This is a genomic window from Streptomyces sp. ME02-8801-2C, assembly GCF_033793965.1.
In the GTDB taxonomy this organism is placed as follows: Bacteria; Actinomycetota; Actinomycetes; order Streptomycetales; family Streptomycetaceae; genus Streptomyces.
The window spans coordinates 806,338-893,406 of sequence record NZ_JARAXP010000004.1 but is presented as its reverse complement, the minus strand read 5'-3'; the positions used below and the strand labels follow the sequence as shown (position 1 = coordinate 893,406).

82 protein-coding genes and 1 pseudogene (1 of these 83 only partly in view) are annotated in these 87,069 nt (G+C 69.7%); 46 read left to right on the top strand and 37 right to left on the bottom strand.

Annotated elements, in window-relative coordinates:
• The first annotated feature begins 144 nt into the window (after positions 1-144).
• From PV396_RS17210 to PV396_RS45145, 4 genes and pseudogenes are all read left to right on the top strand, one after another.
• Positions 145-336, top strand: a complete 192-nt coding sequence (locus PV396_RS17210) for an IS3 family transposase (protein ID WP_319205491.1) — start codon at positions 145-147, stop codon at positions 334-336.
• 645 nt (positions 337-981) lie between these two features.
• Positions 982-2,214, top strand: a complete 1,233-nt coding sequence (locus tag PV396_RS17205; RefSeq protein WP_319205489.1) for an adenylate/guanylate cyclase domain-containing protein — start codon at positions 982-984, stop codon at positions 2,212-2,214.
• A complete protein-coding gene (locus PV396_RS17200) occupies positions 2,189-2,695 on the top strand; it encodes a Pycsar system effector family protein (protein ID WP_319205487.1) in 507 nt (168 codons plus the stop codon). The genes PV396_RS17205 and PV396_RS17200 overlap by 26 nt, the downstream gene beginning before the upstream one ends.
• A gap of 34 nt (positions 2,696-2,729) precedes the next feature.
• Positions 2,730-2,858 (top strand): annotated as a pseudogene (locus tag PV396_RS45145) (oxidoreductase); the annotation flags it as partial.
• Between the two features lie 81 nt (positions 2,859-2,939).
• Here the strand turns inward: PV396_RS45145 and PV396_RS17195 are convergent.
• From PV396_RS17195 to PV396_RS17180, 4 genes are all read right to left on the bottom strand, one after another.
• Positions 2,940-4,613, bottom strand: coding sequence for a glycoside hydrolase family 13 protein (locus PV396_RS17195; protein ID WP_319205485.1), 1,674 nt, complete (start codon positions 4,611-4,613; stop codon positions 2,940-2,942).
• Positions 4,614-4,835: 222 nt separating this feature from the next.
• The gene (locus tag PV396_RS17190) at positions 4,836-5,732 is read right to left on the bottom strand and encodes a sugar ABC transporter permease (protein ID WP_319205483.1); all 897 of its coding nucleotides are present in this window, start codon (positions 5,730-5,732) and stop codon (positions 4,836-4,838) included.
• 19 nt (positions 5,733-5,751) lie between these two features.
• Positions 5,752-6,756, bottom strand: a complete 1,005-nt coding sequence (locus PV396_RS17185; protein ID WP_319205481.1) for a sugar ABC transporter permease — start codon at positions 6,754-6,756, stop codon at positions 5,752-5,754.
• Positions 6,757-6,888: 132 nt separating this feature from the next.
• A complete protein-coding gene (locus PV396_RS17180) occupies positions 6,889-8,160 on the bottom strand; it encodes an extracellular solute-binding protein (protein WP_319205479.1) in 1,272 nt (423 codons plus the stop codon).
• 427 nt (positions 8,161-8,587) lie between these two features.
• Here PV396_RS17180 and PV396_RS17175 point away from each other — a divergent pair, with 427 nt between their 5' ends.
• On the top strand, positions 8,588-9,622 hold the full coding sequence (locus PV396_RS17175) for a LacI family DNA-binding transcriptional regulator (RefSeq protein ID WP_319205477.1): 1,035 nt from the start codon (positions 8,588-8,590) through the stop codon (positions 9,620-9,622).
• 98 nt (positions 9,623-9,720) lie between these two features.
• Positions 9,721-10,602 carry a phosphatase PAP2 family protein gene (locus PV396_RS17170; protein ID WP_319205475.1) on the top strand — a complete coding sequence of 294 codons (882 nt, stop codon included), beginning with the start codon at positions 9,721-9,723 and terminating at the stop codon, positions 10,600-10,602.
• A gap of 31 nt (positions 10,603-10,633) precedes the next feature.
• On the opposite strand, the gene PV396_RS17165 is transcribed toward PV396_RS17170, so the two are convergent.
• Positions 10,634-13,639 (bottom strand): bifunctional [glutamine synthetase] adenylyltransferase/[glutamine synthetase]-adenylyl-L-tyrosine phosphorylase, encoded by a 3,006-nt coding sequence (locus PV396_RS17165; RefSeq protein ID WP_319205473.1) that lies wholly within the window; start codon positions 13,637-13,639, stop codon positions 10,634-10,636.
• A 213-nt stretch (positions 13,640-13,852) separates the two neighbouring features.
• Between PV396_RS17165 and PV396_RS17160 the strand changes: the two genes are divergently transcribed.
• Positions 13,853-14,299: a VOC family protein gene (locus tag PV396_RS17160; RefSeq protein WP_319205471.1), complete on the top strand. Its 447-nt coding sequence runs from the start codon at positions 13,853-13,855 to the stop codon at positions 14,297-14,299.
• 61 nt (positions 14,300-14,360) lie between these two features.
• Here PV396_RS17160 and lepB read toward each other — a convergent pair whose 3' ends face one another.
• Both lepB and PV396_RS17150 read right to left on the bottom strand, forming a co-directional pair.
• A complete protein-coding gene (gene lepB, locus PV396_RS17155; protein ID WP_319205469.1) occupies positions 14,361-15,044 on the bottom strand; it encodes a signal peptidase I in 684 nt (227 codons plus the stop codon).
• A gap of 106 nt (positions 15,045-15,150) precedes the next feature.
• The gene (locus PV396_RS17150) at positions 15,151-16,512 is read right to left on the bottom strand and encodes a glutamine synthetase family protein (protein ID WP_319205467.1); all 1,362 of its coding nucleotides are present in this window, start codon (positions 16,510-16,512) and stop codon (positions 15,151-15,153) included.
• 330 nt (positions 16,513-16,842) lie between these two features.
• Here PV396_RS17150 and PV396_RS17145 point away from each other — a divergent pair, with 330 nt between their 5' ends.
• The 3 genes from PV396_RS17145 (at position 16,843) to PV396_RS17135 (ending at position 20,263) form a co-directional block, all read left to right on the top strand.
• The gene (locus PV396_RS17145; protein WP_319205465.1) at positions 16,843-17,520 is read left to right on the top strand and encodes a DUF3105 domain-containing protein; all 678 of its coding nucleotides are present in this window, start codon (positions 16,843-16,845) and stop codon (positions 17,518-17,520) included.
• Positions 17,517-18,137, top strand: coding sequence for a DUF305 domain-containing protein (locus tag PV396_RS17140; RefSeq protein WP_319205463.1), 621 nt, complete (start codon positions 17,517-17,519; stop codon positions 18,135-18,137). The genes PV396_RS17145 and PV396_RS17140 overlap by 4 nt, the downstream gene beginning before the upstream one ends.
• A 182-nt stretch (positions 18,138-18,319) precedes the next feature.
• On the top strand, positions 18,320-20,263 hold the full coding sequence (locus PV396_RS17135; RefSeq protein WP_319205461.1) for a S53 family peptidase: 1,944 nt from the start codon (positions 18,320-18,322) through the stop codon (positions 20,261-20,263).
• A 49-nt stretch (positions 20,264-20,312) separates the two neighbouring features.
• Here the strand turns inward: PV396_RS17135 and PV396_RS17130 are convergent, their stop codons facing one another.
• Positions 20,313-20,738: a hypothetical protein gene (locus PV396_RS17130; protein ID WP_319205459.1), complete on the bottom strand. Its 426-nt coding sequence runs from the start codon at positions 20,736-20,738 to the stop codon at positions 20,313-20,315.
• 144 nt (positions 20,739-20,882) lie between these two features.
• Here PV396_RS17130 and PV396_RS17125 point away from each other — a divergent pair, with 144 nt between their 5' ends.
• From PV396_RS17125 to PV396_RS17110, 4 genes are all read left to right on the top strand, one after another.
• Positions 20,883-22,637 carry an NAD+ synthase gene (locus tag PV396_RS17125; RefSeq protein ID WP_319205457.1) on the top strand — a complete coding sequence of 585 codons (1,755 nt, stop codon included), beginning with the start codon at positions 20,883-20,885 and terminating at the stop codon, positions 22,635-22,637.
• A 237-nt stretch (positions 22,638-22,874) separates the two neighbouring features.
• Positions 22,875-23,270, top strand: coding sequence for a hypothetical protein (locus PV396_RS17120; RefSeq protein WP_319205455.1), 396 nt, complete (start codon positions 22,875-22,877; stop codon positions 23,268-23,270).
• A 226-nt stretch (positions 23,271-23,496) separates the two neighbouring features.
• Positions 23,497-24,996, top strand: a complete 1,500-nt coding sequence (locus PV396_RS17115; protein WP_319205454.1) for an arabinofuranosidase catalytic domain-containing protein — start codon at positions 23,497-23,499, stop codon at positions 24,994-24,996.
• A 104-nt stretch (positions 24,997-25,100) separates the two neighbouring features.
• Positions 25,101-25,751 (top strand): tetratricopeptide repeat protein, encoded by a 651-nt coding sequence (locus PV396_RS17110; RefSeq protein ID WP_319205452.1) that lies wholly within the window; start codon positions 25,101-25,103, stop codon positions 25,749-25,751.
• Positions 25,752-25,806: 55 nt separating this feature from the next.
• On the opposite strand, the gene PV396_RS17105 is transcribed toward PV396_RS17110, so the two are convergent.
• The 4 genes from PV396_RS17105 to PV396_RS17090 form a co-directional block, all read right to left on the bottom strand.
• Positions 25,807-27,069 carry an MFS transporter gene (locus tag PV396_RS17105; RefSeq protein ID WP_319205450.1) on the bottom strand — a complete coding sequence of 421 codons (1,263 nt, stop codon included), beginning with the start codon at positions 27,067-27,069 and terminating at the stop codon, positions 25,807-25,809.
• 120 nt (positions 27,070-27,189) lie between these two features.
• Positions 27,190-28,158 (bottom strand): endonuclease/exonuclease/phosphatase family protein, encoded by a 969-nt coding sequence (locus PV396_RS17100; RefSeq protein WP_416071426.1) that lies wholly within the window; start codon positions 28,156-28,158, stop codon positions 27,190-27,192.
• Between the two features lie 299 nt (positions 28,159-28,457).
• A complete protein-coding gene (locus tag PV396_RS17095; RefSeq protein ID WP_416071412.1) occupies positions 28,458-29,105 on the bottom strand; it encodes a TetR/AcrR family transcriptional regulator in 648 nt (215 codons plus the stop codon).
• Positions 29,106-29,227: 122 nt separating this feature from the next.
• On the bottom strand, positions 29,228-30,826 hold the full coding sequence (locus PV396_RS17090) for an MFS transporter (protein ID WP_319205446.1): 1,599 nt from the start codon (positions 30,824-30,826) through the stop codon (positions 29,228-29,230).
• Positions 30,827-31,077: 251 nt separating this feature from the next.
• Between PV396_RS17090 and panB the strand changes: the two genes are divergently transcribed.
• A complete protein-coding gene (panB, locus tag PV396_RS17085; protein ID WP_319205444.1) occupies positions 31,078-31,953 on the top strand; it encodes a 3-methyl-2-oxobutanoate hydroxymethyltransferase in 876 nt (291 codons plus the stop codon).
• Positions 31,954-32,034: 81 nt separating this feature from the next.
• Here the strand turns inward: panB and PV396_RS17080 are convergent, their stop codons facing one another.
• On the bottom strand, positions 32,035-33,111 hold the full coding sequence (locus tag PV396_RS17080) for a DMT family transporter (protein ID WP_319205442.1): 1,077 nt from the start codon (positions 33,109-33,111) through the stop codon (positions 32,035-32,037).
• A gap of 138 nt (positions 33,112-33,249) precedes the next feature.
• Here PV396_RS17080 and PV396_RS17075 point away from each other — a divergent pair, with 138 nt between their 5' ends.
• Genes PV396_RS17075 through PV396_RS17065 form a run of 3 tightly spaced genes read left to right on the top strand, consistent with a single transcriptional unit; the run spans position 33,250 to position 35,624 of the window.
• Positions 33,250-33,705 carry an Lrp/AsnC family transcriptional regulator gene (locus PV396_RS17075; protein ID WP_319205440.1) on the top strand — a complete coding sequence of 152 codons (456 nt, stop codon included), beginning with the start codon at positions 33,250-33,252 and terminating at the stop codon, positions 33,703-33,705.
• Between the two features lie 45 nt (positions 33,706-33,750).
• Positions 33,751-34,800, top strand: coding sequence for an ATP-binding cassette domain-containing protein (locus tag PV396_RS17070; protein WP_319205438.1), 1,050 nt, complete (start codon positions 33,751-33,753; stop codon positions 34,798-34,800).
• Entirely contained in the window at positions 34,797-35,624 is an 828-nt protein-coding gene (locus PV396_RS17065) for an ABC transporter permease (protein WP_319205436.1), read from the top strand. The genes PV396_RS17070 and PV396_RS17065 overlap by 4 nt, the downstream gene beginning before the upstream one ends.
• Before the next feature lie 31 nt (positions 35,625-35,655).
• On the opposite strand, the gene PV396_RS17060 is transcribed toward PV396_RS17065, so the two are convergent.
• Entirely contained in the window at positions 35,656-39,123 is a 3,468-nt protein-coding gene (locus tag PV396_RS17060; RefSeq protein ID WP_319205433.1) for an AfsR/SARP family transcriptional regulator, read from the bottom strand.
• 185 nt (positions 39,124-39,308) lie between these two features.
• Between PV396_RS17060 and PV396_RS17055 the strand changes: the two genes are divergently transcribed.
• Positions 39,309-40,109 (top strand): site-2 protease family protein, encoded by an 801-nt coding sequence (locus PV396_RS17055; RefSeq protein ID WP_319205431.1) that lies wholly within the window; start codon positions 39,309-39,311, stop codon positions 40,107-40,109.
• On the opposite strand, the gene PV396_RS17050 is transcribed toward PV396_RS17055, so the two are convergent.
• From PV396_RS17050 to PV396_RS17040, 3 genes are all read right to left on the bottom strand, one after another.
• Positions 40,099-40,287, bottom strand: coding sequence for a hypothetical protein (locus PV396_RS17050; RefSeq protein WP_319205429.1), 189 nt, complete (start codon positions 40,285-40,287; stop codon positions 40,099-40,101). The two genes, PV396_RS17055 and PV396_RS17050, sit on opposite strands and share 11 nt — an antisense overlap.
• Positions 40,288-40,370: 83 nt before the next feature.
• Positions 40,371-41,096 carry an NADPH-dependent F420 reductase gene (gene npdG / locus PV396_RS17045; protein ID WP_319205427.1) on the bottom strand — a complete coding sequence of 242 codons (726 nt, stop codon included), beginning with the start codon at positions 41,094-41,096 and terminating at the stop codon, positions 40,371-40,373.
• Positions 41,097-41,133: 37 nt separating this feature from the next.
• The gene (locus PV396_RS17040; protein ID WP_319205425.1) at positions 41,134-42,207 is read right to left on the bottom strand and encodes a sialidase family protein; all 1,074 of its coding nucleotides are present in this window, start codon (positions 42,205-42,207) and stop codon (positions 41,134-41,136) included.
• A gap of 827 nt (positions 42,208-43,034) precedes the next feature.
• On the opposite strand from PV396_RS17040, the gene PV396_RS17030 reads away from it, so the two are divergent.
• On the top strand, positions 43,035-44,345 hold the full coding sequence (locus PV396_RS17030; protein WP_319205423.1) for an MFS transporter: 1,311 nt from the start codon (positions 43,035-43,037) through the stop codon (positions 44,343-44,345).
• A 426-nt stretch (positions 44,346-44,771) separates the two neighbouring features.
• Here PV396_RS17030 and PV396_RS17025 read toward each other — a convergent pair whose 3' ends face one another.
• Positions 44,772-44,918, bottom strand: a complete 147-nt coding sequence (locus PV396_RS17025; protein WP_319205421.1) for a hypothetical protein — start codon at positions 44,916-44,918, stop codon at positions 44,772-44,774.
• Positions 44,919-44,987: 69 nt separating this feature from the next.
• A complete protein-coding gene (locus PV396_RS17020; protein ID WP_319205419.1) occupies positions 44,988-45,218 on the bottom strand; it encodes a hypothetical protein in 231 nt (76 codons plus the stop codon).
• A 60-nt stretch (positions 45,219-45,278) separates the two neighbouring features.
• On the opposite strand from PV396_RS17020, the gene map reads away from it, so the two are divergent.
• Entirely contained in the window at positions 45,279-46,136 is an 858-nt protein-coding gene (gene map / locus PV396_RS17015; RefSeq protein ID WP_319205417.1) for a type I methionyl aminopeptidase, read from the top strand.
• Positions 46,137-46,169: 33 nt separating this feature from the next.
• Here map and PV396_RS17010 read toward each other — a convergent pair whose 3' ends face one another.
• On the bottom strand, positions 46,170-46,814 hold the full coding sequence (locus PV396_RS17010) for a PhzF family phenazine biosynthesis protein (protein WP_319205414.1): 645 nt from the start codon (positions 46,812-46,814) through the stop codon (positions 46,170-46,172).
• A 380-nt stretch (positions 46,815-47,194) separates the two neighbouring features.
• Between PV396_RS17010 and efeO the strand changes: the two genes are divergently transcribed.
• Genes efeO through PV396_RS16990 form a run of 4 tightly spaced genes read left to right on the top strand, consistent with a single transcriptional unit; the run spans position 47,195 to position 51,593 of the window.
• Positions 47,195-48,334, top strand: coding sequence for an iron uptake system protein EfeO (gene efeO, locus PV396_RS17005; protein ID WP_319205412.1), 1,140 nt, complete (start codon positions 47,195-47,197; stop codon positions 48,332-48,334).
• Between the two features lie 16 nt (positions 48,335-48,350).
• The gene (gene efeB / locus PV396_RS17000; RefSeq protein ID WP_319205410.1) at positions 48,351-49,706 is read left to right on the top strand and encodes an iron uptake transporter deferrochelatase/peroxidase subunit; all 1,356 of its coding nucleotides are present in this window, start codon (positions 48,351-48,353) and stop codon (positions 49,704-49,706) included.
• A gap of 2 nt (positions 49,707-49,708) precedes the next feature.
• On the top strand, positions 49,709-50,593 hold the full coding sequence (efeU, locus tag PV396_RS16995) for an iron uptake transporter permease EfeU (RefSeq protein ID WP_319205408.1): 885 nt from the start codon (positions 49,709-49,711) through the stop codon (positions 50,591-50,593).
• The gene (locus PV396_RS16990; protein ID WP_416071411.1) at positions 50,541-51,593 is read left to right on the top strand and encodes a hypothetical protein; all 1,053 of its coding nucleotides are present in this window, start codon (positions 50,541-50,543) and stop codon (positions 51,591-51,593) included. The genes efeU and PV396_RS16990 overlap by 53 nt, the downstream gene beginning before the upstream one ends.
• A 22-nt stretch (positions 51,594-51,615) precedes the next feature.
• Here the strand turns inward: PV396_RS16990 and PV396_RS16985 are convergent, their stop codons facing one another.
• On the bottom strand, positions 51,616-52,365 hold the full coding sequence (locus PV396_RS16985; protein ID WP_319205404.1) for a bifunctional DNA primase/polymerase: 750 nt from the start codon (positions 52,363-52,365) through the stop codon (positions 51,616-51,618).
• Positions 52,366-52,545: 180 nt separating this feature from the next.
• On the bottom strand, positions 52,546-53,202 hold the full coding sequence (locus tag PV396_RS16980; RefSeq protein ID WP_319205402.1) for a TetR/AcrR family transcriptional regulator: 657 nt from the start codon (positions 53,200-53,202) through the stop codon (positions 52,546-52,548).
• Positions 53,203-53,304: 102 nt separating this feature from the next.
• On the opposite strand from PV396_RS16980, the gene PV396_RS16975 reads away from it, so the two are divergent.
• Complete coding sequence (locus PV396_RS16975) at positions 53,305-53,556, top strand: DUF6243 family protein (protein ID WP_319205399.1); 252 nt, start codon at positions 53,305-53,307, stop codon at positions 53,554-53,556.
• Positions 53,557-53,718: 162 nt separating this feature from the next.
• A complete protein-coding gene (locus tag PV396_RS16970; RefSeq protein ID WP_319205397.1) occupies positions 53,719-54,141 on the top strand; it encodes a cytidine deaminase in 423 nt (140 codons plus the stop codon).
• A gap of 24 nt (positions 54,142-54,165) precedes the next feature.
• Here the strand turns inward: PV396_RS16970 and PV396_RS16965 are convergent, their stop codons facing one another.
• The 5 genes from PV396_RS16965 to PV396_RS16945 form a co-directional block, all read right to left on the bottom strand.
• Positions 54,166-54,573, bottom strand: a complete 408-nt coding sequence (locus tag PV396_RS16965; RefSeq protein ID WP_319205395.1) for an NUDIX domain-containing protein — start codon at positions 54,571-54,573, stop codon at positions 54,166-54,168.
• 63 nt (positions 54,574-54,636) lie between these two features.
• Positions 54,637-55,644 carry a small ribosomal subunit Rsm22 family protein gene (locus tag PV396_RS16960; protein WP_319205393.1) on the bottom strand — a complete coding sequence of 336 codons (1,008 nt, stop codon included), beginning with the start codon at positions 55,642-55,644 and terminating at the stop codon, positions 54,637-54,639.
• A gap of 140 nt (positions 55,645-55,784) precedes the next feature.
• A complete protein-coding gene (locus tag PV396_RS16955) occupies positions 55,785-56,351 on the bottom strand; it encodes a Uma2 family endonuclease (RefSeq protein WP_319205391.1) in 567 nt (188 codons plus the stop codon).
• Positions 56,352-56,772: 421 nt separating this feature from the next.
• Entirely contained in the window at positions 56,773-57,441 is a 669-nt protein-coding gene (locus PV396_RS16950; RefSeq protein ID WP_319205389.1) for a hypothetical protein, read from the bottom strand.
• Between the two features lie 325 nt (positions 57,442-57,766).
• On the bottom strand, positions 57,767-58,741 hold the full coding sequence (locus tag PV396_RS16945; RefSeq protein WP_319205387.1) for an LLM class flavin-dependent oxidoreductase: 975 nt from the start codon (positions 58,739-58,741) through the stop codon (positions 57,767-57,769).
• An 86-nt stretch (positions 58,742-58,827) separates the two neighbouring features.
• On the opposite strand from PV396_RS16945, the gene PV396_RS16940 reads away from it, so the two are divergent.
• Positions 58,828-59,592 (top strand): helix-turn-helix domain-containing protein, encoded by a 765-nt coding sequence (locus PV396_RS16940; protein WP_319205385.1) that lies wholly within the window; start codon positions 58,828-58,830, stop codon positions 59,590-59,592.
• A 69-nt stretch (positions 59,593-59,661) separates the two neighbouring features.
• A complete protein-coding gene (locus tag PV396_RS16935; RefSeq protein WP_319205383.1) occupies positions 59,662-60,399 on the top strand; it encodes a class I SAM-dependent methyltransferase in 738 nt (245 codons plus the stop codon).
• An 18-nt stretch (positions 60,400-60,417) separates the two neighbouring features.
• On the opposite strand, the gene PV396_RS16930 is transcribed toward PV396_RS16935, so the two are convergent.
• Positions 60,418-61,602, bottom strand: a complete 1,185-nt coding sequence (locus tag PV396_RS16930) for a serine hydrolase domain-containing protein (RefSeq protein WP_319205381.1) — start codon at positions 61,600-61,602, stop codon at positions 60,418-60,420.
• Complete coding sequence (locus PV396_RS16925) at positions 61,554-62,876, bottom strand: multidrug effflux MFS transporter (protein ID WP_319205379.1); 1,323 nt, start codon at positions 62,874-62,876, stop codon at positions 61,554-61,556. The genes PV396_RS16930 and PV396_RS16925 overlap by 49 nt, the downstream gene beginning before the upstream one ends.
• A 120-nt stretch (positions 62,877-62,996) precedes the next feature.
• On the opposite strand from PV396_RS16925, the gene PV396_RS16920 reads away from it, so the two are divergent.
• Positions 62,997-64,001, top strand: coding sequence for a Gfo/Idh/MocA family oxidoreductase (locus PV396_RS16920; RefSeq protein WP_319205377.1), 1,005 nt, complete (start codon positions 62,997-62,999; stop codon positions 63,999-64,001).
• Entirely contained in the window at positions 63,998-64,792 is a 795-nt protein-coding gene (locus tag PV396_RS16915) for an SDR family oxidoreductase (protein WP_319205375.1), read from the top strand. The genes PV396_RS16920 and PV396_RS16915 overlap by 4 nt, the downstream gene beginning before the upstream one ends.
• A 307-nt stretch (positions 64,793-65,099) precedes the next feature.
• Here PV396_RS16915 and PV396_RS16910 read toward each other — a convergent pair whose 3' ends face one another.
• Positions 65,100-66,128, bottom strand: coding sequence for an aldo/keto reductase (locus tag PV396_RS16910; RefSeq protein WP_319205581.1), 1,029 nt, complete (start codon positions 66,126-66,128; stop codon positions 65,100-65,102).
• Between the two features lie 128 nt (positions 66,129-66,256).
• Positions 66,257-66,580: a nuclear transport factor 2 family protein gene (locus tag PV396_RS16905; RefSeq protein WP_319205373.1), complete on the bottom strand. Its 324-nt coding sequence runs from the start codon at positions 66,578-66,580 to the stop codon at positions 66,257-66,259.
• 101 nt (positions 66,581-66,681) lie between these two features.
• On the opposite strand from PV396_RS16905, the gene PV396_RS16900 reads away from it, so the two are divergent.
• Both PV396_RS16900 and PV396_RS16895 read left to right on the top strand, forming a co-directional pair.
• A complete protein-coding gene (locus PV396_RS16900; protein ID WP_319205371.1) occupies positions 66,682-67,233 on the top strand; it encodes a DoxX family membrane protein in 552 nt (183 codons plus the stop codon).
• Between the two features lie 70 nt (positions 67,234-67,303).
• The gene (locus PV396_RS16895) at positions 67,304-67,642 is read left to right on the top strand and encodes a MazG-like family protein (protein WP_319205369.1); all 339 of its coding nucleotides are present in this window, start codon (positions 67,304-67,306) and stop codon (positions 67,640-67,642) included.
• Here the strand turns inward: PV396_RS16895 and PV396_RS16890 are convergent.
• A complete protein-coding gene (locus PV396_RS16890; protein ID WP_319205579.1) occupies positions 67,633-68,247 on the bottom strand; it encodes a helix-turn-helix transcriptional regulator in 615 nt (204 codons plus the stop codon). The two genes, PV396_RS16895 and PV396_RS16890, sit on opposite strands and share 10 nt — an antisense overlap.
• Positions 68,248-68,574: 327 nt before the next feature.
• Here PV396_RS16890 and PV396_RS16885 point away from each other — a divergent pair, with 327 nt between their 5' ends.
• Positions 68,575-71,574 carry a helix-turn-helix transcriptional regulator gene (locus PV396_RS16885; RefSeq protein WP_319205367.1) on the top strand — a complete coding sequence of 1,000 codons (3,000 nt, stop codon included), beginning with the start codon at positions 68,575-68,577 and terminating at the stop codon, positions 71,572-71,574.
• Positions 71,575-71,587: 13 nt separating this feature from the next.
• A complete protein-coding gene (locus PV396_RS16880) occupies positions 71,588-72,553 on the top strand; it encodes a threonine/serine dehydratase (RefSeq protein ID WP_319205365.1) in 966 nt (321 codons plus the stop codon).
• Between the two features lie 79 nt (positions 72,554-72,632).
• On the opposite strand, the gene PV396_RS16875 is transcribed toward PV396_RS16880, so the two are convergent.
• From PV396_RS16875 to PV396_RS16855, 5 genes are all read right to left on the bottom strand, one after another.
• Complete coding sequence (locus PV396_RS16875) at positions 72,633-72,974, bottom strand: DUF5713 family protein (RefSeq protein WP_319205363.1); 342 nt, start codon at positions 72,972-72,974, stop codon at positions 72,633-72,635.
• A 64-nt stretch (positions 72,975-73,038) separates the two neighbouring features.
• Complete coding sequence (locus PV396_RS16870; protein WP_319205361.1) at positions 73,039-74,232, bottom strand: DUF6183 family protein; 1,194 nt, start codon at positions 74,230-74,232, stop codon at positions 73,039-73,041.
• Between the two features lie 74 nt (positions 74,233-74,306).
• A complete protein-coding gene (locus PV396_RS16865; RefSeq protein WP_319205359.1) occupies positions 74,307-74,606 on the bottom strand; it encodes a hypothetical protein in 300 nt (99 codons plus the stop codon).
• Positions 74,603-74,893 carry a DUF6247 family protein gene (locus PV396_RS16860; protein ID WP_319205357.1) on the bottom strand — a complete coding sequence of 97 codons (291 nt, stop codon included), beginning with the start codon at positions 74,891-74,893 and terminating at the stop codon, positions 74,603-74,605. Before PV396_RS16860 ends, PV396_RS16865 begins: the two co-directional genes overlap by 4 nt.
• A 76-nt stretch (positions 74,894-74,969) precedes the next feature.
• The gene (locus PV396_RS16855) at positions 74,970-75,593 is read right to left on the bottom strand and encodes an ATP-binding protein (RefSeq protein ID WP_319205355.1); all 624 of its coding nucleotides are present in this window, start codon (positions 75,591-75,593) and stop codon (positions 74,970-74,972) included.
• 199 nt (positions 75,594-75,792) lie between these two features.
• Between PV396_RS16855 and PV396_RS16850 the strand changes: the two genes are divergently transcribed.
• The 11 genes from PV396_RS16850 to brxC form a co-directional block, all read left to right on the top strand.
• Positions 75,793-76,677 carry a helix-turn-helix transcriptional regulator gene (locus PV396_RS16850; protein WP_319205354.1) on the top strand — a complete coding sequence of 295 codons (885 nt, stop codon included), beginning with the start codon at positions 75,793-75,795 and terminating at the stop codon, positions 76,675-76,677.
• Positions 76,674-76,877 (top strand): DUF397 domain-containing protein, encoded by a 204-nt coding sequence (locus PV396_RS16845; RefSeq protein WP_319205352.1) that lies wholly within the window; start codon positions 76,674-76,676, stop codon positions 76,875-76,877. The genes PV396_RS16850 and PV396_RS16845 overlap by 4 nt, the downstream gene beginning before the upstream one ends.
• A 221-nt stretch (positions 76,878-77,098) precedes the next feature.
• On the top strand, positions 77,099-78,991 hold the full coding sequence (locus tag PV396_RS16840) for a DUF2075 domain-containing protein (RefSeq protein WP_319205350.1): 1,893 nt from the start codon (positions 77,099-77,101) through the stop codon (positions 78,989-78,991).
• 333 nt (positions 78,992-79,324) lie between these two features.
• Positions 79,325-80,200 (top strand): hypothetical protein, encoded by an 876-nt coding sequence (locus PV396_RS16835; RefSeq protein WP_319205348.1) that lies wholly within the window; start codon positions 79,325-79,327, stop codon positions 80,198-80,200.
• A gap of 74 nt (positions 80,201-80,274) precedes the next feature.
• On the top strand, positions 80,275-81,393 hold the full coding sequence (locus PV396_RS16830) for a hypothetical protein (RefSeq protein WP_319205346.1): 1,119 nt from the start codon (positions 80,275-80,277) through the stop codon (positions 81,391-81,393).
• On the top strand, positions 81,390-82,898 hold the full coding sequence (locus PV396_RS16825) for a hypothetical protein (protein WP_319205344.1): 1,509 nt from the start codon (positions 81,390-81,392) through the stop codon (positions 82,896-82,898). Before PV396_RS16830 ends, PV396_RS16825 begins: the two co-directional genes overlap by 4 nt.
• 8 nt (positions 82,899-82,906) lie before the next feature.
• The gene (locus PV396_RS16820) at positions 82,907-84,280 is read left to right on the top strand and encodes an AAA family ATPase (protein WP_416071425.1); all 1,374 of its coding nucleotides are present in this window, start codon (positions 82,907-82,909) and stop codon (positions 84,278-84,280) included.
• A 232-nt stretch (positions 84,281-84,512) separates the two neighbouring features.
• A complete protein-coding gene (locus PV396_RS16815; RefSeq protein ID WP_416071424.1) occupies positions 84,513-84,707 on the top strand; it encodes a helix-turn-helix domain-containing protein in 195 nt (64 codons plus the stop codon).
• A gap of 55 nt (positions 84,708-84,762) precedes the next feature.
• Positions 84,763-85,392, top strand: a complete 630-nt coding sequence (locus PV396_RS16810) for a DUF1819 family protein (RefSeq protein ID WP_319205340.1) — start codon at positions 84,763-84,765, stop codon at positions 85,390-85,392.
• Positions 85,385-85,984 (top strand): DUF1788 domain-containing protein, encoded by a 600-nt coding sequence (locus PV396_RS16805; RefSeq protein WP_319205338.1) that lies wholly within the window; start codon positions 85,385-85,387, stop codon positions 85,982-85,984. The genes PV396_RS16810 and PV396_RS16805 overlap by 8 nt, the downstream gene beginning before the upstream one ends.
• A gap of 3 nt (positions 85,985-85,987) precedes the next feature.
• Positions 85,988-87,069: the 5' portion of a BREX system P-loop protein BrxC gene (gene brxC, locus PV396_RS16800; protein WP_319205336.1), read on the top strand. It continues 2,479 nt past the right edge of the window; only the first 1,082 of its 3,561 coding nucleotides appear in the window; its start codon is at positions 85,988-85,990; its stop codon lies off the right edge, out of view.

Below are 87,069 nucleotides of genomic sequence, written 5' to 3'. Positions count from 1 at the left end.
CCCGCAAGAGCCTCGGTTGGAGGACGCCCGCCGAAGCCCTCAACGACCATCTACTATCGATGAAATAAGCCAGTGTTGCATCCACTGGTTGAACCTGGTGAGTACACGAGTGACGAATTCCGCAGCGAAATACGCAAGTTGCGCATGAGGCAGTCGATGGGGCGCGTCGGCTCTTGTTACGATAATGCCGCCGCGGAAAGCTGGTTCGCCATCCTCAAAGCGGAGATCGGGACGACCATGTGGGAGACCCGCGAGGCCGCCCGGGCCGATGTTTTCCGCTACGTCGAGGTCGAGTACAACCGCAGCCGGCTCCGTCGGCACCCCGACTACGGGTAAGTCACCCCGCTCGAAACGAGATCCTTGCTCAGGCAGAACCTCGTCCCGGCAGCGTAAACACCCGCTGTCCAGTTCGCGGGGGGAACTTCAGTACGGCAGGCAACTCCAGAGGCTGCAACCGCAAGACCGGCAAGGTCGAGACAAAGACCGCCAACCGGTCACCAGCCTCCCGCCCGAGCAGGCCAGCACGGCGCAACTAACCTAAATCGTCCATATTTTCTGGGCAGTTGAGGCCCTGCACCACGCTAGACACTCGGCGAGGACGCCTCGCAAGTACTCACCGGCACCGCGCCCCGCGTCATGGCCACCCTACGCAATCTCGCCATCGGGCTCATGCACCAAGAAAGCTGATCCGAATTCGCCGCAGCAGCCGATCGCTCCCGATCGCATGCCCAGCACGCGGACCGCCCATGCTCCGACTCACAGCCTGAGAACGCATCGCCCATGAGCCCTGCACACGGCCCCGGTGGACGCGATCCGGGCAACGTGAGGAACGATCCACTCTCCAACGAGTCAGGATCGTTCGCCAGCTGATCAAATGCCGCCTTCTGCGCTCACGTGCAACCCCTCTCCATCAGATACCGCTAGCCTCAATAGTCACCATCGGAACATATTGATGTAATTTATTTCTTGGAGGTAGCCGTCTTGTCCATCGACAGCCCGGCCGAAGAAATCGCCACGAGTCACCACAGCATTTTCAGTCAGACCAGCGGCCAGGTGGAACGCACCGCGCTCTTCGCTGATCTCACCGGTTCCACGGCGATGAAGCACAACGACGGCTACCGAGCCTGGCTGCCGATTCTTGGCACTTTCCTCGACATCACCAGGCATGCGGTCACGACTCACGGCGGCACGGTCGTCAAGTATCTGGGCGACGGCGCTCTCGCAGTGTTCGACGAGGACCATGCGCACAACGCAATTCGTGCGGCGATCCAGATCCAGGAGAGCCTGCGCAACAAGGAGGGCCAGGACGCCATCGGCAAGCGAGGTGCCACAGTCGGCATCGCCAGCGGGAAGGTCATCGAGTACCCCGCGCCAGGCGGGGGCGGGGCCCTGGACTACGTGGGTCCCCCGGTGGATCTCGCCGCCCGGTTCTGCAGCGCCGCTTCCTCGGGCGCCATCTGGGTCGACACGGACACCTACGGGGCGGCGAACATCCAAAAGGTCAGCTCCATCGTCGGCCGTGCCAACCACAGGAAGGCCGCGGAGTACTTCTCTCCAGAGTCACAGGTTCCGGCCAAGGGATTCCCTGACGGCGTCCTGTACCACGAGGTCATCTGGGAGCAGGAGGCGTTCGGAGCGAAGAACGCAGCGATGACGGAGGCGATGAATGTGGCCCGCTCGCTGGCCCCGACCAGTCAGCCGCACTCCGCGCATCCCGCTCAGCAGCCCACGCACTCTCAGCACACCCTCCAACCGGAGACGGTGGAAGGCGAGGTGACGCACTGGTTCGGGGACCCGGCCCGGGGCTTCAAAGGGTTCATCTCCTCGCCGGGCCGAGTGGATCACTACGTGGACACGCGGTTCATCGTCGGCGGACAGGAACTCACCAAGGGGGCTGCGGTCCGGTTCGTCCCCATGCCGCCCGTGACCCGCGCTCCAGAAGCGAAACCCGTCGCCGGATGCACCGTCCAGGAGGGCCACCAGTTCCGGGGAACCTTCAACAACGTGATCGCCGACAAGCGATTCGGATTCGCGGACGTCTTTGACCAACACGGCAATCGGCAGAGCCTCTTCGTCTACCTGCTGGGCGACGAGGCGGCACGGTTCCACCGAGGGGATACGGCCATTCTGGAGGCTGTCCGCAACCCCAAGGGCATCTCGGCGCGGGTGGTGAACGACCACAGTCAGCATGACGGCGACAATGCCGAACGCTGATTCCCCCGCCGTCGACGCGGCCGTCTCCGAAGTCCGGGCCGAACTCCTCAGGGCGGATCAGAAGGCGGCCACTCTCCTAGCCTTGGTCTCTGCGATCGCGGCTGGAGTCGTGACTCTGTTCCTGGTCCGCAAGGGCGGCGTTTTCTCCCTCTGGAACGGTGCGGAATGGGCTTCCTGGGGAGGCATGATCTGCCTCGCTGCAAGCCTGGGAAATCTTCTGCTCTGCGTCAGGCCGTACGGGGTGGGCAAACCCGCTGGGCACTCGTACTTCTCTTTCTACGCACTCTACGAGGGGCGCACGGACCAGCTCATCAGGCACCTGGAATCCACGAACGGCGCGGACACGGAACGCTGCCTACAGCTGATCGAGCTCTCTGTCCTGGTGAAGCGGAAATACAGAATGATCACCACCGCCGTGGATCTCCTGGGATGCTCCCTGGCCCTCATCACCGGGGCAATCCTGGCCAACGCCCTGCAATGAAGCGCGGAGTCCTTGTAGGTCGGATGAGAGGTGCCCCTATTTCACCGACCGCGACGTGTACGTCTGCGGCCCGCCCGCCATGACTGCGGCCGTGCTCGCCGGCCTGCGCGAACTGCGAGTCCCCGCGCGACAGGTGCACGCCGAGAAGTTCGGCCTGGCCTGACCACTGGGTGGAACGGTCAGGACGGGGCGCCTCGGCATGCCCGCCGCCCCTAACCGGGCGGCGGGCCCTGCGAGTTGGAACTCAGGCGGTCGTCCACCACACCGTCGTGTCCGCCGGCAGCTTCGCCTCGGCCTCCGCCACCGTCACCTCGCCGCTCGCGGCCAGGATCTCGCCGTACGCCGGGATCGTGACCGACTCGCCGCTCGTGTTCGCGACGCACACGAACTCGCCCCGGCGGAAGGCGAGGACGCCCTTTGGTGCGCGAAGCCATTCGACGGAGTCGCCCGCGCCGAGGCCGGGGTGTTCGCGGCGGGCGGTGAGGGCGGTGCGGTACAGCTCCAGGGTCGAGCCGGGGGTGCCGGTCTGGGCCTCGACGCTCAGGTCCGCCCACTCCCCCGGCTGTGGAAGCCAGGAGCCGCCCGTGCCGAAGCCGTACGAGGAGCCCTCGCGGGTCCATGGGATCGGCACCCGGCAGCCGTCGCGGAAGCCGTCCTGGCCGGCGCCACGGAAGTAGGCCGGGTCCTGGCGCACCTCGTCGGGCAGGTCGACGACATCGGGCAGGCCGAGTTCCTCGCCCTGGTAGACGTACGCCGAGCCGGGCAGCGCCAGCATGAGCAGGGTTGCCGCGCGGGCCCTGCGCAGGCCCAGCGCACGGTCTCCGGCGAGACGGATCTGTGTGCCGAGGCCGGGCTCGTTGGCGAAGCGCGTCGCGTGGCGGGTCACGTCGTGGTTGGACAGGACCCAGGTCGCGGGGGCGTTCACCGGGCGCATGGCGTCCAGGGTGCGGTCGATGACGGCCTTCAGTTCGGCCGCGTCCCAATAGGTGGCCAGGTACTGGAAGTTGAAGGCCTGGTGGAGTTCGTCCGGGCGGACGTAGTTCGCGGTGCGCTCGATGGTCGGGGTCCACGCCTCCGCGACGAAAATACGTTCGCCCGCGTACTCGTCGAGGATCGTGCGCCACTGGCGGTAGATGGCGTGTACGCCGTCCTGGTCGAAGAACGGCATGACATCGTTGCCCAGCAGCTTGACCTGGTCGTGGGTTCCCAGGTCCGGGAGGCCCTCCGCCTTCACCAGGCCGTGTGCGACGTCGATACGGAATCCGTCGACGCCCATGTCCAGCCAGAACCGCAGGACGGAACGGAACTCGTCCCCGACGGCCGGGTGTTCCCAGTTGAAGTCGGGCTGCTCGGGCGCGAAGAGGTGCAGGTACCAGTCGCCGGGGGTGCCGTCCGGCTCCATGACTCGTGTCCACGCCGGGCCGCCGAAGACGGACTCCCAGTCGTTGGGCGGGAGTTCGCCGCTCTCGCCCTTGCCGGGGCGGAAGTGGTAGCGGTCCCGGAGCGGTGAGCCGGGGCCTTCCGCCACCGCGCGCTTGAACCACTCGTGCTGGTCGGAGGAGTGGTTGGGGACCAGGTCGACGATGATCCTGAGGTTCAGCTCGTGGGCGTCCCGGATCAGGGCGTCGGCGTCCAGGAGGTTGCCGAACATGGGGTCCACGGCTCGGTAGTCGGCGACGTCGTAGCCGGCGTCGGCCTGCGGGGAGGCGTAGAAGGGGCTGAGCCATACGGCGTCTACGCCCAGGTCGCGCAGGTACGGGAGCCGGGAGCGGATGCCTTCCAGGTCGCCCATGCCGTCGCCGTTGCTGTCGGCGAAGCTGCGGGGGTAGACCTGGTAGATGACCGCGTCGCGCCACCAGTCGGGGGTGGCGGCGACATGCGTGGAGGTCGGGGCCTGAGCGGTGGAGTGCTGGCTCATAACGTCCTTGGTACGTAACGGAGTTCGGGTCATGGGCGTTTCTGCGGTTTGTCGGCTGCGGGTGCGCTGTGGCTGGTCGCGCAGTTCCCCGCTCCCCTGAAAAGCGGGGCGCGGCCGAACCGTCGGACATGAGGCGGACGCGGTGGCAGCGGGGTCGGATGGCCGCCGCGTCCGCCAACCCGTACGACGGAGCCGTACGGGAGTTTTACGCGCGACCGCGCGTCAGCCCTTCGTGCCGCCCGCTGTCAGGCCTGCCACCAGGTTTTTCTGGACCAGGTAGAAGAAGGCCGAGACGGGTATCGCGACCAGTACCGCGGTGGCGGCCATCAGGTTGCGCTGGGCATCGTGTTCGCTCACGAAGCTCTGCAGGCCGACCGCGAAGGTGTACTTCGTGTCCGACAGCATGAACGTCGAGGCGAACGCGACCTCGCCGAAAGCGGTGATGAAGCTGTAGAACGCGGCGACCGCCAGGCCCGGTTTGGCCAGCGGCAGGATCAGCCGCGCGAAGGTGCCGAAGGGGGTCAGCCCGTCGACTCGTCCCGCCTCGTCGATCTCGAAGGGGATCGTGTCGAAGTATCCCTTGAGCAGCCAGGCGCAGTAGGGCACGGCCGTCGAGCAGTAGACGAGGATCAAGCCGAGGTAGTGGTCGATGAGTTGGAGGTCCGAGAGGATCTCGTACATCGGCACGATGAGTACGGCGATCGGGAACATCTGGGTGACCAGCAGCACCCACATGAACTTGCGGTAGCCGGGGAAGCGCATCCGCGAGACCGCGTAGCCGGTGGTCGCCGCGACCAGCACCCCGATGGCCGTCGTACCGAGCGAGACGATCAGCGAACTCTTCATCCAGTCGAAGAAGTTGGTGTGCTGGAGGACGAACGAGTAGTTGTCGAACGTCATCTTGTCCCAGATGCCCCCGGGGTGGAGGTAGTCGTCCTTGTCGGGGCCGAGGGACAGATAGAGCAGCCAGGCGATCGGGAAGAGCGCGATCAGGCTCGCGACGGTCAGGACGCCGTGGGAGGCGAGGGTGGCGACGAGGCCGCGCCGGCGACGTCCCCGGGGCGGCGGGGCGGCGGCCGGGTCCGACTGTGCGGGCTTCTGGACGGTCATGGCACTCATGGGGGTGGGGACTCCTGCCTCAGATCGCGAGCTGCTGCTCATTGCGGTTCAGCCAGCGGCGGTAGAAGGAGGTGAAGACGATCAGGATGGCCAGCAGCAGCATGCCGTAGGCCGCCGACTGCGCGAAGTCGCGCGGCTGTTGGCCGAAGCCGAGGTGGTAGGCCCAGGTGACGAGGATCTGCGCGTCGGGGGCGGTGTTGCCGAACAGCAGGAAGAGCACGGCGAACTGGTTGAACGTCCAGATGATGCCGAGGAGTACGACGGTCGAGCTGACGGAGCGCAGGCCCGGCAGGGTGACGTACCGGAACTGCTGCCAGGGGCTCGCGCCGTCCATCTCGGCGGCCTCGTACAGGCTGGCGTCGATGGACTGGAGGCCGCCGAGCAGCGAGACCATCATGAACGGCACCCCGCACCAGGTGTTGACCATGATCGCGGCGAACCGCTGCCAGAAGGTGTCCTCCAGCCACAGCGGTGACGGCAGGTGCACGGCGTCGAGCATCGTGTTGATGATGCCGCCGTCGGCGAGCATGAACCGCCAGCCGAAGACGGTGACGAAGGTGGGAACGGCCCACGGCAGGACCAGGATCAGCCGGTAGAAGGTGCGCCCGCGCAGCTTCTGGTTGAGGAGCAGGGCGAGGCCGAGGCCGATGGTGTAGTGGAGGGCCACGCAGGCCACGGTCCAGACGATCGTCCAGATGAAGTGCGACCAGAACCGGTCGTAGGCGGTGTCGCCCCACAGGATGTCGGCGTAGTTGTCGAAGCCGATGAACTTGTAGGTGGCGTCGATGTGGTTGACGCCGATCGTGCGGGCCGAGTTGAGGCTGTTGGCGTCCGTGAGCGTCAGATAGAGGCCGCGCACGAGCGGGTAGAGCACGAGCCCGCCGAGCACGACGACCACGGGCGCGATCATCGCGTACGCGTACCAGTACTTCTGGTAGGCGTGCCTGAGACGATCGAGCCGTCCGGGGCGCTGCCCGGGCTCACCGCGGCGCTTGCCGGTCGCGCGGTCGATGGCGACTGTCATGTTTCGACACCTTCTGGAAGATCCTGGAAGTTCAGAAGATCAGGGGGTACGGCAGGTGGCTGGGCAGGCAGGCCGATGACCGTCGGAACTGTCCCCCGAGTCCGACTGGGCAGTTCCGACGGCCATTCGGGGTCACTTGCCGAAGTCCGGGACCAGCTTGGCGATCGCGGTCTCCGCGTTGCTCAGGCCCTTGTCGAGGGACTCCTTGCCGCCCGCGATCTGTCCGAGCTCGGTGTCGAGCGGGGTCCACAGGGAGCTGTACTCGGGCAGCGCCGGGCGGGGCTGGGCTGCGGGCAGGACGCCCTGGTAGCCGGCGAGGCCCGGGTCGGCCTTGACCTCGGCGGTGTAGGCGTCGTCGCGGGTGGGCAGCGTCGAGTTCTTCAGGGCGATCTGCGTCTGGGACTTCGCGGAGGTCATGAAGTTGACGAACTTCAGGGCCGCCTTCTGGTGGGCGGCGTCCGAGCCGGCGTACACGGAGAGGTTGTGGCCGCCGGTCGGGGCGCCCGCCTTGCCGGTGGAACCGGCCGGGACGGTGGCGATGCCGAGGTTGGCCTTGTCCTTGAACGCGGAGCCCTTGTAGAAGTTGGTGATCTCCCACGGGCCCTGGATGATCGCGGCGACCTTGCCGTTGACGAAGGCGTCCTGGATGTGGGCGTAGGCGTCGGCGGTGGTGTCCGCCTTGTGCAGGCCCTCGCCGTCGAAGAGGCCGAGCCAGGTGCCGTAGGCCTTCTTGGCGGCGGGCGAGTTGACGGTGATCTTCTTGGCGGCGGCGTCGACGGTGTCGGTGCCCTCGCCGTAGAGGAAGCTCTGCGCGTAGTAGGCCTGGGTGGAGCCCCAGTAGCCGTCGACACCGGCCTTGCTCTTGATGGTGGCGGCGGCCGTCTTCAGGTCGGCCCAGGTCCTGGGCGCCTCGGTGAGGCCGGCCTTCGCGAAGAGCGCCTTGTTGTAGACCAGCGCGAGGGTGTCGGTGACGATCGGGACGCCGTACGTCTTGCCGTCGAACTTGGCCTGTTCGATCAGGCTGGGCTGGAACTTGGCCTCGTCGGTGAGGGCCTCGGTGCCGTCGAGCGGCAGCAGGAAGCCCTTCTTGGCGAAGGCGGGGGTCCAGCCGACCTCGGAGCGCAGGACGTCCGGAGCGCCGGAGGCACCGGCGGCGGTGTCGAACTTGTTCTGCGCCTGGTCGAAGGGGACGTTGACGTACTTGACCTTGATGTCCTTGTTGGCGGCCTCGAACTCCTTGACCAGGGCCTGGTACGTCGGCGCCTCGTTGGTGGCGTTGGAGGTGTCCCACCAGGTGATGGTGACCGGACCGTCGGCCGAGTCGCCGCTGTCGTCTCCGCCGCAGGCCGTCGCCGCGAGGGCGAGGGACGCCACCAGCGCGGTGGCCGCTATGCCACGCCGCATGAGTTCTCCTTGAGGGTGAAAGCCCGTGTACTGGCGGAAACGGGCCCGTCCGCCGTCTCCGCCGACTTGCCGGCCGCGCCGTTGCCGCCGCCGGGCGACGTGAACGTAACAGCCATGCAAGCGCAACGAAAGACCTTGCAGCAAAAAAGTGCAAGAACCGGTGACGGTTACCGCGCCGTGACCCGTGGTCCGCTTCCTGAAGGTCGCCTGATCGCCTGTTCTGCCGGTGTCCAGCGGGATCCGGGCCAGTTGTGCAAGACTCTGCAAGCTCTTGCCATACAGGGCACGGCAGACCTCAGGGAGCGCCATGACGCAGCAACCCGCGGCGGCGAGCGGCCGTCCCGGCCGTCCGGCGGGCCGTTCGACGGCCCGCACCCGGCGGTCGTCCGGTGGGCAAGGCGAGGGCCGGCCGGTACAGTCCAGCCCTGTGACCACACGGCTTGCCGATATCGCCGCCCAGGCGGGGGTGAGCGAAGCGACGGTCAGCCGGGTCCTGAACGGGAAGCCGGGTGTCGCCGCCACCACCCGCCAGACCGTGCTCGCCGCCCTCGACGTCCTGGGCTACGAGCGCCCGGTCAGGCTGCGCCAGCGCAGCGAGGGCCTGGTGGGCCTGATCACCCCGGAGCTGGAGAACCCCATCTTCCCGGCCCTGGCGCAGGTCATAGGCCAGGCCCTGACCCGGCAGGGCTACACCCCGGTCCTGGCCACCCAGACGCCCGGCGGCTCCACCGAGGACGAGCTGACGGAGATGCTCGTCGACCGTGGCGTGGCCGGCATCATCTTCGTCTCCGGGCTGCACGCGGACACCTCCGCCGACATGCAGCGTTACGAGCAACTGCGCGCCCAGGGTGTGCCGTTCGTGCTCGTGGACGGCTTCTCGCCGAAGGTGCAGGCGCCGTTCATCTCCCCCGACGACCGCGCGGCGATGCATCTCGCGGTCACGCACCTCGTCTCGCTCGGCCACACCCGGATCGGTCTCGCTCTCGGCCCGAAGCGTTTCGTGCCGGTGCAGCGCAAGATCGAGGGCTTCGTGCGGACGATGCAGGATCTGCTGGGGCTGACCGCGCAGGACGTCGAGACGCGTTTCGTGCAGCACTCGCTGTACACCCTGGAGGGCGGCCAGGCGGCGGCCCTGGCGCTCATCGAGCGCGACTGCACGGCGGTGGTGTGCGCGAGCGACATGATGGCGCTGGGCGCGATACGGGCGGCCCGGCAGCGCGGTCTCGAGGTCCCCCGGGACGTCTCGGTCGTGGGCTTCGACGACTCCCCCCTGATCGCCTTCACCGACCCGCCCCTCACCACGATCCGCAAGCCGGTCCCGGCGATGGGCCAGGCCGCCGTACGCACGCTCCTCGAGGAGATCGGCGGTACGCCCGCCCCGCACAGCGAGTTCGTGTTCATGCCGGAACTGGTCGTTCGGGGTTCGACGGCCTCGGCCCCTGGGGAACGTACTCGTCCCTAGGGTGGAGATCGCCCCGGTTCCCCTGACGTAGGACGTGCGGGCCGGACGGTCCCAGGGGATGATCTGGGAGGGGGCCGTATCTGGCAGACTCTGTGTCCATGGGTGAAACGACCGTGACGACAAGGGAAGGCCACGACCGGGCCGTACCGCACTCCGTCACGGACGAGACGGCGGAGGGGAACGGCCACGTGGTCAAGGGACTCCTGCGCCGGGCGCGGGCTCCGCGTCGGCCGCGACTGTGGTTCGAAATCCTTCTGATCGCGATCAGTTACTGGACGTACTCGCTGATCCGCAACGCGGTGCCGGAGCAGAAGGCCGAGGCGCTGCGCAACGCGGACTGGCTCTGGAAGACCGAGCACACCCTGGGCATAGCCGTCGAGGAGTCGGTCAACCACACGATCAACTCGGTGACTTGGCTGATCGTGGGCATGAACTACTACTACGCCACACTGCACTTCGTCGTCACTCTCGGTGTTCTGGTGTGGCTGTACCGTAGCCACCCCGGCCGTTACGCGGCGACACGTCTGACCCTTTTCGCGACCACCGCTGTGGCCCTGGTCGGTTACTACCTGTATCCGCTGGCTCCGCCCCGGCTGATGAACGGCGGCGACTTCGTCGACACGGTGATGGTCCACCACACGTGGGGTTCGATGGCCTCCGGCGACCTCAAGCACATGTCGAACCAGTACGCGGCGATGCCGTCGATGCACATCGGCTGGTCCACCTGGTGCGGTCTGACGATCTTCGCGCTCGCCAGTGTCCCGTGGGTGCGTGTGCTGGGGCTTCTCTACCCGGTGGCCACCCTGGTGGTGATCGTCGCCACCGCCAACCACTTCTGGCTGGACGCGGTGGGCGGCCTGATGTGCCTGTCCTTCGGCTTCATGGTGGCCCGCCTCTGGTACGGCAGGCTCCCTTACGCCCTGCCGAAACTGGTCCCGGTGCGGGGGCAGGGCGGCCCGCTGCTCCCGGTCAAACCGTAGGCAGGGGCGGGGAACTCCGGGCCGGGCGTTCCTACATCGACGTCGCCCCGTAGAACAGCGTCTCCACGACCCCACGGGCCCGCCGGGTGGTCCTCCGGTACGCGTCGATCATGTCGCCGACATGGCCCGGCCCGTACCCCAGGTAACGGCCCACGGCGCCCAGCTCGCGCCCGTCCGAGGGGAAGGTGTCCCCGGCCCGGCCGCGCACCAGCATCACGGCGTTGCGCACCCGGGTGGCCAGGACCCACGCCTCGTCGAGTATGGCCGCGTCCTCCGTGGAGATCAGTTCGGCGGCGCAGGCGGCGGCGAGGGCCTCGCGGGTACGGGTGGTCCGCAGCCCGGGTTCGGCCCACCCGTGCCGCAGTTGCAGCAGCTGGACGGTCCACTCCACGTCCGACAGGCCGCCCCGCCCGAGCTTGGTGTGCAGGGTGGGGTCGGCGCCCCGGGGCATCCGCTCCGACTCCATACGCGCCTTCAGGCGCCGGATCTCGCGCACCGCCTCGTCGCCGATCCCCTCCGCCGGGTAGCGCAGCGGGTCGATCAGCTCGATGAAGCGGCTGCCCAGTTCCTCGTCCCCGGCGACCACTTCGGCCCGCAGCAGCGCCTGTGACTCCCAACCGAGGGACCAGCGGCGGTAGTACGCCTCGTACGAGGTCAGGGTGCGGACCATCGGGCCCGACTTGCCCTCCGGACGCAGATCCGCGTCGATGAGCAACGGCGGGTCGGCGCTGGGGGCCTGGAGCAGCCGCCGCATCTCGGAGACGACGGCGTTGGCGGCCTTGGCAGCCTCGTGCTCGTCGACGCCCTCCCGGGGTTCGTGGACGAACAGGACGTCGGCGTCGGAGCCGTAGCCCAGTTCGTGTCCGCCGAAGCGGCCCATGCCGATCACCGTGAACCGGGTGGGCAGGGTGTCTCCCCAGCCGTCCCGTACGACCGCTCGCAGTGTCCCGGCGAGGGTCGCCGCCGTGAGGTCGGAGATCGCGGCGCCGACGCGGTCCACCAGGGCACCCTGGTCGGCCTCGGCGGGCGACTGCTCGGTGCCGTAGGAGTGGACGATGTCGGCGGCGGCCGTACGGAACAGCTCGCGTCGCCGGACACCTCGGGCGGCGTACACGCCCTGCTCGCCGGTGTCGGACCGGCCGACGGCGGCCAGTATCTCCTGCTCCAGATGGGCGCGTTCGCGTGGTGCGAGCCCGCCTCCGTCACCGTCGCCGAGCAGCGCGACGGCCTCCGGGGCCCGCATCAGCAGGTCTGGGGCGAGGCGGCCCGCGGACAGGACGCGGGCCAGGTTCTCGGCGGCAGCCCCTTCGTCCCTCAACAGCCGTAGGTACCAGGGGGTTCGGCCCAGCGCGTCCGACACCTTGCGGAAGTTGAGCAGCCCCGCGTCCGGGTCGGCGGAATCGGCGAACCAGCCCAACAGGACAGGCAGCAGGGTCCGTTGGATGGCCGCCTTGCGGCTCACCCCGCTGGCCAGCGCCTCCAGGTGTCTGAGGGCCGCGGCCGGATCGGCGTACCCGAGCGCGACGAGCCGCTCCCGGGCCGCGACGGTGCTCAACCTGCTTTCGCCAGGGGCGAGTTGGGCGACGGCGTCGAGCAGCGGCCGGTAGAAGAGCTTCTCGTGCAGTCGTCGTACGACGGAGGCGTGCCGTTTCCACTCCCGGTTCAGCTCGGCCACCGGATCGGTGCGCAGCCCCAGCGAGCGCCCGATGCGCCGCAGGTCCGCCTGGTCCTCGGGGACGAGGTGGGTGCGGCGCAGCCGGAACAGCTGGATGCGGTGTTCCATGGACCGCAGGAAGCGGTAGGCGTCGTCGAGCTGCACGGCGTCGGCGCGACCGACGTACCCGCCGGCGGCGAGGGCGCCCAGGGCGTCCAGGGTGGTGCCGCTGCGCAGGGAGGTGTCGGCGCGCCCGTGCACCAACTGGAGTAGCTGGACGGCGAATTCGACGTCGCGCAGGCCGCCGGGCCCGAGCTTCAGTTCCCTCTCCACCTCCGCGAGGGGAATGTTCTCGACGACGCGTCGGCGCATCTTCTGCACGTCGACGACGAAGTTGTCGCGTTCGGCGGCGTGCCAGACGAGGGGGGCGAGCGCGGCGACGTACGCCTCCCCCAGTTGGACGTCGCCGGCGACCGGGCGGGCCTTCAGCAGGGCCTGGAACTCCCAGGTCTTGGCCCAGCGCTGGTAGTAGGCGAGATGGCTGCTGAGGGTGCGTACCAGCGGCCCGTTGCGGCCTTCGGGGCGCAGGTTGGCGTCGACGGGCCAGATGCTGCCCTCGATGGTGGTCTCGGAGCAGATCCGCATGAGGTGCGAGGCGAGTCGGGTGGCGGCCTGCAGCGCCTTTCCCTCGTCGGCCCCCTCGGCGGCCTCGCCGACGAAGATGACGTCGACGTCGGAGACGTAGTTGAGCTCGTGGCCGCCGCACTTGCCCATGGCGATGACGGCGAGCCGGCACAGTGCGGCGTCACCGGGCGCGGCGGTCCTGGCGATGGCGAGGGCGGCACGCAGGGTCGCGGTGGCGAGGTCGGCCAGCTCGGCGGCGGTCTCGGCGACGTCGGTGGTGCCGCACACGTCGCGGGCGGCGATGGACAGCAGGCAGCGGCGGTAGGCGACGCGCAGCGACACGGTGTCGGTGGCCTCGGCGAGCCCCCGCTCGAACTCCTCCACCCCGGGGTGGAGATCCCGGGGCTCGTACATGACGAAGGCGTGCCAGTCGCGGGGATGCCGGATCAGGTGGTCGCCGAGGGCGGCGGAGGCGCCGAGGACCCCGAGCAGCCGGTCGCGCAGCGGTTTGGCCGCTATCACGGTGTCGAGCAGCTCGTGCCGGGCGGTGCGGCCGTCCTGCGCCTCGACGAGCCGGACGAGGCCGAGCAGCGCGAGGTCCGGGTCGGCGGTCGCGCCCAGCGCGTCCAGCAGCACCGGGTCGTCCCGCAGGGGGGCGAGCTCGACGCTGTCGAGGAGGCGTTCGGCGGCGGAGGGGTCGGTGAAGCCGTGCCGCAGCAGCCGTGTGAAGGTACTGCTCCTGCGCCCCGGCGCCATCATCCTGGGCCTTCCCGTCGGACCATCGGATCAAGGTCGTACGCCCACGAGCGTAACCGGAGAGTCGGCGGGAAGCGCCGGACGGAGCTGGAGTGCTGTCCGCGCTGGTCGGAACGGTGGCTTCCGCCGCCGCTGTGGTCGTTTCGGTGGCGGCGGTCACGGTTTTCGGCTTCGGTGAGGGGGGCCGTTTCGTGAAGCCGATCTGGAGGACAAGCGATGCAGTACACGCTCGAAGTGATCCCGCTGCCCGTGACCGACATCGACCGGGCTCGTGACTTCTACCGGGACAAGGCCGGTTTCCACGTCGACATCGACCAGGAGGTGATGCCCGGGATGCGGATCGTCCAGCTCACGCCACCGGGCTCGGGCTGTTCGATCGCGCTGGGCGACACCATCTGGGAGACGATGGACGGCCCGACGCCCGCACCGGGCTCGTACCAGGGCCTTCAGCTGTGCGTCGCCGACATCAAGGCGGCCCACGCCGAGCTGGTCGAACGGGGGCTGGAGGTGTCGGACCCGATGCGGTACTCGCCGGACGACGGCGCCACGTTCATGTACTTCAAGGACCCGGACGGCAACGGCTGGGCGATCCAGGAATACCGGCAGCGGGCGGAGAAGCCGCTGCACGCCCTGCTGGGCGAGCTGGCGGCCGACGCGGGCTAGCTTTCCCGAGTGCATCGGGTTCCCGGGGCCGGGGCCGCGGCCGTGGCCCCGGGAACTCCCGTCACTGGACCGGTCGCACCGGCTGGGGCGCCACCGGTACCGCCCTGCTCGGCCGACGCCGCAGGACGAACGCGGCGATCCCGAGCCCGAGACCGACCATGGCCAGGGCCGCCCCGGCCATGACGGCCGACCCGATGACGACGGGGATCGTGGTGCGGTCGGTCATCCGGCCCGTCACGGCGGATTCGGCCACCGTCCCGTCGTGGTCGCTCGCGAAGAAGCGCGAGTCCAGGGAGTCCGACCGGTTGTCACCGAGCAGGAACAGCCGCCCCTCCGGGACCGTCACGTCGTACGGCCTGCGCACGCCGTCCGCGTCGCCGCCGTTCACATACGGCTCCGAGAGCGGCTTCCCGTTGACGCTGAGCCGCGCGTCCGAGCCCTCGCCCGTGCAGCACACCACCCGGTCGCCGCCGACACCGATCACCCGCTGCATCACGCTTCCGCTGGAGTGGTAGCGATCCGGCGCCGAGAACAGCACGATCTCACCGCGCCGCACCGCGCCGCCGTCGACCTGCTCGAAGATGATCCGGTCACCCGGCCTGTACGTAGGCGCCATGCTCTGGCTGCTGATGGTGGAAGCCCCGTACGAGCCGCGCCCGTACATGACGGAGCCGAGCGTCAGCCCTACCCCGACCAGGCCCACCACGATGGCGGTGACCCCCAGCACACGTCCCTTGCCCGGCATGTTTCCTCCCCCGTGCTGCACTTCGACTGAGACGCCGTGGGGCCGACGGTTCGCAACCGTCGGCCCTACGTGTCGTTCTGGTGGGAGAACCCCTCCCGACCTGCGCCTACAGCACCGGCAGGCTCTTGCGCAGCTCGAAGGCGGTCACCTCGGAGCGGTACTCCTCCCACTCCTGGCGCTTGTTGCGCAGGAAGAAGTCGAATACGTGTTCGCCGAGAGTCTCGGCGACCAGTTCGCTGCGCTCCATGAGCGTGAGCGCCTCGCCCAGGTTCTGCGGAAGCGGCTCGATGCCCATCGCACGGCGCTCCGCGTCCGAGAGGGCCCAGACGTCGTCGTCGGCGCCCGGCGGGAGCTCGTAGCCCTCCTCGATGCCCTTGAGGCCGGCGGCCAGCAGGACGGCGTACGCCAGGTAGGGGTTCACGCCCGAGTCGAGCGAGCGGACCTCGATGCGTGCCGAGCCCGTCTTGCCGGGCTTGTACATCGGGACGCGGACCAGGGCCGAGCGGTTGTTGTGGCCCCAGCAGATGTACGAGGGAGCCTCGCCACCGGCGCCCGCGGTGCGCTCCGAGCCGCCCCAGATGCGCTTGTAGGAGTTCACCCACTGGTTGGTGACCGCCGCGATCTCCGCGGCGTGCTTCAGCAGGCCCGCGATGAAGGAGCGGCCGACCTTGGAGAGCTGGTACTCCGAGCCGGACTCGTAGAACGCGTTGCGGTCGCCCTCGAAGAGGGAGAGGTGGGTGTGCATACCGCTGCCGGGGTGCTCACTGAACGGCTTCGGCATGAACGTGGCGTGCACGCCCTGCTCCAGCGCCACCTGCTTCATGACCAGGCGGAACGTCATGATGTTGTCCGCCGTGGAGAGCGCGTCGGCGTACCGCAGGTCGATCTCCTGCTGGCCGGGGGCGCCCTCGTGGTGGGAGAACTCGACCGAGATGCCCATGGACTCCAGCATGGTGATCGCCTGACGGCGGAAGTCCTGGCCGACGTGGGTCGGGGTGTGGTCGAAGTAGCCGGAGTTGTCGGCCGGGGTCGGACGGGTGCCGTCCAGCGGCTTTTCCTTCAGGAGGAAGAACTCGATCTCCGGGTGGGTGTAGAAGGTGAAGCCCAGGTCGGAGCCACGGGTGAGGGCGCGCTTGAGGACGTAGCGCGGGTCCGCGAAGGACGGCGAGCCGTCCGGCATCAGGATGTCGCAGAACATCCGGGCGGTGCCGGGGGCCTCCGCGCGCCACGGGAGGATCTGGAACGTCGACGGGTCCGGCTTGGCGATCATGTCGGATTCGTATACGCGGGCGAATCCCTCGATCGCGGAGCCGTCGAAACCGATGCCCTCGTCGAAGGCCTGCTCCAGCTCCGCCGGGGCCACGGCCACGGACTTGAGGAAGCCCAGCACGTCCGTGAACCACAGCCGGACGAACCGGATGTCACGCTCCTCCAGTGTCCGGAGCACGAACTCCTGCTGCTTGTCCATCTTCCGCTTCCCCATCCTTGCTGGTCAGGCCGCCTGTCTCCCGCACCACAGGAAGGCGGTCGGGCACCTGAGCATGACACCACAAAAGCATTTCGTGCGCGTTGCGCACCTTGATCGTCCGGCCGACGCCACAGTGAACGCCTCGCGTACGGCGGGTGTCATGCTCTGTCCCTCATCTTGCCTGCTCCCGGCGACATCCGTAATGGGTGATCCCCGACCGGAACCGCCCGGGACCGTCGCGGATTACGATCAGTGGCCACGGATTACGATCAGAGACCGGTACGACCGACCGGCCAACCGACCGCCCCTTTCCCCAGAAGGATCGATCCCATGGGTTCCGCCAAGAAGAGCGCCAAAGACAGTGGCAGCGCGGCGCGCAAGGCGCGCATAGAGGAGATGCGGCGCGCCGAGCGCTCGCGTGAGCGCCGGAACCGGATCCTCACGATCGGTGTGAGCGTCGCCATAGTGGCCGGCCTGGTCGTCGGTGCGACGGTCCTCGTGCGGTCGCAGTCCGACGACACCGACACCGCGGCGACCGACTCCAAGGGCGCGGGCAAGTTCGTCACCGGCGCGGACGGTGTGAAGACCTGGGACAAGAAGCTCACCCAGAACCACGTCACCAAGACCGTGAACTACCCGATGGAGCCCCCGGTCGGCGGTGACCACAACCCGGTCTGGATGAACTGCAACGGCGACGTCTACGACAAGGCGCTCAGCAACATGAACGCCGTGCACTCGCTGGAGCACGGCGCCGTGTGGGTGACGTACAACAGCAAGGCGTCGAAGGCGGACATCGACGCGCTCGCGGCCAAGGTGAAGAAGACGCCGTACACGCTGATGAGCCCGGACGACAAGCAGGCGGACCCGATCATGCTGTCCGCCTGGGGCAAGCAGCGCACGGTGACCAGCGCCAAGGACCCGAACGTGGACAAGTTCTTCGAGGAGTTCGTCCAGGGCAAGCAGACCCCCGAGCCGGGTGCCGCCTGCACGAACGGGCTGTCCCAGTGAGGCGGGCGCCCTGGATCGCCGGCGCGGCCGCGACGGCGCTCGTCGCGGCCGGCGCGATCACCTACGCGGTCGCCGACGGCGACGACTCGGGGATGAAGGCGCCCTCCGCCGACTCGGCGGACGCCGGCTTCGCCCGTGACATGGCGGTCCATCATCAGCAGGCCGTCGAGATGTCGTACATCGTGCGCGACCGGACGGGCAACGAGGAGATCCGGCGGCTCGCGTACGACATCTCGCAGACGCAGGCCAACCAGCGCGGCATGCTGCTGGGCTGGCTCGACCTGTGGGAGCTGCCGAAGGTGTCCTCGGCCGCGCCCATGAGCTGGATGGACATGGCGGGCATGGCCGACGGCAAGGACGGCGCGCTGATGCCCGGCATGGCGACCAACACCGAGATGACCAAGCTCGGCAAGCTCAGCGGCAAGCAGGCCGAGATCTTCTACCTCCAGTTGATGACCAAGCACCACCAGGGCGGTATCCACATGGCGCAGGGCTGCGTGGACCGCTGCGAGGTGGGCGTGGAGAAGCGGCTCGCGCAGGGCATGGTCAACGCGCAGGAGTCGGAGATCTCCCTGATGGCGGGAATGCTGAAGGAGCGCGGCGGGACGGCGAGTTGATATATTTGTCGATTTTTCGCCGTCGGACGTAAGCCTCAAATCGCTTGCGTATACGTTCCCTTGGGGGCTTCTTGGCACAGCCATTCCCCCTGGATTCCCCTGGCATGAACAGTTCATCGCGAGAGTGGCGAGCGGCGAGAGATCACTCGCCTTGCTCGCGTTGAACCGCATCAGGGGGTTCCATGAGATCCAATCGCGCCATCAAGCGCGCCGGTGTGAGCCTGGCAGCGACACTGCCTCTGCTCGCCGGCGCGCTGGCGCTCGGCATTCCCGCGGCCCATGCCGCGGACGCCCCGGGCCGGGACACGCTCGCCGGCACCAGGCCCGCGTGGGCCACCGCCAAGGCGGACAAGGGAGCCACGCCCGACAGCTCCAAGGTGACCGCCCGGGTCTACTTCGCCGGCCGGAACGCGGACGGTCTGACCGCGTACGCGAAGGCCGTCTCCGACCCGAGGTCCGCCTCGTACGGCAAGTACCTCACCGCCGCACAGGTCCAGCAGCGCTTCGGGGCCTCCCCGGCCCAGGTCGCCGCCGTCAAGGCGTGGCTGACGGCGTCGGGCCTCAAGGTCACCGGCGTCACGGCCCACTACGTCACCGTCTCCGGTGACGTGGCCGCCGTCGAGAAGGCCTTCAGCACGCAGCTGCACAACTACGCCAAGGGCAAGAAGACGTACCGGGCGCCCGCGAAGGCCGCCTCCGCGCCGGACAGCCTGAAGGGTGCCGTCCTGACCGTCACGGGTCTGGACAACGCCCCGCACCACGTGACCCACGACGACACGCTGCCGGCGCCGGAGACGGTGTTCCGCAACGCGGGTCCGTTCTCCACGTACTACGGCTCGAACACCGCCGCCTCGCTGCCCACGGCGTACGGCAAGCAGATTCCGTACGCCGTCGAGGGCTACACGGGCAAGCAGCTGCGGGCCGCGTACGGCGCGGGCAGCTGGACCGGCAAGAAGGTGCGCGTCGCCATCACCGACGCCTACGCCTCGCCGTACATCGCCGGCGACGCCGCCACCTACGCGGCCAAGCACGGCGACGCCCCCTACCGCAGCGGCCAGCTCAAGCAGGTCCTGCCGGCGGAGTACACGAACACCGAGGACTGCGGCGCGGCCGGCTGGTACGGCGAGGAGACCCTCGACGTCGAGGCCGTGCACGCGGTCGCGCCGGGCGCCGACATCACGTACGTCGGTTCCGCGTCCTGCATGGACGACGATCTGCTCGACTCGCTCGGCAAGATCGTCGACAAGCACCTCGCCGACATCGTCTCCAACTCGTGGGGCGACATCGAGGCCAACCAGACGCCGGACCTGGCCGCCGCCTACGACCAGGTGTTCAAGCTCGGCGCGGTCCAGGGCATCGGCTTCTACTTCTCCTCCGGTGACAACGGCGACGAGGTCGTCAACACCGGCGTGAAGCAGGTCGACACCCCGGCCAACTCGGCGTGGGTGACGGCGGTCGGCGGTACCTCGCTGGCGGTCGGCAAGGGTGACGCGTACCAGTGGGAGACCGGCTGGGGCACCGAGAAGGCCTCGCTGTCGGCCGACGGCAGGAGCTGGACCAACTTCCCGGGCGCCTACACCTCGGGCGCGGGCGGCGGCACCAGCGCGACCGTCGCGGAGCCCTTCTACCAGAAGGGTGTCGTGCCCAACTCGCTGGCCAAGGCCAACAGTGAGAAGGGCAACCGGGTCGTCCCGGACATCGCGGCGATCGCCGACCCGAACACCGGCTTCAAGGTCGGCCAGACCCAGTCCCTGCCGGAGGGCGGCACCGCGTACAGCGAGTACCGCATCGGCGGTACGTCCCTGGCGGCACCGGTGATCGCGGCCGTACAGGCCCTCGCGCAGGAGGCCCGCGGCGGCGCGCCGATCGGCTTCGCCAACCCGGCGATCTACGCGAAGTACGCCTCGCACGCGAAGGTGTACCACGACGTGACCGACAACCCCACGGGGTACGGACTCGCCGTGGCCCGCCTGGACTTCGCCAACGGCTACGACGACACGGACGGGATCCTCACCTCCGTCCGCAGCCTCGGCAAGGACAGCTCGCTGCAGGCCGTACGCGGCTACGACGACGTGACCGGCGTGGGTACGCCCGCGAAGGGTTACGTGGAGTCGTACCGCCGCTGAGGCATCGACGCGACCAGCCCGACCAGCCCCAAGCCCGTCCCCGGAGCGTTCACCGTCCGGGGACGGGCTCTTTTCGGGTGGCCCGCTCGATCACGAGGAAGATCACGAAACCCGCGACGAACAGGAGTACGCCGCCGACCAGGAACGGTACGGGCGTGTACTCGTCGGTGCACGTCTGCCCGCCCGACGACGAACGGCAGACGGTCCCCGGGCCGCCCCGGTTCAGGTAGGCGAGGTAGAAGAGCGGCAGCGCCAGACCCGAGAGGGCTCCGGCAGCGGCGTTCCGCGGCCCCTTCCGCAGCAGGAGCCCCGCGCCCGCGGCGGCCACTACCAGGAACACCAGCCCCACCGTCAGGATGGCGGCGAGCCCGGCAGCCACGCACGCGCCCACCCCGAACCAGGCCAGGAACCAGCCCCAGCCCGTTCTTCGGCCCGCACTGCCCGCGCTGTCCGCATGTACCCCGTTGTATGTCATGTCTCCTACTGAAAACGCAGGTGTGACGTCAGGCAAGGCACTTCGGGGTCCCATTGCCCCAGCGTCAGGGAGAGTTGACCCGCGTGGGGCGACCCACACGCCCCACCACCCCATCGCGTCGCATTGACGATTACACTGGGCGGCGTGCCTCAACTACGCCTCGCCCTGAACCAGATCGACTCGCGCGTCGGCGACATCGCCGGAAACACGGAATCGATCCTCCGCTGGACCCGGCACTCCGCCGAGCAGGGAGCCCATCTCGTGGCGTTCCCGGAGATGATGCTGACCGGGTATCCCGTCGAGGACCTCGCCCTGCGCTCCTCCTTCGTGGAGGCGTCCCGCGCGGCCCTGCGCTCGCTCGCCGCGCGCCTCGCCGAGGAGGGGTTCGGTGAGCTGCCGGTGGTCGTCGGCTACCTCGACCGGTCCGAGCGCGACCTGCCGAAGTTCGGCCGCCCGGCCGGCTCCCCGCGCAACGCGGGCGCGGTCCTGTACGGCGGCGAGGTGCTCCTGACGTACGCCAAGCACCACCTCCCGAACTACGGCGTCTTCGACGAGTTCCGCTACTTCGTGCCGGGCGACACCATGCCCGTACTGCGCGTGCACGGCGTCGACGTGGCGCTCGCGATCTGCGAGGACCTCTGGCAGGACGGCGGCCGGGTCCCGGCGGCGCGCTCCGCGCGGGCGGGCCTGCTGCTCTCGATCAACGCCTCCCCGTTCGAGCGCGACAAGGACGACACCCGGCTGGAGCTGGTCCGCAAGCGCGCCCAGGAAGCGGGCTGCACGACCGCCTACCTGGCGATGGTCGGCGGCCAGGACGAACTGGTCTTCGACGGGGACTCGATCGTCGTCGACAGGAACGGCGAGGTGATCTCCCGGGCCCCGCAGTTCACGGAGGGCTGCGTCGTCCTCGACCTGGACCTGCCGGCGGCCCTGCCCGACGCCCCGACCGGCGTGGTGGACGACGGCCTGCGCATCGACCGCGTGGTCCTGTCCGAGGACCCGCTGCCCGCGTACGAGCCCGAGCTGACCGGCGGATACGCCGAGCGCCTGGACGACGACGAGGAGATGTACTCGGCGCTGGTGGTGGGCCTGCGGGCGTACGCGGCGAAGAACGGCTTCAGGTCGGTCCTGATCGGCCTCTCGGGCGGCATCGACTCGGCGCTGGTCGCGGCGCTCGCGTGCGACGCGGTGGGCGCGGAGAACGTGTACGGCGTGGCGATGCCGTCGAAGTACTCCTCCGACCACTCGATCGGCGACGCGGCGGAACTGGCCCGGCGCACCGGCCTCAACTTCCGTACGGTGCCGATCGCGCCGATGTTCGACGCGTACATGGACTCGCTGGGCCTGACGGGCCTCGCGGAGGAGAACCTGCAGTCCCGGCTGCGGGGCACGATGCTGATGGCCATCTCCAACCAGGAGGGGCACATCGTGCTGGCGCCGGGCAACAAGTCGGAACTGGCGGTGGGTTACTCGACCTTGTACGGCGATTCGGTGGGCGCGTACGGCCCCATCAAGGACGTGTACAAGACGTCGATCTTCCGCCTCGCGAAGTGGCGCAACAGGGCGGCGGCGGAAAGGAACCAGACTCCGCCGATCCCGGAGAACTCCATCACGAAGCCGCCGAGCGCGGAGTTGCGCCCGGGGCAGATCGACACGGACTCCCTGCCGGACTATCCGGTACTGGACGCGATCCTCGAGCTGTACGTGGACCGGGACTCGGGCGCCGACGCGATCGTGGCGGCAGGCTACGACGCCGAGTTGGTGACCCGGGTGCTGCGGATGGTCGACACGGCGGAGTACAAGCGGCGGCAGTACCCGCCGGGGACGAAGATCTCGGCGAAGGGGTTCGGGAAGGACCGGCGGCTGCCCATCACCAACGGGTGGCGGGAGTCGCTGTAGGGGCGGGAGCCGGTGCGGGGGCACGCCCCTCGCCCGGCCCACATGCGAACATCGACACTCTGCGCAATCCTGGATAAGTGCCCAATATCACCCGGCAGGCACCAGCGCCGGGTGAGGCGGAGAACAGGCGGCACAGCAGGCGGAACGTTGGACGGACCGTCTTGCGCAACTCGGTTTTTCCCAACCCGAAGACGGAGACGGGACATGATACCGAACACGTCCAGGAAACTCGCAGCAGTGGCAAGCAGCATCATCGTGACGGTCGGCGGCCTCGCCACAGGCGCCGCGACCGCGGAAGCGGCCCCGCAGAGCAACTCGCAGTCGAGCGGCCTACGAGCGTGCGGCTCGAGCTCGTACGACAAAGATTCGGGATACAACTACTACCCGACAGGCTTCCCTTCGGGTGGCTGGCTCCGGACATCGTACGGTTGCGGGCGAATCTCGGTGATGACCAACTCGAACCGGAACGTGAAGGTGTGCCGCAGCTATGGCGGCAACGTGACCTGCCAGGGCAGCTACACGTACGCCACATCGGGTAAATGGACCGAGCTCGAGTCGGGTGTCCCCGGGGGCACCTACTACAAGCTCCGCTTCCAGTCGACCGGACGGGCCACCGGGTGGATTAACGACTGACCTGTTCCACCTGGGCGTTGGCCCCCGCGCCGAGAGGCCGGGGGCCAATCGCACTCCCATTGTTCGGCATTTCGATCACAAATTGTTCGGCATATCGACCCTATTTCCCCAAGGCCCTTCTCAGCGCGAAAACTTGACGACTTGTTGGCCCGCCTTTGACGACCTGAACTTCGCCCGAGCTCACTATTGTTAGCGCTCACATTCTGACGAAGTTCGGAGATCAACGATGATTTCTTTTTCACACCGTCAGCGTCTGAGAGGGATTCTCCTCTCGGTCGGCGCGACCATCGCCGTGGTCGCCGGTCTGCTGGTCGGTGCCGCCGGCCCGTCCCAGGCCGCAACCTCGCTCCCTTGTGACATCTACGCCTCGGCCGGTACGCCCTGCGTCGCCGCGCACAGCACCACACGCGCCCTCTACTCCGCGTACAGCGGCGCTCTTTACCAAGTGAAGCGGGCCTCGGACTCCGCGACGACCGACATCGGCACCCTCGCCGCGGGCGGCTACGCCAACGCCGCGGCGCAGGACTCGTTCTGTTCCGGCACGACGTGCATCATCACGAAGATCTACGACCAGAGCTCCAAGCACAACGACCTCACCATCGAGGGCCCCGGCGGCAACGGCGGCCAGGACGTGGGCGCCATCGCCAACGCGCTTCCGGTGACGGCCGGCGGGCATTCCGTCTACGGCGTCTTCGTGTCGGCCGGCGTCGGCTACCGCGACAACAGCACGTCGGGCATAGCCACCGGCAGCAGCCCCGAGGGGATGTACATGGTGACCAGCGGCCACCATGTGAACAACCGCTGCTGCTTCGACTACGGCAACGCCGAGACCTCCGGCAACGACACCGGCAACGGTCACATGGACGCGCTCAACTTCGGTACGGAGTGCTGGTTCTCGTGCTCCGGCGCCGGATCGGGCCCCTGGGTCGAGGCCGACCTCGAGAACGGGCTCTTCTTCGGGGCGAACGGGTCCCACCCGAGCAACACCGGCAACAGCAGCGAGTTCGTCACGGCCCTGCTCAAGAACAACGGCACGACGACCTATGCGATAAAAGGCGGCAACTCACAATCGGGGTCGCTGACCACCTGGTACAACGGGGCCTTGCCCAACCTGGGCGGCTACACCCCGATGCAGAAGGAGGGCGCCATCGTCCTCGGCACCGGCGGCGACAACAGCAACGGCTCCGACGGCTCCTTCTTCGAGGGTGTCATGACCGCCGGCTACCCGACCGACGCCGCCGACAACGCCGTACAGGCCAACATCACCTCCGTCGGCTACAGCACCCCGGCGGCCACCTTCCCGGTCGCCGGCACCGCCTACCGGCTGACCAACACCAACTCGGGCAAGGTCCTGGACGCGGTGAACTGCGGTACCGGCAACGGGACTTCGGTGGACCTGTGGTCCTCGCTCGGCAACACCTGCCAGCAGTGGAAGTTCGCGAGCGCGGGCAACGGCCACTACACCATCAGCAACGTCAACAGCGGCACCGTCCTGGACGACAAGAACTGCGGGCAGAACAACGGCACGGCCGTCCAGCTGTGGGCGTCGCTCGGCAACAACTGCCAGCAGTGGGACGTCACCCGCGTCGGCAGCCACTACACCATCAGCAACGTCAACACCGGCATGACGCTGGACGTCACGAACTGCGGCACGGCCAACGGCACCGTGGTCCGCCAGTGGCAGCAGCTCGACAACACCTGCCAGCAGTGGGACATCGCCCGCTGAATCCCCCCCCTGAGAGACGGTCCTCCGCCCCATCCCATTCCGAAGGCCTGCCCGAGGCTCCGCGTCCCCGGCAGGCCTTCGGCCGCGGTCGTTACGATCGCGGCATGACCACCGACGAACGCATAGCCCAGGCCGAACTCCTCTACGAGCGTGCGGTGTTCGGCGGCGACAGCAGCGCGCTGGCCTCCGCCGACCGCAACCTCGACGAGGCCGAGGCGGACCTCGCACTGGCCCGCGGCAAGGTGATCCACGCGCGTTTCCTGGAGGAACGGGTCGAGGAAGCACGGGAGTTGGAGCTCTTCGAGCGTGCGGCGGAGCTGTACGGGCGGCTCGGGGACGTACGGGGCGAGGGCGAGGCGGTGTTCTGGGTCGGCACCTTCCAGCAGGTGGTCCGTGACGACAACGAGGCCGCCCTGCCCTGCTTCGAGCGGGCTCTCGACCTCGCCACCCGGGCCGGGGACCGGCTGACGACGTCCTACGTCCTGCGGCACCTCGGCTTCGTCGACCACATGGCCGGCCGCCTGGCCGAGGCCCGCGCGCACTTCGAGGAGTCCACCCGCCTCCGCCGGGAACTGGGATTCCTCCCGGGGGTGGCGGCGAACCTGATCGGCCTGGCCTACATCGCCGCCCAGCAGGAGCGGCGGGACGACGCGGCGGCACTGCTCAAGGAGGCCACGGAGCTCGCCGAGAGCAGCGACTCCCACGGTGTGCTGCGGTGGGTGGCGGGAGCGCGCGAGGAGCTCGACTTGGCGTGAGGTCCGAGGGCACCCCGCAAAACGAACCGGCAACGGGCAGGTGGGGGGACACCCCTCAGTGGTGCACCGTCTCCGCCCGCGCGGGCACATGCGACGCCACCACACGCTCCCGCCGGACCGACGGAGCCGCTCCACGCCGGTCGACCACGTACGCGACCCCCGCGACGCCCAGGCCCAGCAGGGCCAGCCCCGCTCCCACCAGCGCCGGAGACGTCGTACCGAAGCCCGCCGCCAGGGCGAGGCCCCCGATCCACGCTCCCCCGGCGTTCGCCAGGTTGAAGGCCGCTTGGTTCGCCGAGGACGCCAGGGACGGGGCCGACGACGCCCGCTCCATCACCATCAGGTTGAGGGGCGTGCCCGTGACGAACGCCGCGACGCCGACCAGGACGACCGCCAGGGCCGCGCTCCACTGCGTACTCATCAGCAGCGGGAACGCGCCCAGGACCACGATCAGCGAGACCAGGCCGCCGAAGAGGGTGCCCCGCATCGCGTGGTCCGCGAGCCGCCCGCCCAGCAGGTTGCCGATCGTCGCGCCGACGCCGAACAGCGCCAGCAGCAGGGTCACGCTGGAGTCGGCGTACCCGGCGGAGTCCGTCAGCATCGGCGTGATGTAGCTGTACGCCGAGAAGAGGGCGCCGAAGCCCGCGACCGTCGTACCGAGGGCCAGCCAGACCGGCAGTGAGCGCAGGGCGGCCAGTTCGCCGCGCAGGCCCGCCACCGGTGCTGCCGCGCGGTCGTGCGGGATCAGCAGCGCCAGGGCCGCTATCGCCGCCACGCCGATCACGCTCACGCCGAGGAAGGTCGCCCGCCAGCCGAGCTGCTGTCCCATTGCCGTCGCCACCGGGACGCCGAGCACGTTCGCGACGGTCAGGCCCAGGAACATCAGCGACACCGAGCGTGCCTTGCGCTCCGGGGCCGCCATGGTCGTGGCGACGACCGCGCCCACGCCGAAGAAGGCGCCGTGCGGCAGTCCGCTCAGGAAGCGGGCGGCCAGGAGGGAGTCGTAGTCGGGGGCGAACGCGGAGAGCGCGTTGCCCGCCACGAACAGGCCCATCAGGCCGATCAGGACCTTGCGGCGCGACATCCGGGCCGTGAGGGCGGCGAGCAGCGGGGCGCCGATGACGACGCCCAGCGCGTACGCCGAGACCAGGTGCCCGGCGGACGGGATCGACACGCCCAGGTCGTCCGCGACGTCGGGCAGCAGGCCCATCATCACGAACTCGGTCGTGCCGATGCCGAAAGCACCCACGGCGAGGGCGAGCAGGGCCAGGGGTGTGGTCCTGCGGGCGGACAGGGAGGTCGGCGTGGGCCGGGACATCAGAGCGGGGGCCTTTCGAAGGGTGCGGCGGGCGTAGGTCCGTACAGTTTATGTTCAAGTACGGAACAAACACTCCCCGGCCCCCTATTCCCCCGGGTTACGAGCCCGTGGACGCCGCCCCTACAGGGTGGGAATCCGCACCCTCGCCGCGATCGGCAGATGGTCGCTGGCCGTGCGCGGCAGCGACCAGGAGCTGACCGGCTCCACGCCCTGCACCATGATCTGGTCGATCCGCGCCATCGGGAACGAGGCCGGCCAGCTGAACCCGAAGCCGCTGCCCGAGGCGCCCTGCGTGGAGCGCATCTGGGCGGTGACGGCGTTGAGGGCGCGGTCGTTCATCGTGCCGTTGAGGTCGCCGAGGAGGATCTTGCGGGTCAGCGTCTCGTCGGAGAGCGCCTCGCCGAGCGCGTTCGCGCTCTTGTCGCGCTGGCGGGCCGTGAAGCCGGCCTCCATCTTCACGCGCACCGACGGGAGATGGGCGACGTACACCGCGACCGGTCCCTCGGGCGTCGCCACGGTGGCGCGCATGGCGCGGGTCCAGCCCAGCTTGATGTCGACCGGGCGGGAGGCGCTGAGCGGGTACTTGCTCCACAGGCCGACCGTGCCCTGCACCGAGTGGTACTTGTACGTCGCCGCGAGGGCCTTCTCGTACGTCGGGACCGCCGTGGCCGTCAGTTCCTCCAGGGCGAGGACGTCGGCGCCGGAGCCGGCCACCTCGCGGGCGGTGCCGGACGGGTCCGGGTTCTCCGCGTTGACGTTGTGGGTGGCCACCGTCAGGTTGCCGCCGGTCCCGGCGTTGCTGCCGAGCAGCCCGCCGAAGAGGTTGAACCAGACCACCGTGGGCAGCACCACCGCGATCAGCGCGGTCGCGGAGCGCCGGATCAGCGCGACGATCAGCAGCAGCGGTACGGAGACGATGCCGAACCACGGCAGGAACGTCTCGCTGAGACTGCCGAGGTTGCCGATGCGGTTGGGGATCTGCGCGTGCAGCAGCATCACCAGGGCGAGCAGTATCGCCAGCGCCGCCGTGATCAGACCGCGCCGCCAGATTCTCGGATCGCCCCGCCAGCCGGCCGTCAGACGGTTCATCAGGCGCCGGAGCCGGGGTCCCCGGCGCTCGGGTCCCGAGCCTCCGTTGTCCGTATCCGTCATGTACGCCTGCTGGGCCATACTGTCGCCTCACAACCTGCCGTGCTCACCCGTCCGTCCCCCGCGCCTAAGACCCTAGGGGATGATCGGTTCCGATCTCGCCGTCCCATGACGGCCGTACGGGGACGATGACGAACAAGTCGGCACGACCAGTTCCGGTTGTTCCGCGCGGACGGCTCTCTGTGACGAAACACGCACAGTCGCGCGCCAGTCGGCCCGACAGGCGTACGAATTCCTGGTTATGGGGCGACCGGCCGCAGACCTTGCAGCAGCGTGTCGACGATCTGCTCCGCGAGGCCCTCCGGCAGGTCCGCGTCGGGGCGCAGAACGGCGCGCAGGAGCATGGGGCCGAGGAAGAGGTCGTACATCACCGTGACGTCCACGTCCGGGCGCACCTCGCCCGTTCGCTGGCCGCGGCGCAGGAGTTCGGTGCCGAGCGCGCGGCGCGGTTCGACGACGGTGGCGTGGTAGGCGGCCCAGAGTTTGGGGCTGCTCTTCATCTGGGCCTGGACGTTGTGCAGGAACGCCGAGGACCGGTGGGCCAGTCCGCGCCGGCGCAGTGTCTCCAGCAGGACGACCAGGTCGTCCCGCACCGACGTGCCGGGCAGCTCGGGGTCCGCGGGCTCCATGACCCGCATGACGTCGACGAAGAGCTCCTCCTTGCCCCGCCAGCGACGGTAGATGGTGGCCTTGCCGACACCGGCGGTCCGGGCCACCCGCTCGATGGAGATGTCCGCGAGCGGCACGCCCTCCTCCAGGAGCTGCATCACGCCCTCGATGATGGAGCGCTCCACGGCCTCGCTCCGGGGGCGGCCACGGGGGGTGCCCCGATCGGTGGCGGTCCGATCGGCGGCGGTCCCGTCGGCCAGGTCGTCCGTGAGGCTCACGCGACCTGCTCCTTTCGTTTCCCACGTGCCACGTCATACGTAGTGCGTACTGCCCACTACGTACTACGTGTTGCTCGATGTCTCCTACGTTCTGCCTTGATTCTCCCAGCCGTTCCAGCCGTTCAGTGGTCTGCCGACGCCAACTGCGGCTTCTCCTCGCCCTCTTGGGGCGCGGCCGGGCGGCCCGGGAGGCACAGGGCGACGACCAGGGCGCCCAGGACGGCGACGCCCGCGCCGCACAGGGCGGTGAGGTGCATCGCGTGCAGGAACGCGTCGTTGGCGGGGCCGACCAGGGCCTCGCCCTTGGGGCCGAGCTTGGCGGCGACGCCGAGGGTGGCCTCGATGGACTCGCCCGCGGTGTGCCGTACGTCGGCGGGCAGCACGTCGAGCTTGTCCTCGATGTCGCTGCGGTAGGACGCCGAGAGGACCGAGCCGAGTACGGCGATGCCGAGCGCGCCGCCGACCTGGCGGAAGGTGTTGCTGAGCGCGGAGGCGGAGCCGGCCTTCTCGCGGGGCAGGGCCTGCATGATGACGACGCTGGTCGGCGTCATGATGTGCGCCATGCCGGTGCCCATCAGGAAGAAGACGACTTCCAGCAGCCAGATCGGGGTGTCGGTCTCGAACGAGGCGAACGCGGCGAGTGTCGCGGCGATCAGCAGCATGGCGGCGGTGGTCGTGGCCCGGTTGCCGAAACGGTCGACGGCCAGCCGGGCGCGCGGCGCGAAGATCAGCTGGGCGGCGGCCAGCGGCAGCATCAGCAGGCCGGTCTGGAGGGGCGAGTAGCCGCGCACGCTCTGGGTGTAGAAGACCGAGAAGAAGGTCACGCCCATCAGCGCGAAGAAGACGAGCGCGATGACGGACATGGCCGCCGAGAAGGTCTTGTTGCGGAAGTACGTCACGTCGATGGACGGGTGGTCGCTGCGCTTCTCGAACAGCACGAACCCGACGAGTACGGCGAGACCGGCGCCGATGGTCGCCAGCACCTGCGGGTCGGTGAAGTCGGCGAGCTGACCGCCCTTGATGATGCCGTAGACGAGCAGCACGAGCCCGACGACCGACAGCAGCACCCCTACGGGGTCGATACGGCCGGGCTTGGGGTCGCGCGAGTCGGGCACCAGGATCGTCATCAGCACCAGCGCGATGATCACGATCGGCACGTTGATGAGGAAGACCGAGCCCCACCAGAAGTGGTCGAGGAGAACGCCTCCGGTGATCGGTCCGATGGCGATGGCCAGGCCCACACCACCGGCCCAGATGCCGATGGCCTTGGGCTGCTCCTCACGCTCGAAGACGTTCATCAGGACGGCGAGGGTGGCGGGCATCACGAAGGCGGAGCCGAAGCCCATCAGGGCCCGGAAGACGATGAGCTCGGTGGGGGACCCGGCGAAGGCGGCGAGGGCGGAGCCGAGGCCGAACACGGCGAGGCCGCCGAGGAGCACCTTCTTGCGGCCGAGCCGGTCGCCGAGGATCCCGGCGGTGAACAGCAGGCCGGCGAAGACGAGGGTGTAGGCGTTGATCGCCCACTCCAGCTCGCTCTGGGTGGCGCCCAGGCCGGTCGGGGCGGGGGTGGAGATGGTCTTGATGGCGACGTTGAGGATGGAGTTGTCGAGCACCACGATCAGCAGGCTGAGCATGAGCACACCGAGGATGGCCCAGCGTCGCCGGTGCACGGCCTCGGGGATCCGGGGGCCGAGGGTGGGTGGGCCGGCGGGAGTAGTCATGTCGGCAAGCCTAAATCCATTTCGATACGAGACCGTCTCGTATCGGAACTCTTTACCGAGACCTTACCCGTGGCGACGGCCGCCCGCGCGGGCGGGAGACGTCGGGCGGGAGACGTCGGGCGGGAGACGTTCAGCACACCGGGCGCCCTCCGCGGGCGACCACTAGCCGTCTCCGGACGCGAGGTGCCACCATGGGAGGGATCCGGGGACGCCGTCAGGGTGCCTCGAGATGATGTGAAGGAGCAGTTGCGATGACGCAGCTTCAGCCTGCCCAGCAGACCTCCGCCGGCAGCACCCACGCGACGAACGCGCTGTACGGAGGCAAGGGCACACGCCGCATCACCGTCCGGGACATCACCGCCGCCAAGGAGCGCGGCGAGAAGTGGCCCATGCTCACCGCGTACGACGCGATGACCGCGTCCGTCTTCGACGAGGCCGGCATCCCGGTCATGCTGGTCGGCGACTCGGCGGGCAACTGTCACCTGGGCTACGAGTCGACCGTACCCGTCACCCTCGACGAGATGACCATGCTCTCGGCGGCGGTCGTCCGGGGTACGAGCCGGGCACTGATCGTCGGCGACCTGCCCTTCGGCTCCTACCAGGAGGGGCCGGTGCAGGCGCTGCGCTCGGCGACGCGCCTGGTGAAGGAGGCGGGGGTCGGTGCCGTCAAGCTGGAGGGCGGGGAGCGCTCGCACCGCCAGATCGAGCTGCTGGTCGAGTCCGGCATCCCCGTGATGGCCCACATCGGGCTGACCCCGCAGTCCGTGAACGCCATGGGCTACCGCGTCCAGGGGCGCGGCGAGGAGGCCGCCCAGCAGCTGCTGCGGGACGCGAAGGCCGTCCAGGACGCGGGGGCGTTCGCGGTGGTCCTCGAGCTGGTTCCGGCGGAGCTGGCCGCGGAGGTCACGCGCGTGCTCCACATCCCCACGGTGGGGATCGGGGCGGGAGCCGAGACGGACGCGCAGGTGCTGGTGTGGACGGACATGCTGGGGCTCACCGGAGGGCGGGTGCCGAAGTTCGTCAAGCAGTACGCGAATCTGCGTGAGGTCATGGGGAACGCGGCGAAGGCGTTCGCGGAGGACGTGACCGGCGGAACGTTCCCGCTGGAGGAGCACTCCGTGCACTGACCCCGTCGCGCACCGACCCCACAGAGCCACTGCGGTACGAATGCAGCCCGCCGACTTCCCCCATCGGCGGGCTGCCCCCGTCTACGGGCCGGGGATCTCGAGGCGGGAGCTGTCCGAGGACCGGCGGGCCCCGTCGAGCGCGTGCCGGGCGGCCGGTACGACGCCCTCGGGCTCGCTCGGCACCGCCAGGACCGCTGACGCGGCCGAAGCGGCCACGGTTCCGGAGGACCCGCCACCGCCGGCCTCGGGCGCCGCGGCCGGCGTCCGGGCCGCTTCCCCCCGCTCGACCAGTCCCAGCGCGACCCCGACGACGATGACGACGCCACCCACGACCTGGGCCGCCCGGATCGACTCGCCGTTGATCACGACGGCGCCGAGGACGCCGATGACGGGCACCAGGTTGAGGATGTTCACGGCGACACTCGAGGCCATTCCGCGCAGGCCGTAGTTGTAGAGCAGGAAGCCGCCGACCGAGCACGCCACGGCCAGGTAGCCGAGCAGCGCCGAGGCGGTCGCGTCCGGCATCCGCCAGTCGCCGGCCTCCAGCAGGGAGGCGGCGAGGAACCCCGCCGCGCCCGCGAGGGTCTGGTAGTACGTGACGCTCACCGCGTTCTGGCCGGCGCTCGCGCGTTTGGTGAGCACGTTGTACCCGGCCCAGGCCAGCCCGCCGAGCAGCAGCAGGAGATCACCCAGCCGGCGCGAACTGCCGCCGACCTCGGCTCCGTTGCGCACGACGAGGAAGGCGCCGACGGTGGCCAGCAGCACGCCCGTCACCCGCAGCCGGGGCATCCGGGTGCGGAAGACGACCAGTTCGAGCAGCATCGTCATCATCGGGTACGTGGCCACGATCAGGGACGCGTCGGACGCCGTGGACAGATCGACACCGACGTTCTCCAGGACGAAGTAGACGGTGATGCCGAGGAATCCGCACAGGTAGAGCTGCCACCGCTGCCGGGCGTCCGGCCGGGCCGGGCGATGCCGGTTCAGGCGTATCAGTACACCCAGGAGCAACGCCGCCAGGGTGAACCTGATGGCGCCGATACTGAGCGGGCCGACGTCCTCCAGCACCCGCTTGGTCACCGCGTACGAGCTGCTCCAGAACAGCGCGGCCGCCACCACCGCGCCCACGGCCGCCACTCCGGGCCCTCGCTCAGCCATCCGAACTCGCCTCTCTCCACCGCCACCGCACCCACACGTCCGAACAAAAATCTGTCAGCGGCGACGACAGTAACAAGATCCACGAAGGCAACGCGTAGACTCCGAATTAGGTTCGAAATTCGGCAGAGTGAGGCGAGCGTGGACGAACTAGATTCGGCGTTGGTACGGATGCTGCAGGAGGACGGTCGGCGCACCAACCGGGACATGGCCCAGGCTCTGGGTATCGCGCCGTCCACCTGTCTGGAGCGGATCCGGTCGCTGCGCGAGCGCGGCATCCTGACCGGATTTCACGCGGAGGCGGACCTCGCGGCGATCGGCCGCGGGCTGCAGGCCATGATCGCCGTGCGGGTCCGCCCCCCGACGCGTGCGGTGATCGAGGACTTCCAGGCCTTCCTGGAACAGATGCCCGAGGTGATCTCGCTCTTCGTCCTCACCGGAAACGACGACTTCCTGGTCCACGTCGCCGTCCGCGACACCGACCATCTGCACGCGGTGGTCCTGGACAAGCTGACCAAGCGTCCGGAACTGGCCGACGTACGGACGTCGGTGGTCTACGCACACATGCGCAAGAAGGTCATCGGTCCGAGTCTGTAGGACGTCTGTAGGCGGTCTGTCGGTCGGAGCTGACAGGTTCGTCCCATGACGCGAATCGACAACCGCCCCGCCCACGGGGTCACAAGTGCCGTTTCCGTGCGGGGGCTGGTCAAGCACTACGGCGAGACCAAGGCGCTGGACGGCGTCGACCTGGACGTCCGGGAAGGCACCGTACTCGGTGTGCTCGGGCCCAACGGCGCCGGCAAGACCACCCTCGTACGCATCCTGTCCACCCTGTTGCGGCCCGACTCCGGGCAGGCGACCGTCGCCGGGTACGACGTGCTGCGCCAGCCCCGGCAGTTGCGGCGGGTGATCGGTCTCACCGGGCAGTACGCCTCGGTGGACGAGAAGCTGCCGGGCTGGGAGAACCTGTACATGATCGGGCGGCTGCTCGACCTGCCCCGCAAGGAGGCCCGGGCCCGGGCCGACGAGCTGCTGGAGCGGTTCTCGCTCACCGACGCGGCCAAGCGGCCGGCGAGCACGTACTCCGGCGGTATGCGGCGGCGCCTTGACCTGGCCGCGTCGATGATCGGCCGGCCCGTCGTCCTCTTCCTCGACGAGCCCACCACCGGCCTCGACCCCCGCACCCGCAACGAGGTCTGGGACGAGGTCAAGCGGATGGTCGGCGACGGCGTGACCGTGCTGCTCACCACCCAGTACATGGAGGAGGCCGAGCAGCTCGCCTCCGAGCTGGCCGTCATCGACCGGGGCAAGGTCGTCGCCGGCGGTGCGATCGACGAGCTGAAGGCCAAGGTCGGCGGCCGTACCCTGCGGATCAGGACGGTCGATCCGCTGCAGCTGCGTCCGCTCGCCCGTGACCTCGACGACCTCGGCATCACGGGTCTGGCCACCACGACCGTGGACACCGAGACCGGCAGCGTCCTGGTGCCGATCCTGAGCGACGAGCAGCTGACCGCCGTGACCGGCGCGGTCGTCGCGCGCGGTATCACGATCTCCTCGATCTCCACCGAACTGCCCAGCCTGGACGAGGTGTTCCTGTCCCTCACGGGCCATCGCGCCAGTGCCCCCAGTGGTTCCAGTGGCTCGCAGGAAGACAGCACGCCCACCGACACCCGAGAGGAGGTCGCCGTATGAGCGCCGCGACCGCTACCGCCACCGTGAAGGACATCCAGGACGACGGCCGGATCCCGCTGCGCGGGCACCTCCGGCACACCGGCGCCCTCGTGCGCCGCAACCTGCTGTGGATCCGGCAGGACCCGGAGTCGATGGCCGACGCGCTGCTGATGCCGATCATCTTCACCCTGCTGTTCGTGTTCGTCTTCGGCGGCTCGATCGGGCAGGCGCTGGGCGGCGGGCAGGACGGCTATGTGCAGTACGTGATCCCGGGCATGATCGCGATGATGAGCATGACGCTGTCCCAGGGCGTCGGCACCGGGTTCAGCCAGGACTTCAACTCCGGTGTCATGGACCGCTTCCGGTCCCTGCCGATCGGGCGCGGCTCGGTGCTGTTCGCGAAGATCTCGGTCGAACTGATCCGGATGCTGTTCGCGACCACCGTGCTGATGATCGTCGCCGTGCTGGTCGGTTTCGACATCAACCACTGGGTCGGGCTGTTCGCGGCCGTGGGCCTGTCCACGCTGTTCGCCTCGTCGATCATGTGGGTGTTCCTCACCCTGGGCGTGATCATGAAGAGCGCGCAGTCCGTGCAGGCGATGGGCTTCCTGGTGCTGTTCCCGCTCCAGTTCGGTTCGTCGATCTTCGCCCCCACGCAGTCGATGCCGGGCTGGCTCCGGTCGTTCACCGACTACAACCCGCTGTCCACGCTCGCGGACGCGGCGCGCGGACTGATGGTGGGCGGTCCGGTGGCGCACGACCTGTGGGTGACCATCGGCTGGTCGGTGGCCATCACGGCGGTGATGGCGCCGGTCGCCATCCACAAGTTCCGTACGAAGAGCTGACGTCGACGGCGCCGGGTCGGGCCACGGGATGTCAGATGAGGGCGGTCGTCTCCTCGGGGGAGAGGCGACCGCCCTCGGCGTACGCGGCCTCGTACGCCTCGTCGCCGAGCACGTCACGGACCACGCGGACGGCGTGGGCGCGGATCTCGCGCTCCACGCGTCCGGAGACATGGCCGGGCGGCAGCAGCGCGTCGGCTGCGCCCAGACAGCGGGCCGCGTCGCGGGCGCGGCCGGGGTCGAAGCCGACGAGGGCGGCGGCAGCGGTGGTCAGGATGCCGGGGCGCAGGTGGGGGGCGATGGCGCGGGACAGCTCGTCGTCGGCGCGGGCCACCGCCTGTCGCGCCTTGACGAGGGCCTCCTCGTGCCGTCCTTCCACGACGTCCAGCCAGGACTCCGCGGCGAGGATGAACGCGTCGAAGACGACGAACGAGGCGGCTCTGAACTCCGCGCGCAGCAGCCGGATCTGCTCACGGGCCTCGGGGACCCGGTCGGTGATGCCGAGCCAGGCCGAGAGGAAGAGCCGGGCGGCGGGCATGGCCTCGTTGACCATCCCGGCCGCCTTCTCGATCACGTCGCGCAGCATCCGCTCGCCCTCGTCGGTGCGGCCGGCCTCCAGGAACACGTTGCCGAGGCGGGCGGCGAGGACGGTTTTCTGGGCGCGGGCGCCGAGTCGGTCGGCCAGTTCCATCGCGTCCCGGAAGTCGGTGGCGGCGCTGTCGTAGGCAGCCTTGCGTTCATGGGCCTCGCCGCGTGCGGAGAGCGCCTCGGCGGCGCCCCAGGCGTCCCCGAGACGGCGGAAGATCTCCAGCGCCTCGTCGGCGTCGCGGGTCGCGTCACCGGCCCAGTCGGTGCGGTTGGCGAGGACGTTGGCGCGCATCTGGAGACAGGCGGCGAGCTCCCACTCGAAGTCGGGGGCCGCTTCGCGGCAGGTGCGCACACACTCGCTGACGATGACGCTGAGCCGCTCCATGTCACGGGTGAGCATGACGGCGTAGAACCAGAGGAGGCCCGGGTAGCGGCAGGTCTGGGGGGCGCCGGGTTGGTAGACCTGGGTGATGGTGTGCAGCTTCTGCCGGCCCTCCGGGGTCTGCCAGGCCTCCAACTCCATGTCCATGGAGGCGAGATGGACGAGGTGGACGCCGCGCCTGGCCTCTTCGAGGAGCTCGCCGCTCCAGGGCGGCGGGGTGTCCGTGCAGCGCTCCCAGACGGGCTGGGCGGGGCGGATCGGGAGGGTGAAGGGGTCGGGGCCGAGGTTCATGACCTCGCGGGACCAGTTGCGGCCGGCGAGGCGCAGATCGCGCATCTGCCAGTACCAGGAGTTCGACAGGACGAGGCAGAGCGCCTCCTGTTCGTCGCGCGCGGCGACCGCGTGACGGAGGGCGGCGCGGATGTTCTCGCTCTCCCGCTGGAACACGTCGAGCGCGGCGACCTGGCCGGGGCCGCGCAGCAACGGGTCGGTGGTGCGGGCGAGTTCGCGGAAGTAGGTGAGATGCGCGCGCTCGGCTTCGGGGCGGACGCCCGCCTCGTCGAGGCGCTCACCGGCGTACTCGGCGACGGTCTCGAGGAGGCGGTAGCGCATCACACCGACGTGCGGCGTGACCCGCGTCGCACCGTTCCTGTCCTCGCCCTCGCTCGCACCCTCGCCCTCGTCCTCGTGCGAAGGGGCGGCCACGACAAGGGACTTGTCGACGAGCGAGCCGAGCATCTCGAGCGCGAAGGGCCCGCACACCGCTTCGGCGGCGGCGAGGTCGCAGCCGCCCGCGAAGACGGACAGCCGCCGCAGGACGTCCCGTTCGTCCGCGTCGAGCAGGTCCCAGGACCAGTCGACGACGGCCCGCAGGGTCTGCTGGCGGGGCAGGACGGTACGGCTGCCGGAGGTGAGCAGCCGGAAACGGTCGTCGAGCCGGTCGGCGATCTGCCGCAGCGTCAGCATCCGCAGCCGCGCGGCGGCCAGTTCGATGCCGAGCGGCAGCCCGTCGAGCCGTCGGCAGATCTCGGCGGCGGCCTCCGGATCGTCCTCGACGCGGAACCCGGGCCGGGCGGCGGCCCCGCGGTCGGCGAGCAGCCGGAGCGCGACGGGCTCGGGCAGCGGTTCGACCGGACGCACCAACTCCCCCGGTACGCCCAGGGGTTCACGGCTGGTGGCGAGCACGGTGACCCCCGGGCAGCGCGTCAGCAGCTCGGCGACGAGATGCGCGGCGGCGTCGACGACGTGCTCGCAGTTGTCGAGGAGGATCAGCATTCGCCGGTTCGCACAGTGCTCGGCGAGGCGTACGAGGGGGTCGTCGTGCCGGTCGGCGGAGGCGACGCGCATCTCCTCGGCGCCGGCCCCGCGCAGCACCGTCTCGCGGGCCCCGACGGCGGTGAGCACGGCCTCGGGTACGGCGTCCGGGTCGACGACGGGCGCGAGTTCGGCCAGCCACACCCCGTCCGGCGCCACGCCCCTCTCCGCGTCCCGAAGGGCTTCGGCGGCCTCCTGCGACAACCGTGTCTTCCCTGCCCCGCCTGGCCCGAGCAGTGTCACGAGCCGGGCGGCGCCGAGGTCGCCTCGGATGGCCTCGATGTCCGCCTCCCGGCCGACGAAGGAGGTGAGACGGGCCCGCAGGTTCCCGGCGGGCGGGGGCGGAGCCTGGGGTGCGGTCCGGGACGTACCGGAGGGCGCGGCGGGCCGGTGCGAGCGAAGGCCGGGGTCGTGGCCGAGTCCGCTGCCCGCAGCGCGCATGGCGGTGCCGCCGTCGACGGCAGCCGCCGCCGTGTTCCGCGCGCCGTCGGACATGCCGTCCGGTCGCAGTAACTCCGCGTGCAGCGCCCGCAGTTCGGGCCCCGGGTCCGCGCCGAGCCGGTCCGCCAGCAACTGCCGTACGTCTTCGTACGCGGCCAGCGCCTGGGCCGGGCGGCCAGCGTCGCGCAGGGCGCGCAGCCGGAGGGCCTGGAGTGGCTCGTCCAGGGGGTGGCTGTCGCACAGGGCGGTCAGTTCGGGGAGCGACTGCTGTGCCGCGCCCAGCGCCAGGGCGGCGGTGAGGCGGGTGCGGCGCGCGTCCAGCCGGCGGGTCTCCCAGCGGGCGGCCTCGGCGGTGCGGTCGGGGAGGTCGGTGAGGGCCGGGCCCTGCCAGAGGGCGAGGGCGTCGTCGAGGACGTCGGCGGCCTTGGCGGGGTCGCCGTCGGCCAGCGCGCGCGTGCCCTCGGCGGCCAGCCGCTCGAAGCGGTGCAGGTCGACGTCCTCGGCTGTGGCGCACAGCCGGTAGCCGCCCTCGGCCGAGGCGATGGCGGCCGGGCCGAGCGCCCGGCGCAGCCGGCCGACCAGCGCCTGCAGGGCGGCCGGCGCGTCGGCGGGCGCGTCGCCGTTCCACACCTCCTCCACCAGGACGCCCGCGGGCACGGTCCGGCCGGGCCGTAGGGCGAACACGGTCAGCAGGGCGCGCAGCCGCGCGCCGCCGACCGGGACGGAGGTGCCGTCGGGACGAAGTGCCTGAGTGGTGCCGAGGATGCGATAGCGCACGCGTCCATTCTCTCCGGCGCGGGTCGCCGAGCGCGCGCGGGTTTACACGCGCGTGAACTGGGAGAAGTCCAGGATCTCCGGGAACATCCAGGAACCTCCGGCCCTCGGTGGGACGTTCTTCACGGAGCACGGGTACCGTCGTCCCTCCCGTACCGGTCCAACGAGTCCTCCAGGAGCCCCTCCCCATGACCACCGCCACCACCCGCAACAGCGACCGGCGGATCAGCCCCGTCTTCGTCGGGATCCTGGCCGTCACGGCGGTCACGGGCTGGGCCACCTGGACCGGGTTCGCCGCGCAGCCCGGTGTCGCCGTGTTCCTGTTCGTGACGGCCGCGTGGATCGTGTCGCTGTGCCTGCACGAGTACGCGCACGCGCGTACGGCCCTGCACGGCGGTGACATCACGGTCGGCGCGAAGGGCTACCTCACCCTCAACCCGCTCAAGTACACGCACGCCCTGCTCAGCATCGTGCTGCCGGTGATCTTCGTGATCATGGGCGGGATCGGGCTTCCCGGCGGTGCCGTCTTCATCGAGCGGGGGCGTATCAAGGGACGCTGGAAGCACAGTCTGATCTCGGCGGCCGGTCCGCTGACGAACGTGCTGTTCGCCCTCGTGTGCACCGCGCCGTTCTGGCTGGACGCGCTGGACGGCGTGCCCGCCGAGTTCCGGTTCGCGCTCGCCTTCCTGGCCCTGCTCCAGGTCACGGCGGCGATCCTGAACTTCCTGCCGGTGCCCGGCCTCGACGGCTACGGGGTCATCGAGCCCTGGCTGTCGTACAACATCAGGCGCCAGGTGGAGCCGTTCGCGCCGTTCGGGCTGCTGTTCGTGTTCGCGTTGCTGTGGCTCGGCCCGGTGAACAGCGCGTTCTTCGACGTGATCGACACGGTGCTGCGCGGTCTGGGGATCAACGCGTTGGACACGTACTGCGGTCAGGAACTGTTCCGCTTCTGGCAGGGGACGAACGAGTTCTGCTCGGTCAGCGGGTGACGGAGGGCTCGGCCGTGTTCTGCCTGGCCTTCTTGAAGTAGTACCAGGCCATGTTCGACGACAGCCCGGCCAGCAGTACCCACACGATCCCCAGCCAGTTGCCCTGGACGAAGGACACGACGGCGGCCGTGACGGCGAGCGCGCAGACGATCAGGGCGTAGAGGGCCAGGCGGGGCATGGGGTGGGCTCCTGTCAGGGGTCCGGTCGGGGGTCCGGTCGGGGGACACCGGTTCGCGGCGGCGTCCAGTGTCCCCCATCCGCTCAGATGTCGGTGACGCGCAGGCCCGCGTGGGCCTTGTAGCGGCGGTTCACGGAGATCAGGTTGGCGACCAGCGACTCGACCTGGTGTGCGTTGCGCAGCCGGCCCGCGAAGACCCCGCGCATACCGGCGATACGGCCGGCGAGGGCCTGCACGATCTCCACGTCCGCGCGCTCCTCACCGAGGACCATCACATCGGTGTCGATCTCCTCGATCTGCGGGTCCTGGAGCAGTACGGCCGACAGGTGGTGGAAGGCGGCCGTGACCCGGGAGTCCGGCAGCAGGGCGGCGGCCTGCTCGGCGGCGCTGCCCTCCTCGGGCTTCAGGGCGTACGCGCCCTTCTTGTCGAAGCCGAGCGGGTTCACACAGTCGACGACGAGCTTGCCGGCCAGTTCCTCGCGCAGGGACTCGAGGGTCTTGCCGTGTCCGTCCCAGGGCACGGCGACGATCACGATGTCGCTGCGGCGCGCGGTCTCGGCGTTGTCGGCGCCCTCGACTCCGTGGCCGAGTTCGTCGGCGGCGGCCTGGGCGCGGTCGGCGGCGCGCGACCCGATGATCACCTTCTGTCCGGCCCTGGCGAGCCGGTAGGCGAGGCCCTTGCCCTGCGGCCCGGTCCCGCCGAGCACGCCGACGACGAGCCCGGAGACGTCGGGAAGGTCCCAGGGGTCCTTGGCGGGAGCCTTCGCCGGGGGCTCGGCAGGGGTCTGTGCACTGTCGGTAGAGGTCATGGGCCGACCTTACGTCCGTGTCCGGGCGCCCGTGGGCTCAGGTGAGGTCCGTCACGGGCACCCGTCGGAAGGTGATCGTCTCGTAGGCGCTGAAGTCACCGGTCTCGTAGAGGAGTCCGACCGTGTCGTCGTCGACGCGGACCAGGTCGGAGTAGGCGGCGGGCAGGCCGTTCACCGTGTGCGCCGGGCGCCAGGTGGTGCCGGCGTCGGTGGAGACGCGGATGGTCATCAGGGCGCGGGCGGCGGGGTCGGCTGGACCGGAGTAGAGAAGCAGGTCGGGCTCGCGGAGCTGGAGCACGCTGCCCTGACAGATGGGCGCGGCCAGGCCGGCCTGGGGGCGGAAGGGCTTGACGAGGGTCTGGCCGCCGTCGGTGGAGTGGGCGTCGGCGCGGTTGCCGGGGGACGTGGAGTCGTTGCGGGTGTTGAAGTAGACGCGCCCGTCGGGGAGTTCGGCGGCGGTGGTCTCGTTGACGTTGATGTAGCCGTTGGTGTTCTCGTCGAGGTATCCGAGGCGCCAGGTCTTGCCGCGGTCGTCGCTGAGCAGACAGTGGCCGCTGTTGTAGTGGGGCTCGGTGCCGAGGTCCTGCCCGGTGGGCGGGATCGTGTGGTTGGCGGCGACGACGACCCGGCCGGTGCTCAGCTGGAGGGCGTGGCCGGGGGTGGTGGCGTACCAGCGCCAGGCCGGTTTCTTCACCTGGCCGGTGATCTCCACGGAGGAGGACCAGGTGAGTCCTTCGTCGTCGCTGTGGCGGACCCAGACGCGGCGCCCGCCCGCCGCCGGTACCTTGCCGAGCAGGATGTCCTTCTCGGTGGCGGTGCCCGAGGCGCGGATGTACACGAGGAGGATGCGGCCGGTGTCGAGGACGACGGGGGCGGGGTTGCCGGCGAGGTGGACGCCGTTGTCGGCGGCGCGGATGAGCGGGCCCCAGGTGCGGCCGCCGTCCGTGGACCGTTTCAGCACGATGTCGATGTGCCCGTGGTCCGAGGCGGAGCCGACCCGGCCCTCGCAGAAGGCGAGCAGGGTGCCGGAGGGGGCGGCGACGACGGCCGGGATGCGGTAGCTGGCGTAGCCCTCCTGGCCGGACCTGAAGGGGATGCTTGTCTCTGCCATGTGCGGCTCCTCGGCGAGAACGGTGACGGCGGAACGTGACTGTGGCTACGGGCAGTGGTTCGTGTTCTTACCCATGTTGGGCGAAATCATGGTGAAGGGCGCGTCCTGAGTCGGCCGTTGCGGCAGGATGCGCGGGCATGGACGCCGTACGGGTCGCGTTGTTGCGCGAAGTGCTCGCAGGAACCGAGTGGTTGGGGGCCACCCGGAGGTTCGCGGGGGCGTTACGGGGGTTGGTAGCCGCTCGGCAAGGAGTGCACACGAGGACGAATCAGCTCGATCGTGTGATCGTCCTCGTGGTGGCTTGCGGCTCCTCGGGCTGTTTGGGTTAGCGTGTTTGTGCGACCTGGGACACCGGGTACGGCGTTCAGCGTGCGGGGCCCCTGCTCCACCAGAGGATGGCAGGGCCTCCCCGTCGCCCCTGGCCGTACCCACTCGGCCAGGCCGTGAGGGAACTGGCCTCCCGGGCCCGGACCACGCACATGATGCGTGTCGCCACCCGGGGTCGAGTACGCCGGGGACCAGCTCGCCCAAGACCGTTCGGGGCGCGCGACTGAACGGACTCACCCCCGCTCAGTCCACAGGAACGGTCCGTGGTGTCGTACGGGGGCGGATTGCTGTTGGTCGGCACGCCCGCATACGAGCTGTGGCATGGACGAGGCGGCGTGGCCCTGGACGCCTGAGCTGGCCCCGACCTCGTATGGCATGACCCGCGGACATCCGCTCCCGGGCGGCTGTCGGCCGGGCTCGGGCGGATCGAGGCGGCGCGATCCCCCGCCCGGCGAAAAGCAGTTGCCCGCCCTCCTCCCCACCACTCAGCATGACCCCACGTGACCTCCCCTCTCCGCGCCCTCCTCCCCGACCTCTCCCCCTGGCGGGACTCCGTCGACTTCCGGAAGCTCTGGCTGTCCGGGCTGATCACCAACTTCGGGAGTTTTCTGACCTTCGTCGCGCTTCCGGTGCAGATGAAGGAGCTGACCGGGTCCGCCGCCGCGGTCGGGGCGATCGGGGCCGTGGAGCTGATCCCGTTGATCGTGTTCGGGCTGTACGGAGGGGCGCTGGCCGACGCGGCGGACAAACGGAAGCTGATCCTGTGGACGGAGGCGGGACAGGGGGCGCTGTGCGCCGTCCTTCTGGTGAACGCCGTACTGCCCGATCCGCTGGTCTGGCCGCTGTTCGTGGTCGCCGCGCTCACCTCGGCCCTCGGGTCGGTGCAGCGGCCCGCGCTGGACTCGCTGATGCCGCGGATCGTCGCCCATGAGCAGCTGCCGGCCGCCGCGTCGCTCAACTCCCTGCGGTGGACGGTCGGCGGGGTCGCGGGGCCTGCTCTGGCCGGTGTGGTCGTGGCCTACGCGGGGCTCGGGTGGGCGTACGCCGTCGATCTCGCCACCTTCGCCGTGTCCCTCCTCTTCGTCGTGGGGCTCGCCTCCTCCCCCGCGTCCCACGAGGCGGCGAAACCGTCGCTGCGGTCCATCGCGGAGGGCGCCCGCTACGCGTGGAACCGCAAGGAGCTTCTGGGCACGTACGCCATCGACCTCGCCGCGATGTTCCTGGCGATGCCGCTCGCCGTACTGCCGTTCCTCGCGGACGAGTTGGACGCGGAGTGGTCGCTGGGGCTGATGTACGCGGCGATCCCGGCCGGTTCGCTGCTCGTGAGCCTCACCAGCGGCTGGACGTCCCGGGTGCACCGGCACGGGCGGATGGTCGTGCTCGCGGCGGCGGGGTGGGGCCTGGCGATAGCGGCGTCCGGGGTCGTCGGGAACGTCTGGCTGGTGCTGCTGTTCCTGCTCCTCGGCGGCTGCTTCGACATGGTCAGCGGGATCTTCCGGGGCGCGATGTGGAACCAGACGATCCCGGACGAGCTGCGCGGACGCCTCGCCGGCATCGAGCTGCTCTCCTACTCGGTGGGCCCGCAACTCGGCCAGGTCAGGGCAGGTGGCGTGGCCGCCTGGCGCGGGGTACGGGCGTCGGTGTGGACGGGCGGGCTGGCGTGCGTGGCCGGGGTGGGTCTCCTGGCGGTGTGTCTGCCGGGCCTGATGCGGTACGACGTACGGACCAACAAGCACGCGGTACGGCTGCGGGAGCAGCGCGAGGCGGCGACGCGGGAGGCCGGCACGGGGGCCGGCCAAGGGGCCACCTGACGAACGCCCCCGAGCTCGTCCCGGCGAGACGATCCGCCCCGTACGCGGCGCCACGCCCGGCCCAGGAGGGGAACGACTCACCGGCCGGACCCGACTGAACGGCCGGACTGGCCAGGAGGCGGGAGGCGGGCCGAGCTGGCGGGAGCGGGCGAGCAGGCAGGCGGGCAGGCGGGCAGGCGGGCAGGCGGGCAGGCGGGCAGGCGGGCAGGCGGGCAGGCGCATCCTGGCAGTCGCCCGGCAGACAGCCCGGCGAGGCGGCCGTGCAGCCAGTGCCGCATGGCCTGGCCACCGGACAGGACCTGCGGGCCGAGGCCGGCAGGCCCGAACTGGTGTGAGCGACGCGCCGCCGAGGGGCGGCCGGCCCAGCGCCTCAGCGGGGCAGCACGCCCGGGCGCGACGCAGCAGGAGCGCCGAGCCGGACGCGGCTCAACCCAGTGCGACAAGCGGCACCACCGGGACGCCGAGCGGCATGGGCGACACCGCCGGACGCCGCGCGGCACCGCCGAGCCCGGCCACCACGGACGCCACCACCAGACACCACGCGCGGCGCGCCCGCCCGGGCGCAGGCGGCACCGCCGGACCCGACGCGCGGCGCGGCCGAGGCCGGGCGGGCCGGCGCGGGCCTGCGGGTCGGGGGGTTCTTCAGGAGCCGTTCGCGTCGTCGGACTTGGCGTCGTGCCAGTTCGGGTCGTTCTCCCACTGGAGGTTGCGTTCGCGGGCCGTTTCCATCGCGTGTTCCGCCTCCGTTCGGGTGGTGTACGGGCCGAAGCGGTCCTTGCCCGGGCAGTCCGGGCCCTCCTCGACCTTCTTGTGCTCCAGGCAGTAGTACCATTCGCCCGGTTTGCCGACCGTGCGCTTCTTGAACAGGGCCATGGTTCGGGCTCCTTTCCCCAGGGTCATCGTCCCCCACCAGGGCTAGTTAAACTCGCTGGCATGTCTGGCCAGTCGCTGCTCGTACCAGGGGAGCTCTCTCCCATCCGTTCCGTGCCCGGAAACATCCGTCGCCCCGAGTACGTCGGCAAGCCCGCGCCGGCCCCGTACACCGGGGCGGAGGTGCAGACGCCCGAGACGATCGAGGCGATGCGGATCGCCGGGCGGATCGCCGCGCGGGCGATGGCCGAGGCCGCGAAGCTCATCGCGCCCGGGGTGACCACCGACGAGCTGGACCGGGTCGCGCACGAGTACATGTGCGACCACGGCGCCTATCCGTCCACCCTCGGCTACCGCGGTTTCCCCAAGTCGCTGTGCACGTCCGTCAACGAGGTCATCTGCCACGGCATCCCGGACTCCACCGTGCTGCGGGACGGCGACATCGTCAACCTCGACGTGACGGCGTACATCGGTGGGGTGCACGGCGACAACAACGCGACGTATCTCGTGGGGGACGTCGACGAGGAGAGCCGACTGCTGGTCGAGCGGACCCGGGAGTCCCTGGACCGGGCCATCAAGGCCGTCAGGCCGGGCCGGCAGATCAACATCATCGGCCGGGTCATCGAGTCGTACGCCAAGCGCTTCGGATACGGCGTGGTCCGGGACTTCACCGGGCACGGCATCAACTCGTCGTTCCACTCCGGGCTGATCGTCCCGCACTACGACAGCCCGCACGCCACGACGCTCATCCAGCCGGGGATGACGTTCACGATCGAGCCGATGCTGACGCTGGGCACGCACGACTACGACATGTGGGACGACGGGTGGACGGTCGTCACCAAGGACCGCAAGCGCACGGCCCAGTTCGAGCACACCCTCGTGGTGACGGACACGGGCGCGGAGATCCTGACCCTGCCCTGACTGCCGGACTCGGGGACTGGCAGAGGCACAGGGTCAGCGTTCGAGGAACACGCGGCCCCCGACCTCCACCCACCCCATCGGCTGCGGCGCCGTGAGTAGCTGCGAGCCCTTGCCCTGGGTGATGTTGAGCGCCCGCCCCAACTCGTGCGTCAGCAACAGCGCCGCCGCCCCCGTGGCCTCGTCCTCGTCGATGCCGTCGTCACGGCCGGGGAACGCGCGGGCCCGTACCCGGCCCGCCGCCTCGTCCTCCCACGCCCACGCGTAGATCCACTCCCCCGGGGGCGGCACCTCCAGCGCGTCGACCTCCGCGGCCGACCCGTACCGCCGCAGCGTCCGCGCCGGCACCCACTCAGCGCGGGCCTCGATCCAGCTGAACTCCCCGTCCAGCCGGGCCCCCACCAGCCCGGCCGGCGTGACCAGTTCGGGCACGTCGAGCAGCCAGGCCGAGCCGACGCAGGGGTGACCGGCGAAGGGCAGCCGCAGGGTGGGCGTGTAGATGTCGATGATCCCGCGCTCGGGGTCGTCGACGAACACCGTCTCGCTGAAGCCGAGTTTCGCCGCGAACGCCTGCCGCTCGCTCCGCTCCGGCATGACGGAGCCCTCACGGACCACGCCCAGCTCGTTGCCGTATCCCCCGTTGGGGGCGCAGAAGACGCGGAGTACGTCGTAATCAGTCACGCGCGCATTCAAACACCCTGGTGGCAGCCGTCACCAACCGAGGAACCGACCGACTCGGCGCCTTACGCGCGGCGCGGCCCTGCCCGGGCTGATTCCGTCCCCGTCGGGCTCGAGCTGTGTCCTGATCTCGACGGCCCGAGCCGCTTGACCTGTGCGTTACCTGTGCATGGGGTTTGCTTTAGATCGACTTTACATAGCGATTAATCCGCCGTGATCGGGGCGTGCCCTTCACCGTTCATGAGAGGTGAATCACCGATTGTCCGGGTATCACTGAGGCAAGCCTTAGGTAAGTTAGGGCCGCCTCACCAAACCTGTGTGAACCCGGCCACGTCGTTTTTTCGCCAAACGCCATTCGCCTCTCGCGATACCCAGGAGCCCGCATGCGAGCCGTCAGACTCTCCTTCGTCACCGCCGCCACCACCGCGGCGGCCCTGGCCGCCGTCACCGGCTGCACGGAGAAGGGCAGTTCCACAAGCGGCGACCACGTCATCAGCGTCACGGCGACGGACGACAAGTGCGAGGTGTCCAAGAAGGAGTTCCCGGCCGGGCACGTCGAGCTGGCCATCGAGAACAAGGGCTCCAAGGTCACCGAGGTCTACGTCCTCTTCCCGGACGACCGGATCGTCACCGAGCGCGAGAACATCGGCCCCGGCACCAAGCAGAAGGTGACCGCCGAGGTGAAGGCAGGCGACTACACGATCGCCTGCAAGCCCGGTATGAAGGGCGACGGCATACGGCAGGCCGTCAAGGCCACCGGCGGCAAGGTCGCCAAGCGCGACCCGCGTCTGGACGCGGCCGTCGCCGCCTACCGCAAGTACGCCCAGGAACAGGCGGACGCGACGCTGCCGCTCGCCGAGACCTTCGCCAAGGCGGTCAAGGACGGCGACCTCGAGGCCGCGAAGAAGGCGTACGCGCCCTCCCGTATCGGCTGGGAGCGCACCGAGCCGGTCGCCGAGTCCTTCGGTGACATCGACCCGAAGGTCGACGTCCGCGCGGACGGCCTGGAGGCCGGGCAGAAGTTCACCGGCTGGCACCGCCTGGAGAAGTCCCTCTGGGAGGACAAGAAGATCACCGCCGAGGACAAGACCCTCGCCGACGACCTGATCACCAACCTGAAGGACTGGCAGAAGCGGGTCGGCACGGCGGAGATCACCCCGACCTCGATGGCCAACGGCGCCAAGGAGCTCCTCGACGAGGTCGCCACGGGCAAGGTCACCGGCGAGGAGGAGCGCTATTCGCACACCGACCTCGTCGACTTCAAGGCCAACGTCGAGGGCGCCGAGCAGTCCTACGAGCTGCTGAAGCCCGTCGCGAAGGAGAACGACGCGGCGCTGGTCACGGAGCTGGACAAGCAGTTCGCGGCCCTGAACACGCTGCTCGACAAGTACCGCACGGACAAGAACTCGTACGACTTCACCTCGTACGACAAGGTCGGCGCCGCCGACCGCAAGGAGCTCTCCGACGCGGTGAACGCGCTCGCCGAGCCCCTGTCCAAGCTCGCCGCCGCCGTCGTGAAGTAGAGGGGGACCGACTGTCATGACGGACTCAACGGACTCGACGGACTCGACGGAAACCACGGGAACCACGGGAACACCGGGTACGCCGGGTACGCCGGGTACGCCGGAGACGGCTGAAGCCCCCGCCGGCGCGAGCGGTGGTACCTCGCGGCGCGCCCTGATCGGCTGGGGCGGGGCCGGGCTCGCGCTCGGGGCCGCCGCGGCCGGGGCCGGCATGGCGATGACCCGCGGCGGCGACGACGTGCAGACGGTCGCCGCCGACGCGGGCGGGGCCGTCGCCTTCCACGGCGCCAACCAGGCCGGGATCGCGACACCGGTGCAGGACAGGCTGCACTTCGCCGCGTTCGACCTGGAGACGGACGACCGCGCCGAGTTCGTCCAGATGCTGAAGGACTGGACGGCGGCGGCCCGGCGGATGACGGCCGGACACACGGTCGGCGAGGGCGCGTACGGCGGTCTGGCCGAGGCGCCGCCGGACGACACCGGTGAGGCGCTGGGACTCAAGCCGTCGCGGCTGACGCTGACGATCGGGTTCGGGCCCGGCCTGTTCGAGAAGCTCGGCCTGACGGAGCGGCGGCCGGACGCGCTCGTCGATCTGCCGCAGTTCCCCGGCGACAACCTCGACAGGAACCGCAGCGGCGGCGATGTGTGTGTGCAGGCCTGCTCGGACGATCCGCAGGTCGCGGTGCACGCCATCCGCAACCTGGCCCGGATCGGCTTCGGCAAGGTGTCGATGCGCTGGTCGCAGCTCGGCTTCGGCAAGACGTCGTCGACGACCCCCGAGGCGCAGACCCCGCGCAACCTGCTGGGCTTCAAGGACGGCACCCGCAACATCGCGGGCACCGAGACGGACCGGCTGAAGAAGTTCGTGTGGGTGGACGGCGCGGACGTCGACGACAACTCGGCCTGGATGGAAGGGGGTTCGTATCTCGTCGCGCGGCGCATCCGGATGCACATCGAGCCCTGGGACCGGACCTCGTTGCAGGAGCAGGAGGACATCTTCGGCCGCGACAAGGGTGAGGGTGCCCCCGTCGGCAAGGCCAAGGAGCGCGACGAGCCGTTCCTGAAGGCGATGAAGCCCGACGCACACGTGCGCCTCGCACACCCCGACTCCAACCACGGTGCGACCCTGCTGCGCCGCGGCTACTCCTTCACGGACGGCACGGACGGCCTCGGCCGCCTGGAAGCGGGACTGTTCTTCCTCGCCTACATGCGTGACGTCCGCAAGGGTTTCATCCCCGTGCAGCGCAACCTCGCGACGGACGCGCTCAACGAGTACATCCAGCACGTGGGTTCGGCGGTCTTCGCGATCCCGCCGGGCGTCCGGGACAAGGACGACTGGTGGGGCCGAGCACTGTTTTCCCAGGAGGCCTGACCGTGTTCGCGAACTATCTGATCGGTCTGCGCGAGGGCCTGGAAGCCAGTCTCGTCGTCTGCATCCTCATCGCCTATCTGGTGAAGACGGACCGCCGTGACGCCCTGAAGCCGATCTGGATCGGCATCGGGGTCGCCGTCACCCTCGCCCTCGGCTTCGGCTGCGCGCTCGAATTCGGCTCCCAGGAGCTGACGTTCGAGGCGCAGGAGGCGCTCGGCGGCTCCCTGTCGATCATCGCCGTGGGTCTGGTCACGTGGATGGTCTTCTGGATGCGGCGTACGGCCCGGCATCTGAAGGCGGAGTTGCACGGCAAGCTGGACGCGGCCCTCCAGATGGGCACGGGCGCACTGGTCGCGACCGCGTTCCTGGCGGTGGGCCGGGAGGGCCTGGAGACCGCGCTGTTCGTGTGGGCGTCGGTGCGGGCGTCCAGTGACGGCACCGAAGGGCCCCTGATCGGCGTGCTGTTGGGCATCGCGACGGCGGTCCTGCTCGGCTACCTGTTCTACCGGGGCGCCCTGCGCATCAACCTGTCCAAATTCTTCACCTGGACCGGCGGCATGCTGGTCGTCGTCGCGGCGGGCGTCCTCGCCTACGGCTTCCACGACCTCCAGGAAGCCGACCTCGTGCCCGGCCTGACGGACAAGGCCTTCGACATCAGCGAGACGATCCCGCCGGACAGCTGGTACGGCACGCTCCTCAAGGGCGTCCTGAACTTCCAGCCGGACCCGACCGTCCTCCAGGTCACGGTGTGGGCGCTGTACCTGGTCCCGACGCTCGCCCTCTTCCTGGCCCCGGTAGGGTTCGCCTCCGGGAAGGGGAAGGTGAAGCCAGCTGATGAGCAGGGTGAGCAGGGGTCGCAGCCCACGAAGTCCACAAACGCCTCGTAGGCCGCTTACGCCGCGTACGTCTCTCGGCCTGCTTCGGCGAAGCGCCCTCGCGGCGGCCTCGGTGACCGTGTTGTCGCTGGCGGCGAGCGGCTGTGTCGTGGTGCACGGCGAACGCGAGGTGCTCCCGGCGGCGACCCCGACGGAGGCCGCCGAGGCGCTGAAGGACTTCACGGCCGCCTACAACAAGGCGGACAAGGCGTACGACCGTGGCCTGGACGCCGACTACGTCACCGGCGCCCTCGGCGCGATCGACGCCGCCCGGCTGGACGCCGGTCACGAGATCAGCCCGAGCGGCAACCCGTCGTACGTACCCCTGGAGTTCACGGACACCCGGTTCACCATCCCGAAGAAGGCGGGCTGGCCGCGCTGGTTCGTCGCGAACGCCGACGCCAACAAGGGCCAGGACGCGCGCTGGCTGCTGGTGTTCACGCGCAGCAACGTGGCCGAGCCGTGGGCGGTGGCGTATCTGACGCTTCTCGACGCGGACGACGTACCGGCGTTCAAGACGGACAAAGACGGTTTCGCCGAGCCGGTGCCGGCGAACTCGACCGAACTGGCCGTCGCGCCCGAGGACTTGAGCAAGGACTACGCGACGTTCCTCATGGACGGCAGCGGCGACGTCTTCGCGCCCGGCGTGCACACGAGCGCGTGGGTGGCGCAGCGCAAGAAGAGCGCCATCAAGCCCGGGCTCGTCACCCAGTACATCGACGAGCCGCTCGGCAAGGGCGACTTCGCCCCGCTGGGCCTGCGTACGGCGGACGGCGGCGCGCTGGTCTTCTTCGCCACGCACCACTACGAGAAGCAGACGGCCGCCCAGGGCACGTCGATCCCGGCGCAGAGCAACAGTGTGCTGGCGCTGACGACGGGCGAGATCAAGCAGTCGCTGACCCTGGAGTTCGTGTCGAACCAGGCGGTGCTGGACCCGGGCAGGGGTGCCGCGGACAAGGGTGTGGAGTTCCTGAGCCGCATCCAGGGTCTGACGGCGGCACAGGGAGAGTGACTCCGGTCGGCCGGGCGGCGGTTCAGCCTCGGTGGGGCCAGGCCGCAGCGGCGTGGTCGGGCTCCTCGCCGGCGTACCGGGCGCAGGCGTCGGTGAGTACCTCGAGCAGGCTGAGCGGGTCGGGCAGGGCGAACTCCGGCCCGCGTACCCAGTAGACGCCCTGGTCACCGGGCAACTGGGCGGGCGGTACGAGGACATAGGAGCCCCGGCAGTGCCAGCGCAGCCCCGGATGCTCGTCCATGGTCTCGGGGTGGCAGTCCAGTTCGCAGGGCCACCACTCGTCCTCGTCGTCGGGGGTGCCGCGCGTGAGGGTGAAGAACAGCAGCCGTCCGTCGTCGCTCTCGGCGACGGGCCCCACCTCGATGCCGGCGCCGAGCAGCCGCTCCAGCGCCGCGCGGCCCGCTTCGAGGGGCACGTCGAGGACGTCGTGGACTATGCCGGTCGCGGTGATGAAGTTGGCCTGCGGCTGGTGCCTGGCCCACCGCTCGATCTGGGCGCGGTCGGTGGTGGACTGGGTCTGCCAGGCGAAGGAGATGGGGTGCCGGGCGGGGGTCGGACAGCCGACGCGGTCACAGGAACACCGGTAGGCGGAGGGGTGTGCGGCGGGCGCGAGAGGCAGTCCGGCACGGGCGGCGGCGAGCAGCAGTTCCTCACGCCGCCTGCTCTCGTCCCGGTTGGCGGCGTCCTCCCGGTCATTCGTTCGACGTCCACGCAGCCACTGGGAGATCCGGCCCTGCCGGCCCGTCGTACGACCGTCGAACTCCGCGCTCATGTATCGCCTCGCCTCGCTGCTGTTGTGCGGACAGCCTGCTCCATGGTCCCACCATCCTGCGCCGCGGGAGGCCGGAGCCGACATCCGGGGTAGGTGGGACGAGGCACACGGCGGGTTCGATCACCCGATTTCCATCCGATTAGCAGGATTTACCACCCACGGTTTTCGGCCATATTGAGCTCACTTGTTGCCGGGTGCGGCGATCCCGCCCAGGGCGTAGTCGACGAGGGTGTCCGTGTACTCGTACGAGATGGGGCCGGTGAACTGGAGCCAGCGCTGGGCGAGCGGGGAGACGAAGAGTTCGAGGGCGATCCGGGGGTCGATGTCGGCTCGCACCTGCCCCGCCTCCTGGGCGGCGCGCAGTCGCTGGACGTAGAGCTGGAGGGAGGGTTCGAGCAGCTTGGCGACATACCTCCGGCCGAGCTCCTCGTTCACCAGGCCTTCGGCGGCGAGGCCGCGGGAGGGGACTGCGAACACCGGGTCGAGCAGCTGGTCGACCGTGAGGCGCAGGACGGTCTTGAGGTCGGCGGCGAGGTCTCCGGTGTCGGGGATGACGTACGCCCGCCCGGGTGCGGCGGCCTCGGCGGCCTGCTCGCTGAGATCGACGAAGGCCTCCATGAGCACGTCCCCCTTGGAGGACCACCACCGGTAGATGGTCTGCTTCCCGACACCGGCCCGGGCGGCGATGCCCTCGATGGTCGTCTTCTGGTACCCGACCTCGCCGATGAGGGCGAGGGCGGCCTCGTAGATGGCACGCCGGGACTTCTCGCTGCGGCGGCTGGAGTCGGGGACGGGCTTGGCGGGACCCGGCGTGGCCGGGGTGGACTTCTGGACCATGTCGGCAATTTACCAGGTTGACAAGACGGAGCGTCTCGCCGCAAGGTGGAACGCGAATCAGACGAGACGATACGTATCGTGAGACTTTAGGAGAGATGCGCGATGGCGCGAGGCGGCGGAAACATGCTCGGAGTCGGCGGCACCCGCAGCAACCTGGGCAAGGGCGCGCTGCGCGGCGGCGGCCGGGGCAAGCAGGTGGGCGGCGGAACGGACCCGCAGGCCCAGAAACGGGAGCTGCTGCGCAAGTTGCAGCAGAAACGGACGGAGGAGGAGGCCACGGAGGCAGGGAGCGGGGAGGCAGGGGGCGCGGAGGTGAAGGGCACGAAGGCCACGGGCGCGGAGGACGGCGCGTAGACAGCCCCGCGCGATTGCCCTGCTGGCGCCGGGCACCACCCTGTGACTCCGGGCGGTGCCCTGGGCCACACCCCCGCCCCCGACTCGCCCGAAATCCACTTGCGCGCCCGCCTCACCGGGGTCAACGTCTGCTGACACCTGAACGAAGGCAGAGACAAGACGATGACCGCGCAGAACCAGAAAACCCTCCCCGTCGACCACGAACTCATCGAGGCCGCGGCGCACATCGCGCGCACCCGGTGCCGGGGCGACAACCACACGATGGCGGCGGCGGCCCGCACCCCGGACGGCCGGATCGTCACAGCGGTGAATGCCTACCACTTCACCGGAGGCCCCTGCGCCGAACTGGTCCTCATCGGCACGGCAGCGGCGCAGGGCGCCTACGACCTGGACACGATCGTCGCGGTGGGCGACCGCGACCGGGGAGTCGTGCCACCGTGCGGCCGATGCCGTCAGGTTCTCCTCGACTACTTCCCCGCCCTCAAGGTCATCGTCGGCACGGGAGACCACGTCCGCGCCGTGCGCATCACCGACCTGCTTCCCGTGAGCTATGTCTGGGCCGACCACCAGCTCGACGCCGAATAGGCGTACGGTCTGTGAGCCTGCCCCTCAGGGCAGTCGGCCAGAGGTATGGAGCGCGTCGAACACCAGCTGGTCCACTGCCGAGACCCGCGCGCGATCGCCGTAGCCGAACCAGTCCGACTCGGCGATCTCCCTCGAGGGAAGCAGCGGACCGGTGTACTCGGCGGTGTAGCAGATCATCCGGAAGTCCGTGCGGCCGGCGCCGCCCCTCCGGGTCTCGAAGGTGCCGACGTGCTCCATCGTGGCCGTGTCCACTCGGGACCGGAGTTCTTCGTCGATCTCGCGCGCCAGGGTCTCGGCATCGGACTCCCCGGGCTCCCGCTTCCCGCCCGGGAAGTAGAAGAGATCGATTCCTCGGTTACGGGTCACCAGCACCCGCCCGTCACGCAGCAGAACCCAGGCCACCTTCTCCGGAACGCCTTCGCTCTCTCCCATCCCCGAGCTCTACCCACCCGCGCCCCGTCCCAGAGCCGCGACAAGGGCCGGCCGGCTGCCTGGTCAGGACCTGTCGTCCTCCACCGCCTCCGGCGGCGGCCAGGCGTCCCCCCAGTCGATGTCGCGGGCGGCCCGGTACAGAACCCCGTGCCGCTTCGTGACCGTGGTCCGGGCGAGCGAGGGCTCCGTCTCGCACAGGTCCAGGAGCACCTGCCCCTTGCGGATCTGCGGCCTGCGTACGACACGGGCGGGGGCCGGGGTGACCGGGAAGCGGGTGGCGGCGACGTAGCTGAACTTCTCGTCCTCGTACGGGAGGGAGCCGCCCTTGACCTTGCGGTGGAGGGAGGAGCGGCTGACCCGGGCGGAGAAGTGGCACCAGTCCTCACCCCGGACGATCGGGCAGGCGGAACTATGGGGGCAGGGGGCCGCGATGTGGAACCCGGCGCGCACCAGCTTCTCGCGGGCCTCGATGACGCGGAGGTAGCCGTCGGGGGTGCCGGGTTCGATGACGACGACGGCCTGGGCGGCGCCGGCCGCCGCGTCGATCACCGAGGTGCGGTCGGCGTCCGTCAGTTCGCCCAGCACGTACGAGATGGTGACGAGATCAGTGCTCTCGATTTTGAGCGCCGCTCCGATCCGAGAGCGCTGCCACTCCGCACCCTTCAGCTCCGGGTTGGCGGCGGCGATCTCCCGCCCCAGCGCGAGCGCCGGCTCGGCCCAGTCCAGCACGGTCACCGGCCGCGCGCCCGCCCACACGGCGTTGACCGCCCAGGTCGCGGCGCCTGTCCCGCCCCCGACGTCGACATGGCTCCCGGGCACCCAGCCGGGCGCGGCCCGGGCAAAGGCGTCCAACGCGGAGCACACGGCCTCAAAGGTGGCCGGCATCCGGTAGGCGGCGTACGCGGCCACGTCCGACCGGTCCCGCAGCACGGGCACGTCGGTCGGCGTCCGCCCCCGGTAGTTGACGATCAGCCGCTCGACCGCCTGCGCGGCCACCTTGGGCGGCAGCCCGTCGAGCAGACCGGCGAGGGAGGCGCGCAGGGCGTCGGCGGGGGAAACGGGGGTGTTCACGGGGTGATTCCAGAGGTGGGAGGGAGGGGGTTGATTTTCCCTCGGGACGGCTGTGAGCGGTGCAAAACGGGTTGTCGGCAAGCTGCGTGTGCTTGGCTTCGCCGGGACGAGGGTCGTGCCGGTGACGGCCTTGGCGCGAGTCAGAGCCGGCCGAGGTCGATCTCCACCGTGAAGGGAGCGGAAGCCTTGACGACGCCGGTGAACATGTCGCCGGTCCGGTAACGGTCTGTCGCCGGGTCGAGGACGTAGGTGTAGATCAGCGGAACGCCCGTGGCGGCCTGCTCGATCCGCCAGTAGAAGGCGATTCCGGCCTTGGCGTACTGGTCCACTTTCACGATCCGGTCAGTGGTCTCCGATCCCGGCGAGACGACCTCGGCCACCAACAGCACATGCTCGGGGCGAGTGGGTGTGACGTCGATGGTGTCCGCCCGATAGACCACGACGTCCGGGCGGCGGCTGGTGAGTGGCACGTCCTGGAGGCGGACGTCGAAGTCGGTATCGGCATTCCAGTCCGGTCCGGCCGCGGCATCCAACGCGTTCGCCAGGATCCGAGCAAGGCGATTGTGCCGCTTGGACGCGCTGGGACTCACGACAACCATGCCGTCCACGATCTCGATCCCCGCACACTGCTCCTCGGACCAGGAGTCGTACTGCTCCGCCGTGATCTGCTCATGCATCCACGCAGGGGCCACCGTCTCGGCAGTCATGACGCTCCTCCCGGACACCCGTCAGGCGGGCCTGATCCCGCTGGCATCAGCGTACTGTTCCCGCGCGAAGCGGGAGTGCCCGCCGGCTGACTGACCGAGTCGGTCGCGCACCAGACCAACTCGCCTTTGGCAGCAAGTCGGTCGAGCACCAGGCGGTTCAGCTGGAACCCGTACCCGGGCCTTGGACGCGTAGTGAAGTGGCGGTGCACCGTCTGGCAGGACGCGCCGAAGAGAGGCGGCCGGCGCCAATCAGGACATCGTCCTGGGCCGAGACCCTTCACTAGATCAGCGCTGCGCGTCGAAGCAAGTCGGCGTATGGAAGATGAATGGGACAGGCTTCTCCGATCGCGGAGGGAGCGACAACGGAGTCTCGACAGCCACTTGAAAGGCCGACGCCTCGCGTTATCCGCAAGTCCACAAGTCAGTTCCAGACCATCACGTCGATAACGAGCCGCTCTCCATCGACATCGCGGACTTCGATGCGGGCAATTCTCTTCTGAGTCGTCTTGACACAGATGACAGCGCCGCGGCTGATTTCGCTTTTACCGATACTATTCGCGTACCCTGTAACGCCACAATCCGACTTCTTGGTTGCGCCGGGAACGATCACACTGAAGGCGATAATATTGGAGTTATCCGAATAGGTGAAATCGTGATCGTCCTGATCGCTCCCGGGGCTGTACCGCCAGTCCTTCGCTTCCGCTTCAGTAGCATCCAGGTCGATCCCGTTCAGCTTGGCGATGTGAATGTCCTTTTGGGTTCGCCTGATGCTGTCCGGAGGTCCAGACGGGAGACTCTTGATCGTCGTAGGGCCCACTCCGGTCGCGGTGACTTCCGATGGGGCCGGAACCGGAAATGGCCCATTGGAGCCGCGATCCGCATCAGGCTCTCTGGCGTTCAGTACCACTATCAGCACAACGGCCAGCGCAGCAAGCAGGACTACCGCAGCCCAGATCCCCAGCTGTTCCTGCTTCTGATTCTGATGAATAGTGCTCCTAATTACGCCTTCGGCATTCTGCCCACCTTCATTCATTCCGTGAACGGACTGGCTAACTGCGGAATCCTCGACGTTCGCAGCACGCTGGGTCACACCTCTGCCTGCCCGTGCGGGAGCGGTTCCTGAGCCGAGGCTGGTTGCCGTTAACACAGCGGTGGCAACGACCGTTGCGAAAGCGGTGGCGACAAGCCAGCGCTCGGCGGGTGTGTCCGGAAGCCAACCGAACGGCGCAGCGTGGACTATCCAAATGCTCAGCCCGAAGGACAGGGAGGTAGCGCCCACCGTAAAACCCAGGCGTCCCCACTGAACAGGTTGCGCCATTCATTCCCCCGTTTTACTCACGCCTCACTGGACACCAAAGGCCACCCAGCCACCGGAAATCCATTCGGATCTGAACCGTACCCGACGCCAATAGCATTCAACCCTGGGGTTGAAAAGTGGAAGCGTGAGCCGCCCCCTGGACAGCAGGGATCAGGTCTGCGACACGTTCGAGCTGGTTGCGCTGGGAGTGCAGGTCCAGGGCACCGAGGCGGGCGACGATGTGCCGAGCGCCGGCGGCGACGTACCGTCCCAGCTGCTCAAGCACCTGGTCTGCGGAGCCGGTGACAACTGCCTGAATCCTTTCCAGCTCCTCCAGTGGCATTCCGTACGTGGCCCGCGCGTAGCCGTCCAGTGCCCGGCGGCCGCTCTCGATGTCCTCGTCGATGCGTACCGAGACGAACAGTGCGGGGGCGATGTCCTCGGTCGCGCGTCCGGCGTCGGCCGCCGCTTCGTGGACGTCGCGGAGGCCGGAAGCGTAGTCGGCGGGGTCAGGCGGGTAGGGCAGCCATCCGTCGTACAGTCGGCCGGTGCGGGCCAGAGCCGCGGGTGTCGCGCCGCCGAGCCAGATGGGTGGGCCGCCGGCACGGGACGGCCTGGTCGTGGGCGGGATGTCGTCGAACCGGAGGATCTCGCCGTGGAAGGTGTCGGCGCCGCCCCACAGGGCCCGCCACAGCGCGACAGTCTCGTCCAGCCGGGCGAAGCGCCTCTCCCACGGCAGCTCGGACAGCGTGTAGAGGGGCCGCCCGAATCGGCCGGGGAAGCCCGCGCCGACGGCCACGGTGAGTCGGCCACCGGACAGCACGTCGATCGACGCGAGTGACTGCGCGGCCTGGATCGGCCGACGCAGGAACGGCATCAGTGCGGCTGTGCCCAGCGTCACGGTCTCGGTCACCGGCGTGAGTGCGGCCAGCATCGTGAGCGCCTCGATGCGGGGGCTGATCAGGGAATCGTTGGCGAAGAGCGAGGAGAAGCCCGAGCGTTCGGCACACCGGCCGAACGCAATCAGCTCGCGGGGGTCGTCGGCAGCGCCCCACTGGGCGGTTCCCGTCGGAAGCAGTACACCGATGTCCATGCCGGCAATGTTCACGACCGGTCCGAGTGGCGACAATTCCCCGCGGGGAATGGCCCGGCACCCTCCGCTGCGGTTACAACAGGCCCGTGGACTTTCCTCGTACGCTTCGTGAACGTCGCACCCGCCGTCATATCAGTCAGCTCGACCTGGCGCTGCGAGCGGGCACCACCCAGCGCTACCTCAGCTTCATTGAATCCGGCAGGTCCGTCCCGGGCCGGAACATGGTCGTGCGCCTGGCGGAGTCGCTGGAACTGCCCCTGCGGGAACGCAACGAGCTGCTGCTGGCCGCCGGGTACGCGCCCGCCTACCCGGAGAGCTCACTGGACGATCCGTTGCTGGCCCCCGTACGCACGGCGATCGACCACATCCTCCGCGGGCATCTGCCGTATCCGGCGCTCGTCGTGGACCGGGGCGGTGACCTGATCGCCGCGAACGCCGCATTCGACCTGATCACCGAGGGGGCGGCTGCCGAGCTGGTGGGTCCGGGCACGAACATCTACCGCCTTGCGCTGCATCCCGACGGCTTGGCCCCCCGTATCCTCAACCTCGCCGAATGGGCGCGCCACATCTTGGTGCGCCTCGGCAACCTGGAGGAGTTGCACGCCGAACTCACCGGGTACGTTCCCGATTTGGAGCCGTCCGCCGGGCAACTCGGTTTCGCGGTGCCCCTCCGCCTGCGGTCCTCCTACGGTGAGCTGCGCCTTATGACGACTGTGACGACCTTCGCCACCGCCGTCGACGTGACGCTTGCCGAACTGAAGCTGGAGGCGTTCCTGCCGGCCGACCCGGCGACTGCCGAGGCTCTCTCAGCGGCCGCCGGGGCAATGACTTACGCCGCCCTTGGTCAGTAGCCCGGGAAACGACTGCGGCGCAGTACGCAACCGAGGCCCACCGCCCCCAGCCCCGCTACATTCGCCCCCATGCCCGACGAATGCTTCCAGCACCCCCGCCTGGCCGCCATCTACGACCCCCTCGACCGCGACCGCTCCGACCTCGACGCCTACGTCGATCTCGTTGCGGAGTTCCAGGCCCGCCGCGTCCTCGACCTCGGCTGTGGCACCGGTGTGTTCGCGCTGTTGCTCGCGCGTCGAGGGGTCGACGTGGTCGGGGTCGATCCGGCGCGTGCCTCGCTCGAGGTCGCCCGGGCCAAGCCCGGTGCCGGGCGCGTCCGCTGGGTCCACGGGGACGGGACCGCCCTGCCGCCCCTTCAGGTGGACCTCGCGACGATGACCGCCAACGCCGCCCAGGAGATCACCGACCCGCACGCCTGGCAGCTCACCCTGCGGGGCGTTCACGCTGCCCTCCGGCCGGGCGGACACCTCGTCTTCGAGACCCGGGACCCGTCGAAGCGGGCCTGGGAGCAGTGGAACCGTGGTTCCTCGTACCGGGTGACGGAGCTGCCCGGTGTCGGTGGCGTCGAGAGCTGGGTCGAGGTGACCGGGATCGACCAGGTCGACGGCCTGCTCGTGACGTTCCGTTGGACCTACGTGTTCGCGGCGGACGGCGAGGTGCTGACCTCCGACTCGACGCTGCGATTCCGTGAACGGGAGGAAGTCGAGGCGGAGTTGCTCTCCCAGGGCTATGAAGTGAGAGAGGTTCGTGACGCACCCGACCGTCCTGGCCGGGAGTTCGTGTTCGTGGCGCGGCGGCCTGGGTGAGCGCAGCCGTGACGTCCCTCATCTCCCCCTCAGCGCCCTGGCCACCCGGTCCCCCACCGCCACCCGGGGGCCGTTGCCCACGCTCCCCCAACTCCGTTTCGGGTGAACCGTGTTGGCCAGCAGCACGGCGAAGGTGTTGGTGGCCCTGTCCAGGACGAGGGACGTGCCCGTGAACCCCGTGTGGCCGGCCGCTCCGCTCCCCGCCAACTGCCCCATGAACCACGGCTGGTCGACGGCGAAGCCCAGCCCCGGCGGGGCCAGCAGCAGCTCCACGTGGTCCTGGCCCAGGATGCGGGCCGGGCCGTACGCGCCGCCCGTGAGCAGGCAGCGGCAGAGGATCGCCAGGTCGCGGGCCGTCGAGAACAGACCCGCGTGGCCCGCCACCCCGCCCAGCGCCCACGCGTTCTCGTCGTGGACCTCGCCCCGTACCATCCCGCGTTCCGTCTTGGCCCATGGTCTGCGCTGGTCCTCGGTCGCCGCCGCGTCGGGGCAGGGGCCGAAGCGGGTCGCCGTCATACCGAGGGGGCCCGTGACGCCCTCGGCGATCAGGACGTCCAGGGTGCGGCCCGTGACGCGCTCCAGGACGTACTGGAGGAGCAGCATGTTCAGGTCGGAGTAGCGGTACCGGCCCGGTGCGGACGAGGGCGCCTCCGCCCGTAGCAGCGCTCGGCGTGCCGCGTCGTCCGGGCAGTCGTACAGGGGGAGTTCGGGGCGCAGGCCCGAGGTGTGGGTCAGCAACTGCCGTACGGTGATGCCGTGTTGGGCCGCCGCTGTGAAGTCCGGTAGATACGCGGCCACTTGGGCGTCCATGTCCAGCGTGCCGCGTTCCAGTTGCTGCACCGCAGCGATCGCGGTGAACAGTTTCGTGAGGGAGGCGAGGTCGAAGGGGGTCGACGTCGTTGCCGGGATTCGTGCCGCGGCCGGGAGTTCCACTCCGGTGTCCGTGCGCTCGTCGTACGACGCGTACCGCACCGCCCAGCCCGCCGCCGCCTCCACCGCGATCACCGGGCCGCGCCCGACGACCACGACCGCGGCCGGTGCCCAGGGGCGCTCGCCGGTCGTGAGGGCGTGCACCTCGGTGACGAGGTGGCGCATCTCCTCGGGGTCGAGGCCGGCCCGTTCGGGGGTGTCGACGCGCAGTTTCGGTGCGGCGCTCAGCTCTCCGCTCCCTCCGGGGCCGTACGTCTGTTCCGAGGACGGCACAGTCCCACGAAGCAGCCGACCGCCACCAGTGCTGCGGCCAGTTGGACGACCGCCATCGGGACGGCCGTCTCCTCCCCGGCGATGCCCACCAGCGGGGAGGCGACCGCGCCGATCAGGAAGGAGGTGGTGCCCAGCAGCGCGGACGCGGCGCCCGCCGAGTGGCGCGTGCGCATCAGTGCGAGCGTCTGGGTGTTGGGCATCGCCAGGCCCATCGCCGACATCAGGACGAAGAGCGCGGCGGCCACCGGGAACAGGCCCGCCTCGCCGAACACGCCCGTCGCCATCAGCAGCAGCGCCGTCGCCGAGACGGTGATGACCGCGAGGCCGACCGCCAGCACCTTGTCCATCGACACCCGGCCGACCAGGACCTTGCCGTTGATCTGGCCGACGATGACGAGGCCGACCGAGTTGACGCCGAACAGCAGGCTGAACGTCTGCGGGGAGGCGCCGTAGATCTCCTGGATCACGAACGGGGACGCGGCGATGTACGCGAACAGGGCCGCGAAGGCGAAGCCGCCCGCGAGGACGTAACCGGTGAAGACGCGGTCCGCGAGGAGGACGCGCATGGAGCGGAGCGCCTCGCCGACTCCGCCGCTGTGCCGGTCGGCCGGGTCGAGGGTCTCGGGGAGGCGGAAGAAGACCAGCACCGCGAGCGCGATCCCGACCACCGTGAGGACGGCGAACACGCCCCGCCAGTCCGTGACGCGCAGGATCTGGCCGCCGATGAGCGGCGCGACGATCGGGGCGACCCCCGAGATCAGCATGAGGGAGGAGAAGAAGCGGGCCATGGCCACGCCGTCGTACAGGTCCCGTACGACCGCCCGGGCGATGACGATCCCGGCCGAGCCGGCGAGTCCCTGGACCAGGCGGAAGGCAACCAGGAACTCCAGGCTGGGCGCGATCCCGCACAGGACGGTGGCCACGACGTACACCGCCAGGCCCGCCAGGAGGGGGCGCCTGCGGCCCCAGCGGTCACTCATCGGGCCGATCAGGAGCTGCCCGAGGGCCATGCCCGCCAGGCAGGCGGTCAGGGTCAGCTGGACGCTCGCGGCGGGCGCGTGCAGGGAGGTGGTGACCTCGGGGAGCGACGGGAGGTACATGTCCATCGCCAGCGGGGGCGTCGCCGTCAGCCCGCCGAGGACGAAGGTGACGAGGAGACCGGTACGGCGGAGGGAGCGGGCGGGGGTGGGGCCGGGGGTGGGGTCGGGGCTGTCCTTCGGTATCTCTGCCTGGGAACTCTTCTCGTCCCACGTGGTTCGGCCACGCTCGGGCATGCGCCCTCCCTTATCCAGTAATCCGCCACCTATGCTCTCAGCTCGTACAGGCGGTTCGTCCATTCCGTTCGTACAGCGTGTTCGAGGTAACAAACGTCACGGAAATAGCTAGGGGCTGGCATGTCGGCTGAGCGCGTGCGGTGGGGAATTCTGGCCACGGGAGGCATCGCGGCCGCGATGGCCGCGGATCTGGTGGATCTGCCGGACGCGGAGCTCGTCGCGGTCGCCTCGCGGTCCGAGGCCTCCGCGAAGGCGTTCGCGGAGCGGTTCGGCATCCCCCGTGCCTACGGCGACTGGGCGTCGCTGGCCGAGGACGCGGACGTGGACGTGGTGTACGTCGCCACTCCGCACTCGGCGCACCGGGCCGCCGCCGGTCTGTGCCTCGAGGCCGGGCGGAACGTGCTGTGCGAGAAGGCGTTCACGCTGAACGTGCGGGAGGCGGAGGAGCTGGTCGCGCTGGCGAAGGAGCGCGGCGCCTTCCTGATGGAGGGCATGTGGACGTACTGCAACCCGGTCGTGCGGCGGCTGAAGGCGCTGGTCGAGGACGGGGCGATCGGTGAGGTGCGGACCATACAGGCCGACTTCGGTCTCGAGGGGCCCTTCCCGCCCTCGCACCGGCTGCGGGACCCGGCGCAGGGTGGCGGGGCACTGCTCGACCTGGGCGTCTACCCGGTGTCGTTCGCGCATCTGCTGCTCGGGGAGCCCGACGGCATCTCGGCGAGAGCGGTGCTCTCCGAGGAGAACGTCGATCTCCAGACGGGAGCACTGCTCTCCTGGGAGAGCGGCGCTCTCGCCGCAGTGCACTGCTCCATCGTCGGCGGTACGTCCATCGGCGCGTCCGTCACCGGCTCCAAGGGCCGCATCGACGTACCCGACGGGTTCTTCTTCGCGGACCGGTTCGTGCTGCACCGCGACGGCCGCGCCCCCGAGGAGTTCGCCGCCGCCCCGGACCACGGCGCCCGCAACAGCTTCCGCCACGAGGCCACCGAGGTGATGCGCGCCCTGCGGGCCGGCGAGACCGAGTCGCCGCTCGTCCCGCTCGACGGCACCCTCGCCGTGATGCGGACGATGGACACCATCCGGGAGCAGATCGGCGTCCGCTACCCCGGCGAGGCCCTCGCATGAGCGAGGGCAGGGTCGCGGTCGTCACCGGCGCCGGTTCCGGTATCGGGCGGGCCGTCGCCCTCGAACTGCTCGGCGCGGGCTGGTCGGTGGCGCTCACCGGACGCCGTACCGAGCGACTGGAGGAGACGGCGGCACTCGCGACCGGGGGTACACGCGAGGGCGCCCCCGAGGACGAGAGCCCGTCCGTCGGCACCCCGCTCGTCGTCCGGGCCGACGTGTCCCAACCCGACGACGTGGCCGCCCTGTTCGCGGCCGTGCGTGAGCGGTTCGGGCGGCTCGATCTGCTGTTCAACAACGCGGGGACCTTCGGGCCCGGCGGGGTGCCGGTCGAGGATCTGGCGTACGAGGCGTGGCGGCACGTCGTGGACACCAACCTCAACGGGGCGTTCCTGTGCGCGCAGGCGGCGTACCGGCAGATGAAGGAGCAGGATCCGCAGGGCGGCCGGATCATCAACAACGGGTCGATCTCCGCGCACACGCCTCGGCCGCACTCCGCGCCTTACACCGCGACCAAGCACGCGCTGACGGGCCTGACCAAGGCGCTGGCCCTGGACGGACGGCCGTACCGCATCGCGGTCTCGCAGATCGACATCGGCAACGCGGCGACGGACATGACCGCGCGAATGCAAACCGGCGCCCTGCAGGCGAACGGGCAGATGGCACCGGAGCCCGTCATGGACGTGTCGGACGTGGCGCGCACCGTGCGGCACATGGCGGAGCTGCCGTTGGAGGCAAATGTGCAGTTCGCCACGGTTCTGGCGACCGCGATGCCCTACGTGGGGCGCGGCTGACGAGACCTCGCGCACGCATTCGAAGCCTCAACCTGCACAAGCGGAATTGATTCATCCGTAGCGTTCGGGCCGGTCGCGGGCATATGCTCAACACGCCTTCTCCATCAGAGCTTCACACTTGATGCTCTGAGGTTCCGGTAACACACAACGGACCACACCGAGGGGGGAAGGCGACAGCCGCTCCATGGCACATCCGGGTGGGGGTGGATCTCGCGTGGGACCGCGAGATGCGCACCGGGTCATGGAGCGGCTGTCGTGTGCTCCGGCACACGGACGACTTGTCCGAGAGTAGTACCCGGAGGGCCGTTCACCGCCCGAGCAAGTCCTCGACCTCGGCCAACTGCCCCGCGCTGAGCGGGCCCTTCGCGATCGCGCCGGCGTTCTCCTCGGCCTGCGCGACGGACCGGAATCCGGGGATGGGGACGGTACGGGGGCTGCGCGCCCACAACCAGCCGAGGGCGCCCTGGGCGAGCGTACGGCCGCCGCTGGTGAGGACGGAACGGAGCCCGTCGACGCGCGCCAGCCACGCCGGGTCGACACCCGCGCCGGCCGTGAAGCCCGGCAGCCAGGCGGGCGGCGCGTTACGGATGTCACCGGCGTCGAGGACCTGTCCGGCGGACCGCTTCCCCGTCAGCAGCCCCATGGCGAGCGGACTGCGGTTGATGCTGGCGAGCTCCAACTCCTCGCAGAGCGCGAGCATTTCGGGCGCGTCCTGGATGACGTTGAGACGGTGCTGCACGGCGGCGCAGTGCGCCCCCTGGGCGAAGAGAGCGGCACGGTCAGGATCGTCCGTGCTCCAGGCGTAGGCGCGGATGAGCCCTTCGGCGACCAACTCCTCACAGACCTCGCGCAGTTGGGCAGCCGCGTCCAAGTCACCGTCCGACAGGTGCAGTTGGTACAGATCGACGTAGTCGGTGCCGAGTCGGGCGAGGGAGGCGGTGAGGGCGCGGCGGACGTGCTCGGGGCTGTCGTCCTGGCCGTCCGCGATCCGCGTCCGCTCGTCGAAGAGGTTGCCCCACTTCGTGGCGACCACGACATCCGAACGGCGCTTGCCGAGGGCCCGGCCGAGAACGCGCTCGCTGTGTCCGGTGCCGTACACGTCCGCCGTGTCGAAGAACGTGACGCCCAGGTCGAGGGCGCGCCGGATCGCCCGTACGGACTCGTCGTCGTCGACCTTTCCCCAGCCGAGGGGCTGCCCGTCCGGGGCGCCCCACTCTCCGCCGATGGCCCAGCAGCCGAAGCCGAGAGGGCTCACCTCGATGCCGCTGCGGCCCAGAGTCCGGTTCGCGACGGGCTGGGCCGTGCCGGTGCTGTCCGTGGTCGCCGTGCTGTCCATGGTCTCCGTGGTCGCCGTGCTCTCCGTGGTCTCCATGGGTCAGGACACTAGGAGTTGGAGCGCACTTCAGCGCAAGGGGATTCCGGCAGAGGGGTGGGCAACGAGGCGCGCGGCAGGCTGTGCGGGCCTCAGGCCTGGCCCGTCTCGAAGCGCAGGATGCGGCCGTCGTCGACCGTGAAGCTCCACTTCGTGCGCATCTCGCCCCACGTGTCGTTGCTGTAGTTGGCGACGAGGACGCGGCCTCCCCGCGACTCGTTGGCCACGTTCATGTGGCCGTGGGAGGAGAAGATCTCGCGCTCGGTCCAGTCGGCGAGGTCACGGTCGGCGCCGTCGTCGGACATGGTCGCGTCGGGTGCCAGGACGGCCTGGAAAGCCTCGCGGTCGTGTGCGTTCACGGCGTTGACGAAGGCCCGGACGGCTGGGTCGCTGAGCTTGGCGGTCTGAATCGTCATGCCGGTCACACTGGCACCGCCTCCGGGCACCCGCCACCCGAACGGCGGCTCGTACCCGCACGGGCGGGTGCGGCACGGCCGATCGGTGGGACGGTGGAGGCATGACCTGTAACGACCGATACGGCCGGCGTGATCTGGGACTGCTGCTGCTCCGTCTGGGGACGGGCGGGGTGCTGGCGGCGCACGGCGCGCAGAAGCTCTTCGGGTGGTTCGGCGGCCACGGCATCGAAGGCACCGGCGCCTTCATGGAGTCCGTCGGCTACGCGCCAGGAAAGGCCAGCGCCACGGCGTCGGGCCTCGCGGAGACGGGCGGCGGCGCGCTGCTCGCGCTGGGCCTCGCGACTCCGGGGGCCGGCGCTGCGGCGGCCGGCGCGATGGCGGGCGCCGCCGCCGTGCACGCGCCCAACGGCTTCTTCAACGCGGAGGGCGGCTACGAGTACGCGGCGACCCTGGGCCTCGCCGCGGCCGGCCTCGCGGTGACGGGCCCGGGCCGACTCTCCCTCGACCACGCGCTGGGCCACGTACTCGACCGCGGCTGGATGGTCCCGGCGGCCCTCGCTGGCACGGCCGCGGTCACGGCGGTGGTCGTGGGGGCGCGCTACCGGCGGGTGCGGGAGCGTGAACAGGGCACGCAGGATCCCCTGTTCGACTAGCACGAAGATTACGGAGATACGGAGATACGGAGTGTCTCTGGACGTCGAGGTCGCGTGGGAGGCTTCTCCCATGGCCGATGAAGACGTCTGGGCAACGATCGACGACCTCTGGACCTGGCTGGACGCCAACGAGACGCACCCCGGCCGCGAGGGCCTGCTGCTGCGCATGCTGAAGCTGACCGAGGAGGTCGGCGAGGTCGCTCAGGCGGTGATCGGCGCGACCGGGCAGAACCCGCGCAAGGGAACCACCCACACGTGGGACGACGTCCAGGCGGAGCTGTGCGACGTCGTCCTCACGGCGATGGTGGCCCTGCGCACCCTGACCCCGGATGCCCAGGAGGTCTTCACGACCCATCTGGAACGGGTCAGGGAACGCTCGCTCACCCGTCCGAGGTCCGGTCAGATGTAGCCCTCGCGCAGGGCATAGGCCACGGCATGCGCCCGATTGCGCAGATGCAGCCGGGTGGTGAGCCCGTGCATCACGTTCTTGACCGTGCGCTCGGAGTAGGACAGCTTGCCCGCGATCTCCCCCGTGTCGAGTCCCTCGGCGACGAGGCGCAGGACGTCGACCTCGCGCGGTGCGAGCCCCGAGGTGGGCGCACCGGGCTGGCCGACCGCCGTGCGGTGCAGGGTTCCCACCTGGCTGATGAGCCGTCCGAGCAGGTCGGAGGGCAGGTCGCCGTCACCGCGGGAGGCGGCGAGTACGGCCTGTGCCAGCCGGTGTCCAGTGGCCTCGTGGCGCCAGACGATGGCTCCGACGCCGCACTCGATGACGTCCAGGAGCTCGTTCTCGCGCAGTACGCCGACCACGAGAACGGCCTTGGCGCCCTCGCTGCGGACGAGCCGGCGCAGCCGTGACAGCGTCCCGTCGTCGAGGGTCTCGCTGACCAGCAGGGCCACGACGCCGGGGCCGCTGTCCTTCTCGTCCCGGAGTTCGACCACCGGATGCTGACGGAGCTGACTGATCGCGCCGGCGCGGGAGATCGGGTCGGCCGCGTGCACGGCGACGGGTATACGGCGGCCGGTGTCGGCGGGCCCGGTACCGGCGGCCCTGGCCCCGGTACCAGTGCCGGAGCCTGTGCCCGGGCCTGTGCCGGGGCCTGTGCCGGGGCCCGTGGTGCGAATTGTCGTGCTGCGCAAGGACTGCCCCCAGGGTCAGATGCCACCACCTGCGAGCAAGCCGGTGGCGGACGTGCACGACAAACCCTTCTGTGGCCCAGGGGAAGCGCACAATCGTGGACCACCACGAGACGCACCACGAGATTCTCGCGGATCGCTTCAACCTATTCGGGAGTTCGGCCTTCTAAGACCAAGTGACGGTACCCACGAGAGGAGGCGGGCATGCTGTCCGAATCGCTGTACGAGCGCGGGGAGGCGCTGGACCTGGTCGCCGCCGAGGCCGAACGCGCCCGTGCGGGCACCGGCCGCCTGGTCCTGCTGCGTGGGGCCACCGGCACCGGCCGCACCGCACTCCTGGAGGCCGCCACCGAGGACGCGGAGGCCAACGGCATGCGCGTGCTGCGGGTCCGCTGCTCCCCCCACGGCGGCGAGACCGGCGCCCACCTTCCCGCCGTAGAGCAACTGCTGGCACCCGTACGGAAGTTGACCGTCCCGGCCCAGCGCGACAGCTCGATGGGCTCGACCACTGACGCCGTCGACCGCCCGGAGGACCTCCCGCCGGCCGCCCGGCTCTGGCGGTCGCTGTGCGCGTACGCGGCCGAGGGGCCGGTGCTGGTGGCCGTGGACGACGTACACCTCGCGGACGAGAACTCGCGGTGCTGGCTGATCGAGGCGGCGCGCAGGGTGGACCACTTACCGATACTCCTGCTGGTGACGGAGCGCAGCCAGTACGACGTGGACACGCCGTACACCGGCCTGGTCCACACCCTCTCCCCCACCCTCGTACGCACCCACACCCTCGCCCCGCTGAGCCTCGACGCGGCGACGGAGCTGGTGCGTTCGGCGGTCGGCGACGCGCCTAAGTACGTGCGGAAGCCGGAGCAGTCGGAGTACTCACCGCAGTGGGTGGCGGACTGTGTACGGGCGGGCGCGGGCAACCCGCTGCTTCTGCGCGCCCTCCTCGAGGACCTGAACGCCGCCACCGGTGCACCCGACGCGCTCCCGGAGACATGCGCCGCGCTGTATCCGGGCGCGTATCCGGCGGCGGTGTCCTGGTGGCTGGACTGCGCCGGGGCGGCGACGTCCGACGCGGCGCGCGTGCTCGCCGCGCTGGAGGAGCCGGCGGAGGGCGCCGACGTCGAGTTGTTCACCGAGACCGCCGAGTCGACCGGCGCCGATCCGTCGCGGGTACGGGGCTGGCTGACCGCCATGACCCGGCTGGGCCTGCTGCGTCACGACGCGGACGGGCTGCCCCGCTATGCCCACCCCCTGCTCAGGGACGCCGTCCTCGCGGGCTGGCCAGCCGCCGGCCGACAGGCCGCGCACCGGGCGGCGGCCGAGGCGATGGTGCGCCGCGGCGACCCGACCGAGGCGGTCGCCGGGCACCTCCTGCGGTCGGGCACGGTGGACGAGGTGTGGGCGACGGACGCCCTGCTCGACGCGGCCACCGGCGCGGTACGCGACGACCGTACCGACGACGCGGTGGTCCTGCTGCGCCGGGCGCTGACCGAGCCGATGACGCCGGCCCGCCGGGCCGAGGTGCTGACCGAGCTGGGGTCGCTGGAGTTCGCCGCCGTACGTTCCTCGGCGGGCATCCCCCACCTCACGGAGGCGATGCGTCTGCCGGGCCTGCCGCAGTACCGCGTACGGGCGGCGATGGCACTGGGTACGGCGCTGGCCAGGCGCGGCGAGGCGCGCGCGGCGGTGACCCTGCTCCGCAACCTGGACGGCCAGTTGACGGACCACCCCGATCTCCTCCACACGGTCCAGACGGCCTCCGCGCTCCTCGCCGACCACGATCAGACGACCCGCGACGAGATGTACCGCCGCCTGCGCGACACTGCCGGACACTCACCCCGGGCACTGGGCCCCGCCGGCCAGGCCCTCCTCGTACGGTACGAGGCGACAGCGGGCCTGACCTCGGCGGACGCCGCCATGGAGCAGGTACGCGCGCTGCTGGCGGAGCCGGTCGGCCACCTGGCCGAACCCTTCCTCCTCGGTACGGCGGCGGCGGTGGCCCAATGGGCCGACGAACTCGACGAGGCCGAACGCCTGACCGACCGAGGCCTCACCCTCCAACGCCCCACCCTGCTCCACCCGATGCACGAGGCCCTGCTGAACGTACGCGCCGACATAGCCGCGGCCCGCGGGGACTACGGACGGCTGCTGAACGACCCGGAGCCGTGGCGGAGGGAGGGGGCGGGGGCGGCCGACGGGGGGCGGTCCGGGCTGGAGTGGCGGACCGCGGGTCCTGGCGAGGGCAGTGCCGGCGCCGGCGCTGGCACTGGAGCCGGCACCGGTCCGACGAACGCGGCGGCGCACGTCCTGCTCGCACTCGTCGAGACCGACCGCATCGAGGAGGCCGGTCGGTTCGCCGACGCCTTCGACCTCCGAGAGGCGCACGACTCCTGGGAGTTGAACCGTTTCCTGTACGCCCGCGGTGTGGTGCGCGCCGCCTCCGGTGACCCGGCCGGCGCCCTCGGCGACTTCCTGGAGTGCGGGCGCCGCCAGTCCGCCCGGGACGTACTGAGCCCGGTGGTCACCCCCTGGCGTTCCGCCGCGGCCCAGTGCCAACTGGCCCTGGGCCGCCCCCGGGAGGCGCTCGCCCTGGCGGAGGAGGACCTGCGACTGGCCCGGGTGTGGCACACCCCCCGTGTGCTGGGCCGTTCCCTACGGGTACTGGGCACGGCGACTGGCGGCCGTCACGGCCTGGACCTGATCGACGAGGCGGTACGAGTCCTGCGCGAGGCCTCCGTCGAAACGGAGCTGATCCCGGCCCTGATCGCCCGGGGCCGCCAACTGGCCGTTGGCGGCGAAGGCACCCGAGCCCGCAAGTCGCTCCGCGAGGCGGCCGAACGCGCCGAACGCCTGGGCGCGGTACGCCTGTACGCCACCGCCAACGAGTCCCTCCGCGAGGGCGGCGCCCGCCGCACGACGACGACACTGACGGCGAGCGAACGCCGCATAGCCGAACTCGCGGCAGGGGGCCGCACGAACACGGAGATCACGGAACTGCTGCACGTGGCCCGCCGCACGGTGGAGACCCATCTCACCAGCACCTACCGCAAGTTGGGCATCAGGAGGAGGGGAGAACTGACGGCGGCGCTGAACCGGGCTCCCCGGGAACACGGTGTTCACGGCGTAGTCGGCGTACCCCATGTACCCCATGTACCCCGTGTGCCCCATGTACCCCACGTGCCCGATGTCCGCAGAACGGGATGACAGGAGCAGCGCGATGCACCAACTCACGCTCACGTACGGCGACATCGAGTCCGCCGCCGCCCGGATCGCCGGTCGCGTCCGCCCGGTGACGCTCGCTCCGGCCGACCCCGCGCCCCGCAGCACCCCGGGCGCGTACGAACTGTGGCTGGCACTGGAGTTCATGCAGCACACCGGCTCCTTCAAGGCGCGCGGCGCGCAGAACTTCCTCCAGTCCCACCGGGACGCGGGCACCCTCCCCGACGCCGGGGTGACCATCGCCTCGGGCGGCAACGCGGGCCTGGCCTGCGCGTGGGCGGCACGACAGCAAGGCGTCCCCGCGACCGTGTTCCTCCCGGCCACCGCCCCAGAGGTGAAGGTGGCCAAGCTGCGCTCGTACGGCGCCGACGTCCGCCTGACCGGCACGGAGTACGCCGAGGCCCTGGCGGCCTGCGAGCACTTCGCCGCCTCGACAGGGGCGCTGGCCTCCCACGCGTACGACCATCCGCTGATCGCCGCCGGCGCGGGCACCCTCCTGGAGGAGATCCACGCCCGCCTCCCCGACCTCGACACGGTCGTGGTCGCCGTGGGCGGGGGCGGACTGTTCACCGGCGTGGCCACCGCCGCCGGGCACCACGGCATCCGCACGGTCGCGGTGGAACCGCGGAACTGCCGCGCCCTGAACGCCGCCGTCGAGGCGGGCCACCCGGTCGACGTCCCCGTGAACTCGGTCGCCGCCGACTCCCTCGGCGCCCGCCGCACATCAGAGATGGCCCTGACCACCGCCCAACAGGCCGACGTCCACTCGATCCTGGTCCCGGACGAGCAGATAATCCGGGCCCGCCAGTACCTGTGGGCCGACCGAAGGGTGGCGGTGGAACACGGGGCGGCTACGGCGCTGGCCGCGCTGACGGGTCCGGACGCGGCGTACAGCCCGAGCCCGGGCGAGAGGGTCGCGGTGGTGCTCTGCGGGGCGAATACGGACCCTGGCGATCTGGCCTAGCCTCCGGAATCCGTACCGGCACTGGGCTCCACCCCTCCGACCCATGACTCTGACCGGCAGCTGGCCCTCCGGCCGTCGCTCACCAGTCGCGGGTGGCGATCAGCTCCTCCACGTCCGCGTCCGTGAACCCGTATGCCGAGGCGACAAACCCGAAGTCCTCAGCGATCACCTCGCGCGCAACCGTCTCGATCTCACTCCCGGCTGCGGCGAACTCCGCCTCCAGAGTGTTGAATTCCTCCGTCGCTGCCTGGGTGAGCGCATACAGGGCCTCCAGATCCGCCGGCTGCTCAGCCTCAATCCGCTCGCACAGCCGCAACAGGATCGCTCTGCCACGGTCGACGACGTGATCGGGGTAGTACGAGTCCGCGTACATCTGCCGCAGAAACGCGTGCCCTGATACCTGCTGGTTTGTGATCGGCATGGCGCTGCCCCACCTCTGTAGAAGAACTGACACGCCGATCATGCACGGCACCACTGACAACGAACTAAAAGTAGGGGTGGGAGTCGGCGTCGGTGTCCGTCGCCGCCACCACCGCGACCCGGGTGCCACTGGGATCGAGCACGGCGAAGGCAACGTCCGCGGTGTCGTGGTGGAACCAGTCCGTGACCGCCATGAACCGCAGCCACCGATGATCGGCGGCGAGCCGAGCCGCTTCCAGGAACGGCACATCACCCGGCAGCCCCATAAGCGCGTACAGACTGTTCCAGGCGTACAGCCGGGAGTACGCACCACCCTGCCCCTTCCCCTGTCCGTTCACGCCGCCGTGGTGCGCTGCCGCGAACAGTTCGTTGATCACGTCGTCGGGCGTTGTACGGCAGCTGACGGCCACGCCCCGGCGCGTACCTTCGCCCTCCAGACAGGCGAGGGGCAGTTCCTTGATGAACGCGATGTTGAAGTCGTCCGGCCCGAGCGGGTCAGGCAACACATAGAAACGCGCCTCGGGCATACGGGACCAGCCACTGACGACAAAGGGCCCGGCAACCGCCCCCGCCCGCCCGGCATCAACACTCTCAACGGCCCTACGCCCGCCTTCCGCACCCCCGTCGGTGGCGGAAACCTCCGGAAACCGCGAACGAAGCTGCTCCGAGGTCTTCACCGACCCGAGCCCCCGCACACGAACCCCGAACCGGTGCTCGACGTCCAGCCGCGTCCTCGGCAACCGGGCCAACGGGTGCCGCAACTCCCGCAACCTCGCCGCGTAGGCGTCCAGTACGGGCCGCCCACACCCCACACCGATCAAGGCAAGCTCCCCGAGAACGCAGGCCCGCACCTCCACGGCAGGGTCATCGAGCCGCTCGGGAAGCTCCCCGAACAGGGCCTCCAGATCACGTAGTTGCTGCGCCTTGACCAACTTCTCGGCGACCGAGCGGCAGAGCCGGTCGCCTTCCTTCCGGGGTTCGGGCCCGAGTTGCGGGAACAACCCCAAGATGTCCACGGCGTACCTCGCGCAGTCCCGGGAGCGGGTGTCGGCGAGAGCGTCGACGATACGTCCGAGGGTGCGCGCCGCCGTGAACCATTCGCTCCCCTCGTCCAACGCCGAACGACACAACTGCCGTGCCGCTTCGTACAGTTCGGCCGGGTGGGACTCGGCAAGCTGCTTCAGCTCTGCCGGGCTGGACTGTTCCCAGTGGGGCCGACGGGAAGCAGCGTCGCCGGGCGGCACATCGTTGTCGTTCACGCTGCCTTGGGCACTCGCCTTCCTACTCGGAGCACCGCTTCTCTGCACTCCTCACACCGGATAAGCCGTATCAATCACTGCGGCTCGTTGCTCACGTCATCGGGGGTGACAGTGATGATCGCGACCGCGGGTGGATACGGCTGTGGCGCATACGCATACACGACGGTCAGGCCTTGCATGTCTTCGCGTGGTTCGAGCCGGGTCCGGTAGACGATCGTGTCGCCGTTACCGTGCACCGAGCCACGCCGAACTCCGAGTTTGGGACTGCTCTCCAGCTCCCGTCGCAGTTCCTCGACAGCCTGCTGGGCGACCGGACCGAGTGTCTGGAGGCGTTTCGCCGCCGAGGACGTGATCACGGCGATGACTCGACTCACTCCTGCTTGCCTTTCTTGACCTCGGCAATGAGGTCGAGCCCCTCCTGAAGCGCATCGTCGAACTCGGGATCGTTGAAGGCGCGGATGCTGCCGGCGTACGTCTTGATGACGTCGGCGACCTGGTGGAGGTCAGTTGCCGTGGCAGTGTCCAGGGCGCGAGCAAGATCGGCCTCAAAGCTCTCGGCGTCCCCGGGGAAACCCCGCCCGTCCCGCAGGGCGGCGCGAATGTCGGCCACAGTCCTGAGCTGGGAAGATGCGTGCGGCGTCTCAGCGTGCGGCGCGCTCATGAGTCCTCCTCGTGCCTGGTATGCGCTTACGACCATAGTCGCGCTCACAGGTCGATCACGAGCCGAATGACCCCACTCATACGTCCTCCCACTGCCGCACGACAAGCGGCTCGGCCGGCTGGACACGCAGCGCCGGGCCCTCGTCCAGCTCCAGCACCACGGCGGAGCCGTCGGCGCCGATCCGCTCACTCCGCACACCGCCGACCACACGCCACTCACCCCGTACCCTCACCCGCTGTCCAGGCAGCACCAGAACGGCCGCGACCTTCTGCTCCGGGGGCTCGGAGGCGAGATCGGGCGCCTTCAGCTCTGCCCATACGGTCTTCCCGACCCCACCCACGCGGTCCTCCACTCCCCAGCGGTGAGCCAAAGCCTCGACGAGCAGCAAGCCACGCCCGCAGGTCTCCTCGTCGCCAGGCGTCCGCACCTGGGGCAGACCAGAGCCCGCGTCACTGACCTCCAGTCGCAGCAGCCCCTCCGCCAGCGATCGCGCGATCCGCACACCCACCTGCCGATCGCTCGGCACGGGCACGCGCAGCGCATTGGTCACCAATTCCGAGAGCACCAACTCGGCTGCTTCCAGAATGTCTTGGTCAACACCCCACTCCCCAAGCACGGCATGCGCCAGCGCCCGGGTCCTGGGGACGCTGCGGTGACAACGGCTTAACCGGAAAGTGAGTTCGTTCTGTGCAGCAGCCATGACAGCCCCTAGAGGGTCGAAGCGCGGTCGGAGCCCCACAAGAACGGCCGGTTGGGCCATGAAGCGCCGATGTCCATGCCCAGCAGGATGTACGCGCATCACTCGAATCTGCAACGTTGCCAATTGAGATGGCAGCAATCTTCCACCTTTCGGGCTAACGCAGCCCTCCTGCATCCACGACTCTGCTAAACGTGTCGGCATGCTTGCCAAAAGCGCCACCCCGAACCCCTCGACCGTGCTTGGCCGCCAACTCGGCGACGAGCTACGCCGGTTGCGAGAAGCAGCCAAGCTGACCACCACCCAGGCAGCCGAGGCCCTCGACTGCACGAAGGGCAAGATCAGCCGGATCGAGAACGGTCGAGTGGCGGTCCGGCTTCCGGACCTGACCGCGATGCTGCACGCCTACGATGCAGCGGACCCCGACCTCCGTGAGCGGCTGAGCGCGCTGGCCCGCAAGGCCAACCGCCGCCGCAGGCAGGGCTGGTGGAACCAGTACGGATCCGTACTCGCCGACACCTACCGCGACTACATCGCCCTGGAAGCCATGGCCGGCGAGATCCGCACATTCCAGGCTCAACTGGTTCCCGGCCTGCTCCAAACCCCGGACTACATCCGCGCCGTGACGGTGGCCTCGCGACAGTGGCAGACCGCTGACGAGATCGAGAAGTTCGTCCAGGTGCGTCTGGCCCGACAGGAACGCCTCACCGGCGACTCCCCGCTCCACCTCTGGGCGGTGCTGTCGGAGGCGGTTCTCCTCCAACAGGTGGGCGGACCCCAGGTAATGCAGTCCCAGTTGGAGCACCTCCTGACCACCTCCGAGCACCCCAACGTGACCGTCCAGGTCCTGCCGTTCTCGCGCGGAGCGCACGCGAGTATGTTCGGCCCGTACGTAGTACTGGGTTTCCCGGAGGAGGCGGCACTCGACGTGGTGCTGGCGGACAACCCGACCGGCTCCATCTGGTTGGAGCGGGAGGCGGAAGTCGCCCGCTACCAAGATCTGTTCGACGCCGCCCGAACGTCCGCACTTTCTCCGACGGAATCCCGCGGCCTCATCCGACGCAGGTCCAAGGAGCACAGAGCATGAATCGCGCACGCACCAGCACGCCGGACCTGTCGGGCGCGCAGTGGCGCAGCAGTAGCTACAGCGGCGGCAACAACGAGTGCGTCGAGATCGCCGACAACGTCCCCGCTGTCATACCGGTCCGCGACAGCAAGCGCCCCGCCGGTCCCGTGATCGCCGTCGCTCCCCAGGCCTGGGGCGCATTCATCGCCCGCCTGGGCTGAGGCGGGCGACGGAAGGATCTCAGCAAGAGGCAGCCGCACCCTGCCTCATTCCGCCTGTGCCGTCCCCTCCTGGTGATCCGTGCACTGACCTAGGATGACAAGAACCATCTCAGCGGCCCGACGGGCTTCCTGATCCGCCCCGCCAGCGCGGCGCACGGCGGACATCGGAGGACATGCCCCCACCCGCACGAGTCTTCTTCGTGCTGCCTGGGGGCATTTTCTTGCTGTTCCGTGAGTCCGCGGCGTCCGTGGCCGCCCGCATCCTCGAAGGGTCGCTGGCGCTGCATCTGACCGAGAACTTCCGACACCAGCACGGCCGGAGGCCCGCAGCGGCGGAGATACGGTCCTGGGAACGCAGCCTTCCGGCACTCGTCAACGCCCTCATCGAGGCTGGGCTCGACGAGGTCGAGGTACTCATCGAGTACAGCCTCCCCCTCACGAGCAAGCGGGCGGACGCCGTGCTCGCCGGTGTCCACCCGACCACGGGCGAGCCGTCGTACGTCGTCGTGGAACTCAAGCAGTGGAGCGCGGCCTACCCGGAGGAGGACGAGCCGCTGCTGTGCCGGATCGACGCGTACGCGCAGCCCGTGCTCAACCCGATCGAGCAGGTCCGGGGCTACTGCGAGTACCTGCTGTCGTTCAACGGCGCGCTGGAGCGGATGCCCAGGTCACTGGCCGGTGTGGCATTCCTGCACAACGCCACCGAGTTCGGGGTCGCCGGTCTGCGGGCCGTCACCGAGGACATGCACGGCCGGATGTACACGGGTGAACAGCGCGGCGCCCTCCTGAACTTCCTGCGCTCGCGCCTCGCCGCGAAGCCCGGGGCGGAGGCGGCGGACATACTGCGTGACGCCAAGATCCGGCCTTCGAGGCAGCTGATGGCGGTCGCGGCGGCCGAGATCCGCGACCGCGAGCAGTTCGTACTCATCGCCGAGCAGCGGGTTGCCTACGAGCAGGTGATGTCCGCCGTACGCAAGGCCAAGCGGTCGAACCACAAGCAGGTGGTCGTGGTGACCGGCGGTCCCGGCTCCGGCAAGAGCGTGATCGCGATGTCTCTGCTGGGCGAGCTGTACCGGCGCGGGGTGCCCGCGCTGCACGCGACGGGGTCACAGTCGTTCACGAAGACGATGCGCAGGGTCGCGGGGGCGAAGAAACGCGAAGTCCAGCAGCTGTTCAAGTACTTCAACAGCTTCATGGACGCCGAGCCCAACGACCTCGACGTACTGATCTGCGACGAGGCCCACCGCCTCCGGAAGACCTCCGCCAATCGCTACACCAAGGCGGAGTTCCGTACCGGCCGCCCCCAGGTGGCGGAACTGATCGACGCGGCCCGAGTGCCCGTCTTCCTTCTCGACCAGCACCAGGTGGTGCGGCCCGGTGAGATGGGCACCAAGGAGGAGATCAAGCGGGCCGCCACCGAACAGGGCCTCGACTGCACGGTGGTGGAGCTGGACAGCCAGTTCCGGTGCGGCGGCAGTGAGGCGTACGAGAAGTGGGTCGTCGATCTGCTCGGCCTCGAAGGCGGCTCGCCCGCCCAGTGGGAACCGGACGGCAAGTTCGAACTGCTGACCGCCGAGAGTCCCCAGGAACTGGAGGACTACCTCATCGCGCGCCGCCAGGAGGAGTACAGCGCCCGGATGTCGGCCGGTTACTGCTGGAAGTGGACCACGAAGGTCACCCCGGACATGTCGACGCTGCCCGCCGACGTCGTCATCGGCGAGTGGGCCCGCCCATGGAACGTGTACGGCGACCGGTCCCTACTGGGGGCACCACCGGCGCCTCTCTGGGCCACCGACCCGGCGGGCTTCGGCCAAGTCGGCTGCGTCTACACCGCTCAGGGTTTCGAGTACGACTGGTCGGGCGTAATCATCGGCCCCGATCTGGTGTGGCGTACGGACCATTGGGTCGTGGACCGGTCGGCATCGAAGGACCCGTCCTTCACAAAGGCGACGTCGGACGCGGACATCAGTCAGCTCATCCGCAACACGTACAAGGTGCTGCTGACGCGGGGCATGATCGGCACGATCGTGTACTCGACGGACCCGGAGACCCGCGAGAAGCTGCGGTCACTCACTCGCTCAACGTCTGGGGTCGGAGCGCCCGCGCTCATGTAGCGCCCATGGGTGAATCAATCCCACCCCGGTTCGGCTGACACCCGGCAACACGTCTGCTTCCCGCCCGCCGACCGCCGTACATGCCACCCGGGCGCGAGCAGGTCGACAAACCCAAGCCCGCGCCCGGTCTCGGACTCGCGCTGTCGGGCGAGGTGGCCCGACGCCTGGGCGGTCGCCCGAACCGATGCCATGGACGATCACGGCGACGCCGTATGACTTCACGTACCGCCCCACCACGGGTGGAACGCAATCGCCGTAGGCCCGCGACGCATAAATATTGGAACTCCTTGGATATTCTTGGCATAGATTGGCTCTTGCGCTAAGGTGCCCCTTATGGCGGCATCACTTGAGGAGCTCGAGCAGCGCCTGTCCCACCTGCGCACCGAGTTGCGCGGCGCCGTACGCGCCCGGGACAAGGCCGAAACCACGCGCATCCGTCGCGCCCTGCGCGAGGCGGAGACCGCATGGGAGCAGGCTCTGGAGGCAGAGGCCGAGCCGGCCGCCGATGCGCTCGCAACCGGGGCCGAGACGCAAATGCCAGCCGAGGCGACGGGCGAACCGCGCCGTCAGGAGCGCCCTGCGCACGGCTCTATCCCGGTCCGTGAACAGGTACACCAAACGCTCACCCTGCTGGGTGCTCCCGCATCCCCAAAGCTCATCTCGTCCGCGTACGAGGCGTTCTTCACCGAGCCGCTCGTCGCCGCCAAGCTCGCCTCTCTACGCCGGGACGAGGAACGCTCTTTCACCGCGCAGGGTCATGCCCGCCCGTACTACATCTGCGCGGCGCTGACCCACGACCGCCTCGTGCCCGCCCGCGGGCTTCTGGCCCTGTCCACCTGGCCCGTGGAGCGGCGGATCATTACCCCGCTCAGCCCCCGGACCGACTTCCTCACCCACGCTGTCGGCACCGCCGAGCAGATCCAGCGACTGGCTAACGCAGGGCATCCAGCCCAGGACGCGGCCTGGCGGCTGCTGCGCCGGTTCGCCCTCACGATCCCAGGCGCCTGCGATTCCGCGGCCCCGGAGCCCGACCCCGCCCGTGTGATCGCCGCCGCCCAAGCTGAAGCGACCGTCCACCAGCAGGAGGACGACCAACGGCGGCAGGCAGCGGCGCGACGCGCCCGTACCCAACTGACCGACGCACAAGAGCTGTTCGGTGCTGCACCGCTGCGTGATGCCCTGCGTGACGCGAGCGGCAGCATGCACTGACCTCTCCTGGCGGAGACGACCACGGTCGTCCCACCCGCCGGCACACCTCCGAAGACGTCCCCGAAGCAGAGACGATGCCCTCGCAGCAGTCCGAACCCCCAGACGACAGGCTCACGCGGCTGCGCGGGCCGCGCCCCCCTCAGCCGTACACCGCCCGCAAGATCACCGCCCTGACCGCCAACCCCGCCTGCGCCCGCCGCGCCGTCCTCGACGCCGCGGGGGTGGACAAGGCGTTACTCGCCCAGCAGGTCGGATACGAGCCGCGCTTCGGCCAGTCGCCCTTCGCCCTCGCCCGCGAGCAGGCGTTCCACAGCCTCGTGAAGTGGGGCGGGTACGCCGAGCTCATCCGGCTGCTGCGCGAGGAGCTCTCCGTCCCCGTGGCGGAGGCCCATATAGAAGACCTCAACGAGGTGGGAGGCAACAGATCTCTGCCCGTACGGGAGCGCGAGACCCGCCGCCTCATCGCCCATGTGGCCTCCGGGCAGGACGTACGACTGATCCTCGACCGCCCCGTACTCACCCTCGAAGTCGCCGGACGGACGGCGTACCTCGAACCGGACGCCCTCACCCACCGCGTCGACGGGAGGTTCTACGTCGTCCTGATCCGCTCGTTCGCGGCGATCGACGGGCAGGCCAACCCGACGGCCGTGGCCCAGGCGGCCAAGCAGGCCGCCGTGTACGTCCTCGCCCTGCGCCGCGCCTTCGACGCCGCGGGACTGCCCGCCGAGCAGCTCGCCCACGACTTCCTGCTCGTCTGCCCGAAGGACTTCTCCAACCGGCCCTACGGCCGCCTGATCGACCTCCGGCAGGAGCTCGACGCCCTGCAGTTCCAGCTCACGCGGCTGCGGCGCGCCGAGGACCTGGCGGCGCAGCTCCCCGAGACGGCGACCCTGGACCCGGACCGGAGCTTGACCGAACTCTCCTCGTCCATAGAGGCGTTGGACGCCTCGTACGCACCCGCATGTCTCTCCTTCTGCGAGATGGCGCGCTACTGCCGCGACGAGGCCGACGGGTGTGCCTCACCGGCCCGTCTGGGCAGCGCCGTGCGCAACGACCTGCCGGGCATCGACTCCACCCGCACCGCGCTCGACTACCTGGACGGTGTCGCCGCCCCGGGAGAGGCCGAGACGGAAGCAGCCGACCTGCTGCGCGCCGCCGCCCGGCTCCGCCAGCTCCGCCGGAGGACCGCATGAGTGTCCTGTCCACCGTCGCGGCCCTTACGGCATCCCGCACCGGCCACGCCGAGCCGCTGACCACCGTCCGCCACCAGCACCTGGACCAGAAGCCGTTCGTGCTGGTGCCGCTCACCCTCGCCGGGGAGGCCTGCGCTCCCCTGGCCGCACTCGCGGGTACGGATCCGGCACACCCGACATTGCTGACCGTCCGTCAGCCACGGAACCGCGCCGAACGGTTCCGGTTCGCCGAGCGTCTCGCCACACTGCTGCTGGCGCACATCGACGGATGCCGGACGGAGACGGAGCCGTACACCGTCGGCCGTGGCAAGGAGAAGGCGGAACGCCTGCGCTGCCTGCGGGCCCCGCAGCTCCTCGTGCCGAACGGCGAGGGCATCGCGTACGTCCGCCTGCTCGGCCGTCTGACCAGGCTGCGCGCCACCGAAGGGCCGTACGCGGTGGCCCCGTCCGTGCCCACCCTCGGCAAGTGGCTGACCCGGTTCGCGGATCTGGCCGAATTCCCGGACTCCAGCATGCTCCTCGCGATGACCCGGCAGCTCGCCGCGCACTGGGCGACGGGCCAGAGCCCTTCGGAGGACTCCCACCTCGCGTCCCTGCTCGCCTGGATCGACCCGCCGGACGGCAGCGACGGCGCACGTGCGGCGCGGGAGGCGGAGGACCCCGCCGTGTGGCCCCCCGCCGGCCCGGCCACGGACCCGGTCTTCGACCGGACGCTCCACGAGCTGATGACGCGCTACGACGAGGCGTCCGACGAGCGCGCACGCGAGGCGGTCGGCCGTCAGATCGACGGTGAGTTGCGCGGCCAGATGCTGCCCACCTGGCAGCTGATGTGGCGCGGTGTGGAACTGCTCCGGGACCTGCCGGAGGGCGCCCACGTCCCCGAACGCTGGGCCTTCGACCGGCGCCTGTTCTCCGAGTACGCCGAGTACCTGGACGCGGACGGCCGCCCGCAGGCCCGCCGTGACCACGCCGTCGGGGCCGCGCGCCGCCTGGCCCGCCTGGAGGACGCGGTCGCCCGCTATGAGGCCCAGCGGGCCTACGACGATCCGCTGGTGATGGCGGAGTACGAGCTGGCGGGCGAGGCGTTCACGGGGACGGTGACCGCCAGGGACGAGAACCGGTTCGTGCCCGGCACCCGGCCCGGTTCCCAGGTGTGGCGGCCGACGATCACCCTCCGCACCGACGTCCCCGTCGAGCTCGCGGCCGGCACGGAGGTGAGGTCCCCGGCCCGCCCCGGCCAGGAGGGCCGAGTCCTCGAAGTACGGCACCAGGACGACGCCTGCACCGTGGTACTGGAACTCAAGGGCGGCTTCGCGAGGAAGCGCACGCCTCCGGCACCGCCCGGCACTCTCGCCGAGACCGGCGAGGAGCTGACGTACACCACACTCAACCCCACCTCCATGCCCGCCTCGCTGCCCGCCGAGGAGGACACTCCCTGGACCCACGGCGGCCCGCCGCGACCGTACGAACCCACCGACGAGGACGCAGAGGAGACCTGGGAGTGACCTCCACCATCCCCCGCACGGGAACCCACGACGGTCCCGATGACGATCCCGATGACGGTCGCACCCCTGGGGAGCGCGCCAACCAGGCGGTCGCCGACATCCTTTCCAGCCTCGACACGGCACCGGGCCGCGGCGTCGTCGTGGACTCCCCGCCCGGCGCCGGGAAGTCCACCCTGGTCGTGCGGGCGACCGGGCACCTGACGTCGGCGGGCCACCAGCTCATGATCGTCGCGCAGACCAACGAGCAGGTCGACGACCTGGTGGACCGCCTCGCACGCGAGCATCCCGGCCTGGCGATCGGCCGCCTGCACGCCGGCAGCCACACCCTTCCGCCTCGCGTCACCCGGCACCCCCACATCACCGGAAGCACCCAGGCGGCAGACCTGCGCGAGCTGCCCGTCGTGGTGTCCACCGCGAAGAAGTGGTCGTACGTCACCCCGGACAAGTGCCGACCGTGGCGCTGGGCCATCGTCGACGAGGCGTACCAGATGCGCTCGGACGCGCTCCTCGCGACGGCCCCGCTGTTCAGCGAGGACGGCTCACAGGTCCTCTTCGTCGGCGACCCCGGCCAGCTCGACCCCTTCGCCACCGTGGAGACCGACCGCTGGCACGGCCTGACCTGGGACCCCCTACGCAACGCGGTCGACGTGACACTCGCCCACACCCCGGACCTGGTACGCCACCAGCTCCCGGTCTCCTGGCGCCTGCCGGAGACGGCGGCCCCCCTCGTCGAGCAGGCCTTCTACCCCTTCTACCGCTTCGTCCCCGGTACGACGGCACAGGACCGCGTCCTTTCGTACGCAAGCCTCCCCCACGGCTCCACCCCGCTGGACGACGTCCTCACCCGCGCCGCCACCTCCGGCTGGGGCCACCTGGAACTCCCCGCCCGCCACACCCTCGACCAGGACCCCGAGGTCGCCGAAGCCCTCGCGGCGACGGCGGCCCGACTGCTGGAGCGCGGGGCGCTGGTCAACGGGGAGCCCCTCACCGAGGCACGCATCGCGATCGGCGCGGCCCGCACCGTGCAGGCGGACGCGGTCCGCACCCGCCTCGCCGACCGCGGCCTGACCGACATCACGGTGGACACCGCCAACCGCCTCCAGGGCCGCGAGTTCGACGTCACCCTGGTCTGGCACCCGCTGTCCGGCCGCCACGACGCCTCCGCCTTCCACCTGGAGACGGGCCGCCTGTGCGTCCTGCTCTCCCGACACCGCTTCGCGTGCATCGTGGTGGCCCGCGCCGGGATCCGGGATCTGCTGGACCGGCATCCGCGGAGTAGTCCGGTCTACCTGGATGTGCCGCCTAAGTTTCCGGATGGGTGGCGGGCGCATCAGGTGGTCATGGGGCATTTGGAGCGGGGGGAGCACCGAGTGCGCGGCTAACGAACGGGCGCGTCCTGTCGTGCCACACGTATCACCGAGGCCAGCGGCGGAAGGTGCGCCAAGGCCGGTGGTTCAAGCAGCCGATACTTGAACGGCGAGCAGAGCAGGGCAGCTCCGCACGAGGGAAGAAAAGCATTCACCCGCCAAGAACCGGAGATACCAGGACAGACAGGTAATGCGATCCCGGTAGGATGTGCTGGCCTAATTCATGTCCCCCTTCGCAAGGAGAGCCATCGTGGCTGACCCCTGGGTGTCTGCTGACGACATCGCGGCGCACCTTGGCGTTACCAAGGACACCGTCTACACGTGGATCGCCGAGCGCGGTTTGCCCGCGCACAAGATCGGCCGACTGTGGAAGTTTCAGGCCATCGAGGTCGACGACTGGGTGCGCGCCGGCAAGGCCGCCTCTCCAGCCCGTCCTTCTTGAGTCTCTGGGACTGGATTTCCGTGCACAAGACGATGACCTTCGTGAAGGAGGCGGAGTGAGCGAGTCTGATGGCGCTGGGCGCTACCGGCTGTCCTTCAGCGTTGGCGGGCTCTTCGTTCATGAGGCTCCGATCGCGGCGGACCTGTACCTGCGCCTGACCCGTGACTGGACACAGGTACGCGAGGCACTGGACGCGGACAATCTGCTGCAGGCCCGTACCGCCTCCTCTGCCCGCCGGATGGGCCGGGAGCTGGTGCAGCGCATGGCCGAGCTTGACGACAACGAGCTCGGGTTTCTGATGGAGGGCAGCTCGACCGAGCGGGCCTACCTAATGTGGGTCGCGGCCTGCCGCCGCTATGCCCTGGTTGGGGAGTTCGCCGAAGAGGTCGTGCGGGAACGCTTCTTGCTGATGACCCCGTCCTTGGAGCCGGAGCGGTTTGAGGACTTCGTACGGTCCAAGGCGTTGTGGCACGACGAGCTCGACGACCTGAGCGAGAGCACGCTGCGCAAGCTGCGCACCACTGTGTATCTGATGCTGCGCGAGGCCGGCCTGCTGACCGAGGCAGGGCAGATCATGCCCGCCCTGCTCTCGGAGCCTTTGACCCGCCTGTTGCGCCGCCGTCAGCCTTCCCAGGTCCGGTTTTTCCCGACCCTGATACCCATGACCGGAGACGACGATGACTGACCGGGCCTTGCCAGAGCAGGAGAAACACCTGTTCGACGTGCTCTCCTCCGACCGCTTTCTGCGGATGGAGGGGCTGGGTAACGAGGTGCCTTTCTTCATCCAGTGGTACCCACCGGACTGGGCGCGAGGCATGGACGATGCCCGCAAGCGGGTGACCAACCGCCTGTCCGCGCAAGGCATCACCGTGCGGGAGATCAACCTGTACGATCTGTCGATCGACCTGCTTAAGGACCGGGGGGTGTGGGAGCAGGTGCTGGCCGTGGAGCCGGAGCTGGGCAAGGACGAATTCCGTGAGCTGCTGCAGGGCATGCTTGACCCGCAGGACTACCTGGCCCCGGCTGTCGGCGAACGGATTGCCGACAGCGGTTTCGACATCCTGTTCCTGACCGGGATCGGGGAGGTCTTCCCCTACATCCGCTCCCATAACGTGCTCAACAACCTGCAGAGCGTCGTGGTGGGCAAACCGATGCTCATGTTCTTCCCCGGCAAGTACGCGCAGTCCGAGACTCTCGGCTCCTCGCTGGTGCTGTTCGGGCTACTGCAGGACGACCAGTATTACCGGGCCAAGGACATCCAGGAACAGGAGGCCTGAGCGATGCTTCTGGGCACCATCTTCGCCAAGGACGTGCAGCGCCCCATCGAGGGCGTCATCAAAGCCGATGACACCTCGCACCTCGCTACCGAGGTCGAGGAGTACGTCCTGACCAACGAGGCCGCCAAGGGCCTGGAGATCTTGCTAGAGGAGTACACCAACTACCAGCACGCCAACGGAGTGTGGATCTCGGGCTTCTTCGGCTCGGGTAAGTCCCACCTGCTCAAAATGCTTGCTCACCTGCTGGGCAACGTCGATGGGCAGGACTTCTCCCGCGCCCAGGTCTCCGAGGCCTTCCGGAGTAAGGCTTCGGCGGACAATGCGTTCCTTGCAGCGCTGCTGGACAAGGCTGACCGTATCGGCGCGCACAGCCTGCTGTTCAACATCGACCAGAAGGCCGACGTTATCAGCAAGGACCAGGAAGACGCCCTGCTGCAGGTCTTCGTCAAGGTCTTCAACGAGCACCGCGGCTACTACGGCAAGCAGGGGCACGTCGCCCGCTTCGAGCGCGACCTGGACCGTAACGGCCAGTTCGAGGACTTCCAGGCCGCCTACCAGCGCATCGCGAACAAGCCCTGGAACAAGGGGCGTGAGGAAAGCGTGCTGCAGGAGTTCAATATCTCCCAGGCCTACGCCGAGGTTTCTAGGCAGACCGACGGCCGTCCCACGATGATCCTGACCAAGTACCGGCAGGAGTACTCGGTCTCCATCGAGGACTTCGCCGAGGAGGTCAAAGACTGGCTGGACGCCCAGGAGGATCCGCAGACGCGCCTGAACTTCTTCGTTGACGAGGTCGGACAGTTCATCGGCACCAATAGCCGACTGATGCTGAACCTGCAGACCATCGCCGAAGCCCTCAACTCCAAGTGCAACGGGCGCGCCTGGGTGTTCGTGACTTCCCAGGAGGACATGGAGAAGGTCATAGGGGACCGCACCCGCTCCCAGAGCCACGACTTCTCCAAGATTCAGGCCCGCTTCAAGACCCGCCTGAAGCTGACCAGCGCTGATGTCGAAGAGGTCATCCGCAAGCGTCTGCTGCGCAAGAACGAGCAGGGAGCTGCCGCACTGGAGGGCGTGCACGCCGA

Excerpts from the sequence above, each read along its gene's own strand:
- PV396_RS17180 (WP_319205479.1), bottom strand. The coding sequence starts at position 8,160 with ATGCGGCGTGGCATAGCGGCCACCGCGCTGGTGGCGTCCCTCGCCCTC.
- PV396_RS16880 (WP_319205365.1), top strand. The coding sequence starts at position 71,588 with ATGCACCAACTCACGCTCACGTACGGCGACATCGAGTCCGCCGCCGCC.
- PV396_RS16910 (WP_319205581.1), bottom strand. The coding sequence starts at position 66,128 with ATGGACAGCACGGCGACCACGGACAGCACCGGCACGGCCCAGCCCGTC.
- PV396_RS16835 (WP_319205348.1), top strand. The coding sequence starts at position 79,325 with ATGGCGGCATCACTTGAGGAGCTCGAGCAGCGCCTGTCCCACCTGCGC.
- PV396_RS16945 (WP_319205387.1), bottom strand. The coding sequence starts at position 58,741 with ATGGACATCGGTGTACTGCTTCCGACGGGAACCGCCCAGTGGGGCGCT.
- efeB (WP_319205410.1), top strand. The coding sequence starts at position 48,351 with ATGACGGACTCAACGGACTCGACGGACTCGACGGAAACCACGGGAACC.
- map (WP_319205417.1), top strand. The coding sequence starts at position 45,279 with ATGTCTGGCCAGTCGCTGCTCGTACCAGGGGAGCTCTCTCCCATCCGT.
- PV396_RS17130 (WP_319205459.1), bottom strand. The coding sequence starts at position 20,738 with ATGACATACAACGGGGTACATGCGGACAGCGCGGGCAGTGCGGGCCGA.
- PV396_RS16825 (WP_319205344.1), top strand. The coding sequence starts at position 81,390 with ATGAGTGTCCTGTCCACCGTCGCGGCCCTTACGGCATCCCGCACCGGC.
- PV396_RS17170 (WP_319205475.1), top strand. The coding sequence starts at position 9,721 with ATGGGTGAAACGACCGTGACGACAAGGGAAGGCCACGACCGGGCCGTA.
- PV396_RS16875 (WP_319205363.1), bottom strand. The coding sequence starts at position 72,974 with ATGCCGATCACAAACCAGCAGGTATCAGGGCACGCGTTTCTGCGGCAG.
- PV396_RS17165 (WP_319205473.1), bottom strand. The coding sequence starts at position 13,639 with ATGATGGCGCCGGGGCGCAGGAGCAGTACCTTCACACGGCTGCTGCGG.
- PV396_RS17020 (WP_319205419.1), bottom strand. The coding sequence starts at position 45,218 with ATGGCCCTGTTCAAGAAGCGCACGGTCGGCAAACCGGGCGAATGGTAC.
- PV396_RS17115 (WP_319205454.1), top strand. The coding sequence starts at position 23,497 with ATGATTTCTTTTTCACACCGTCAGCGTCTGAGAGGGATTCTCCTCTCG.
- PV396_RS16970 (WP_319205397.1), top strand. The coding sequence starts at position 53,719 with ATGACCGCGCAGAACCAGAAAACCCTCCCCGTCGACCACGAACTCATC.
- PV396_RS17055 (WP_319205431.1), top strand. The coding sequence starts at position 39,309 with ATGACCACCGCCACCACCCGCAACAGCGACCGGCGGATCAGCCCCGTC.
- PV396_RS16900 (WP_319205371.1), top strand. The coding sequence starts at position 66,682 with ATGACCTGTAACGACCGATACGGCCGGCGTGATCTGGGACTGCTGCTG.
- PV396_RS17150 (WP_319205467.1), bottom strand. The coding sequence starts at position 16,512 with ATGGACAAGCAGCAGGAGTTCGTGCTCCGGACACTGGAGGAGCGTGAC.
- PV396_RS16915 (WP_319205375.1), top strand. The coding sequence starts at position 63,998 with ATGAGCGAGGGCAGGGTCGCGGTCGTCACCGGCGCCGGTTCCGGTATC.
- PV396_RS16925 (WP_319205379.1), bottom strand. The coding sequence starts at position 62,876 with ATGCCCGAGCGTGGCCGAACCACGTGGGACGAGAAGAGTTCCCAGGCA.
- PV396_RS17190 (WP_319205483.1), bottom strand. The coding sequence starts at position 5,732 with ATGAGTGCCATGACCGTCCAGAAGCCCGCACAGTCGGACCCGGCCGCC.
- PV396_RS16975 (WP_319205399.1), top strand. The coding sequence starts at position 53,305 with ATGGCGCGAGGCGGCGGAAACATGCTCGGAGTCGGCGGCACCCGCAGC.
- PV396_RS16885 (WP_319205367.1), top strand. The coding sequence starts at position 68,575 with ATGCTGTCCGAATCGCTGTACGAGCGCGGGGAGGCGCTGGACCTGGTC.
- PV396_RS17100 (WP_416071426.1), bottom strand. The coding sequence starts at position 28,158 with ATGAACCGTCTGACGGCCGGCTGGCGGGGCGATCCGAGAATCTGGCGG.
- PV396_RS16955 (WP_319205391.1), bottom strand. The coding sequence starts at position 56,351 with ATGACTGCCGAGACGGTGGCCCCTGCGTGGATGCATGAGCAGATCACG.
- PV396_RS16805 (WP_319205338.1), top strand. The coding sequence starts at position 85,385 with ATGACTGACCGGGCCTTGCCAGAGCAGGAGAAACACCTGTTCGACGTG.
- PV396_RS17040 (WP_319205425.1), bottom strand. The coding sequence starts at position 42,207 with ATGGCAGAGACAAGCATCCCCTTCAGGTCCGGCCAGGAGGGCTACGCC.
- PV396_RS16935 (WP_319205383.1), top strand. The coding sequence starts at position 59,662 with ATGCCCGACGAATGCTTCCAGCACCCCCGCCTGGCCGCCATCTACGAC.
- PV396_RS16985 (WP_319205404.1), bottom strand. The coding sequence starts at position 52,365 with ATGAGCGCGGAGTTCGACGGTCGTACGACGGGCCGGCAGGGCCGGATC.
- PV396_RS16855 (WP_319205355.1), bottom strand. The coding sequence starts at position 75,593 with ATGGCTGCTGCACAGAACGAACTCACTTTCCGGTTAAGCCGTTGTCAC.
- npdG (WP_319205427.1), bottom strand. The coding sequence starts at position 41,096 with ATGACCTCTACCGACAGTGCACAGACCCCTGCCGAGCCCCCGGCGAAG.
- PV396_RS17065 (WP_319205436.1), top strand. The coding sequence starts at position 34,797 with ATGAGCGCCGCGACCGCTACCGCCACCGTGAAGGACATCCAGGACGAC.
- PV396_RS16830 (WP_319205346.1), top strand. The coding sequence starts at position 80,275 with ATGCCCTCGCAGCAGTCCGAACCCCCAGACGACAGGCTCACGCGGCTG.
- PV396_RS17160 (WP_319205471.1), top strand. The coding sequence starts at position 13,853 with ATGCAGTACACGCTCGAAGTGATCCCGCTGCCCGTGACCGACATCGAC.
- PV396_RS17110 (WP_319205452.1), top strand. The coding sequence starts at position 25,101 with ATGACCACCGACGAACGCATAGCCCAGGCCGAACTCCTCTACGAGCGT.
- PV396_RS16965 (WP_319205395.1), bottom strand. The coding sequence starts at position 54,573 with ATGGGAGAGAGCGAAGGCGTTCCGGAGAAGGTGGCCTGGGTTCTGCTG.
- PV396_RS16850 (WP_319205354.1), top strand. The coding sequence starts at position 75,793 with ATGCTTGCCAAAAGCGCCACCCCGAACCCCTCGACCGTGCTTGGCCGC.
- PV396_RS17200 (WP_319205487.1), top strand. The coding sequence starts at position 2,189 with ATGACGGCGACAATGCCGAACGCTGATTCCCCCGCCGTCGACGCGGCC.
- PV396_RS16845 (WP_319205352.1), top strand. The coding sequence starts at position 76,674 with ATGAATCGCGCACGCACCAGCACGCCGGACCTGTCGGGCGCGCAGTGG.
- efeO (WP_319205412.1), top strand. The coding sequence starts at position 47,195 with ATGCGAGCCGTCAGACTCTCCTTCGTCACCGCCGCCACCACCGCGGCG.
- PV396_RS17185 (WP_319205481.1), bottom strand. The coding sequence starts at position 6,756 with ATGACAGTCGCCATCGACCGCGCGACCGGCAAGCGCCGCGGTGAGCCC.
- panB (WP_319205444.1), top strand. The coding sequence starts at position 31,078 with ATGACGCAGCTTCAGCCTGCCCAGCAGACCTCCGCCGGCAGCACCCAC.
- PV396_RS17210 (WP_319205491.1), top strand. The coding sequence starts at position 145 with ATGAGGCAGTCGATGGGGCGCGTCGGCTCTTGTTACGATAATGCCGCC.
- PV396_RS16990 (WP_416071411.1), top strand. The coding sequence starts at position 50,541 with ATGAGCAGGGTGAGCAGGGGTCGCAGCCCACGAAGTCCACAAACGCCT.
- lepB (WP_319205469.1), bottom strand. The coding sequence starts at position 15,044 with ATGCCGGGCAAGGGACGTGTGCTGGGGGTCACCGCCATCGTGGTGGGC.
- PV396_RS17090 (WP_319205446.1), bottom strand. The coding sequence starts at position 30,826 with ATGACTACTCCCGCCGGCCCACCCACCCTCGGCCCCCGGATCCCCGAG.
- PV396_RS17195 (WP_319205485.1), bottom strand. The coding sequence starts at position 4,613 with ATGAGCCAGCACTCCACCGCTCAGGCCCCGACCTCCACGCATGTCGCC.
- PV396_RS16980 (WP_319205402.1), bottom strand. The coding sequence starts at position 53,202 with ATGGTCCAGAAGTCCACCCCGGCCACGCCGGGTCCCGCCAAGCCCGTC.
- PV396_RS17135 (WP_319205461.1), top strand. The coding sequence starts at position 18,320 with ATGAGATCCAATCGCGCCATCAAGCGCGCCGGTGTGAGCCTGGCAGCG.
- PV396_RS16860 (WP_319205357.1), bottom strand. The coding sequence starts at position 74,893 with ATGAGCGCGCCGCACGCTGAGACGCCGCACGCATCTTCCCAGCTCAGG.
- PV396_RS16920 (WP_319205377.1), top strand. The coding sequence starts at position 62,997 with ATGTCGGCTGAGCGCGTGCGGTGGGGAATTCTGGCCACGGGAGGCATC.
- PV396_RS17050 (WP_319205429.1), bottom strand. The coding sequence starts at position 40,287 with ATGCCCCGCCTGGCCCTCTACGCCCTGATCGTCTGCGCGCTCGCCGTC.
- PV396_RS17105 (WP_319205450.1), bottom strand. The coding sequence starts at position 27,069 with ATGTCCCGGCCCACGCCGACCTCCCTGTCCGCCCGCAGGACCACACCC.
- PV396_RS17145 (WP_319205465.1), top strand. The coding sequence starts at position 16,843 with ATGGGTTCCGCCAAGAAGAGCGCCAAAGACAGTGGCAGCGCGGCGCGC.
- PV396_RS16905 (WP_319205373.1), bottom strand. The coding sequence starts at position 66,580 with ATGACGATTCAGACCGCCAAGCTCAGCGACCCAGCCGTCCGGGCCTTC.
- PV396_RS17070 (WP_319205438.1), top strand. The coding sequence starts at position 33,751 with ATGACGCGAATCGACAACCGCCCCGCCCACGGGGTCACAAGTGCCGTT.
- PV396_RS16895 (WP_319205369.1), top strand. The coding sequence starts at position 67,304 with ATGGCCGATGAAGACGTCTGGGCAACGATCGACGACCTCTGGACCTGG.
- PV396_RS17080 (WP_319205442.1), bottom strand. The coding sequence starts at position 33,111 with ATGGCTGAGCGAGGGCCCGGAGTGGCGGCCGTGGGCGCGGTGGTGGCG.